This window comes from Affinirhizobium helianthi (assembly GCF_042680945.1).
Lineage (GTDB): Bacteria > Pseudomonadota > Alphaproteobacteria > Rhizobiales > Rhizobiaceae > Neorhizobium > Neorhizobium helianthi.
The window spans coordinates 57672-173014 of sequence record NZ_JBHUEQ010000032.1; the positions used below are offsets into that span (position 1 = coordinate 57672).

Here is a 115343-nt window from a genome sequence, read left to right on the forward strand (position 1 = left end):
AGGGATGAACATCCCATCTTCATTTACGGTGCCAACAGATCTTCCGTCCAAATGGCAACTGCCCTGCGCGGAAATGGCAATCGGTATATCGTCGGCCTTCTCGATGACGATCCCCTCCATCAGGGGCGGGATTTTGGCGGTTATCGCGTCTACAATCCGGTTCATCTGCCGCGGTTGATCGACCAATACGGAGTCGAGGAAATCATTCTATCGCTGTCATCGCTGTCGGCAGACCGGCGTAAGACCGTTATCAACAATATCAGCGGCCTCGGTGTGAAGATTCGGACGGTTCCGGATATGGCTGATCTGGTCGATGGCCGTTATCTGGCAAACCAGATCCGCGAGATCGAGATCGACGAACTCCTTGGGCGCTCCTTTGTCCCGCCGGACCCGCAGCTGGTTGATTCAATCCTCCAGGATCGCGTCATCATGGTCACGGGAGCTGGTGGTTCCATCGGTTCCGAACTCTGCCGGATGATTGTACAATGCAAACCGAAGGCCCTGATCCTGTTCGAGGCCAATGAGTTTGCACTTTACAGCATAGATCAGGAATTGCAGGCGCAGGCTCGCAGCCCGGTCATTCCTGTTCTCGGTTCCATTCTGAATGAAGAACGGGTTCGCGACGCAATCACCAAGCATAATGTCGAAGTGGTCTATCATGCCGCTGCACACAAACACGTTCCGCTTCTGGAAGTGAACACAATCGAAGGCATTGAAAACAATGTGTTCGGAACAGCGACCGTGGCACGTGTGGCTTTCGAGGAAAATGTTCGCGACTTCGTCCTGATCTCCTCCGACAAAGCCGTCCGTCCAACCAATGTGATGGGAGCCACGAAACGCTGGGCTGAGTTGATCGTACGCCAGATGGCTTTGAAGGCGAGGGATCAGGGCCGCGCGCAGAAGTTCTGCGCTGTCCGGTTTGGCAATGTTCTTGGCTCGAATGGCTCCGTCGTTCCACTGTTCAAGCGGCAAATCGCAAATGGCGGCCCCGTGACAGTCACCAATCCGGATATGCGCCGCTATTTCATGTCCATTCCGGAAGCTGCCGAACTTATTGTTCAGGCGAGCGCCCTTTCACACGGGGGAGACATCTTCCTTCTGGATATGGGAGAGCCGGTACGCATTGGAGATCTCGCGGAAAACATGATCCGCCTCGCAGGCTTCACTGTGCGTGACGAAAAGAATCCGACCGGCGGCATTGAGATCAAGGTGACCGGCAGCAGACCGGGCGAAAAGCTGTTCGAAGAATTGTTCTACGATATGGCCAATGCCATGCAGACCCAGCATCCGAAAATCATGCGGGCGGATGCGACGGCCATTGCACATCTCTCCATGGATGAGGTGCTGCAGGAGCTGCTCACGGCAATCCGATCAAGAGATGAGAAGAAAGCGAAAGATCTCCTGTTCTCCTTCATCGGAGTAGACGAAAAGCAGATGCAGCTTCTGGCATCCGCTTGATGCAACTCGCGGCACGTGAGAACTGATAACGCATGCCGATGGCACCAGAGGATCGTGATCCTCTGGTGCCATCTTCATTTCAGGCCGCTGCGACGCCCGGTTCAGCCGGGTTGATGGTCGTCTCCGCCTGGGTGTCTGCCCTCCAATCCCGGCGGGGCAGGGTCAGCCGCAGCCTTCGGCGCAAAGCGGGAAGATCCCCGGCATTCTCTTTGAACAGAAGGCCTGCCCGCGCCATCAGAGTGGCGATCAGGATCGATGACCAGGCACCGAGCGTTAATCCCGCAATCACATCACTGGGGAAATGGGCGCCGATCATGACCCGGGAGAAGCCAAACCAAAGCGCGAGCATGAGACATAGCAGCTTGCGAGAAGGGGCCAGCAGGGCGATCGCCATCATGATGGCGCCGATGGTTGTTGCATGCCCCGAGGGGAAGCTCATGTACTGATAGCCGCCCTTCAAGGGGGAAAGATCAAACAGCCAAACTCCATCCTGAAAAGCAGGGCGGGCGCGGCCAATGGCATATTTGATAATGTTGACCGCGATCCCGGAGAAACTGACGGTCGAGATCAGGAATACGGCCAGCTTGGCAAGAAAATAAGCGTTGAACCGTGTGGAGCGGGTCGTCGCCACTCGAAAATGGCGCAGGGCCTCCAGCAGCAGGACAAGGCTGGCCATGAGTATCCAGGCCGAGTTCCCGGCTTCTGTGATGCAAGCACCAACCCACTTCAGTAGAGAATCATTCTTCAGAAAATAGCCAGATACAGGCTGGTCGAACAAAAAGACCGACAGGAAAACCAGGTTGGCACCGATAAAAAGCCAGTTCAGGTGCAAGTTCAGTGGCCTGTTCGTATAACGCAACGATCGACGCTTCAAGACCTGCAACATGCTTGTTCTCCGTGAAAGGTTGCGCAAGCATAAAGGGCCAAGATGACAGTTTTTTCGGATATACCGAAGCAAAACGCCCCGCCGATCCTTCAGGATAGACGGGGCGCACAGATTTTTTCAATTCGATGTTAGAGTACGCCCAGCAAAACTGCGTCAGCAGTTTTGCGCCCGAACTGCGCTAAAACAACGAGAGAGCATTTCAGGTGATTCTGTTTCACCGGAATGCTTTAGGCGGAAAGTGCCTTGAACTCTTCCAGGATAGCATCACCCATGGCGGATGTGCCGACCTGCGTGCAGCCTTCTGCCATAATGTCTCCGGTACGGATGCCCTTGTCGAGAACGTTGGCAATGGCCTTCTCGAGCAGATCCGCCTCGGCAACCATGTTGAACGAATAGCGCAGGCACATGGCAAAGGACGCAATCATGGCAATCGGGTTAGCAACGCCCTGACCGGCAATATCCGGAGCAGAACCATGCACCGGCTCATAGAGAGCCTTGCGCTTACCCGTCTTCGCGTCCGGCGCGCCAAGCGAGGCAGACGGCAGCATGCCGAGCGAGCCCGTCAGCATGGCAGCAACATCCGAGAGCATGTCGCCAAAGAGGTTATCGGTCACGATGACATCGAATTGCTTCGGAGCGCGAACGAGTTGCATGCCGCCAGCATCCGCCAGCATATGCTCCAGCTTCACGTCGGAATATTTCGCCTTATGCGTTTCGGTCACGACCTGGTTCCAGAGCACGCCAGACTTCATGACGTTGCGCTTTTCCATTGAGCAGACGGCATTCTTGCGCGTGCGTGCCAGTTCGAAGGCAACGGACGAAATGCGCTCGATTTCGTAGGTATCGTAGACTTGGGTATCGATCGCGCGCTTCTGGCCATTGCCGAGATCGGTGATCGTCTTCGGCTCGCCGAAGTAGACGCCACCCGTCAACTCGCGCACGATGAGGATATCCAGACCTTCAACAAGTTCAGGCTTCAGCGAGGAAGCACTGGCAAGCGCCGGATAGCAGATAGCTGGGCGCAAGTTAGCAAAAAGCTCGAGATCCTTGCGCAGACGCAGAAGACCCGCTTCCGGACGCACTTCGTAGGGAACGCTATCCCACTTCGGGCCGCCGACGGCACCGAAAAGAACGGCATCGGCAGCCATGGCCTTGGCCATATCCTCTTCAGAGATTGCCGATCCGTGCGCATCATAGGCGCTACCGCCCACCAAGCCCTCTTCCGTCTCGAAACCGGCATTCTTGGCGGTATTCAGATAGTCGATGATCTTGCGAACTTCGGCCATTGCTTCCGGACCAATTCCGTCGCCTGGAAGAAGAAAGAGCTTGTGAGACATTGAGGTTTCCTTGGACAAGGCAGGCTCGTCAAACCACGCATCATTCCTGATGCTCTCTACCGCCCCGCCGAACCTGCCGCAAAGGCGAGGGAAAAGAAAAGACCTGACACCAAAGAGATGTCAGGTCCTGAAACCGGGGCTTTTTAGAGCCAGGGACGCTCGGTCTGCAGCTTGCTTTCGAAGCTTGCAATCGCGCTGTCGCTTTTCAGCGTCGTGGCAATATCGTCCAGACCTTCCAGCATGATGTGCTTGCGGGCAGGATCGATATCGAAACGAACCTTGCCGCCATCGGGACCGGAAATTTCCTGCGCTTCCAGATCAATGGTCAGCACAGCGTTGGAACCGCGTGAAGCATCGTCCATCAGCTTGTCGAGGTCATCCTGTGAGACAACGATCGGCAAAATGCCGTTCTTGAAACAGTTGTTATAGAAAATATCGGCAAAGGAAGTGGAGATCACACAACGGATACCGAAATCCAGGAGCGCCCAGGGCGCGTGCTCGCGCGAGGAGCCGCAGCCGAAATTGTCACCGGCAACGAGTATCTTTGCATTTTCGTATTGCGGCTTGTTCAGAACGAAATCGGGGTTCAGAGAACCGTCTTCCTTGTAGCGCGCTTCGGCAAAGAGTCCTTTGCCAAGACCTGTGCGCTTGATCGTCTTCAGGTAATCCTTCGGAATGATCATGTCGGTGTCGATGTTGACGACCGGCAGCGGCGCAGCAACACCGGTGAGCTTAACGAATTTTTCCATGATCTGCCTCCGCGAGACTTAGAATTGCGGAAGCTGCAATAGACCAAATCCGTGAGGATTTGAAGCCCGCTTTATGGGCAAACGGTACGCCAAGCCGGGTGTTTAGCCCTGGAAACAGCGTCAATTTCACGCGAGTTGGGCGCACGCAACGCCGATCATCGGTTACAGATCGATGATCGTGCCACGTCCGTCGTTCCAGACACGCATCTCCCTCTTCTGGCCATTGGCGCGCGCGCGCACTGGCTGAGGCTTGGGGCGTGGCGAAAGCGCCTTGATTACCGTAAATACGGCCAGCATTCCGGCAAAGGCCAGCGTAATGGACGCTGTGAACAGGACCAGTGTTCCGATCGCAGCGATACCAATCAGTCCGTAGAGGAATGCGCGAATGTTCTGCATGATTTCAACAGCCTTTCTTCTGTGGGAAATGTGGGGTCTTCTCTTGCGTCTTGCAAGGGCTTTTGCATTGATGCGCCCTTGCATCGCATCACAAAGCTTGTCACAAAGTCGCGATGTATGATCCCACGCTTCCATTCCAGCCACTCTATCGGTCGCTCCTGAGCGTTCCGGCGATCAACCGGCGCGCCCTGGAAAAAGCGATTGCGCTGGAATGTGATGGCGTAATCCTCGATCTAGAGGATTCGGTGGCGCCGGAAAAAAAAGAGGAAGCACGCGACAATTTGCGTCACTTCTTTTCGGAGCCTCGGTCGCAAGCACAGCGTATTTTCATCCGCATCAATGCGCTGACAAGCGAATTTGCTGAAGACGACATGGCGCTCGTACTGGCACTTCATCCGCATGGCGTGGTGATCCCGAAGGTGGAAAGCGTCGCCGATCTGGAAAAGGCCTCTTCATTTCTTGAAACGGCACGGGCGGACCTTCAGATCTGGGCGATGATGGAGACGGCGCGCGGCATACTGAATGCAGGCCTCATTGCGGCAGCCAGGGAAGGTATCGCCCCTCGCCTTTCCGGCTTCGTCGTGGGCCTCAACGATCTTCGCAAGGAAACCCGTGTTCTGCCCAGGTCAGGACGCACCTATCTCGTTCCCTGGCTCATGCAGGTGGTGCTTGCGGCACGCGCCCATGGCCTTGCGGTCATCGATAGTGTTTTCAACGATTTCCGCGATGGAGAGACATTCGAGCAGGAATGCATCCAGGGGCGGGAGATGGGCTTTGATGGCAAGATGCTGATCCATCCGGCCCAGATCGAGCCCGCAAACCGGCACTTCGGCCCATCCGAGGCAGAAATTGCCGAAGCGCGCGCAATTGCCGCTGCCTTTTCAAAACCGGAAAACACTCATCTGAATGTCATCAATCTCGATGGCAGAATGATAGAACGACTGCATCTGGAAGAAGCCGAAAAGCTTCTCGCTCAGCTGCAACAGATTGAAACCAGAAAGACGAGCCCATGAAAGTCTATCGCTTCATCACCGGCCCCGATGATTCAAGCTTTTGCCACCGCGTAACCGATGCCCTGAACAAGGGATGGGAACTGCACGGCTCCCCCACCCACACGTTTAACCAGGCAGAGAACAAGCTTTATTGCGGTCAGGCCGTGGTGAAGACCGTGCATGGCAAGGAATATGATCCAAGCATGAAGCTGGGCGAACAGTAAGACTTTCTTCACTGTGGATTCAAAATTCGAAGGGCACAGGCAAGGGAAATTTTGCCTTGCCTCAATTATCGCCTCAACCATTTCGATAAAAAGAAAAAATAAGCACATCCATATGGTGTTGCATCCGCCAACTTGCAATGCCAAAGCAAGACAATCGCGAAGATTTTTTTATCGATTAAAAAAAGCTTGCTTCGTGAACAAACTCAGAACAAGCTAAAAGAATGAATGCAAACCAAAGCGCATTCAGAATACGCAACAACTCTTGATCGCACTCAAGAGTTGTTTGCAACATCAGAAACGTAAAAACATATTGGAGTATAATATGTTTACGAAAATACCTGACTGGCTTCGTATACTAATAGTATTATCCACAATCATCATAAAAGTAGATGAATGGATAAACAAAAAGTAATCCAAAGTGGGCAGCCGGACCACGGCTGCCCATCCATTATGAGATTATGCGGATATCTCATAATAATGTCAACATTGATTATGCGGTGCGAGGGTGTCCTTTAGGCTAAATTTTTGAAAAAAATGTTTCTAGACTGACTGAAAATCAGTGCTTTACTGGAATCGCGAAATCAGCCTGTACGATCTGCCGCCTCGTCCGCGCTTTCCTCGATGCGTTCCATATCGTCATCGCTGAGGCCGAAGTGATGGCCGATCTCATGGATCAGCACATGGGTGATGATGTCACCCAGCGTTTCTTCGTTTTCGGCCCAGTAATCGAGGATCGGGCGGCGGTAGAGGCGGATGCGGTTTGGCAGCTCACCCGTTTCCATGGTGAAGCGCTCGGAAATGCCCCGCCCTTCGAAAAGGCCCAGCAGATCGAACGGCGTTTCCAGCGCCATGTCCTCAAACACCTCGTCATCGGGAAAATCCTCGATCTCGATGATGAGGTTTTTCGTCAATGCGCGAAATTCTTCCGGGAGATTGCCATAGGCCTCGATTGCCAGCGATTCGAACGCACTAATGGTGGGGGCATGGCGATCCCGCCAATCATCGGTCTGGTCAACACGGTCCATGTCTGCTCCTTTTCTGCAACCCCATATAAGGTTTCTCAGAAAAATTTTCGAGAGCGGATTCAATCCTGCATCAGATGAGTCGTTGAAACTGGTTACTGCCCCGGTTGACTCTTTCCCCTGCCTCTGGAATCCATAAGAACATAACATGAACATATGCCCGATTATGCACTGGAGTTTGTCAGCGCCAAACTGAACCTGGCAGACTTTCAGGGAATTGGGAAACGAGCGATGGAGCTGACGTCATGGCGAAACCCGCCTTGGCGCAGGAGACTGTTTTTGCCCTGCGCGAAACGATAGCCCGGCTGGAAGGCAAAACTCTTCCGGCATTGGGTGCCGCCCAGGCGAACGGGACAGAGCGAAACCAACGGGGCGAAAACTTGATCGCGCCGACGGGTATATCGCTTCTGGACGATGCCCTGGAAGGAGGCTTGCCGCGGGATGGGCTGACGGAGTTGCGCAGCCTCGGCCTTCGCCATGCGGGTGCGCTTTCGGGCTTCGCCCTGGCTTTTGCCTGCCTTTACCAGCAGAAGGACCAACGGCCTCTGTTGTGGATTTCAGACCGGATGGCGGCAGGCGATGCGGGCCTGCCCTACCCTCTTGGCCTGAAGCGCTTCGGCCTTTCCATTAACCGGCTGTTGCATGCGGCACCAGCGCGGTTGGAAGATGCCCTTTGGCTTGCGGAAGCTGCTCTCTCGAGCGGTATCTTTGCGGCGACCTTGCTGGAGGTGCGTGGTAATCCGGCAAACTTCGGATTGACGGAAAGCCGAAGGTTGAGCCTGCGCGCCAAGGCCGCTGCGCGGCCCCTTCTCATTTTACGCCACGGAGGCGAAGAGGAAGCATCCAGCGCTCTCTTCCGGTTTCACGTGGAACCTGCGCTCGCCGCAGCCCGCCGCCTGCCGGATGGATCGATGCTTGGCGGTAGCATCGGCCCATCCGCTTTCCGTCTCACCTTGGAGAAGAGCCGCAACCCGGCCCCCCTCTCCCTGACTTTGGAGTGGAACCATCATGACCGCCATTTCTCAATTGCCGAACCGACAGAACAAGCTCTTCCGCAGCAGTCGCCAGCGCATTCTGGCGCTCCACTTTCCACGGCTGTCGACGGATCGGATTCTACGCCGCCGCTGGGGGCTATCCTGGCGTTTGAACGGGCGTCCTGAAGATATTCCCTTCGTTTGCGCCGGAAAGCGCGAAAATGCCATGCGTCTTACGGCTCTGGATGCCCATGCCCAGAGCCTTGGCCTCAAACTTGGCCAGGGGCTGGCGGAGGCACGCGCCATTTGCCCCGTATTGGAGGTGATAGAAGAGGATGCGGCAGCAGATCGCCGTTTCCTGGAGGCCCTGGCGGATTGGTGCGACCGTTACACGCCTCTGGTGGCGGTCGAAGGTGCCAACGGCCTCTTTCTGGATATCACAGGCTGCGCTCATCTGTTTGGTGGCGAAGAGGCCATGCTGAACGAGATCCTGACCCGACTGGAGCAGATCGGAATGGAGGTTAAAGGCGCTATTTCCGGCGCCCCCGGCCTGTCCGCCGCCATTGCACGCTTCGATACCAGCAGGATCATTGCTGAAGACGAGCAGGAGGCAGCTCTTGCGCCGCTTCCCATTGCAGCCCTGCGTATCGATGAAAATACGGTGCAGGCTCTTGCCAAAGTGGGCCTGAAGCAGATTGGCGATCTTCTGGAAGCACCCAGGGCACCGCTTGCCCGCCGTTTTGGCCCGCAGCTTCTGTTGAGGCTGGATCAGGCATTGGGACTGGATGAGGAAGCCATTTCACCGCGCCGTACTGTTGCGCATCTTTCCGCTGAACGCCGTCTGGCCGACCCCATTCAGGCCGAAGAGGACATTCTGGAGCTGGCCGGGCAGGTGGCCCAATCCTTGAAGCCGGGGCTGGAGGCACGCGGCGCCGGTGGGCGCCTGTTCGAACTCGTCCTGTTTCGGGTGGATGGAAAAGTCTTCCGCCTGAAGGCGGGGGCTTCCCGGCCCTTGAGAGATGCCACAAGAATTGCCTGGCTGTTTGCCGAACGGTTGAAGAGCGTTCACGATGAACTGGATGCCGGTTTCGGTTTCGAGATCCTGCGTCTGAATGTGCTGCATCATGAGCCATTCGATCATGCCCAGGGCGATTTCGAGGGCGATGACCAGAAGCATATGTCGCTGGCGGATTTCGTCGATCAGGTTTCGGCCCGGTTCGGTCCCGATTGCCTGACCACCTATCAATTACGGGAAAGCCATCTGCCGGAACGGGCTTGCGCGGCTGTGCCGGCGCTTGGCCACATCTTCAAGCCCGTACCTATTCCTGAGGCGGCACCGTTGATGGAAACGGCTCTGGCTGGCAAGGAACGGCCCCTGCGCCTCTTTCGCCATCCCGAACCGCTGGAAGCCTATGCCGTGGATGTGCCGGATGGCCCGCCCATCCGCTTTCGCTGGCGGCGGCTGACGCATCGCGTATGCCGGGCAGAAGGGCCGGAACGGCTGGCTGCCGAATGGTGGCTGGATGGCGAAGACGCACCGACGCGGGATTACTTCCGGCTGGAATGCGAAACCGGCCAGCGCTTCTGGGTCTATCGGCAAGGACTTTACGATCAGGTGGCCAATCCTCGCTGGTATATGCACGGCATTTTTGCATGAAACCTGCCGCTTCTGCCTTTTGCGAAATCGGCGCGCGCACCAATTTTTCCTTTCTCGAAGGGGCCTCCCACCCGGAAGAAATGGTGCAAATGGCCGCAGACCTTGCACGGGAGGGCGAGCTTCTCGGCATTGGCATTGCTGATCGCAACACTGTTGCGGGGGTGGTGCGTGCCTATGCACAGCTGCGCGAGCTGAGGGAAGATACAGAATTGAGGGTTCAGCCGGGAGCGCATCTCGTATTTTCGGATTCAACCCCGGATGTGCTGGCCTATCCCAGAAACCGCAAAGGATGGGGCCATCTTTGCCGCCTGCTGAGCCAGGGCAATCTTCGCACCACCAAGGGCCAATGTGAAATCTATCTGGACGACCTGCTGGAATGGGGCGATGAGATGATGCTGGCCATCCTGCCAAAGCGGTCCTTGCTGGAGACACAGGAAGGGGAGAGCTTCCCGGCCCTGCTGACCCGTCTGAAAGCCCGGTTCGGCAATCGCCTGTACCTGGCTCTTGTGCCTGAATATGATGGTCGCGACAGCTTTGCCTTTGCAAGCTTTGCCCAATGGGCGAGCATGGCGCGCATACCTTTGATCGCCACCAACCATCCGCTTTATCATCATCCGAGCCGCCGCCCGCTGGCCGATGTCGTCACCGCCATTCGTGAACATGTGACGGTTCAGGAAGCAGGCTTCCGCTTTGCCGCCAATGCCGAGCGCTATCTCAAGGGCAGCAGGCAGATGAGTGCTGTCCTCAGGCGCTATCCGGACGCCATTTCCAATAGCGTGCAATTTTTCTCCGCCCTGCGCTTCTCCTTGAGAGAATTGCAGCACAATTATCCCGAGGAAAAGATCGAAGGCGAAACCTCGGCTGAGACCCTGGAGCGACTGACCTATGCCGGCGCGCGGGAGCGTTTTGGCGGCACCATACCGGCCAAGGTGGAGCGCCAGATCCAGGAAGAGCTCCAGCTTATTCGCGAAAAGAAATACGCCCCCTATTTCCTCACCGTTCGCCGCATCATGGAATTTGCCCGCTCGCAAAATATTCTCTGTCAGGGGCGAGGCTCCGCTGCCAATTCCACAGTCTGCTTTTGTTTGAGGATCACGGATGTCGATCCGGACCGGAACAAGCTTCTCTTTGCCCGCTTCCTTTCGACAGAACGCGACGAACCGCCGGATATCGATGTGGATTTCGAGCATGCACGGCGCGAGGAGGTCATCCAGTTCATCTATCGCACCTACGGCAAGGAACATGCAGGGCTGGCCGCAGCCGTGACCAGCTATCGCACCCGCTCCTCAAGCCGCGAGGTCGCCAAGGCATTCGGCCTTTCGGAAGATGTGCAATCGGCACTTTCCAGTACGGTCTGGGGTTGGTCTACGGAGGGATTATCAGAGCGAGACGCACGAAATGCCGGCCTCAACGCAGAAGACCCGCTGACAAAGCGTGTTCTGGGCTATGCTCGCCAGTTGATGGATTTTCCCCGCCACCTCACCCAGCATGTCGGCGGCTTCGTGATGACACGGGACCGGCTGGACGAAGTGGTGCCGATCATGCCGACCGCCATGCCGGATCGCTACATGATCGAATGGAACAAGGACGATCTGGACACCCTCGGCATCCTGAAGGTGGATGTTCTGGCACTTGGGATGCTGACCTGCCTTGCCAAGGCATTCCGTCTTCTGGAAACCCATTATGGAAGACAAGAGAGCCTGCCCTCCATCATCGCCGATCAACGAGATGACGTCTATGACATGATCTGCCGCGCAGACACGATCGGCGTTTTCCAGATCGAAAGCCGTGCGCAAATGAGCATGTTGCCACGCCTTCGCCCTCGTGAATTCTACGATCTGGTGATTGAGGTGGCCATTGTGCGGCCTGGCCCTATCCAGGGCAATATGGTGCATCCCTATCTCAAGCGGCGTCAGGAACGAGACCTGGGAAAAAAGATCGATTATCCCAGTGAAGAATTGCGCGATGTACTGGAGCGCACGCTGGGCGTGCCGCTGTTTCAGGAACAGGCCATGCAGATTGCCATCGTGGCGGCCCAGTTTTCCCCCAGTGAAGCGGATAAGCTGCGCCGGGCCATGGCAACCTTCCGCCGCACGGGCACGATCCACCATTTCCGCGACAAGATGGTCAAGAACATGATCGCCCGCGGCTATGATCCGGATTTTGCCGAACGCTGTTTCAGCCAGATCGAAGGCTTTGGCGAATATGGCTTCCCGGAAAGCCACGCCGCTTCCTTTGCCCTGCTGGTCTACGTCTCCTGCTGGTTCAAGGCGCTTTACCCCGATGTATTTCTGGCGGCGATCCTGAATTCCCAGCCCATGGGCTTCTATGCTCCGGCGCAATTGGTTCGCGATGCGCGCGAGCACGGCATGACCGTATTGCCGGTCGATGTGAATTTCTCCGACTGGGATAGCCTTCTGGAAGAAGGACAGGGTTTCGATGCGCGCAACCTCAGCCCGCATCATCGAGAGATGCGCAATGTCATCCGATCCCGGAAAAGCGTGAGGCTTGGTTTCCGCTTGATCAAGGGGTTATCGGAAAGGGAGATTCTTGAAAAACTGATGCCCAACCGGGGTAGCGGCTATCGTTCCATTCGCGATCTCTGGCTTCGCTCCGGCATGAACAGGGCCAGCATTGAACGACTGGCGGAAGCGGATGCCTTCCGCTCCATGGGCCTTGACCGAAGACGTGCCCTCTGGGAAGTCCGCGCACTGGATGCCCGCAATGCCAGCGAAAGCCTGCCGCTTTTCGATCATGCCATTCGCCAGAGCGATCTCAAGAACGATGACTTGCAGCGGGAACCGGAGATGGAACTTCCCGATATGCCGGAGGGAGAGCAGGTTATCGAGGATTATCGCAGCCTCACGCTTTCGCTGAAGGCACATCCCCTCTCCTTCCTGCGCACACGATTTTCAGAACGCGGCATGATAAGAATACAGGATCTTCATACAGTGCCGCGCAACCGGCGCGTCGAGATCGCGGGTCTCGTGCTGATCCGTCAGCGCCCCGGTACGGCCAAGGTGATTTTCATGACTCTGGAGGACGAGACGGGCGTGGCCAATGTGATCGTACGGCCCAAGATTTTTCAGGCTTTCCGCTCCGTCGTCATGGCTGCGCGTCTGGTCAGGATCCGCGGGCTTCTGCAAAGGGAAAGCGGCATCATCCATGTCATCGTGGATGAAATAGAAGACATGACACCCATGCTCGGACTGCTGCAGGCAGAAACAAGACGCTTTGGCGCATGCGAGCGAGCAGACGAGGTTTTGCGGCCCACGATGGATCACAGGGAGCGGCGCACGCAACGCAAAACAGGAAGCGCAGATCCCTTATCGCCGCAGTTCAACGCCTCTGATGTCCCGGCCGAGGTACTGCCAAAAGGGCGAAACTTCCATTAGATTCGACTACACAGCCATGTGAGGCCATTTTTTCTTGACATTTGGCATCCGGTTTATCAAAAAGAAGACATCGAATATCATGTTTGATGGCTGATACAGATGCTGGTCTGCAGTTGCAATTACATTACCGACAAGGAAATCAAGGACGTCATCAACGCGCTCCTCGATGAAGACTGTTGGCAACTCATCGTCCCTGCCAAAGTTTATCATGCCATGGAAAAACGGGGCCGCTGTTGCGGTTGCTTCCCCAACGTGGTGGATCTGATCATCCGCACCACGGAAGAATATCATGCGGCACGCCACTCGACGGAAGCCGATGTAATAGATTATATGTCCCGCCTGAAACAGTTCCATGAGGAAAACAGGAGAGCGGACATTGAAAGGCGACAAAAGAGTCATCGAGCGGCTTAACGAGGCACTTTTTCTCGAGCTCGGCGCAGTAAATCAGTACTGGCTTCATTATCGTCTTCTTGAAGACTGGGGCTATACTAAGCTTGCCAAGAAAGAGCGCGCCGAATCCATCGAAGAGATGCAGCACGCTGACAAGATCATCGAACGCATCATATTCCTGGAAGGCCACCCAAACCTTCAAACAGTCGCTCCGCTGCGTATCGGCCAGAACGTCAAGGAAGTTCTGGAAGCCGATCTGGCTGGCGAATATGACGCTCGCACCTCTTACAAGGCGTCACGCGATATCTGTAACGAAGCCGGAGATTATGTCTCCATGAAGCTGTTCGAGCAGCTTCTTATTGACGAAGAAGGCCACATCGACTTCCTCGAAACACAGCTCGAGCTTCTCGGCAAGATCGGCGAAGAGAAGTACGGCCTGTTGAACGCTGAATCTGCTGACGCCGCCGAATAAGCCGTTCTCCTAGAGCATTTACCTGAGGCGGTTTTCCGTCAGAAATGCGTGAATACAAACAGTTAGAGCGGTTCAGCGTTTCCATGAAACAATGAGCCACTCTAGAACAGAAAGCCGGAGATGAGGTCCCCTCACTCCGGCTTTTCATTTTGTGGCTGCACAAAAGAGACGCTCAGGCTCAACCCTTCGTTCCCGCGAGGTGCTTGAACGCGGACACGACCTGCTCGTAGGCCTCTTTCTTGAAGGACACGATCAGAGAGGGCAGCTCATCCATTGGCTTCCAATCCCAGGCGTCGAACTCCTGATGCTGGCCCTCAGGCGGATTGTCGATATTGATCTCGCTCTCATCGCCTTCAAAGCGAAAGGCAAACCAACGCTGCTTCTGGCCGCGATATTTACCCTTCAGACCAATGCCGACCAAATGCGCTGGCAGGTCATAATAGATCCAATCCGGCGCCTCCTCGATCAGAGACACGGTTTTCATGCCTGTTTCTTCGAAAAGCTCACGATAGGCAGCCTTGCGAGGGTCTTCCCCTTCATCGATGCCGCCCTGCGGCATCTGCCAGAGTTGCGGCGAGCCATCGGATTCGCTGTTACCTTCCGAAAGCCGACGGCCGACCCAGACCAGACCTTGTCTGTTGAGCACCATGACACCGACGCACGGGCGGTAAGGCAGATCGTCCGCCGAATGCTTCTTGCTCACATCCCTCTCCTATTCATTTCTATCCGTCACCAGTGAGGCGACGCCGACGACTTCCACTCCGCGCCCCTGCGCTTCCCGCACCCATTGGGCAACGGCATCCACCGTTTCATCGAAGGCAGAGCCAATGCCGATCGCCGTTCCCTTGCGTTGCGCAAGCCGTTCCAGATCATCCAGCTTTCTCAAGATCGCCTGGCGATCCAGTTGACCGTCAATCGTCATATCGCCAAAGGCATGCGGAGCATTGATGGCCTGGGCAATCGTCCCGGTCTTCGATTGAGCCGAAGTGCCATCATCCAGAAACAGCAGGCCACGCTCCTCGATATCGCGCAAAATGGGCTCCATCGCATCCGCATCCGTCAGATAGCGACCACCGAGATAGTTAACGATCCCGGTATAGTTGGTGATCTTGCCCATGGCTTCGTGCAGGCGCCTCAGATTTTCCTTCGGCGAGTCTTTGGAAACGAGTGTGAGCGGGCCGGGATCGTTATCGGGATAATCGATAGGCTCCATGGGCATCTGGATCAACAGCTCATGCCCATCCCGGCGTGCCTCCTGCATCCAGCGCTGAAGGCTGTTGCCCGTGGCAGCAAATGCAAAGGTCACCTCTCCCGGCAGGTTCTGAATAGCCTTTTGCGTGCCCGTCTGGCTCAAGCCAAGGCCGCCAATGACAATGGCGATGCGGTTGCCGCGCGCACCGGACCACGGGCGCGCATATTGCTCCAGGGCACGAAGGCCGTCTGGGCCCTTCACCGGCAGGCGACCGAAAGGACTATCTTCAAGAAGATCCTCATTGGGCGAGGTCGCCATCTTGGGATCTTGGCCAAAGCGCTGCGCGTTGATGATGACAGGACCTTCACCCTCGCGCTGGCGCGGCGAATACTTGGTCACCACCGTTCCATCGTCCATCACGGTTCGCTGAACATCGGATCCCGATTGCCCGTTTGTCTGTAGCGCCTTCTGATCTCTCTGAACGGTTGGTGTCTTGCTGTCTGCGGGCGGAACAGCAACTGTCACGTCCTGCGGCGATGCCTTTTCCAGCTTATCTGTGGAACGCATGGCATAGAAGGATAATCCCAACAGCCCTGCTCCGGCCAAAACCCCGATGGCCGCAAAAACAGAAGGCCGGCGCTGAGGCCGGTCTTGCTTCTTACGCTTTTGCCCTAAAGGAGCGCGAAGATCAGTCCCCACCGGATGGCCCCGCGTTTATACACATCATCGAAATGCCACCCGGCCCATGACGGCCGGGTGGCGAAAATCAACCCGATCAGGGCTTGGCTGCTTCAGCGGGCTTGGCTTCCGCCGGCTTTTTGGCCTCGGCGGCCTTCTGAGGCTGCGGCGGGAAAGAGGGATCCGTCTTGTTGCCACGCAGAAGATCCAGCGCATAGTTCAGCTGCATGTCATCCTTGGCTTCCGGCGGCACGTAGGCAGCAGAACCAGAACCTTCCTGTGTTTCGCTCTGTCCCTGAATGTGACCCGGCAGGCTGGATTCGCCCTCTGCACGCAGCTTGCCCTGCAATTCCGGCGGCAATGGCTGCTCAACCTTGATGTCTGGCTGAATACCCGTGCCTTGGATAGACTTGCCCGACGGCGTGTAATACAGCGCCGTCGTCAGGCGAAGCGCACCGGCATCTCCCATCGGGATGATGGTCTGAACCGAACCCTTGCCGAAGGAGCGGGTGCCAACAACCGTTGCGCGCTTCAGATCCTGCAGCGCACCTGCCACGATTTCCGAAGCAGAAGCCGAACCGCCGTTCACGAGAACGATCACCGGCTTGCCATCAGTCAGGTCACCCGGGCCGGCATTGAAACGCCGCGTTTCTTCCGGATTACGGCCACGCGTGGAAACAACTTCGCCGCGCTCGAGGAAGGCATCCGACACATTGATGGCCTGATCCAGAAGACCGCCGGGGTTCAGGCGAAGGTCAAGAACATAGCCCTTCAGCTGGTCGGCAGGCACCTGTGCCTTGATCTTCTTGATCGCCTTTTCCAGATCGTCGTAGGTCTTTTCCGTGAAGGAGATAACGCGCAGATAGCCGACATTGCCGCCTTCGACGCGAGACTTGACCGCCTGAACGGCAATGATATCACGCACCACCGTCAGTTCGATCGGCTTGTCCGCGCCCTTGCGCAGGATCGTCAGCTTGATCGGCGTATTGACCGGGCCGCGCATCTTTTCGACGGCGTCTTCCAGCTTCATGCCCCGAACAGGCTTGCCATCGATATCGGAGATATAGTCGCCAGCAAGGACGCCAGCCTTTGCCGCAGGCGTATCGTCAATCGGCGTAATAACCTTGACGAGCTCGTTTTCCATCGTGACTTCAATGCCAAGACCGCCGAACTCACCCTTGGTCTGGGTGCGCATGTCCGCCGCATCCTTGGCGTTCATGTAACTGGAATGCGGATCCAGCGAAGAGAGCATGCCGTTAATGGCGCTTTCAACCAGCTTCTGCTCATCCGGCGGCGTCACATACTGCGCGCGCACACGCTCGAACACATCACCGAAAATCGATAGCTCACGATAGGTCGATGATCCCGCAGCTTGAGCCGGCACACCGGCGGAGTAGACGACGCTCATGGCCGTCGCGCCCAGGAGCGCCCCGACGATGACAAGTGAAGCCTTACGAATCATTTCGTGCCCTTCCAGTTTCACGGCTCCACCACGGCTTCGAATCGACCGGGTTGCCATCTTTTCTGAACTCAATGTAAAGCGTCGGACGATCCGTTTCCAGCGCCAACGCAGTTGCGCTTGCCACTCTTTTCTCACCCATCGTGGCGATGGGTTCGCCTGAGAACACGAACATTCCCGGCTGAACGTTCACTTTGTCCATGCCTGTCATGACAAGATGGTAGCCGTCGCCCACGTTCAGGATAACCATCTGTCCATAGCTGCGAAAGGCCCCGGCGAAAACCACGGTCCCGTCGGCTGGCGCTGTTACCACGGCACCGGCGCTCGCAGCCAGTGTAATGCCGCGTGCAGGATGGCCGGTTCCATCGGCATCGCCGTAGGATCGCAGCAAATCGCCAGCCAGAGGATAGCCCAGCTTTGCCTTCAGGCTTTCAAACGGATATGCGGGCGCAATGCGGTTTTTGTCAGGCACGCCACTCTCGGCAAGCTCTCGCGCCTTTTCCCGCTCCTCGACCGTCAACTGCTTCTGGCGCTCTTCTTCTCGCTTTGCACGGTACATAGCCTCGCGAACAGAGCTGATCTCACTTTCCAGTGATTGAATGAGACCTTCCAGATTGGTCGCCTTGCTCGCAAGCTCCTGCGAACGTCTGCGCTCATCGGCCAGAGTGGCGGTTCTGCTTTCCTGCTGCCGCCGGTTCTCCGCCAGCAACAGGTCCATTTTCTTGTCTTCCTCAAGCGTTGCAGAAATCGCTTCGGAAGCCTTGCCCTTCTCGGCGGCGACCTGCAGCTCCAGATCCGCCAGCCCCTGGAGATCGGCCATCAGCTTTTCGGCCTGACGGCGCATTCCCGGCACCACCGCGCCCAGCAGGATGGCGCTTCGCACGGAACCAAGCGCATCCTCCGGAGTAACCAGCAGGGCAGGGGGTGGATTTCGGCCCATGCGCTCCAGCGCGCCAAGCACCTCGGCCAGAACGCCACGTCTTTCCCGCAAGGAGGCACGAATGCCATCCTGCTTGACCTTCAGATCCGCAAGCTTGCGCTCGCTGGCGTGGATTTTGGCGTCCAGTTCCTTTCGGCGTGCGGCGGAATCGATCAATGCCTGACGAATGGAAGCGCTGCTCTTGTCCAGCTCCGCAATTTCGCTTTCGATAGATCTGGTCTTGTCGGCAGACAGCGACATGGTTTTTGACAAGGCCTCCAGTTCCGCGCGCGTCTGATCGCGCTTGATCTGAAGAGCATCGACGGGCGAGGGTGCAGCATTTGCAACAGCCTCGGGTGCTGCTGGAATGGAGGAAGTAGAGGCTGGCACATCCTCCTGGGCATAGGCAATCACCAGCGGGCCGGCGGCAAAAAATGCCGCAGCCACCAGTCGCTGCATCATCTGCTTGCTGCCTCGTCCTGTCCGCATTCCTGTCCGTCGCATCCCGCAATCCGCGGAACCTAAGCTGATTTGCTGAAAACTGCCAGAAACAAGATCGTATCAGACACGATGATACGGATGGCCAGACAAAATGGTCACTGCGCGGTAAAGCTGCTCGGCAATCAAGATACGCACCAATTGGTGCGGCCAGGTCATGGAGCCGAGATTGACGATGGCATCGGCACGGTCGTAAAGGGCCGGATCGAGGCCGTCCGCCCCCCCGATCGCAATCATCATTTCGCGCTTTCCCTGATCCCGAAATCGCCCGAGCAGGGAGGCAAAGGCTGGACTGTCCATCGCCTTTCCACGCTCATCCAGCAGAACAAGCAGCGCACCTTCGGCAAGGTTCTTTTCGAGAAGCCCTGCCTCCTCACGCTTTCGCGTTTCCGCACTCGAGGCGCGACTTTCATTCACCTCGATGACACGGGAAAATTCCAGGCTCACGGCAGGCCCCGCCTTGGCGAAGCGCTCAAGATAGCGCGACGCAAGGTCCTTCTCCGGTCCGGACTTGAGCCGACCGACGGCAAAAAGGCCTATACGCATGGCTTTGCTCGTTCGCTTCAGGCCGCATCGGGGGCTTACCGGCTGAGAAAGCTCAGCCGCTCGCCTTGCCTCCATTGCAGCCACGCGGCCAGAGAGCCAGCGCAAGACCGCTTAATGCAGCGTTTCTTCCTCGTCGGGAGCCGCCCACATCTTTTCGATGTTGTAGAACTCCCGGATTTCCGGTCGAAACACATGGACGATCACGTCACCGGTGTCAATCAGCACCCAATCTCCTGCCTCCAGCCCCTCAACACGGGCGGGGCCGAAACCCTCATCCTTGAGGTCGGACAGCAGATGATCGGCAATCGCCGAGACATGCCGGTTCGATCGCCCGGAGACTACAACCATGTAATCTCCCAGCGCGGACTTCCCGGCAATGTTGATGGTGACAATGTCTTCCGCCTTGGAGTCCTCAAGACTGGTGAGGACCACGGAAAGAGCACGGGCGGCGGCATCGGCGCCACGTTCCTGGCTCTTTGGAGGAACGCGAAGCGTTCTTCCTTTAGCGTGTACTGTTGTCAGGGTTGTTCCTTTCTTCACCGAACAGAACAGGCGTGTATCGCGAATCACAAACGGCGATCCGCGCCAATATAAGGTGGCACTGAATGGTTAACGTTTCAAGGCATCAGTGTTGCAGCGTACCTTGCCGAATGGCCGTCGAGCTGAGGCTTGATCGCGGCCCGTGAATAAAGGTCCAACGGGGCGGAGATTTGAACGCCAGAACTCCGGCATCGGATTCATCGATACGCGTATGACTCAAGGCACGTGCTGCGGGGGAGGAGAGGAAGGAGAGCGTGGCACCGGGCCTATCGATCACGGCAATGGGTACGGAAGCCGCAATTTCCCGCCACTTTTGCCAGCGATGAAACGTCTTCAGGCTATCCGCGCCCATGATCCACACAAAGCGCACCCCGATATTGCGCGTCAGCACATGTTCGATGGTCTGCGCCGTGAAACCCGTCTGAAGTCTTTCCTCAAAGGCGGTCACACGAATACGCCGGTTTCTGGTCAGGGCCTCACTCATGCGGATGCGTTCGATGAGGGGCCGCAGAACAGACCGGCTTTTCAGCGGATTGCCGGGCGTCACCATCCACCAGAGCTGGTCCAGCCCAAGCTGTTTCAGGGCAATCTCTGCAACGAGACGATGTCCCTCATGGGGCGGATTGAAGGAGCCACCGAACAAACCAACCACCATCCCCTGCTCGACATGCGGCATGGACAGATAGGGTTTGATCTCTGCGGCAACTTCCACGGTTCAGGGCCGCGTCTGGCCGGTGCCGTGCACCCGGTATTTGAAGGACGTCAGTTGCTCGACACCCACAGGCCCACGGGCATGCATCTTGCCTGTCGAGATACCGATTTCGCCACCCATCCCGAATTCGCCCCCATCGGCAAATTGCGTCGATGCATTATGGAGCAGAATGGCTGAATCGATCTCATTGAAGAAGCGCTGCACCACCTGTGGATCTTCCGCGATCACCGCTTCGGTATGGCTGGATGAATAGGTGCAGATATGCCCGATGGCACCGTCAATACCATCGACCAGGGCCACCGAGATGATCGCCTCGAGATATTCCGTGCGCCAATCTTCTTCCGTGGCGGGCTTAAGACCCGGCACAACCGCTTGCACATCGTCCGATGCGCGTATCTCGCAACCAGCCTTTTCAAGCGCATCCAGAATGGGCTTGAGATGCGTCGATGCGGCCTTGCGGTCCACCAGCAAGGTTTCAGCGGCACCGCAAATACCGGTGCGACGCATCTTGGCGTTCACCACCACATTCACCGCCATATCCAGATCGGCAGAGGCGTCCACATAAATATGGCACAGGCCTTCCAGATGCGCGAAAACCGGCACCCGCGCTTCCGACTGTACCCGTGCAACAAGGCTTTTGCCGCCTCGGGGTACGATGACGTCAACAGCGCCATTCAAGCCGGAGAGCAGGGCTCCAACCGCCGCACGATCGGCAACCGGAACAATCTGTATCGACTGCTCTGGAAGGCCCGCCGCGACCAGAGCTTTCAACAGGCAGCGATGGATCGCTTGCGATGAATGGAGCGAATCCGATCCACCGCGCAGTATGACCGCGTTACCCGCCTTGAGGCACAAGGCCCCGGCATCCGCCGTGACATTGGGGCGGCTTTCATAAATCACGCCGATGACACCCAGAGGAGTACGGACACGCTCAATTTTCAAACCGTTGGGGCGCTCCCACTCGGCGATAATGCTGCCGACCGGATCCGGCAGGGTCGCAATCGCCCGCAGGCCTTCCGCCATTTCGGCAACCCGCTTTTCATTCAGCGTAAGCCGGTCGATAAAGGAAGGCTGCAGATCCTTGTCTGCAGCATTTTCGAGATCGAGACTGTTGGCAGCCAGAATCTCCGCCGTCGCCTCGACAATCGCATCGGCTGCGAACAGGAGAGCCCTGTTTTTCTGCTCAGTGGAAGCCATTGAAAGTTTGCGCGATGCAGCCTTGGCATCATCGCCCATGCGCTGCATCAGCTGGTTGATGTCGCCTGATGAAACCTTCTCAAGCATTGGCAAGGCCTTCCTGCATCTCTGCGCTTTCCACCCGGATTGAACCGGTGATCACCAGATCGTCGCGATGAACCATGGCTGCACGCCCCGGATAGCCAAGGATTGGCTCAATCTCGGAGGATTTTCGCCCAACGATCTGGCGGGCTTCATCCGCATCGTAACTGGCGAGACCACGGGCAATCTCACGCCCCTCAAGGCCAATGATAGCCACCGTATCGCCGCGGCTGAACTGGCCACGCACGCTGCGCACACCAGCGGGCAGAAGGCTCTTGCCTGAGGCCAATGCCTTTTCCGCCCCGGCATCCACGGCCAATTCCCCGGCGGGCTGCAACTGTCCGGCAATCCAGGTCTTGCGGGCAGTCACCGGGGTTCCTGAGGGTGCAAACCAGGAGGAGCGAGCGCCCTGCTCAATGCTTTTCAGTGGATGCAGCGTTTTGCCGGACGCGATGATCATGCCGCAACCGGCACCTGTCGCAATCTTGCCAGCATCGATCTTGGTGCGCATGCCACCGCGGGAAAGCTCAGACGCCGCACCGCCGGCCATAGCTTCAATTTCCGCCGTAATGGCAGGGATAATCGGCAGGAACTCGGCATTTGGATCGATATGAGGCGGGGCGGTGTAAAGGCCGTCAATATCGGACAAGAGGACCAGAAGATCGGCTCCCGTCATGGTCGCAACACGGGCGGCAAGCCGGTCATTATCGCCGTAGCGAATTTCAGACGTCGCAACCGTATCGTTCTCGTTGATGATCGGCACCGAACCCAGCTTGAGCAATTGGTTGATCGTGGCACGCGCATTGAGATAGCGACGGCGCTCCTCTGTGTCACCCAGCGTCAGAAGGATCTGACCGGCAACAATCTCGTCACGCGAAAGGCTTTCCGACCAGGCGCGGGCGAGAGCAATCTGGCCAACAGCGGCAGCGGCCTGGCTTTCCTCCAGCTTCAAGGCACCGGAAGCAAGGCCCAGCACCGTGCGCCCAAGGGCGATTGCCCCGGAAGACACCACCAGCACATCGATCTTCTGCGCCCGAAGGGCTGCAATATCGGCACAAACCGAATCGAGCCAGTCCTTTTTCAGTCCGGTCTTGCGATCCACCAGAAGCGCAGAACCGATCTTGATGACGATACGCCGATGCTGGCTCAGAGATTTGCGTTGCAGAACCATCTCAGACCTCGTTCTCCTCATCATCCTCTGAAACCTGCTTGCTGCGATCCGGCAAGGCCGTTTCGTCAGCAGATTCAACGATGACGTCGCGCAGTGCCCTCAGCGCCTCGGTCATGCCCATGTGGGCGGCGGCGGAGATCAGCAGGGGCTTCTTTCCGCAAGCCTTCTGAAGCTCCTTCGCCTTCTTCTTAACTTCGGATTCCTCCAAAACGTCAATCTGGGAGAGTGCCACGATTTCCGGCTTGTCTTCCAGGCCGCCACCATAGGCTTCCAGCTCGTGCTTCACCGTCTTGTAGGCCTGGCCCACATTCTCTTCCTGCGCCGAAACAAGGTGAAGAAGAACGCGGGTTCGCTCCACATGTCCGAGGAAACGGTCGCCCAAGCCAACCCCTTCGTGAGCGCCATCAATCAGGCCGGGAATGTCCGCCAGCACAAATTCGCGTCCATCAATCGTGGCAACGCCCAGGTTCGGGTGCAGTGTCGTGAATGGATAATTGGCGATTTTCGGACGAGCCCGCGTAACAGTCGCAAGGAAAGTAGATTTACCAGCATTCGGCAGACCGACCAGACCCGCATCGGCAATCAGCTTGAGACGCAGCCAGATGGTTTTTTCCTGCCCGGGCAGGCCGGGATTCGCCCAATCCGGAGCCTGATTGGTGGACGACTTGAAATAGGCGTTGCCGAAGCCGCCATTGCCGCCGGCAGCGAGCCGGAAGCGCTGACCTTCCTTCGTCAGGTCAACAATCAGTGTCTCATTGTCTTCTTCGAAAATCTGGGTGCCGACCGGAACCTTCAGCGTCACACTGGAACCATTGGCTCCGGTGCGGTTGCGCCCCATGCCGTGAATACCCGTGCCAGCCTTGTAGTGCTGCTGGAAGCGGTAATCGATCAGGGTGTTCAGGCCATTGACCGCCTCGACCCATACATCGCCGCCTCGTCCGCCATCACCCCCGTCAGGGCCACCGAATTCCACGAACTTCTCGCGCCGGAAGGAAACCGCGCCCGCGCCGCCATCGCCAGAGCGGATATAGACTTTTGCCTCGTCGAGAAACTTCATGATGTTCGAGCCGTCTTGTTCGGTTGTGAATTGGGATACGACGAAATTGCCGAGGTTTTCGATATAGCCGCTTGGGCTTGAGGTCAAAGCCTATCACGGCCTTCAGCCTTAATTGAAAGGGCGGCGCAGCAGATCCCTGCCCGCCGCCCTTCTCGTTTACGCCTTTACGGTCGGTGTAAATCACCGGCGATCAGGCTTGTTTCCAGATGCAGGGCCATGGCGTTGCGCGCCACGCTATAGCGGTCCGAGCAGCCCAGAATGGTGAAGCCCATCCGGTTCTGGATGCGCAGCGATCCCGCGTTATCCGCGAAGGCACCAGAAAATAGCTCAGCCTCCGGCAAGCGCCGGAAGAAAGCTTCCAGCACGGCACCAACGGCCTCCGTCATGACGCCCTGGCCCCAGTAGAACCGGTTCAACCAGTATCCAAGATGCCAGCGTCCATGTAGCAGTTCGATGCTGACGCAGCCGATGTGAACACCATCGCCCTCTGTTATGGCGAAATGCCAATCGGAGCTGGAACGGGTCATCTTCAGCCAATCCAGTGCATCGCTGCGGCTATAGGGTGCGGGAACCCGGGCCAGCATGCGCGTAACCTGCCAATCATTCAGCGATTGCGCCATGGCATCCGCATCCCCGGGCTGGTGGGGACGCAGGACCAGACGACGCGTCTCGATGATAGGGCAGGGACCAAGCTCCGGACGCTGAACCTTCGGTCTTTCGAGAACTGCAGCATTCATCGCATTTCTCCCCAGCTCTTCAGTGACATCCAGGTCTTGCGATCCAGGCGAAACCACTCAACCGGAACCATTCCGCCCATTGCGAGCGAGCCAACCATGCCGGAGCCTTGGAACTGGAACCCGCACTTCTGGATCACGCGACGCGAAGCAATATTGGTCACCCGGCAACGGGCATCGATATGGTCGATTTCACGCGTGCGGAAGGCCATGTCGATCAGCGCGTGAGCCGCTTCGGTGGCATAGCCCTGGTTCCAGTATGGCTCGCCAAGCCAATAGCCAAGCTCGATGGTTTGCGGATCGCCGGGATGCGGCTCCAGACCGCAGCATCCTAGAAACGCACCGTTTTCTGCTTTCGTGATGGCATAGACGCACTTGCCAATCTCGCCGAGTTTTGCGCGTCGCACAAAGTCAGCAGCGTCTTTTGCCGTATACGGATGAGGCATACGTGCCACCATCGTGGCAATGTTGGCGTTGTTAGCGAGATGGGAAAGGGCGTCAATGTCGTCTTCGTGGGGGGCGCGGAGAACCAGTCTCTGCGACAATAAGACGGGGCAATCGCTCCTTAACCGCTGCGGTCTCAACCGCTCTTCGGGTGACCGGCTCTGGCCACTCCGTAACATTTCCGCTTGCATGGTTCAGTCCTCCTTGTGGGAAAAGAAAAAGGGAAGGTGGGTGGCGTCCCATCTTCCCTTTTTTCTGGTCTGAACCTTTTGCGGGTATCAGCCGGGTCGATGAGACGCCGGCTGTTTTAACGCGCTACCGGCTATTATTCCGCGGCTTCCGCTTTCGGCATCACAGACACGTATACGCGGCCGTTGGACTTCGTGCGGAAGTTCACGTTGCCTGCCGTAAGTGCGAAAATCGTGTGATCCTTGCCGAGGCCAACATTGGCGCCCGGATGCCACTGCGTACCGCGCTGACGCACGATGATGTTGCCAGCGAGCACAGCTTCGCCGCCGAACTTCTTGACGCCAAGGCGCTTGGATTCTGAATCGCGACCGTTACGCGAGGAACCGCCAGCTTTTTTATGTGCCATTGGAGTTCTCCTTTAAACCTTCGAAAATCCTACCGAACGATCAGGCGCTGATCGCGGTGATGCGAACAACAGTGTGATGCTGGCGATGGCCACGAATCCGCTTGGAATTCTGACGGCGACGCTTCTTGAAGGAGAGAACCTTCGCACCACGGTTATGTTCGACCACTTCGGCCTTAACGACGGCGCCAGCCACGAAAGGCGCGCCAATCTTGGCATCAGCGCCTTCGCCGACAACCAGGACTTCGTTGAATTCGATAACTTCGCCAGCGGCGACGTCCAGCTTTTCGATGGTCAGCACGTCGTCGGCTGCCACACGGTACTGCTTACCGCCGGTCTTGATGACTGCGAACATTTTTTATCCTTTCATGTTCGATCCGGCTCTACCTGCCAAAGCAAGCGGCCGTCTTTTTATCAGTCCACGTTTGAGCAGGATTCGAAGAAAACTCTTGGAACCGGTCTGCCGGTGAATGGGACTTCCGTCCCAGTCGAGGTATGATCCATTACGGACCTTTACCCAGATGCATCGCGCATACGGGAGCACCTGTGAAGTGTCAAGAAAAATTATTGACAAGCCTGCCGTTTTGCCGTTCAGCGGCCTCTTTGCTGACCCTTTACGGCAGCGCTGCAACAGATTGCGCGGGACAGGCTCTGCCACCTCTGCCATAAGCGGTCGCAGGCTTCCCACCCCTCCAAGGCTCTCGACATCATGATTCGCATCGACAACATCTCCAAGCAGAATAGCCACCGCCTGCTTTACATCGAGGCATCGGCGGCGCTCAACCGCGGAGAAAAGATCGGGCTCGTGGGGCCGAATGGTGCGGGCAAAACCACGCTGTTTCGCATGATCACCGGCGAGGAGCAGCCGGATGAAGGGCAGGTCTCGGTCGACCGCGGCGTCACCATCGGCTATTTCAATCAGGATGTCGGCGAAATGTCCGGACGCTCCGCCGTGGCCGAGGTGATGGCGGGTGCCGGGCCGGTGAGCGAGGTGGCGGCCGAGCTTCACGAACTGGAAGCAGCCATGTCCGACCCCGACCGTATGGACGAGATGGACGCCATCATCGAGAGATATGGCGAGGTTCAGGCGCGCTACGAGGAGCTGGATGGCTACGGGCTGGATGGCCGCGCACGCGAGGTTCTGGCCGGTCTTTCCTTCACACAGGAAATGATGGATGGCGATGTGTCTAAGCTTTCCGGTGGCTGGAAGATGCGTGTGGCACTGGCCCGCATTCTTCTCATGCGTCCTGATGTGATGCTTCTGGACGAACCGAGCAACCACCTGGATCTGGAAAGCCTGATCTGGCTGGAAAACTTCCTCAAGACCTATGACGGTGCCCTGCTGATGACCTCGCACGACCGCGAGTTCATGAACCGGATCGTCAACAAGATCATCGAAATCGATGCCGGATCGCTCAACACCTATTCCGGCGATTATACGTTCTACGAGCGGCAGCGCGAGCAGAACGAAAAGCAGCAACAGGCCCAGTTCGAACGACAGCAGGCCATGCTGGCGAAGGAAATCAAGTTCATCGAGCGCTTCAAGGCGCGCGCCTCCCACGCCGCACAGGTGCAGAGCCGCGTGAAGAAGCTGGACAAGATCGATCGCGTCGAGCCGCCGCGCCGCCGCCAGACGGTGACATTCGAATTCCAGCCGGCACCGCGCTCCGGCGAAGACGTAGTAAACCTTAAGGGCATCCAGAAAGCCTATGGCAGCCGCGTGATTTATGACGGGCTGGATTTCATGATCCGCCGCCGCGAGCGCTGGTGCATCATGGGTGTGAATGGCGCTGGCAAATCGACACTGCTGAAACTCGTGACCGGCAGCACGCAACCGGATGCCGGAACTGTCACCCTCGGCGCCAGTGTCAAGCTCGGCTATTTCGCCCAGCATGCAATGGATGTGCTGGATGGCGACAATACCGTTCTCGGTTGGCTGGAAGAACGCTTTCCAAAGGCGGGGCAGGCACCGCTGCGCGCGCTTTCGGGCTGCTTCGGATTTTCCGGCGATGACGTGGAAAAGCGCTGCCGCGTTCTATCCGGTGGCGAAAAAGCGCGTCTGGTCATGGCGGCCATGCTGTTCGATCCGCCAAACCTTCTGGTGCTGGACGAACCGACCAACCACCTCGATATCGATACGAAGGAAATGCTGATCAAGGCACTGTCCTCTTTCGAAGGAACCATGCTCTTCGTCAGCCACGATCGCCATTTCCTCGGCGCTTTGTCAAACCGTGTTCTGGAAGTCTCGCCAGAGGGTATCGAGCGTTATGAAGGCGGCTATCTGGAATATGTGGAGCGCACGGGGCGGGAAGCACCCGGTCTGCACAGCTGATCAACCATAGGTGAAAATTCCTATTGACGGGACACTCGCATAAGGAATAATTTCCTTTTTATGCGCTCCAGACACCTTATTTCTTTGACACTATTCCTAAACCTTCTCCTAATCGTGCCCGTGAAAGCGGACACGCTTGTGGAAGGACCAGTCTCTGCCGACGTGATCCGCGTGATTGACGGGGATACGCTGCTGGTTTCTGCCCGCCCATGGCCGCAGCAGAGCATTGAAGTCTATGTTCGGCTGCGCGGAATTGACACGCCGGAGCTGAAGTCAAAATGTGATCGAGGGCAGGAGGCAGCCGCAGAGGCAAAACGTCTGCTTGAACAGCTGACCATGGCCTCCGGCACCGTCAAACTCACGCATATCGACGCGGACAAGTATTTCGGCCGGATCGTTGCCGATGTTTCCCTGGCTGACGGTCGCGATCCCGCAAAGCTTATGATCGGGGCGGGTTTGGCAACGGCCTATTCCGGTCATGGCCGCAAAAACGATCTGTGCCAATTGGCAAGCGGCTCATGAAGAAAGGGTCGGTAAGCCCGACCCTTTCCTATGTCGTGCAAGGTGGAGATCAGGCCGCTTCCGGCGCCTTGTTCTGCCGGTTGGCGATCAGATCATCGACAACGCCCGGATCGGCGAGCGTCGAGGTGTCGCCCAGTGCTCCAAAGTCATCCTCGGCGATCTTGCGGAGAATGCGCCGCATGATCTTGCCGGATCGGGTTTTCGGCAGGCCGGGCGCGAACTGGATCTTGTCCGGCGACGCGATAGGCCCGATCTCCTGGCGCACGTGCTTGATGAGCTCCTGACGCAAGGCATCCGTTCCCTCATTGCCCGCCATCAGTGTGACATAGCAGTAAATGCCCTGACCCTTGACGCTGTGCGGATAGCCAACCACTGCTGCTTCCGAAACAAGATTATGCGAGACGAGGGCCGATTCCACTTCCGCCGTTCCAAGCCGGTGGCCGGACACGTTCAGAACGTCATCAACGCGGCCGGTAATCCAGTAATAGCCATCGGCATCGCGGCGGCAGCCATCGCCGGTGAAATACTTGCCCTTGTAGGTGGAGAAGTAGGTCTGGATAAAGCGCTCGTGATCGCCATAGACCGTACGCATCTGACCCGGCCAGCTATCGGTGATGCAGAGGTTGCCGTCTGCCGCGCCTTCCAGCACATTGCCCTCGTTGTCCACGAGCTGCGGCTTGATGCCGAAGAAGGGTACTGTGGCCGAACCGGGTTTCAGATCCACGGCACCGGGCAGCGGGGTAATCATGTGACCGCCCGTTTCCGTCTGCCACCAGGTATCGACAACCGGGCAGCGCTTGTCACCCACCACGTTGTAATACCATTCCCAGGCTTCGGGGTTGATCGGCTCGCCCACCGTGCCAAGCAGACGCAGGCTGGAGCGTGACGAGCGGGTCACGAACTCATCACCAGCGCCCATGAGAGAGCGGATGGCGGTTGGTGCGGTGTAGAAGATATTGACCTTGTGCTTGTCGATCACCTCCCAGAAACGGCCCTGATCCGGGAAGTTTGGCACGCCTTCGAACATCAGTGTGGTGGCGCAATTGGCGAGCGGGCCATAGACGATGTAGGAATGGCCGGTGACCCAGCCCACATCGGCAGTACACCAGTAGATGTCTCCATCATGGTAGTCGAAGACATATTCATGGGTCATGGCTGCATAGACAAGATAGCCGCCTGTCGTGTGCAACACGCCCTTGGGCTTGCCGGTTGAACCGGAGGTGTAAAGAATGAACAGCGGATCTTCCGCCTTCATCTTCACCGGCTCGCAATGGCCCTTCACGGTGGCGATTTCCTGATGATACCAGAGGTCGCGGCCCGGCGCCCAGGCAGTCTTGCCACCCGTGCGGCGCACGACCAGAACCTTGTTCACCGTCACATATTGGCGCGCGGCAATGTGAATGGCCTTATCAGTGTTTTCCTTCAGCGGAACCGGCTTACCGCCGCGCACACCTTCATCGCAGGTGATGACGAAAGTGGATTCGCAATCGACGATGCGGCCCGCGAGAGCTTCCGGTGAAAAGCCGCCGAAGACGACAGAGTGTACAGCGCCAATGCGGGCGCAGGCCAGCATGGCATAGGCTGCTTCCGGAATCATCGGCATATAGATGGTGACGCGATCGCCCTTCTTCACACCGTGCTTCTTCATCACATTCGCCAGACGGCAAACCTGATCGTAGAGCTGGTTATAGGTGATCTTCTTGTCGATGTAGGGGTTGTCGCCTTCCCAGATAATGGCCGTCCGTTCGCCATGCGTCTTCAGATGCCGGTCGATACAGTTATAGGAAACGTTGGTCAGGCCGTCTTCGAACCACTTGATGGAGACCTTGCCCTTGAACGAGGTGTTCTTCACCTTGGTGTAGGGCTTGTACCAATCAATACGCTTGCCGTGCTTGCCCCAGAACTTGTCCGGGTTCTCGATGCTTTCCTCGTACCACTTAAGGTACTTGTCCTTGTCGATCAGCGCTCGCGCTTTGACGGCCTTCTGCACCGGATAGACTTTTTCTGACATTCTTTCCTCCTCATGCTCCCGCCGTCGCCAAATACCGGCGCTGGCCTTTCCCTAGATGCATTCTTACCAATTGGTGCGGTGGCGGCAATTAGACAAAGGGTCAGGGCGGAGTGACAATTGCAATTTCTTCGCGATCGGGTTATAGACGCCGATAATTCCCGGAAATTGTGGTTAACAGCCCACGGCCCGCGACACCGGCGCGGACGATAGAAGGATCATATCCATGGCTCAACAATTGCTCATGCCGAAGGCGACAGCAGTCTGGCTCGTCGACAACACGGCGCTTTCCTTCGATCAGATCGCGCAGTTCTGCAAACTGCACCCGCTTGAAGTGAAGGCAATTGCCGACGGCGAAGCTGCACAGGGCATCAAGGGCCTGGATCCCATCGCAACCGGCCAGCTATCTCGCGACGAGATCCAGCGCGCAGAGCGCGACATCAATTACAAGCTCAAGCTTTCCGAGCCTAAGGTTCGCGTGCCTGAGTCAAAGCGTCGCGGCCCCCGCTACACGCCGGTCTCAAAGCGTCAGGACCGCCCCAATGCAATCCTCTGGCTGGTGCGCAATCATCCTGAACTGAAAGACACGCAGATCTCACGTCTCGTTGGCACGACCAAGTCGACGATCGAGCAGATCCGCGAGCGCACCCACTGGAATGCCGCCAACCTGACGCCGATGGATCCAGTGACGCTGGGCCTTTGCAGCCAGATCGATCTCGACCTTGAAGTCGAACGCGCTTCCAAGAACCGCCCGCTGCCGACGGCTGCGGAACTGGGCGCAACGCTGCAGGCTGCCTCTGAGACGGAAAACATGGCCTATGGCTACGACCGCGAGGAAGAGAAGGAACTGGACGCAGACGCCGTCTTTGCCAAGCTTTCTTCGCTGAAATCCGCTCCGAAGGACGAAGAAGAAGACGATCAGTACTGATCCTCACCGCCATCCGATTTTCGAAAAAGCCGGCTCTTAGCCGGCTTTTTTGCGTTAGAGCCTTCCGGAACCGGACGCAAAACCGCTGACGCAGTTTTGCTGGACGTGCTCCAGCAAGCGACCTGTTCAGCCAGCCATCGCCTTGTGTTGTTCGCAATAGCCGTGCTTTTGCAGGATCTCAGTGATCTCATCGAGAATGACAGGATCATCGATTGTGGCCGGCATTTTCCAGGGAAGACCATCGGCAATCTTCTGCATCGTGCCCCGGAGCACCTTGCCCGACCGTGTCTTCGGCAGGCGCTTCACCACCATGACGGTGCGGAAGGCAGCAACAGGACCAATCTCGTTGCGCACCAGATCGACGATTTCACTCGCAATCAGCGCCTCATCACGCTCAACCTTGCTTTTCAGCACCATGAAGCCGCAGGGGATCTGACCTTTCAGCGGATCGGCGACACCGATGACCGCGCATTCCGCCACATCGGGATGCATGGCACAGACCTCTTCCATCGCACCGGTGGAGAGGCGATGGCCCGCGCAGTTGATGATGTCATCCGTCCTCGCCATCACGAAGACATATCCATCCTCATCCACGAGACCGGCATCGGCCGTCTTGTAGTATCCCGGAAATTCCTCCAGGCACGTGCTGCGAAAACGTTCGTCAGCATTCCAGAAACTGACGAGGCATCCCGGCGGCAAAGGCAGCTTCAGAACAATGTTTCCCAGCGTGTTGGGTGGCAGGGCATGGCCGTCATCGTCCACCACCTGAAGATCGTAACCGGGCATGGGCCGGGTAGGGGAGCCATATTTGACCGGCATCAGACCGAGGCCGACAGGATTTCCCGCCACCGGCCACCCGGTCTCCGTCTGCCACCAGTGATCGATCACCGGCACTTTCAACATCCGCTCGGCCCATTTGATGGTTTCCGTATCGGCCCGCTCGCCCGCCAGAAACAGCGCCCGAAGGCCGGAGGTGTCATAGCGTGCAATATGCTCGCCCTCTCCATCGTCGCGCCGTATGGCACGAAACGCCGTCGGAGCCGTAAACATCACCTTTACATCATGGTCCTGAACAATGCGCCAATAGGTGCCCGCATCAGGCGTTCCAACCGGCTTTCCTTCAAAAATCACGCTGGCATTGCCTGCGAGAAGGGGTCCATAGACGATGTAGGAATGGCCGACGACCCAACCGATATCGGAGGCCGCCCAGAAGGTCTCTCCCGGTTTCACACCGAAGAAATTCTCCATGCTCCACCGCAGCGCCACCATGTGCCCGCCATTATCACGCACAACACCCTTGGGCTGGCCCGTGGTGCCTGACGTGTAGAGCACATAGAGCGGATCGGTTGCGAGAACCGGAACACAGGGGACCTGCGTTCCCTTCACCTTCTCTGCCTCTACGGCCTGGGCAAAATCGATATCGCCGTGCTCATAGCGAAGCGGCGCGTGCAGCTGATCGCGCTGCAAAATGAGGCAGGCTTCCGGTTTGAACCGTGCCATGTCGATTGCCTGATCCAGAAGCGGCTTGTAGGCAACGACGCGCCCGGGCTCCAGGCCGCAGCTGGCGCTGATGACGACCTTGGCCTGCGAATCATCGAGCCGGGTCGCAAGTTCATGTGCAGCGAAACCACCGAAGACGACGGAATGGATTGCTCCAAGTCTTGCGCAGGCGAGCATGGAAAAGGTCGCTTCGGCCACCATCGGCATATAGATGACCACGCGATCACCCTTTCCGACGCCGAGATTTTGCAGCACCGCCGCAATTGCCTGAACTTCGGTCAGCACCTCGTCATAGGTGTAGACGCGCTTTTGTCCGCTCATCACACTGTCGTAGATCAGCGCCTTCTCTGTGCCGCGCCCGGCGGCAATCTGCCTGTCGAGACAGTTGAAGCACGTATTCGTTTCACCGCCGACAAACCACCGGCCATAGACGCCCAAAGCTGGATCGAAGATCCTGTCCGGCTGCTTGAACCAATGAAGCTTCTGCGCTTCCTCGGCCCAGAACGCTTCGGGATCGGCTTTCCACCCCTCATAAACCGCATGATAGCGACTGTCTGCGTGCATCTGATCCTCCCATCGTCTGCCGCATCTCCTCGAAAAGAAGATTAGGCGCAGATCAGACGGCAGGGAAGCCCGACGAAAGAGGAAGAGGATTTAGCTTTTCTCAACGATGGCCGAAGATGGCAGAACCGACGCGCACGCTGGTTGCGCCAAACGAAATGGCCGTTTCAAAATCGCCGGACATGCCCATGGACAGCCTTTCCACGCCCGCCTCTTGCCCGAGCTTTCTCAGCAGCGCGAAATAGGGGCCCGGATGGTCATCGGCCGGGGGAATGCACATCAGGCCTTCAATCGAAAGGCCAAGTTCATCACGGCAGAACTGCACGAATGTGACAGTTTCCTTAGGCTCGATTCCGGCTTTCTGCGGCTCTTTGCCAATATTCACCTGCACATAAAGGCGCGGGCTCTTGGCCTGTTTCTTCATTTCCTCGGCAATGGCACGGGCAATCTTTTCGCGGTCGATTGTTTCGATCACATCGAAAAGAGCCACCGCATTGGCCGCCTTGTTGGACTGGAGAGGCCCGATGAGGTGCAACACGATGTCCGGCGTCTCCGCCTTCAATTGCGGCCACTTGCCTTCGCTTTCCTGCACGCGGTTTTCACCGAACACACGCTGGCCGCTGGCGATGACCGGGCGGATTGCATCCGCATCGAATGTCTTGGAAACCGCGACCAGTTGAACGGACCCGTTTGCGCGGTCAGCATCTTTCTCAGCCGCTGCAATTTTCTGCCGAACGTCCTGAAGTCTTTCCTCAACCGTCATACCGAAGCCTTTCCTTGGCACTGCTGCATGCCAGTTACCTCTGCACGGGCCTTATGCCAAGTGATTGATCGTCATAATGCCCGTGCGTGGCCTCAAAAACTTGACGCTAAAGCCCATTCGTGGTGAAGGTCACCCAACTCTATTCATACCCGGAAATTCATCGAAATGGCGACCGAACGTTACAATCCACGGGATGCCGAACCCCGTTGGCAGGAAAAGTGGGCTGAAGCGAAAACCTTCGAGACCGATAACAAGGACTCGCGCGAGAAGTACTACGTGCTGGAAATGTTCCCCTATCCATCGGGGCGCATCCACATGGGCCATGTGCGCAACTATGCCATGGGCGACGTGGTGGCACGCTATAAGCGCGCCCGCGGCTACAGTGTTCTACACCCCATGGGTTGGGATGCCTTCGGGATGCCGGCCGAGAACGCCGCCATGCAGAACAAGGTTCATCCAAAGGACTGGACCTATCAGAACATCGCCTCGATGCGCGCTCAGCTGAAATCCATGGGTCTTTCGCTGGATTGGTCTCGCGAATTCGCGACCTGCGACGTGGAATATTATCACCGTCAGCAGCACCTCTTCCTCGACATGATGGAAAAGGGCCTGGTCTATCGCAAGCAGTCCAAGGTAAACTGGGATCCTGTCGACCAGACGGTCCTTGCCAATGAGCAGGTTATCGACGGTCGTGGATGGCGCTCCGGCGCGCTGGTCGAACAGCGTGAACTCACGCAGTGGTTCTTCAAGATCACCGAATTTGCCCAGGACCTGCTGGATTCGCTGGACGGTCTGGATCAGTGGCCGGAAAAGGTCCGGCTGATGCAGAAGAACTGGATCGGGCGCTCGGAAGGCCTGACCATTCGTTGGGAATTGGCAGAGGCCAGCCGCTCAATGGCGGGTTGCGGCGAAGTGGAAGTCTATACCACGCGCCCGGACACGCTTTTCGGCGCTTCCTTCCTGGCAATCTCCGCCGATCATCCGATTGCAAAGGCTGTCGCTGCGGCGAACGCGGAAGCAAACGAGTTCTGCGAAGAATGCAGACGCCAGGGAACCTCGCTCGCCGCGCTTGAAACGGCGGAGAAGAAGGGCTTCAACACCGGCCTCACCGTGAAGCATCCGCTCGATCCCTCCTGGGAGCTGCCCGTCTACATCGCCAATTTCGTCCTGATGGACTACGGCACGGGCGCAATCTTCGGCTGCCCCTCGGGCGACCAGCGCGACCTGGATTTTGCCCGCAAATACGATCTGCCGGTCGTTCCGGTTGTCATGCCCGCCGATGGAGATGCTGCGAGCTTTGCAATCGGCACGGAAGCCTATGATGGTGACGGCGTAATGATCAATTCACGCTTCCTGGATGGGCTTTCGACCGACGATGCCTTCCAGAAAGTTGCGGATATGCTGACTGCGCAGCAACTGGGCAATGCACCGCAAGCGGCGCGGAAGGTCAATTTCCGTCTGCGCGACTGGGGAGTTTCACGCCAGCGCTATTGGGGCTGCCCCATCCCGGTCATTCACTGCGAAGTCTGCGGCGTCGTACCAGTGCCAAAGAAGGATCTCCCGGTTCAGTTGCCGGATGATGTAACCTTCGATGTGCCTGGCAATCCCCTCGACCGGCATCCGACCTGGCGCAACGTTTCCTGCCCGTGCTGTGGCAAGCCCGCCCGGCGTGAAACCGATACGATGGACACTTTCGTCGATTCGAGCTGGTATTTCGCGCGCTTCACGGCACCTCGCGAAGACAATCCGACCGATCCGGCTGTCGCCAATCGCTGGCTGCCAGTGGATCAATACATCGGCGGCATCGAGCATGCGATCCTGCATCTTCTCTATTCGCGCTTCTTCACCCGCGCGATGAAGGAGACTGGCCATCTCGACCTGAAGGAACCCTTCAAGGGACTGTTCACCCAGGGCATGGTGGTCCACGAGACCTATCGCCTGGGTGAAGGCCAGAACGGCCAGTGGGTCGCGCCGGCCGATATTCGCATTGAAGAAGTCGATGGCACACGCAAAGCCTATCTGCTCTCTTCAGGCGCGGAAGTCTCCATCGGCTCCATCGAGAAGATGTCGAAGTCGAAGAAGAACGTGGTCGACCCGGATGATATCATCACCTCCTATGGTGCGGACACGGCACGGTTCTTCGTGCTTTCCGATTCACCACCAGATCGTGATGTCATCTGGTCTGAAGCCGGAGTAGAAGGTGCCCATCGCTTCGTTCAGCGTGTCTGGCGCCTGGTTTCAGAGGCAGCCGAAAAGCTGCGTGAGGTGACTGCGAATCCGGCTAAGGATGGTCCGGCTCTTGCGGTTTCGCAGGCAGCGCACAAGACATTGCAGGCTGTGCAGCAGGATTACGACAAGCTGGCATTCAACAAGGCCGTTGCCCGCATCTACGAGCTGGTCAATACGCTCGCTCAACCCTTGACACTGGTTTCTGCGGGTAAACAGGATGCAGCCTATGTCGCAGCGGTTCGTGACGCCGTGCAGATCCTGGTGCAGATCGTCGCGCCAATGACGCCGCACCTTGCAGAAGAATGCTGGTCCGTGCTTGGCAATGCTGGGATGGTAGCTGAGACGGCTTGGCCCACATTCGATCCTGCACTCGTTGCCGATAACGAAGTTCTTCTGCCCGTCCAGATCAATGGAAAGAAGCGTGCCGAATTGACAATCGCTCGCGATGCTGACCAGAATACGGTTGAACAGGCAGCGCTGGCATTGGAAGCAGTTCAGGCGGCTCTGGCAGGCGGAACGCCGAAGAAAATCATCATTGTCCCACAGAGGATCATCAACATTGTTGTTTGAGCGTTCTTCCGCCTTTCGGCGCTTCAGTGCTGCCGTTTTGACCATTGGATTGATATCTACCCTGGCAAGCTGCCAGGTGCGGCCGCTGTATTCGTCGGAGTCCGCAGTTCCAACGAAAATGGCGGCGATTAAAATCTCGCCGGCTGGCACCCGCATCGCACAGCAGGTTCGTAACCGTCTGGTCTTCCTCACATCCGGCGGTGCTGGAGAGCCTGCGAAGGCAGATTATCAGCTGCAGCTGAGTGTCAGCTCCTCCGCGGCCGATATCATTGAAGACGAATTGGCCACTGCAGGCCCGCTGCCGAGCCGCATGACGGTCAGCGCGACCTATGTGCTGACCCGCCTTAGCGATGGCAAAGTGCTGAAATCAGCTACGCGTTCGGCAACGTCTCTGCTGGACCTCAGTGCTCAGGAGTTCGCCAAGCTTCGTGCCTATCGCGACGCAGAGACCAGGGCAGCCAACGAAGTGGCTGAATTTGTGAGAGCGGATCTGGCCACAGTCCTCGCAAAGTGACGAATGGCTGAGATCAAGGCATATGAGTTTGATCGGTTGCTCCCAAGAGCAACCGATCTTTACAAGATCTTCCTGGTCTACGGACCAGATCGGGGACTGGTCTCCGAACGTGCTTCCGAGCTTGCCAGGAAAGCTGGCGCGCGCCTCGATGATCCTTTTTCATTCACCCGACTGGATCTCTCCGATATTCAAGGCGATCCGGGTCGCGTCATTGATGAAATGAATGCAATTGGCCTCTTCGGCGGCAGTAATGTCATCTGGGTTAAAGGGAGCGGTTCCGACAAGGCTCTCACGGATGCGCTGCAAAGCCTGAATTCCGGACCTGCGCCACAGAACATTCTCATCATCGAGGGGGGCGACCTCAAGAAGACAAGCGCTCTTCGCAAGATCTGCGAAACTGCCTCCGTGGCGGTGGCTATTCCCTGCTATGCAGATGACGTCAAATCATTGAACGCTCTCATCGACCACGAGCTATCAGGCGAGGGCCTCCGCATCACCGCCGACGCGCGTTCTCTCCTGCTCGAATCGCTCGGCGGTGACCGCGTTGCATCCCGCAATGAAATTCGCAAGCTTGCTCTTTACTGCCGCGGGACTGGTTCAATTGAAGAGCAGCATGTCATGGACATCATTGGTGACGCGAGTGCAATCTCTACGGACGATGCAGTCGATTGCGTGCTCAAGGGCGACCTACCTGGCCTTCACCGGGCAGTTCAGAAAATCGTCAGTTCAAAGACACCCATCTTTCTCGTGTTGCAATCCTGTCTAAAGCAGTTTCAGCTGCTGGATACAATGCGTGCCGAGATGGACGAAAAGCGGCTTCCCATAGCCCAGGTGATGCAAACCACCGGCAGGCATATTCATTTTAAGAGAAAGCCGCTGTTTGAGCGCGCACTAAAGGGTTGGTCAGCGGAAGGTTTGGCACGAGAGACCAATCGTCTTCAAAATGCCGTCCTGCAATCACGGCAACGCGCTGCACTGGAAGATACAGTTGCCTTCCAAACCCTCTTGGCAACCGCATTGCAATCAGCCCGCGCCGCAGGCTGATTGCCGCTAGATTTCCATGCCGATATGCACGGAACAAACTGGTGCCAGAGCCACAAAGGGGCTATCGCCGCTCCAGAAGACGGCAAACCTCTTCCAATTGCTCAAGCGTGCGATAGCTGATGCGGATCTGTCCGCCACCACCCTTATGGTTGATTTTCACGTCAAGCCCCAAGGCGTCTGACAGGCTGCGTTCAAGCGCAAGCGTGTCAGAATCCTTCTCAGGCGCACGCGGGGCCTGCGTCGGTTCAGATTGTGCCTTGATATCGTTCTGTGCCAACCGTTCCGCATCACGAACAGACATGCCCTTGGCCACAATCGTCTTCGCGAGGGAGGTGGGATCTGACGTGGAAACGAGCGCGCGCGCATGACCGGCAGAAAGCTGACCGTTCGCCAGCATATCGCGAACCGGTTCCGGGAGTTTCAGAAGGCGGAGGCTATTCGCAACATGGCTTCGGCTCTTGCCGATGATTTCTCCCAGATCATTTTGGGTGTAGCCATGTTCTGCGATGAGTTGATCATAGCCGAGCGCCTCTTCCAGAGGATTGAGATCGGATCGCTGGACGTTTTCAACAATAGCGATTTCCAGCGCTGTCCGATCATCAACGTCCCGAACGATCACAGGAATTTCGACAAGCCCCGCAAGCTGGGATGCGCGCCAGCGGCGTTCACCAGCAATGATTTCATATTCCTGCCCGCGGCTGCGGACAACGACCGGCTGGACTACCCCGTGCTGGCGGATGGAGCTTGCCAGATCATGAAGCTCCGCCTCGTCAAACATACGACGAGGATTGCGCGGATTCCGGCTAATCAATTCAATTGGGACGGTGCGGTCAGCGCTGACACTGGGCCTGGCCACTGCTTCTGCGGCTGTTGCCACTTGATCAATCTCACCAATGAGGGCAGCCAAGCCCCGACCGAGGCGACGTCTTGATGGATCTTCAGCCATTTATTTCACCAATCCCCATGCTCGTTCATCAAGCGGCCTTTCGGCGCCGCTCTCTCTGTATAACTTCAGACGCCAGCTGGAGGTAAGCCTGGCTACCAGCACATTTCAGGTCATACAGTATGGCTGGCTTTCCATAGGAGGGTGCTTCGGAGACGCGCACGTTTCGCGGGATCAGCGTGTGGTAGACCTTGTCTCCAAGATAGGTCCGCACGTCGCTGACAACCTGTTGGGCAAGATTGTTACGCGCATCGAACATGGTCAGCACGATGCCCTGTATATCCAGTTGCGGATTTACACTTTGACGCACCTGATCTACCGTTTCCAGCAGCTGGCTCAGTCCCTCAAGCGCAAAGAACTCGCACTGCAAAGGCACGAGGACGGAATGCGCGGCAGTCATGGCATTGACTGTCAGAAGGTTAAACGACGGCGGGCAGTCCAGCAGGACATAGCTGTAGCTGGCCGCTTCGCTCTCCTGAAGCGCGCGACGTAGCCGGAAAGCGCGATCGCTTTCGCGGCCGATTTCCATCTCCAGGCCGAGAAGGTCCATCGTCGATGGGACGATGGAAAGGTTAGGAACTGCAGTTGGGACGGCTGTTTCGCCGACGGAACTGTTGCCCATCATCACATCGAAGGAGGAGAGTCGCCGATCTTTCCGATCAATGCCGAGACCGGTGCTTGCGTTCCCCTGCGGGTCAAGATCCACAATCAAGACTTTCTCGCCAATGGCAGCCAAGGCTGTAGCGAGGTTAATAGCGGTCGTTGTTTTACCGACCCCGCCTTTTTGATTGGCAATAGCAATAATACGATTTGGCTCGTACATGATGGACACCCGTGGTGGTCAATCCTTAGGCTGCAAAGCCGAAATCTCGAGGATCACGGAATCATCTTCCACAGCGCTGTTGTGTTGTAGCAGAGCGAAATTCCATCTGCCATGAGCTTTCGCGATTTCCGCCTCGTAATCCCTGCCTTTATGCAGATAGGCTGCGACCGTTGGATCTTCGAGCATCCATTGACTGCAATAGTCGAGGAGTAGGGGAAGCTCAGCTAGCGCTCTGGCGGAGATTGCATCACAGGCGGGAATCTTGGCTTTGGCATCCTCAATGCGAACCGGATGGACAGAACCACGCGCCCCGGTTTCAGATAGAGCTGTTCTTAGGAAGGAGGCCTTCTTCTGATTGCTTTCCACCAGATGCACCCAGCCATCTTGCAATTCAGCCAGGAAGATTGCTGTGATGACGCCCGGGAACCCACCGCCTGAACCGAGATCGACCCAGTTACAGGGCTCCGGCCTCAACTGAAAGATCTGGGCGCTATCGGCTATGTGGCGGTTCCAGAGATCATTCTTTGTCGAAGGTGCAACCAGATTGATGGCACTGGCCCATTTCGAAAAGAGATTGGCGAAATGTTCCAACCTTTGTTCTGTTTCACGTGAAACAGGCCTGCCATTCAGTTTCATCCGGATGTCCTGACACTCTTGTTATCTTGATCGAGCTTTTTCACTAAGGACAGCAATAATGCAAGTGCCGCTGGTGTCATACCATCGACCTTGGACGCCTGGGCGATGTTTCGCGGCGCAGCTGCCCTGAGTTTCAGTTTCAATTCATTCGAAAGGCCTGAGATGAGATCATAGTCGAAAGACTCTGGTATCAACCTCGTCTCATCGCGACGCAGCGCCTCAACATCTGCTTTCTGTCGATCCAGATAGACCGCATATCCGGCTTCAATTTCCAAGGCTTCCTTGATTGCCCGAGGCGCCTCAGCCAGAGCGGGCCAGACAGCTTCGAGCCGCTCATAGGAGATATCCGGATAGGCGAGCAAGTCATAGCCGTTGCGACGCTGTCCGTCTTGATTCAGCTGAATCCCATGCTGCGACGCTTCCTTCGGCGTGACCTTGCTATCCTTCAGCTGCGCTCTGTAGCGATCGAGATCGGCAGTGTAGCGACCAAATTTTTGCTGCCGCTCCGTGCCAACCAGCCCCAGTTCAATACCCTGCGGGGTCAAGCGCACATCCGCATTGTCTGCACGCAGCGAAAGTCGATACTCCGCTCTAGAGGTAAACATCCGATAGGGTTCCGTAACGCCACGGCTGGTGAGGTCATCGATCAACACACCGATATAGGAATCGGTACGGCTGAAGGTGTAACTGGTGGATCCGCCCGCACGACGAGCAGCATTCAACCCGGCAACAACTCCCTGTGCGGCGGCTTCCTCATAACCCGTCGTGCCGTTGATCTGGCCGGCAAGGAAAAGCCCCGGCATTTTCTTCAGCTGGAGGTCAAGATCAAGCTCACGCGGATCGACGTGGTCATATTCGATAGCATAACCGATCTGTCGGATTTCAACATTTTCCAAACCCGGAATGGTTCGGATGAAAGCTTCCTGAACATCACCAGGAAGGGACGTCGAGATGCCATTCGGGTAGACTGTATCGTCATCCAGGCCCTCTGGCTCCAGAAAAATCTGGTGCCCATCACGCTCGCCAAACCGGACAATCTTGTCCTCGATAGAGGGGCAATATCTCGGGCCGACCCCACTGATCTGTCCGGAATACATCGCACTCTTTTTGATATTGTCTGCGATAATCCGGTGCGTCGCATCTGTCGTGCGTGTCACGCCACATTCAATCTGCGGCGTCACAATTCGATCAGTCATGAAGGAAAATGGCACAGGTTCATCATCTGCCGCCTGACGACCAACCGCATTCCAATCGATGGTGCTTCCATCGAGTCTGGCGGGAGTTCCAGTCTTAAGCCGCCCAAGCTGCAAGCCAAGACGCTGCAGCGTGGCTGACAAGCCAAGGGAGGGTGCTTCTCCGACACGGCCCGCAGGCGTCCTCTCACTGCCGACATGGATCATCCCGCGAAGGAAGGTACCTGTGGTCAGGACGACTGACTTGCAAGGCAAGCGTCTTCCGTCAGCAAGGATCACTGCGGATATTTCGTTCTCTGTCACCTCAATGTCGAAGGCATCGCCTTCGATCACCTCAAGATTGGAATGGTGAAAAATCTCCCGCTGCATTGCCTGGCGATAGAGCTTGCGATCAGCCTGCGTACGAGGCCCCCGCACTGCGGGACCCTTCTTTCGGTTCAACAACCGGAACTGAATGCCCGCCGCATCCGCGACACGTCCCATAAGACCATCCAGCGCATCTACTTCGCGGACGAGATGGCCCTTGCCCAATCCACCGATCGCGGGGTTGCAGGACATGATACCGATGGTTTCGCGTTTATGCGTTACCAGAGCAGTGCGGGCACCCAATCTTGCAGATGCTGAGGCAGCTTCGCATCCGGCATGGCCGCCGCCGATTACAATAACGTCAAAGATGGTCATAGGGTCACCGACTGCAGATGCAGTGTTTCACGTGAGTCACTTGCCAACGCAGAATTCTGAAAAGATCACGCCAAGCAGATCTTCCACATCCACCCGTCCGGTTATACGCCCAAGCGCTTCTGCGGCCAGGCGCAAATATTCTGCGCGAATTACGAGATCGCTACCCTTTAGCGCTTCTTCGACAAAATTGGAAGCCTCACGCAGATGGTTGATGTGCCGCTGTCGTCCAGCTCCCATCTGGGAAATGCTTTCCCAATCTGCCTTGACTGCGCTTAATATTGCAGCGCGGATCTCGTCCAAGCCGTCGCCGGATTTCGCGCTGAAAAGAAGATCGTATCTTTCCGGATGGGCAGGGCGCTTCAAATCAAGCTTCGTGCCGATTCTGATCACTCGGGGAGGCATGACCTCAGGTGTATGTTCCGGGTCCGAATCGATTTCGCTCATCAGTAAAACCATATCGGCCGCCTCAAGCGCTGCCCTTGCACGGCGGACACCCTCCTGCTCCACGAGATCAGTGGTTTCTCTAATACCCGCAGTGTCGATCAAACGGATGAGGAAGCCGTCAATATCCAGGTCAATTTCAATAATGTCTCTGGTCGTTCCGGCGACCTCTGTGACGATCGCCACATCGCGACCCGCCATGAGGTTCAGGAAACTGGATTTACCTGCATTGGGTGGACCGCTGATAACCACCTTGAAGCCATCACGGATGGATTGGCCCAATTTATTGGATTGGATCTGTGCCGCTATCTCAGCTCTCAAAGACACGAGGTCCGGCCAGATCTGGTCGGACACACTTCCCGGAATATCCTCTTCATCGGCAAAATCGAGTTCTGCCTCAATCATCGCCCGAGCGTGGGTCAATCGTTTCGCCCAGGCATGATACCGTCCCGATAGGTCGCCAGCCATTTGTTCAGCAGCCAGCCTTCTTTGCATCTCTGTATCGGCGGAAATGAGATCTCCGAGGCCTTCGACCTCGACAAGATCAAGCTTTCCGTTTTCAAAAGCGCGCTGAGTAAACTCACCAGCTTCTGCATAGCGACAGCCAAGCGCTTCCAGTTCCGAACTGGCCAAAGCGACAACTGCACGGCCACCGTGCAGCTGAAATTCGACGCAGTCTTCGCCGGTAAACGAGCCGGGACCGGGAAAGATCAGCACCAGACCTTTGTCGATCAATTCACCGTTTCGGCTGCGAATCGACCTGAGCAGCATCTGTCGTTTGTTCTTAAAATCGCCTGCCATCTGTTTGGCGATTGTGAGTGCCTTGACCCCACTAACACGAATGACGGCAACACCGGATGGTGTGCCGCCACTCGAAAGGGCAAAAATTGTATCCCGCGTTCTCATCGGTTCCTCTTCCGGAATCCGGGAAAGCGATTAGGTCGCGTAGCCGGAATCCGGCTAAATTACGTATTCATCGAGTCGAAGAAGTCGCCGTTGGTCTTCGTCTGCTTCAACTTGTCGATCAGGAATTCGATTGCATCGGTGGTACCCATCGGCGCGAGAATACGACGCAATACGAAGATTTTCTGCAGATCCTGACGCGGTACGAGCAGATCTTCCTTACGGGTGCCGGATTTGAGAATATCCATGGCCGGGAAGATACGCTTGTCGGCCACCTTGCGATCAAGCACGATTTCCGAGTTGCCGGTACCCTTGAATTCTTCGAAGATCACTTCATCCATGCGGCTGCCGGTATCGATGAGCGCCGTTGCGATGATGGTCAGTGAGCCGCCTTCCTCGATATTACGAGCAGCACCGAAGAAGCGCTTTGGCCGCTGGAGCGCGTTTGCATCCACACCGCCGGTCAGAACCTTGCCGGATGAAGGAACAACCGTGTTGTAGGCGCGACCGAGGCGTGTGATCGAGTCGAGCAGAATAACGACATCGCGTCCATGTTCGACCAGGCGCTTGGCCTTTTCAATGACCATTTCAGCCACCTGAACGTGGCGAACAGCAGGCTCGTCGAAGGTGGACGAAACCACTTCACCACGCACCGAGCGCTGCATATCCGTGACTTCTTCCGGACGTTCATCGATCAAAAGGACGATCAGATAGCATTCCGGATGGTTGGCAGTGATCGAATGGGCAATGTTCTGCAGCAGAACGGTCTTACCGGTTCTCGGCGGTGCAACGATCAGGCCGCGCTGTCCCTTGCCGAGCGGAGCAACCAGATCGATGACGCGTGCAGAGAGATCCTTCGACGTCGGGATCTCCAGTTCCATCTTGAAGCGCTCGTTCGGATAGAGCGGTGTCAGGTTATCGAAATGAACCTTGTGCCGGATCTTTTCCGGATCATCGAAATTGATGGTGTTGACTTTGAGGAGCGCGAAGTAGCGTTCGCCCTCTTTGGGTCCCCGAATGGGACCTTCGACAGTATCGCCTGTCTTCAATGAAAAGCGGCGGATCTGGGAAGGGGAAATGTAGATGTCGTCTGGGCCGGGAAGATAATTCGCATTCGCCGAGCGAAGAAAACCGAAGCCGTCCTGCAGAACTTCAACCACGCCCTCGCCGATGATCTCGACATCCTGGCTAGCCAGAACCTTGAGAATTGCGAACATGAGTTCCTGCTTACGCATTGTGCTCGCATTCTCGACCTCCAGTGATTCGGCGAAGGTCAGCAAATCGGTAGGGGATTTGCTCTTGAGTTCTTGTAGCTTCATTTCAGCCATGAAGTAGGACCGCTTTGAATTTGAATGGGAATTTGGCGTGTTTCTGAGGCTCGATTCCGGCGGAAACCCGCGGATGTCAGACATTACACACAAGCCAATGGAGATGAGTGAGCGCAAGATAGCGACTATGCTCCCCTGCCGCAAGAGGGGAACAGAAAACTTAATTTCAGAACGGTTTGACGATGACCAGAATGACGATCAACATCATCAGGATGGTGGGGATTTCATTCATCATCCGCCAGTAGCGCGCAGATTTGCGCGGACCGTCCTTGGCAAACTGGCGCACCGCCCGAGACTGGTGAACATGTGCGAGTGTCAGCAGAACGACGAGCGAGATCTTGGCGTGAAGCCAGCCTCCCTGAAAGGCGAAGCCCTCCCAGGCGAGATAGAGGCCCAGAGACCAGCTGATCATCATTGCCGGGTTCATGATCACCTTCAGCAGACGACGTTCCATCACCTTGAAGGTTTCCGATTGCTGCGATCCCACGTCCGCATCGGTGTGATACACGAATAGGCGCGGCATGTAGAAAAGGCCAGCCATCCAGGCAATCACCGCAATCACATGAAACGCCTTGGCCCAGAGATAGAACTCATCCGGGCGAAGCGCGTAAAGACTGCCGAGCAGCAAAAGAAAACCTGCCAATGCAGTGGCGGCGCGGGCGGCAGCCTTCTTTCCCGGGCGAGCGTCGGTCTGTCGTTCAGCCGCCATAAGCAAAACCCCGGACCCGTTGAACGAGTTGAGTGACGTGATCAGGATTGGCTTCGGGTGTGATGCCGTGACCCAGGTTGAAAACAAGCGGACCCTGTCCCAGCACGTTCAGAATGGCATCGATACCCTCTTCCAGCGCCTTGCCGCCAGCCACGACCCGCATGGGATCAAGATTGCCCTGAACCGGGCCATCCTTCTGCAGTTCTGCAGCAAAGCTCAACGGAACCGACCAATCCAGGCCAATCATGTCGGCTCCGGTTTTCTGACGGTAGGTTTTCAGGTTCATGCCCGCGCCCTTGGCAAAGGCAATAACCTTGGCCTGTGGCCGGCGCGCCTTGATTGAACGGATCATCTTGGCAACGGGCGCGATTGCAAAGGCTTCGAACTCCGCTTCTCCCAGAACACCTGCCCAGGAATCGAAAATCTGCACCGCATCTGCCCCGGCATCGATCTGTGCAACCAGATAGTCCGCAGAAATCTCAGCCAGCAGATTGAGAAGAAATTCGAAGGCAGCACGGTTATTGTAACCGAAAAGGCGGGCAGGGGCCTGATCCGGTGTGCCATGACCGGCAATCATATAGGTCGCAACCGTCCAGGGAGCGCCACAGAAGCCAAGCAACGTCGTTTCCTGGGGCAGTCCCTCCCTGATCTGACGAACAGCCTGCATGACCGGCGTAAGGTGCTCCAGTACATTGGAAACATCCAGAGCCCGAATGGCGGCTTCATCGATAGGATCCATCTTGGGACCCGATCCTTCGACAAAACGGACGTTACGATGCAGAGCATCCGGGATGACCAGAATGTCGGAGAACAGGATGGCCGCATCGAAGCCGTAGCGTCGAATGGGCTGTAACGTGACCTCCGTGGCGAGGTCGGGCGAATAACAGAGTTGGAGAAAGCTTCCGGCCTGCGCACGTGTTGCCCGATATTCCGGGAGATATCGACCTGCCTGTCTCATAAGCCAAATCGGAGGAGGTGTGACGGTCTTCCCGTCCAACACATCAAGAAGCTTACGGCGAATGATGGTCAAGCGGAGTTCTCCTAAACAAAGAAATCTAGAATCTTTTTGTTTTCTGATTCTTAGAGTCGGTGAGTAGCAGGGATCATTTCTCTTGCACAGGCAGACAGGGTAAAGCTTTCTTTAACGTCGCGGCGAGCCAAAAGTACCCACAAATCAGCCGAAATCGGGATAACTCAGATAATCAAAGAAATTCAGCAGCTTGTTTGCCTCTTAAATGGCGTTTAACTGTGGATAAGTGTGGAACTCCTGAGGCTCGCGGCATATTGTCCACATGACTCACAGCCGTGCCGAAGAACTGTCCAGCGGTGCCCTAAGTGTGGATAAACTGCCACTTTTCCCGGGCGGTGGGTTTGCCCGGCTTTCTGCCGGCACGCTGTCCCAGGTTATGAACAGGAGAGGAAGATTAGCGTGGAGAACCGAAAAACCTTCTTCCATCTTCATCTCATATCTGACTCAACGGGTGAGACGCTGATCTCTGCGGGCCGTGCCGCATCGGCCCAGTTTCGCTCCGCCATGCCCATTGAGCATGTCTATCCGCTGATCAGAAACAGACAGCAGCTTTCCCCCGTTCTTGAAGCCATCGATGAAAAGCCGGGCATCGTGCTTTATACCATTGTGGACCAGACGCTGGCCGCCTATGTCGATGAACGCTGCCGTGAGCTTGGAGTTCCATGCGTGAACCTGCTGGAGCCGGTGCTGGCTGTCTTTCAAACCTATCTCGGGTCGCGCTCGCGACGACGGGTCGGCGCTCAGCATGCATTGAATGCCGATTATTTCCGCCGCATCGAGGCACTTAACTTCGCGATGGACCACGATGATGGCCAGATGCCCGAAGATTACGATGAGGCCGATGTGGTGCTGGTCGGTATCAGCCGAACCTCCAAGACACCCACAAGCATTTACCTCGCCAACCGGGGTATCAAGGTCGCCAATGTTCCCATTGTTCCGGATACACCTTTGCCGGAGGGCCTGTTGACGGCAACCCGCCCCTTGGTGGTCGGTTTGATCGCAACGACAGACAGGATCTCGCAGGTGCGCGAGAATCGTGAACTGGGCACGGTCCCGGGCTTCGATCGCAGTCCCTATACGGATCGCGCCAACATCAATGAAGAACTCAAATATGCGCGCGCATTATGTGCCCGCCACCAATGGCCGATCATCGACGTGACACGGCGGTCAATCGAGGAGACGGCAGCGGCCATCGTTGCTCTGCGTCCCAAGCTACGTTAGACCGAATCGCAGCCTTGTTTGATTGTCTTCAGGAAGATCACGTGAAAGAACCACTTGTCCTCGCCTCTTCCAGCCCCTTTCGCCGGATGTTGATGGAGAATGCAGGCCTTGCCTTTGAGGCGATGCCAGCTGCCATAGATGAACGGGCTCTCGAGCAGGAATTCAATCAGACGCCCACATCACCCTCTCAGATCGCTTTGCTTCTGGCACGGGCAAAGGCGCTGGATGTGAGTGCGCGACAGCCGGGGGCGATTGTCATCGGCTCGGACCAGACCATGTCTCTCGGTGATCGTGTCTTCCATAAACCGAAATCACGGGAGGATGCTCGCGACACCTTGATGGCGCTGTCGGGAAAGATGCATCAGCTGAATTCAGGCCTTTGCCTTGCGCGCGATCAACATATTCTCTGGGAAGGTGTCTCGTCTGCCAGGCTCCACGTGCGTGAACTGTCTCCCCCGTTCATAGAGAGCTACCTCGATCGCGTGGGCGACAAGGTTATGTCCAGCGTTGGTGCCTATCAACTCGAAGGAGAAGGCGTGCAGCTTTTTTCCGCTATCGAGGGCGATTATTTCACGATTCTGGGCCTGCCGATGTTGCCTTTACTGGAAGCACTCCGAAATCTGGGAGCGATAGATGGCTGATTCACGTGAAACGTTAAGAGCTTTTGTCGTCGGTCATCCTATCAGTCACTCCCGCTCACCACTGATCCATGCGCACTGGCTTCGCGGCTTTGGGATTGACGGAGAGTATATTGCCATCGACCGGAGTGAGGCCGAGTTTACCCACTTCATTGAAGAGCTGAAAACTTCTGGCCGTTGGCGTGGCGGCAATGTCACCATTCCCCACAAGGAAGCCGCGTTCAAACTGGCGGATCGACCCGATGATTTGGCGGAGGAACTGGGAGCTGCCAATACATTATGGCTTGAGGACGGTCTGCTCCACGCCACCAATACCGATGGGCATGGCTTTACCGCCAATCTCGATCAACGCGCGCAGGGCTGGGACAAGACGGACCGTGCAGTCGTGCTGGGAGCCGGAGGTGCAAGCCGCTCGATTGTTCAGGCGATCCGCAATCGTGGAATCGGCGAAATCCACGTCGTCAATCGTACGGTCGAACGCGCCCGGGAACTTGCGGATCGCTTTGGCCAGCAGGTTCACGCGCACGCCATGTCTGCATTGCCGGAGGTGATGAAGGGTGCGGGGCTTTTCATCAACACCACCTCCTTGGGCATGAAAGGCGAGGGATCCATTTCCATCGATTTCTCCCCTCTCGTGGAAAACGCCGTGGTGACGGATATTGTGTATGTGCCGTTGAAGACCCCGATGCTGTTGATGGCCGAGCAGCAGGGAAAACGCATCGTGGATGGGCTGGGCATGTTGCTGCACCAGGCTGCGCCCGGCTTTGCACGCTGGTTTGGTCGCCAGCCGACTGTTGACGATACGCTTCGCCAGATGATCATTGAGGATATGGAACGATCGAAATGATCAAGATCGGGCTGACCGGTTCCATTGGAATGGGAAAATCGACGACGGCGGCGCTCTTTGCCGAGCAGGGGATTGCCATCAATGATGCCGACGCGGTTGTTCATGATCTTTATCGATCCGATGCGGTGAAGCCGATTGGCGAAGCTTTTCCCGGCGCGATCAAGGACGGTCAGGTCGACAGAGCCGAGCTTTCCCGCCAGCTGGCGAGCGATCCCTCTGGCTTCAAGATATTGGAGCGCATCGTTCACCCGCTGGTGCGTGAGCGGGAACAGCAATTTCTGGAACGCCATCGGCAGCTGCAAGCAGACATCGTATTGCTCGACATCCCGCTTCTTTTCGAAACCCAGGGAGAAACACGGGTCGATACGGTGGTTGTCGTTACGTGCGATCCAGAGATTCAAAGAGAGAGGGTGCTTGCCCGGCCCGGCATGACCTCCGAAAAATTCGAGCTTATTCTTTCGAGACAATGCCCGGATGCGGAAAAGAGGCGTCGGGCGGATTTCATCATCGATACTGGCCATGGTATCGAACAGGCGAGGGCGCGGGTGATCGAGATCCTGCGCCTGCTTCGAGCGGGCATACTCAGCGAGAAAAATCATGCGTGAGATCATCTTCGATACGGAAACAACGGGTCTTGAGAGTAAGGCTGACCGTGTCATCGAAATTGGCGGCATCGAACTTCTCAATCATTTCCCGACCGGTCGCACTTTCCACGTCTATATCAATCCGGGTGATCGCAAGGTCCATCCCGATGCGCTTGCCGTTCATGGCATCACAGACGATTTCCTGAAGGATAAGCCGAGCTTCGCTGAAATCGTCGACGAGCTTCAGGCCTTCTTCGAAGGGGCGAAATGGATCGCGCATAATGCGACCTTCGATATGGGCTTCATCAACGCGGAATTCGAAAGACTTGGTCTTCCGCCTGTGCCGCAGGATCAGGTCGTGGATACTCTGGCGCTGGCTCGCCGCAAACATCCGATGGGACCAAACTCGCTGGATGCGCTTTGCCGACGCTACGGGATCGACAATTCACACCGCACCAAGCACGGGGCTCTGCTCGACTCCGAATTGCTGGCTGAAGTCTATATTGAAATGATCGGTGGCCGTCAGGCCGCGCTTGGACTGGTGAATGTCGAGGAAGGATCGTCAGTCGTTGAAGTTGATGATGTCGAGGTCGAGATCATGACGCGTCCTCGTCCCTTGCCGCCCAGAGTGTCTGCGTCCGAGCTGGAAGCTCATCAGGCCATGGTTGCCTCTTTGGGTGCAAAAGCCCTGTGGTCCCGTTACTCCTCATGACATCAAAAAAGCCGGCGCAGGGCCGGCTTTTCAATATCGTGAATTGGAAGAACACTTAGCTGTTCAGAGGCTGGTTCTGTTCCTGCGCAATGCGCTGCGCGAACATCTGGCCAAAATCGATCGGATCGATCATCAGCGGCGGGAAACCACCATTGCGGGTCACGTCCGAAATGATCTGACGCGCGAAGGGGAAAAGAAGGCGCGGGCACTCGATAAAGAGAACCGGCAACATGTGTTCCTGCGGGAAGCCGGTGATGCGGAAAACGCCGCCGTAAACCAGTTCCGTCGCAAACACCACCTTGTCGCCATCCTTCGCTTCTGCACTCAGCGACAGAACGACATCGAAATCCGTCTCGGACAGCGGGTTGGCATTCACATTGACGTTGATGTTAATGGCCGGAGCCTTGTCACGTGCCTGCAGCGAACGCGGAGCACCCGGGTTCTCGAAAGAGAGGTCCTTGGTGTACTGGGCAAGAATCGTCAAAGACGGGTTCTGGGAGTCATTTTCGTTTGCCATTGGCTGTGTTCCTCGGCTTCTATCGTTAGCGCCGTCTATCACTTCAGCGTGACCCTTACAACTGCGTGACACCGGCAGGACATTGCTCAGTCTTCTTTTTTGGGGCCGGAAGACCACGGAGAAGAGGGGTTCGGGCGACGCTCGAATTCGTCTGAATCCAGATCGATATATTTGTCTGGCTGGCTCTGGGAATAGGACGAGTCCCGTGACTGCTCAGTGCGGGAATACGTGGTACGTACAACCACCCTCTGCCCCAGTCTTCGCCACAAAAAGCTGCGAATGGCTGGTATGAAGAGCAGAATACCAACGATATCCGTCAGAAAGCCGGGAATTATCAGCAGGATGGCCGCAAACACGATCATGGCGCCATTTCCGATGGCTTCGCTTGGAACGCGGCCATTTCTGCCCTCTTCGTTCACCTGGCGCAGTACAGCGAGGCCCTGCTGACGTAAGAGGAAAATGCCCACCAGTGACGAGAGAACGATCAGACCCAGTGTTCCGAACACGCCCAGCCACTTACCGACAATCACAAAGCCGGCAATCTCAGCCAAAGGCAGGCCAAGAAGCATGAGGGGTAAGAGAGAGGTGCGCATGATTCGTCGATACTCGTGTTGAGGACAAGGGAAGATAACAGCCGCTATTTGAATGCGGAACAGATCAGACTATATGAGATGGAACAATCATAATTCCAACGATCTGCGGGTAAAAATGGGCGCGAATGACTTCATAACTTTGTTCTTTCTGGTCGCTGCCGTTCTGATCTTTTTTCAGCTGCGCAGCGTGCTCGGTCGCCGGACGGGACATGAGAAGCCTCCGGTCGATCCGTTCGCCGCGCGGCAGGCAAATCGGGACGTATCCGGCCAGGAGGAAAAGGTTGTCCAGCTTCCCCGCCGGGAACCTGTCGATGAAGAACAGAAATGGGTTGAAATTGACGCCGTGGCACCTGCGGGTTCGGAGCTGAACCAGGGGCTGCGCGATCTCGTCCGGGCAGATCCCAGCTTCCGCCCCAAGGAATTCATGACCGGCGCACGGATGGCCTACGAGATGATCGTCATGGCTTTCGCCGATGGCGACCGCAAAAGCCTCAGGAACCTTCTTTCAAAAGAAGTTTATGAGGGATTTGAAGCTGCGATTTCCGAGCGGGAAGCACGCGGCGAAGTGGTGAAGTCAACCTTTGTGGGTATTCACAAATCCGATTTCGTTCATGCATCCGTGAAGGATCATGAAGAGCAGATCACTGTCAAAATCGTCAGCCAGCTTATTTCCGCGACCTATGACAGAAACAACACCCTGATCGATGGGGATGCGGAAGCTGTGGCAGAGGTTATCGACGTCTGGACCTTTGCCCGCGACGTTCGTTCCAAGGATCCGAACTGGAAGCTCATCGCAACTGAATCCGAGCAATGACCCCAACGGAACGTCCAACGCTAAAGCCGGTTGCCTTTTCAGATTTGAGGGGGTGGGAGGTCGATGACCCCCGCCCCCTCTTCTCTGCCATGCAGAACTGTCTTCAGCATCTGCGCTCGGCAAAGCCCTACAAGAGCGGCGCGCTTGGCCTGACGGCAGATGATCTTCTACCTCTGCTGGAAGCATCCCGAGATCGCGACTTCGAGAGTCCGGAGCAGGCGCGTCGCTTCTTCGAGGAGGAATGCCAACCATTCCGCATTGAACGGGCAGACGGTGAGCGTGGCTTTGTCACGGCCTTCTATGAGCCGGAAGTCGAAGTTTCCGACTCGCGGGAATCCGGCTACCAATATCCCTTCTATCGCCGCCCTCCCGATCTGATTGATTTGGATGAGGCAAATCGTCCAGGTTGGATGGACCCCTATTATGCGTTCGGGAGGAAGACGGAGGGCGGTATTGACCTCTATCCGGACCGGCGGGCGATAGACCAGGGTTATCTTGAAGGTCAGGATCTCGAAATCGCCTGGGCACGTTCCAAGATCGATGTGTTCTTCACGCATGTGCAGGGTGCTGCGCGCCTTCGTTACAAGGATGGCCGACGCAAGAGAATTACCTATGCGGCGAAGGCGGGGCATCCATTCTCACCGATCGGCAGGCTGCTGATCGATCGCGGAGAAATCGATCCGGCAGGAATTTCCATGCAATCGATCCGTCAATGGTTGCAGGAGAATCCGGCTAATATGGATGAGGTTCTCTGGCATAACAGATCCTACATCTTCTTCCGGGAGGCCGATGTCTCCGATGAAAATCTAGGCCCTATTGCTGCAGCGAAGGTGCCACTTGTTCCGGGCAGATCGCTGGCGGTAGACCGATTGATCCACACCTTCGGCTTTCCGTTTTTCATTGAGGCCGAGACGCTCACTCACCTGGATGAGGGGCAGAGCTTTGGCCGTTTGATGCTGGCGCTGGATACAGGATCGGCGATTGTTGGGCCCGCCCGGGGTGACATTTTCACGGGCTCAGGTTTTGAAGCCGGCGAGCAGGCCGGGACGGTGAGACATTCGGCAGATTTCACGCTTCTGATCCCCAAACAGGCGGCCAAGCGGTTCATGCCATGAAGAAGGGCCGCAAACTTCAGGATGAGGAGCGCGTTCTCTGGGGCAAGGTTGCAAAGACAACACGGCCGCTTCCAGGACGGCTGGAAACGCTGCTGGAATTTGAAGAGGCGCTGGATACCTCTCTGAAAGAGGTTCTTCCATCAGCTGGGACTCCGGCTAAGGATGTGGCGGTGGAGCAGAAGCAGGGTGCGCCAAAACCAGCATCCGGTCAGCATCATCCACTGGAGCGGCCAGTCAAGCGCAAGCTGGCGCGGGGGCGCTTGTCTCTCGAAGCGCGTATCGATCTGCATGGTATGATCCAGAGCGAGGCCCATGGTGTTCTGCTGGATTTTCTGCTTCGCGCCCATGAACGAGGCCTTCGCCATGTGCTGGTGATCACAGGGAAGGGGAGTTCGCTTGGCAGCGAAGGCGCATTGAAGAGAGCCGTTCCTCTGTGGTTTTCGAAGCCCGAGTTTCGCTTTCTGATTTCCTCCTACGAGACAGCGGCGCGCCAGCACGGGGGAGAGGGTGCACTCTATGTTCGGTTGAGCCGGAAGGGAGACGCGGGGTGACGCCGTTCGGGCAGCGGTTGCGGGAGCTGAGGCTTCGCAAGGGTGTGACGCAACACGAGATGGCAAAGGCGCTAGGCGTTTCGGCGGCCTATCTCTCTGCGCTGGAACATGGAAAACGCGGCAAACCCAGTTTCGATTTCCTGCAAAGGGTCGCGGGTTATTTCCACATCATCTGGGACGAAGCCGAGGAACTGTTCCGCGTTGCGGAGGCATCGGACCCTCGTGTTGTGGTCGACACCTCCGGCTTGACGCCGGAATATACGGCTTTCGCCAATCTTTTGGCGCGTCGGATTCGCACTCTGGAGCCAAAGGTGATAGAAGAAATGACAAGCTTGCTGGAAAAGGCCCAAAATAGGGGCTAACTCAGGCAGTCATCCCCGGTTTTCACTGTTCCGCGCTTTGGAAACTTGACGGGAACTTCTTATAGTCCGCATCAGGACAGCGGTGATTCGCCTGACACCGTGAGCACCAAGAACAAGAAAGTTGATTGATGAGCGATACACCCGTCAGCGCGAGTGCAGAATATGGCGCCGATTCCATCAAGGTTCTCAAGGGTCTTGATGCAGTACGCAAGCGGCCAGGAATGTACATTGGCGATACGGACGATGGTTCGGGCCTGCACCACATGGTTTACGAGGTCGTGGATAACGCGATCGATGAGGCGCTGGCCGGTCATGCGGATCTGGTAACGGTTACGCTCAATGCCGACGGCTCTGTTACCGTGACCGACAACGGTCGCGGTATTCCGACAGACATTCATACCGGCGAAGGTGTTTCGGCTGCAGAGGTCATCATGACCCAACTGCATGCAGGCGGAAAGTTCGACCAGAACTCCTATAAGGTTTCCGGCGGTCTGCATGGCGTCGGCGTTTCGGTCGTGAACGCTCTCTCCGTGCGCCTGAGCCTGAAAATTCGCAGAAGCGGCAAAATCCATGAGATGAGCTTTACCCACGGTGTGGCAGATGCTCCTCTGCGGGTGACGGGGGACTATGAGGGGCGTTCCGGCACGGAAGTGACCTTCCTTCCCAGCCAGGAAACCTTCACGAAAACCGAATTCGATTACGCAACGCTGGAACACCGCTTGCGCGAACTCGCGTTCCTGAATTCCGGCGTGCGCATTCTTTTGACGGACAAGCGCAAGTCGGACATTCGCCAGGAAGAGATGATCTATGACGGCGGCCTCGAAGCCTTCGTCCGGTATCTGGATCGGGCGAAGAAGCCGCTCGTCGATAAGCCGGTTTCCATCCGTGGCGAGAAAGACGGCATCACGGTGGAAGTGGCGCTGTGGTGGAACGATAGCTACCATGAGAATGTGCTGTGCTTCACCAACAACATTCCGCAGCGCGATGGCGGCACGCATATGGCGGGCTTCCGTGCAGCATTGACGCGGCAAGTCACCTCCTATGCTGACTCTTCGGGCATTCTGAAGAAGGAGAAGGTCTCGCTTCAGGGTGAAGACTGCCGTGAGGGCCTGAGTGCCGTTCTTTCCGTCAAGGTTCCCGATCCCAAATTCTCCTCCCAGACGAAGGACAAGCTCGTTTCGTCCGAGGTTCGCCCGGTGGTGGAAAACCTGGTGAATGAAGCGCTGAGCACCTGGTTCGAGGAGCATCCGACAGAAGCCAAGGTGCTTGTCGGCAAGGTGGTGGAAGCGGCTGTCGCACGCGAAGCGGCGCGCAAGGCCAGAGAGCTGACGCGACGCAAAGGCGCGCTGGATATTGCATCGCTGCCCGGCAAGCTCGCCGATTGCTCCGAACGCGATCCCGCCAAGTCCGAACTCTTCCTCGTCGAGGGTGATTCCGCTGGCGGCTCTGCCAAGCAGGGACGTTCGCGCGAAAGCCAGGCCATCCTTCCATTGCGCGGCAAGATCCTGAACGTCGAGCGTGCGCGCTTCGACAAGATGCTGTCCAGCCAGGAAATCGGCACGTTGATCACGGCTCTGGGCACATCTATCGGCAAGGACGAATTCAACCCGGACAAGCTGCGTTACCACAAGATCATCATCATGACCGATGCTGACGTCGATGGCGCACATATTCGCACGCTGCTGTTGACCTTCTTCTTCCGCCAGATGCCGCAGCTTATTGAGCGGGGACACCTCTATATCGCGCAGCCGCCGCTTTATAAGGTCACGCGCGGCAAATCGGTTCAATATCTGAAGGACGAAAAGGCTCTGGAAGAGTACCTGATCGGGCAGGGCCTCGAGGACGCCACGCTGACGCTCGGCTCGGGCGAAGTTCGTGCCGGTGCCGATCTGCGCGAAGTCATTCAGGATGCACTGCGTCTTCGGTCCTTGCTGGATGGTCTCCATTCCCGCTACAGCCGTTCCATCGTGGAGCAGGCTGCCATTGCGGGCGCTCTCAATCCTGAACTCACGGATAATCGCGAGCGTGCGCAGGCAACTGCGGATCAGGTTGCGAGCCGTCTTGATATCATTGCGGAAGAAACAGAGCGGGGCTGGTCCGGCTATGTTACCGGCGAGGGTGGATTGCGCTTCGAGCGAATGGTGCGTGGCGTCAAGGAATCTGCCGTTATCGATGTCGCCCTGATCGGCTCCGCCGATGCCCGCCATATCGATCAGATGACAGAGCGCCTCAGCGAGATCTACGCTGTGCCGCCAGTGCTGGCCTTGAAGGACAAGTCGAAAGAGATTTCCGGTCCCCGCGAACTTCTGGATGTGATCTTCGCCGCTGGCCGCAAGGGCTTGTCCATGCAGCGCTACAAGGGGCTGGGTGAGATGAACGCGGAGCAGTTGTGGGAAACAACGCTGGATCCGAATGTTCGCTCTCTGCTTCAGGTGAAAATCAACGACGCGACCGATGCCGACGGGCTGTTTGCCCGCCTGATGGGCGATGAGGTTGAGCCTCGCCGCGAGTTCATCCAGGACAACGCGCTGAGCGTTGCCAACCTGGACATCTAATCACGATTTGTTTCACGTGAATCTTTTCTGTGGGTTGATTCACGTGAAACACGTGCCAACGCCTTGTTAAATCGTTGGAACCAAACCCGGCGCCCGCGAATTGATGCAGCGCACAACACTTCCGAATTTATGGTAGGCCGTGTTGTTGCACCGCACGCGGTTCCTGTTAGTTTACTTTCGCCATGCTAGATTTCATCTCAGCAATGACGGAATGCCGCGATCGAAAGCTAAAGGAAGAAAGGTGGCGTCTGCATGTTTTACCAGCTCTACGAGTTGAACCACGCGGCCATGGCGCCCTTCCGCGCCACGACCGAAGCCATGCGCTTCTTTTATACAAACCCACTCAACCCGCTGTCTCAAACAACATTTGGCCGAACCTTTGCGGCGAGCCTGGAAGTGTTTGAAAGGGCGACGCGTCGCTATGGCAAGCCGGAATTCAATCTCCCGACGACGACGGTTGACGGTCATCCGGTGAAGGTCACGGAAAAGGTGGTATGGTCCAAGCCATTCTGCAATCTTCTCCACTTTGAACGCGCTCTGCCAGCAAGCCGCCCCCCAGACCAGAAGATCCTGGTCGTGGCACCCATGTCCGGACACTACGCGACGCTGTTGCGCGGAACCGTAGAGGCGCTGATGCAGGGTGCGGATGTCTACATCACCGACTGGAAAGACGCTCGAACCGTTCCGATCACCGAAGGCACCTTCGATCTGGATGATTACATCGATTATGTGATCGAGATGCTTCACCATCTTGGCCCGGATACGCATGTGGTGGCTGTCTGTCAGCCTTCCGTTCCGGTTCTGGCGGCCGTGGCCGTCATGGAAGCGGCAGCCGATCCTTTCGTTCCCTCGTCGATGACGCTGATGGGTGGACCGATCGACACACGCATCAATCCGACAGCCGTAAACCAGTTGGCTCAGGATCGTCCGCTCAAATGGTTCAAGGACAATGTCATCATGACAGTGCCTTGGCCGCAGGCGGGATTCATGCGTCCGGTCTATCCGGGCTTCCTGCAGCTTTCCGGCTTCATGTCGATGAACCTTGATCGGCACCTCATCGCTCACAAGGAATTCTTCCAGCATCTGGTGAAGAATGACGGTGAATCTGCCGAGAAGCATCGCGATTTCTACGATGAATATCTGGCTGTCATGGATCTGACGGCGGAATTCTATCTGCAGACAGTCGATACGGTGTTCATCCAGCATGCCTTGCCCAAGGGTACGATGATGCATCGGAGCGTACCGGTGGATACGACCGCGATCAGGAATGTTGCACTCCTCACCATCGAAGGCGAGAATGACGACATTTCGGGCGTTGGCCAGACGCATGCTGCGCAGACGATCTGCACGAATATCCCGGATGATAAGCGCCTGCATTATGTGCAGCCGGATGTTGGCCATTACGGGGTGTTCAACGGATCTCGCTTCCGCAAGGAGATTGCTCCACGCATTCTTTCCTTCACCAGGGAGCATTCCAAGGCTGTTCGGAAAAATCCAGCTCCGCGCGTCATCAAGGGCGGCAAAGCGGGCTGATCACGCCGATTTCAGAAAACGAGAACAGGCATTTCGGCGAATCCGGGCTGCCTGTTCTTGAAGCGCCATGGGCGGCTTACCACATCGAAACTTCGAGGGACGCATGATGCGTGCCTTTTCAAGAACGAGGTAATGCCCCCATGAACCAGTCAGCATTGATACGTCCGGATTGGACTCCGGCAACCATCGCCTTGATGGTGCTGGGCTTTGTGGTCTTCTGGCCGCTGGGCCTCGCTATGCTTGCCTATATCTTGTTCGGCGAGCGCCTGCGCGATTTCAAACGCAACGCGAATGATAAGGCCGATGGCATCTTCGCAGGCTTGCGTCGTTCCGGACGACGTTACAGCCCGACTTTCGCCACCGGCAATGTCGCTTTTGACGATTGGCGTAAGGCGGAACTCGATCGCATCGAGGAGCAGCGCCGCAAGCTGGACGAGATGCGCGAGGAATTCGATAGCTATCTTCGCGAGCTTCGTCGGGCGAAGGATCAGGAAGAATTTGATCGCTTCATGCGCGAGCGCGGCAACCGCGGACCGGAAGGTCAATATCCGGCGGTCTGATGCCTCAGAGATCAATTTGCACCGGCGCCCTTGCGGCGCCGGTTTTTGATGGTCATAAGCATTGCAGGTGAACCTGGAACTGCTTGATGGCACACACTGAGGCTTATCCTTTCCGAGTGACCGAATCAGTTTAGACAACTCCCATGCTTCCCATCCTCAGAAAGCCGGTCAGAGCCAAGCCGAAACCCCTCAAGAAAGAGGAGAGGGTGCTGCGCGTCGGTGAGCGTTCTCTGCCCCTGACAATTCGGGAGCATGCGACCGCAACGAGGATTACCCTGCGTATCGATGCGGGGGGACGCGGCCTTAAACTGACGGTACCGCGGGGCTTGAAAAGCCGGGAGATTGACAACTTCCTCAATCGGCATGACGAATGGTTGAGAAAGAAGCTGTCGAAGTTTGACAATGCCGATGGCCTGCGGCCTGGCGGTCACATCGCCATTCGCGGCATATCTCACCTCATCGTCCACACGGGCGCAATTCGTGGCCTCACGCAGATTGTTCAGCAAGAGGACGGGCCCGTGATACAGGTCAGCGGATTGGAGGAACATTTGCCGCGACGCCTTGCTGCTTTTCTGAAGAAGGAGGCGAAAGCCGACCTGGAAAAGTTGGCGCTCGCTCATGCCGGCTCGATTGGCAAGCCCGTGCGGTCAATCACCATAAAAGATACACGCAGCCGCTGGGGTTCCTGCACCTGGGATGGAGCCTTGAGCTTCTCCTGGCGCATCGTGATGGCTCCTGCATTCGTCATCGATTATCTGGCGGCCCATGAAGTGGCACATTTGAAGGAAATGAACCACGGTCCCTCTTTCTGGGCGCTCTGTCAGCGACTGTGTCCCCGCACGGATGAAGCGCGCCGATGGCTGAAGGCAAACGGCTCGCAATTGCACGCCCTGGATTTCTCCTGATCCAATCGGACGCGAATTCCGTTAGCGGAGTGCAAGAACCCATAGTGCATGGGGTAGTTCAACCTATTTTGCTCGACTCCGGGCGCATTTCGTGTCACTTCGCCATCATGAGACCTGACATTAAAATCTGCGGATTGAAGACCCCCGAGGCGGTGGACCTCGCAGTGCAGCGAGGGGCAAGCCATATCGGTTTCATCTTCTTCGAAAAGAGTCCGCGACACATCGATCCCCTGACGGCAGGGGCATTGGCGGATCGGGTCCGCGGGCGAGCCAAGATTGTCGCCGTGACGGTCGATGTCGATAACGAGGAACTCGAAGAGATCATCTCCTTCCTCAAGCCGGACATACTTCAGCTCCATGGTCATGAGACGGCGGAGCGGGTGCTCAACATCAAGGCCGTGTTCGGGCTTCCAGTCATGAAGGCTTTTTCAGTCAGGACTGTCGATGACCTGCGGAAGATAGAAAGCTACGACGGTCTGGCAGACAGGTTCCTTTTCGATGCCAAGCCACCCGCTGGCTCAGAACTTCCGGGCGGAAACGGAGTTTCCTTCGATTGGAGCCTTATGGCCGCGCTTGACGAAGGCGTGGATTACATGCTTTCCGGTGGGCTGAATAAGGATAATGTCGGTCAGGCGTTGAGCATGACGCGAGCTCCCGGCATTGACATTTCATCCGGAGTTGAGAGTGCGCCGGGTGTGAAGGATCTGAACAAGATGAACGCCTTTTTCGATGCGATCGAAAACTGGCAGGCGAGTGCATCAGAGGGAGTGACCAAGTGAACCAGCCGTTGAAACCGAATTCGTTCCGGGCCGGCCCCGATGAAGATGGCCGCTTCGGCATCTATGGCGGTCGCTTCGTTGCCGAAACCCTCATGCCGCTTATTCTCGACCTTCAGGACGAGTGGAACAAGGCAAAGACAGATCCCGAATTCCAGGCGGAATTGGCGCATCTGGGTACCCATTACATTGGACGTCCCAGCCCGCTATATTTTGCTGAGCGGCTGACAGCCGAGCTTGGCGGCGCAAAGATCTATTTCAAGCGTGACGAGCTGAACCATACCGGCAGCCACAAGATCAATAACTGTATCGGACAGATCCTGCTTGCCAAGCGCATGGGCAAGAAGCGCATCATCGCAGAAACCGGCGCCGGACAGCATGGTGTAGCGTCTGCAACGGTTGCAGCACGCTTCGGTCTGCCCTGTGTTGTCTATATGGGTGCAACGGATGTCGAGCGTCAGGCGCCGAACGTGTTCCGCATGAAGCTTCTCGGTGCCGAGGTGAAGCCGGTGACCGCAGGTCACGGCACGCTGAAGGATGCCATGAACGAAGCCCTTCGCGATTGGGTGACCAACGTCGAGGATACCTATTACATCATTGGCACGGCAGCAGGTCCGCATCCCTATCCTGAGATGGTGCGCGAATTCCAGTCGGTGATTGGCAAGGAAGCACGCGAGCAGATGATGGCGGTTGAAGGCCGCCTGCCGGATATGTTGATTGCGGCTGTCGGTGGCGGCTCCAATGCCATCGGTCTCTTCCATCCCTTCCTGGATGACGAGAACGTCCGCATCATCGGCGTTGAAGCCGGTGGCAAGGGTCTCGAAGGCGAGGAGCACTGTGCCTCTCTGACGGCTGGTCGCCCCGGCGTTCTTCATGGCAACCGCACTTATCTGCTTCAGGATAATGACGGCCAGATCAAGGAAGGTCATTCCATCTCTGCCGGTCTGGACTATCCCGGCATCGGTCCTGAGCATTCCTGGCTGAAGGATATCGGTCGCGTCGAATATGTGCCGATCAAGGATGATGAAGCACTGGAGGCCTTCCAGCTTCTGACCCGCACCGAAGGCATTATCCCGGCACTGGAGCCGAGCCATGCCTTGGCGGAAGTCATCAAGCGCGCTCCGAAGATGGATAAGGACCAGATCATCCTGATGAACCTCTGTGGCCGCGGCGACAAGGACATCTTCACTGTCGGCAAAATTCTCGGAATGGGCCTCTGATCATGACTGAACGTATGAAAAAGCGGTTTGCGGATCTGAAGGCCGAAGGTCGTCCCGCTCTCATCACCTATTTCATGGGTGGCGATCCCGATTACGAGACCTCGCTTGGCATCATGAAGGCGCTGCCTGCCGCTGGCGCTGATGTGATCGAACTTGGAATGCCCTTTTCCGATCCCATGGCGGATGGCCCTGCCATTCAGCTGGCTGGACACCGGGCCCTTCTCGGCGGGCAGACATTGCTGAAGACGCTGGATCTGGCGCGTGAATTCCGCAAGGACGATCAGGATACGCCCATCGTTTTGATGGGGTATTACAATCCGATCTACAATATGGGGGTCGAGACCTTTCTCGATGCCGCCATTGAAGCCGGTATCGATGGCCTGATCGTTGTCGATCTGCCGCCTGAAATGGATGACGAGCTTTGTCTGCCGGCTATCGCCAAGGGCATCAATTTCATCCGTCTGGCGACTCCAACGACCGATGACCGCCGATTGCCAACCGTTTTGCGGAACACATCCGGCTTCGTCTACTATGTTTCGATGAATGGCATCACCGGCTCTGCCCTGCCGGATCTGAGCAAGATCGAAAGCTCGGTGCGTCGGATCAAGGCTCACACGGATCTTCCCGTCTGCGTGGGCTTCGGGGTCAAGACTGCCGACCATGCAAAGGCAATCGGTGCCGCTGCCGATGGCGTTGTCGTCGGTTCCGCCATCGTGGCGCAAGTTGCCGGAAGCCTCTCCGTGGATGGCAAAGCCACGGAACACACAATCTCCGCCGTTTCCACGCTCGTTCGCGGGCTGGCCAGCGGTGTCCGCGCGGCGCGTCTTGTCGCTGCCGAGTAACATCACCACATTGACGAGCGTCAATCAGGAGTTCTGCCAGTGAACTGGATCACCAACTATGTGCGTCCTCGCATCAATTCCATGCTGGGCCGCCGGGAAGTGCCGGAAAACCTCTGGATCAAGTGCCCGGAAACGGGCGAGATGGTTTTTCATAAGGATCTTGAAGAGAACAAATGGGTCATTCCGGCCTCCGGCTTTCATATGAAGATGCCGGCCAAGGCGCGCCTGGAAGACCTGTTTGACGGCGGTGTCTATGAGAACCTGCCGCAGCCGAAGGTGGCGCAGGATCCGCTGAAGTTCCGCGATTCCAAGAAGTATAGCGACCGTCTCAAGGACAGCCGCCTGAAGACGGAGCAGGAAGACACCATTCTGGCCGGACTTGGCAAGGTGCGTGGCGTAAAGCTTGTTGCCGTCGTTCACGAATTCAACTTCATCGGCGGCTCGCTCGGCATGGCGGCTGGCGAAGCAATCGTGAAGGCCTGTGAGCGTGCGCGCGCAGAGCGTTGCCCGCTGGTAATCTTCCCTGCATCGGGTGGCGCACGCATGCAGGAAGGCATTCTTTCGCTGATGCAGCTGCCCCGTACGACAGTGGCGGTCAACATGCTCAAAGAGGCAGGACTGCCCTATATCGTGGTGCTGACCAACCCCACGACCGGTGGCGTAACCGCCTCCTACGCCATGCTTGGTGACGTTCACATCGCTGAGCCGGGCGCTGAAATCGGCTTTGCAGGCAAGCGCGTGATCGAGCAGACGCTGCGTGAAAAGCTTCCGGAAGGCTTCCAGACCTCGGAATATCTGCTGGAGCACGGCATGGTGGATATGGTGGTCAAGCGCCATGATCTTGCAGCGACGCTTGCTTCGCTTCTGAAGATCATGTTGAAGCAGCCTGAGAATTCTGATCAGGTCCTCGCCAGGACGGCCTGACCATTCCGGGCCGGAATGGCGTGAGCCAACGGCAGAATGGATGTGACACCAGTTGCCGGACTCCTCGGGAGGTTCGGCAATTTCGCTATTTCAGCCGCAGGGATTGCCATGAACGACGTTGCCCTTAGCGAGGCGGAACAGGTCATCAACGAACTGATGGCTCTACATCCCAAAGGTTTTGATATGACCTTGGGGCGCATGCGGCGTCTGCTCGATGTGCTGGGGAATCCGCAAAACCGTTTGCCTCCCATGATCCATGTGGCTGGCACCAACGGCAAAGGCTCTGTCAGTGCATTCTGTCGCGCTCTGCTGGAAGCTGCCGGACATGCCGTTCATGTTCACACATCACCCCACCTCGTAAACTGGCATGAGAGATACCGCATCGGGCAGCGCGGTAAGCCGGGAGTGCTGGTTGAAGATGCATTGCTGGCGGATGCCTTGCGTCGCGTGGCGGAGGCCAATCGGGGCGAGCCTATCACCGTCTTCGAAATCCTCACGGCGGCTGGCTTCCTGCTCTTTTCAGAACTTCCAGCCGATGTGGTCGTCATGGAAGTCGGTATGGGCGGACGTCTCGATTGCACCAATGTGGTCGATCATCCGGCAGTGTCTGTCATCATGCCGATCTCCTTCGATCATCAAGCCTATCTTGGCGATCGTGTGGAACTGATTGCAGCAGAGAAGGCGGGCATCATCAAGAAGGGCTGTCCTGTCGTTATCGGTCATCAGGAATATGATTCAGCCCGTGAGGTGCTTGTATCGGTCGCCGAGCGGCTGGGTTGTCCAATGTCCGTTTACGGGCAGGATTTTCGTGCTCATGAGGAATTTGGCAGACTGGTCTATCAGGATGAATTCGGCCTTGCCGATTTGCCTTTGCCGCGCCTGCCGGGCCGCCACCAATTGGGCAATGCCGCTGCAGCCATCCGTGCCGTCAAGGCAGCCGGGTTCGACGTGACCGAGGCCATGATGGAAAAGGCGATGAACTCTGTCGAGTGGCCGGGGCGTCTCCAGCGACTGACGGAGGGCGAACTTGTTCGCTTGGCCCCTGAAGGCGCGGAAATCTGGGTCGATGGCGGCCATAATCCCGGTGCCGGGGAAGTGATTGCCGAAGCGATGGCTTCTTTCGAGGAGCGTCAGGCGCGTCCCCTCTATCTGATCATTGGCATGTTGAATACCAAGGAGCCTCTGGGCTTCTTCCGTGCCTTCACGGATATTGCCGAAAGCGTCTTTACCGTGCCGATTGCAAGCAGCGAGTCCGGATTGGATCCGGTGGCACTGGCGCAATCCGCCTATGATGCTGGTCTTGTGGCAGAGCCCATGTCCAATGTCGCGGATGCACTAAGAGTGATTGCGGACCGCCAGCTGAGTGACAGCCCGCCGCCGCGCATCCTGATCGGCGGGTCGCTCTATCTCGCCGGCACTGTTCTGGCGGAGAATGGAACGCCGCCGAAGTGACCTGAGCGACAGATCGAAAGCAAAAAGAAACCCGGCTGCGAGGCCGGGTTCTTTGTTTTTGTAATGCCGAAAAGATCAGGCGTTGCCGGAAATCCAGCTGGAAAGCGCGGTCTTCGGTGCAGCACCAACCTTGATATCCGCCACTTCGCCGCCCTTGAACATGGCAAGGGTAGGGATGGAGCGCACGCCAAACTTGGCAGCCAGTTCCGGGTTTTCGTCAATGTTCAGCTTGGCAATCTTCACCTTGCCAGCCATCTCTGCCGAAATTTCTTCCAGGCTCGGAGCAATCATCTTGCACGGGCCGCACCATTCTGCCCAGAAATCAACGACAACGGGCTCGGCGGAGTCCAGAACTTCGGACTGGAAGTTGGACATGTCGACTTTCACGGTAGCCATGAGGCTCTCCTTCAGCAATTGGCAGTGTTGGAAACAATGTGAGGTGCACAAACGGGAAATTCAATCCCGCTATCTCACTTTGTCGCCAGTTCGGCAAGCGACCTATCGAGGTCAGCAGCCGGGATTTCCAGCACTTTCGCCGTCTCCGTATAGACCAGAATGCAGCGAATTGTCTTGCCCGGATAAAGCGGCGCAAGCACTTCGCGATAGATAGCAAGCTGGGCTTTATGCGGGAAGGCAATCTCATCCGCGGAGCGCGGCACGAAACGGTTGGTTTTGTAGTCGAGAATGATCACTGAACCATCTGGCGCGATAGCCAGGCGGTCGATGCGGCCCGATACCGCATAATGCCGCTCATTCAGCGTCAGACGGCCCATGATGGAGACTTCGGCCTGGGCGTGCCCCTCGAAGAGGGGCTGGAGATCCGGTTTTTCCAGCACGCCCAGCACGTTTTCGAGCAAGGCCTGTCGCTCTTCCTCCGGCCAGGTGCCTGCGGTTCGCTCCAGATAGCGTTGCGCTGCATCCCGCCACTGCTCGCGCGGCAGGTTTGGCAGAGTTTGCAGCATTCGGTGACTAAGCTGGCCCTTCTGCAAGGCAAGGTCAGCCGCCTGTTTCTCCCCAAAGAGAGGGGAGACGAACGGGGCCTCGCCATCCTCATCCTCGATCATCACACCCACGCCGGAGGGGGCGAGCGGACGCGGCAAAGGTTTCGGTTCAGGCAGGGGTTTGAACACCTCTGGCGGAAGGCCCGTCGTCTTATCCTTCTGCTGTTGCCGATCCAGCCGGCTTGGGAGCGAGACAATGACGCCACCTTCCCGCCAACGATAGCCAGACCATTCTCCATCCGGACCGGTGAAGGTCGCCGCGGTGCAGCGTTCAGAATCCGCGTGAAGCGCGCGGGTAATCATGGCCTGCCAGCTTTCATCGTTTTCGCGCTTGCCGCGATAGCCGCAAACAATCAGGCGATCGGCAGCCCGCGTCATGCCGACATAGAGAAGACGTCTGTATTCTTCCTCGGCCGCTTGCTTCAGGCGTTCGTCATCGGCAGCCGTCAGGGCATTGGTCAGGATCTTGCCGGGCACCCAGGCGGGAATGTCACGGTCTGCGAGCTTGAGAAAGCGGAATTTCGGAACATGGGTCGAGATAAAGGCCTTCGATCCGCTATCGACCAGAAAGACGACCGGAGCTTCGAGGCCCTTCGACGCATGCACCGTCATGATGCGAACTTCATTGCGTCCGCTATCCTGCTCGCGTTTGATTTCCGGTGCTTCCAGTTCCAGCGCTGAGATAAAGGATTGCAATCCGGGCAGTGCCTGATCTTCGTGATCCAGCGCCAGGCTCAGAAACTCATCCAGAATATCGCCTGCTTCACTGCCCAGGCGAGAGAGGAACAGCCTTCGCCCACCATGGGCGCCGAGAATGCGTGCGAAGAAATCGTGAACCGGTAGCTGCATGCCAAGAGCGCGCAAATGAGAAAGACGCTCTCGCACTTCGACGAACGGAGCTTCTTCCGCATCCGCCAGACTATTCAAGCGACGCCAGACACTCTGTCCCTCTTTCCGCAAGGCCGATAGATGGAAGATCTGCTCCTCGGAGAGGTTGAAGAGCGGACTTTTCAAGGCTGCGGCCAGTGACAGGTCATCATGCGGTTGCAGAACGAAGCGAGCCAAGGCCATCAGATCCTGAACTGCAATATGGCTGGTCAGCCGCAGACGGTCGGCACCGGCCACCGGTATTTCGCCCTTCCGCTTGAGAGCACGTGTCAGCGCATTCACGAAGGCATCACGCTTTCGAACAAGCACGAGGATGTCTCCCGGCTCGATGAAGCGCTGCTCGCCTTTCTCGATGACGGTTTGCTGCCCGACCATCTCCCCGATCACATGCGCAATGCGACTGGCAAGGATGGCGGATGGCGCACGATCCGGCGTCGAATCGAAGGGGGCAGTCCAGTCGTCTTCCAGATCGGCCTGGTCAGGAACGACCGTGTCCCAAAGATCCACCGCACCGGCATGGCCGACTCGGTTGGAACGATGGATTACGGGTTCGCCCTCGGCACTCAATCCTCTGGCGTGGTCTGGCAGGGCAAAGACCTGATCGACAGCGCTCAAGACATCCGCAGTCGAGCGGAAGGAGAGGGGAAGTCGCACCGGGTTGAAGATCTGGCCGCTGCGGGAGACGCGGCGCTGCGTGCCCGAACGTTCTTCGGCAAAACGCTCCGGTCTTGCACCCTGAAAGGAGTAGATGGACTGCTTCTCGTCGCCCACCGCGAAAATGGTTCGCGTGCCGGGGCGGGCTGTTTCGCCGGCGAAGAAGTCTTCCGCCAGGGACTGGATGATGCTCCATTGAATGGGACTCGTATCCTGCGCCTCATCGACAAGGATATGGTCTATGCCCTGATCCAGCTTGTAATGAACCCAGGCACCGACACCGCCACGACCGAGAAGCTCAGCTGTGCGCGTGATGAGATCCTCGAAATCCAGAAGACTGCGGCGCCTTTTCAGTTCCTCGTAATCCGCATCCAGCCGCGCAGCGAGGGTCAGTGCCGAAAGCGTTGCCCGCAGCATTCGTGCGCGTGTCAGCTTTTCCCGGCAGGCTACCACATGCTCGCGGGCCTGGGAGACAGCTTCTTCCAGGCCCGGTGCCGCACTCGCCATCTTCTTGGTGAACAGCGATGTGTCCGCCTTCGGCTTTCCGGCCTGTGTCAGAAAGACCTGATCCAGAATGCGCGCGCGTTCAGCGGCATCCGGTTGCGCGATGGCCTGCTGCAAAACAAAGGCGGCTTCTGCCGATTTTGAACCTCCCTTGTCGGATTGCGCAAGGTCGAGATAGCTGCTGAGTGTGGGGCCAGAAAGCCCGGCGAGTGGCCAGTACTCGCGCAGAATACTCTGTTCGTCATCCTGTCGATCCAGGCCAAAAGCGCGACGCAGCTCACCTTCGACGCCTTCACCCTCGCGCGCCCACAGGAAGAAGCGGCGCAGCGCCGTGCGGTTTGCGATGATATCCGACAGAAGCGTTTCAAGGCCACCTTCGTCACCCAGATCGAGAACATGCGCGAAGGCATCCGCCAGGTGTGTATCGCCCTCTACGGATGTGGCCGTCAGCAGCGAGCGCCGCGCCTCGGCCAGCAGGGCTGAGGCGGATGCATCGTCGAGAACGGAAAAGTGACCTGCGACATTGGCTTCCAGCGGAAATTGATGAAGCAGCGCCTCGCAAAAGGCATGGATGGTCTGGATCTTGAGCCCGCCCGGCGTTTCCAGCGCCTTGGCGAAGAGACGCCGCGCTTCCGCCAGCTTGATCTTGTCGGGCATGGCGCCTTCAATGGATGCGATGCGCTTCGACAGATCCTCATCGGAGAGAACAGCCCATTCCCCCAGTCTCTGAAACACGCGGTTCGACATTTCCGATGCCGCAGCCTTGGTATAGGTCAGGCAGAGGATTGCCGAGGCGCGGCAGCCGGAGAGAAGCAGGCGAATGACGCGTTGCGTCAGAACATGTGTCTTGCCGGAACCGGCATTGGCCGAAACCCAGGCGGAACTGGCGGGATCGGAAGCCAGCGCCTGCTGACGCGCGGTCCAATCGAGCCACTGTGCCGGATCGTTGCCCAACTGGTGAAGATCATCGCTACTCATCGGCTTCACTCTCCTCGGCATCGGCTGTTGCCCATTCCGCAACCCGCGCGAGATGATCGTATTCGCCGCCATAATCGCCCTGCTGGAAGGGGATGAGCCGGGATGCAAAGCCCACGTCGCCATCGCGCAGGCGGTTCACAAATGCGGTCAATTGCGTGATGGAATCCGCCGCAAGCTCCATGGCTGATTTGGGTTTGACCTTGGCCGTCTCCTTCGCGCCCTCGTTGTTCACCTTGTCGCACGTGAAACGCTCGCCCGGGCGAAGCCGCACATAGAGAAGGTCATCCACGCGTGTCGCTTCCAACCCCTTGAAGCCACCGGCTTGCAGAGCTGCTGCCTCCAATGCCAGTTGCGGGTCGAGAAGAGCGCGTGCCTGCGGTGCCGTAGGGCTCAGGCCGGTCTTGTAGTCGATAATATCGGCGCAGCCATTGCCTTTGATATCGATCCGGTCGGCAATGCCTGTCAGCCTGATGGCGGCCTCCGGCAGTTCGAAGCCGGATGAAAGCTCCGTATAGGTTTTGCGCACGTCGCCAGCACGGCGGTTTTGCCAGCGAAGGAAAGCACGCGCCACCTCGACAAAGCGGGGACGCCATACCTGTTCGATGTGGATCGGAAGGCGTGCGCCCTGAAACTCCTCCGCAATAATCCGCTGCATTTGCGCCCAGCCATCATCGGCACCGGCTGTGGTAGCCACCTCGCTGGTATAGCGTTCGATAATGCGGTGGTAGAGCGTGCCTCGCTCAGAAGCGCCCGGATCTTCATTAAAGGGATCGATGGGATCGAGTTTCAGGATGCGCCGCGCATAAATCGCGTAGGGGTCACGACGCAGGCGCGCGACTTCGCTGAAGGAGTATTTCTTTGGCTGGAGATCGGCGGGTGGGGTCGGGGCAGGGCGTTTGCCCAGCGGCTGGCGTTCCTCCGGGGGCGTATCGTCCATCATTTGCGCCCAGCGGCGATAGTCTTCTCCGCGCGCCAGAAGATCCTTCCTCAAGCCTTCTCCGCCCAAGGCCAGCAGCCTTTGAAGCCAGCGGGACGCAACAGTGGGGGCGCCGCCTTGACGCAGGGAGCGGGTGTAGATGAGGTCTCTGGTTCCGTTGGCCATGATGAAATCATGCGCCAGCTGCCCGGTTCGCCGCTCAGGCGGCTCAAGCCCCATATCTCCCTTCATGCTGCGGGAGAGGAAGGGGTTGTTGACCGATTGCGCGGGCCAGGACCCTTCATTCATGCCGCCGATAATCAGCGTATCCACACGCTGCAAGCGGGATTCAAGCGTGCCGAAGATGAAGACCCGCGGATGGCTCAAGGCTCTCGGCTTGACGGCTTCGCTTGCCATCAATGCTGCCATGATATCGATCCACTGTGGCCCGTCCGCCTCGATCTGACCATCCGTCGCAATGATGTCGCCAAGCAGGCCCGCAAGCCTTTCCCCCGCTTCACCCGTCCAGAGGGTGCTGAGATCTCCGGTTTCGGTGATCGCCACTGCTTCAAGCACGCGCCCTGTCCGCGTTGCCCAATCCGCAAGTGTCAGCCGCTCCGTCAATCTGCGCCCGTCGGCCAGTGGCGGGCGCACCGCGGCGCTCAACGGGGAGGCGGCATTCGCCATGCGTTCAGCAAGATCGGCGGCCTGTCCGGGCGCTTCCGGTTTCAGTGAAAGTCGCCATTGGCGGGGGTGGCGATCTCCGGCCTGTTGCGCGAGGCTGGCATGGAGCAGGGCCGGCAAGTGCGCAATGTCCGGCTCCGTGGTGCCGCCACGCAGCGCCAGAAGCTCTAGTGCATTGCCACCGGAAAACACCTGCCTCGTCGTTAGGCCAAAGCGTGCCAGGGGATGCTTCAACAGAGCTGTGATCGCAACCGGATCGCCCGGACGAAGCGTGGCCTCCAGCACAAGAGAAAGAAGCGTTCCCTGAGGTGTCGAAGAAAGCGGTGTGCCTGCGGTATCGTCCGCAGTGATCCCGAATCTGGCAAGCTCTGCCGCCACGCGGCGCGCCAGTGCACGATCTGGCGTAATCAATGCCGCTTGTGATTCACCATCCATGCCCGGACGCTCGAGGGCCAGCCGCAGAGCGATGGCAATGGCGGCAGCCTCTTCCCGTTCATTGGCGGCTTCGATGAGGGCAACATCGGCAAAGGCCTTGCGAACCGTCTCCGCCGGGGCCTCTTCTCGCCAGCGGTTCCAGCTATCGGTGGCTTCGGCAGGTGCCAGCGCACGCGATAGAAGGAGATCGCGGCAGGCCAGATCATCGGGCACATCCCCTAATGCGGGCACGTCTTCCCGGCTCACACCCAGCTTGCGAAGCAACCTGTGAAGGCCGTATTGCGGATGGCTTCGGCTGGCGGGGTCAGGACGGCCAGCACTGTCGCCAAGACCGAGAAGAGCCCATTGCTCCTCGGGCATGGCCTTGTCCAGCCCCGGAAGAACGACAACTCCATTGGGCAGATCCGCGATGGCCGCAATCAGGTTCGCGGCAGCGGGAACGGAGCCGCTGGAGCCTGCGACGATAACCGGCCCGGCATGCTCTCGCACAGCAATCCGGCTGGCCTCGGCATTGATGATCGCTGCCTGATGCCGGGCAGGCGAGGAGCGCTTCAGCTCATCCAGCCGTGCTGGCCAGAACTGACTGGCGATCTTCAGGAACTCGGCGGAAAGCTGCCACCACAGGGAATGTTCTGCGGTGTTCAGGTTCTCAAGCCGTGCCCAATCCAGATCCTCTGTCTCCATTGCATCGATGAGTTCAACGAGCGAACGGGCAAGCCAGATGGCATCGGCGGGGCTGGCCGGGGCAACGAGCGGCGAGGCGAAATGGACATCCGTGATGGCTTTTGGCAAAGCATTGCGCCAGGCAAGGATCAGGCGGCCAAGCTCCAGCAGCCGTTGCGTACCGCCGATCGGAACTGCCAGATCCATTTCCTCGGGCGCGACGACATCGAAAAGCCCGCTATCGTCATCCGTCTCACCCAGCGGACGGATGACCGGCAGGATCGCCGAACGGCCACCGAGAAGATCCACGAATTCTGATCGCAGAACACGCGCGGCACGGCGCGTCGGGACATAGATGGTGACTTTGGCAAGCGAAAGCGGATCCTGATCGTCATAGCGATAGGTGGACAGAAGCCGTCCATCGCAAAGCGCCGCGGCAACCGTTCTGAGGAATGGTATGGCGGGCGGAATGGTCAGAATGCGTTTTTCGCGGTGCCGTTCCATGTTCAGGCCAGGGCCGGAAGGGTGGATAGAAATTCTTCCGCTTCTCTCAAACCTTCCGGCGTCCCAACCGTGATCCAGTGTCCCTGCAACAAGGTGCCGAACAGCGCTTCGCGCGCAATGGCGCGATCGAAATAGCGGTTCAGGTTGAAAGGCTCATCGGGTGCGTCGCTCAGGAAACTGGAATGCATGGCAAAGGCGCCCGCATAAACGACAGGATTGGGATCGCCTTCGCTGTAGCGGGCAAGGCGATGGTCACTCCCGAGATTGAAATCCTTCTTTCCATCGTGACCGATTGCCTGATCTACGGGAACACAGAGCATGGCCAGATCCATGCGTTCAGGCTCGAAAAATTCGACAAGACGGCGAAGATTGGAGGGCTGGTGTTTCGGCTCTCCAACCCAGAAAAGATCCGCATTCATCACGAGGACGGGACCGGGGGGCAGAAGCTTCAACCCCTTGGCCAGCCCGCCGCCGCTGTTCATGAGCTGCTCTCTCTCATCGGATATGAGGATGTTCAGATCCTTCCTCTGTGAGAGATGGGTTTCCATCTGATCCGCATGATGATGGACATTCACCGCAACATTACGAACACCGGCTTCCGCAAGGGCGTCCAGCACGTAATCTATCATCGGGCGTCCACCGACAGGAACAAGAGGCTTGGGAAGCCTGTCCGTCAGGGGACGCAAACGCGTGCCCAGGCCCGCAGCCAGCACCATGGCATTCTCGATGATCATGCGATCGGATCCGTTATTCGACTATGCCCGTTTTTGCCATCCAATCGGCCAAAGGCGCAAGCGCAGGATGGGCAAGAACAGTGGAGAGATAGCGAAGCGTACGCGGCATGTGCTTCATGTAGCCCGGCTTGCCATCGCGCTCCTTCAGCCGCACCCAGAGACCGGCAAGCTTGCAGTTGCGCTGCGCGGACATGATGGCAAACGCCTTGCGGAATCCATGCTCATCGAATGCGCCCTGCGCATGGCGTAGCGCCACGTAATGCTCGAGAAGGTCATGGGCCAGGGCTTCCGGAATTGTCACCCGCGCATCCTGAACGAGCGAGGCAACATCGTAAGCCGTCGGCCCGATCATGGCATCCTGAAAATCGATAAGGCCAATCCGGGCCAAATCCTGTTCCTGGTCCCGCCAGATGAGGTTTGGCGAATGGAAATCGCGTAGCAGCAGATGCCGTTCAGCGTTTGAAAGCTCACCGATAAGGCTGTCCCAGATCTGACCGTATTCTTCCCGGACATTCTCTGCCACAGGTTCTCCACCTCGCAACGAGGGAAGGTACCAATCGAGAATGAGGCGGGTTTCGATCTTCATCGCCACCGGATCGAAATCCGGGATAAGATGAACGTGCCCTGCATCAACCGCGATCTCCTTTTGCACCGGCAGGCAGGCATGAAGATGCGCAAGGCATTCGATGGCGGCGCGGTATCGCTCCGGCAAAGGCTCGCCTTCCGGCGACAGGACGCCCTCGGAGCCGAGATGTTCGAGAAGCAGAAGTCCGTGCTCGTAATCGGCAGCCAGAACATCCGGTGCGCAGAGCCCGCACTGCTTCAGGTAAAGATCGATGCCGACGAATGGCAGAATATCTTCAGCGATATGCGCAACCTTCGGGTAGGGCTTTCCGTCCAGCACCGCTGGGCCTGAGGCGCGACGCGGCCAGTCCATCAGCACGAGCGGCACGCCATCGTGCGGGCGAACAGTCTCATAAGCCCGTTGCGATGCGTCGCCAGTCAGGTAGCGGCGTCGATCCGGTGTATGGCCGTTCTCTTTCAGGAAATTGCGGATCAGCAGCACCCTGCGAATACGCTCCAAGGCTGCGTCCGGCCCTTCGATGTCTGCCTGACGACCTGCATCCTGATGAGTCAGCCTGAGAGTGATGCGGTCGGCCGGTAGCTCCGCCTCCGCCATTTCCGGCCATTCGACCAGACAAATGCCGTCATTCAGGCTTTCATCCAGGCCAAGCTCATCCAGCTCTGAACCATCGGCAATGCGGTAGAGATCGAAATGAGCGACCGGAATGCGCAGATCATAGGTCTGAACCAGCGTGAAAGTCGGGCTTGGAACCTCCAGCGCTTCATCATCTGCCATGGCTCGCAAAAAGGCACGGGCAAGGGTGGACTTTCCGGCTCCCAGGTCTCCGGAAAGCGCAAGACAATCTCCCACGTGAAGGGCAAGCGCCAGATCCTCTCCGAGGCGGATTGTTTCCGCTTCGTCGGCAAGCGTCAGGGTGATTGGGGCGCAGCTGTTCATTCTGCCGCGACGGAACGGGCTGTGATGGCGCTCGGAATGCGGCAGGTCACTGTGGTGCCCTGACCGGGTTTGCTTTCGATCTTCACCTCACCCTTGTGCAGGTTGACGAAGCTTTCGACAATCGAAAGACCAAGGCCCGCTCCGGTGCGCTTGCCGCCCTTGCCGCTCGAAAAGCGATCAAAAACGGTCGGCAGCATGTCTTCCGGAATACCGGGTCCCTTGTCAGCCACGGAGAAGAAGAAATCGAGGCCATTGCGCCAGCTGCTGAGCGTGATTGTCGAACCTTCCGGCGCGAAGTTGGCGGCATTCGTGATGAGCTTGATCAGGATCTGCTTCAATCTCTGCTGGTCTGCCACGATGGCGCCCATGCCACGCGGCGCGACGATTTCCAGCATGACACTGTTTTCATTGAGCCTGTCGGCAATCTGCATCGCCACGTCATCGAGAAGATCGTCCAGATCAACGTCGGCGTAGTTCAATTCCATGATCCCGGCATCGACAGTTGCAAGGTCCAGAATGTCGTTGACGATGGTGAGCAGTACTGCGGACGAGGTAGAGATATGGTCGACATATTCCGCCTGACGCTCGTTCAGAGGTCCGATCCCCGTCGTCTTCAACAGATCCGTGAAGCCGATGATATTGGTGAGCGGTGAACGCAATTCGTAGGAAACGTGCTGCACGAAATCGTTCTTCAGCTCGTCGGCCTTGCGCAGCGCCTCGTTCTTTTCCTTCAAAGCCCGCTCGGCGCGCGCGCTATCGGTCATGTTGACAAAGGTTAGCATGGTCTGCGCGTTTGGCAGCGGGATCACCGCGTAATCCAGCACAATGCCGGAATGCAGCTCGAACGTTCCCTGAAGCGATGGGCGCTCGTCGTCGAAATTCGTCAGCATCTGACCGAACAGACGCCAGCCATCCGGCTTCTCATATTCCAGCGCGCAGGCGGCTTCGATAGCCTTGATGTGGGTTCCGGGCTTTGTCTGCTCTTCCGTAATGCCCCAGAGGGCACGGAAAGCCGGGTTTGAAAGCCGGATGCGGCCATCCGGGCCAAACACGGCCACGCCTTCCGCAAGGTGGTCGATCGTTTCGCCCTGAACCTTCACCAGCGTATTGTAGCGGGTTTCCAGATCAACCTGTTCGGTGAGATTTTCGAAGACCCAGGTTGCGCCGCCTTGAGGATGCGCCGTGGCAATGACCTGAAGCGTCTGGCCGTTTGGCAGATGCCAGCGATTGGTCTGGGTATCGAGCGCGCGGTAAACGGAGAGAACGGACTCTTTCCAGTTTCGCCAGTTCAATTGCTCCGGCAGCTTGTTCTGGCTGCGAAGCTTGTCCAGCAGCTCATTATGGTCTGGCCGGCTTTCGAGGAAGCCGAGATCCAGATCCCAAAGCCTGACGAAGGCTTGATTGTAGAATTGCAGGCGCTGGTTCTTGTCGAAAATGGCGACAGGCGTTGCCAGATGATCCAGAGTCTCGGCATGGCTCTTCAGCGTGCGATCGAGCTCTGCCCGAATGGATTCCGCTTCCGAGACGTCGATGGCCATGCCCGCAGAACCGGCAATGCCGACCACGTCGACCACATCGAAAACCGTTCGGTTGCCACGCACAACTGTGGAGAGGCGATCGTGGAAGGGCGAGGTTGGCGTTGCGACGGCACGAATCTGTTCGCGCGCGATAGTACCCAGGAACTCTCGGGCTTCCTGAATGGCTTGCGACGGTGTGGCCGCTTCCACGGCCTCGCCATAGGCATGATTCACCCAGGCAAGCGTGCCATCTGCATCGCGGCGCCAGACCGGCTGTTCCAAAGCATCAAGAAGGCTCTCGAACAGATTGATCGAAGAAACCAGACGCTCCCGCTCGATCTTCAATTCCGCCAGCTCGGCGCGCAGATTGTTCAATGCGATGAAACGGACAAACGCCTTGCCGCCGGAAACCCGGCCCTGCACTTCCAGAATTTCATCACGCTGGGTTTCCACCACAAGATCGAATGTGTGTCCGGAACTGCGCAGCGATTCCACAGCGCGTTCAAGCTCAACTGCCGAATGAGGCCTCATCCACTTGCCAAAGGCAAGAAAATCACGGTCCTCCAGCGGAGCACCGGTTTCGGGCGGCAACTGGCCAAGGAATTCCGGACGGGAGGGGCCGGCTTCCCAGACGACGATCCGACGGTTCTTGTCCGCAATCAGCGCTTCGTATTTGGAAATCTTCCGGTGCGCATCGGAAAGCGCCCCGCGCATTTCCTGGCTTTCCGCTTCCAGAGTTCCCTTTTGCCGAACCAGCCAGATGGTGGAAAGCAGCGCTGCCGCAATGGCTCCGACAGCCAGCGAGGAGAAGATCACTTCCGATGAAGTGAACAGCTTTGCTGCCGGCACCACGCGCTCCTGCGCCCAGGCTGCCCCGGCCAATCCTGACAATGCTGTTCCCGCAAGGCAAACGCGCGCAGTCTGAAACAGCCGCCGCATGCCGCAAATATCCGTCTTCCGCACCTGACCTGTCATTCCCCGTATTGTTGATGCAAGCGCGCTGGCGCCCACACCGTCTTTCGCCCGCTCTCGCGAAGCTGAAAAAATCACCGCCATTCCGGTCTGTCTCCCGTCCATGTGCCGCATCTCCGACAAGACATCCCAGTTCGCAGAGGTCGCCAAACCCCCACGAATCAAGTGGGTTAACAATATCTGCTTCGTAATTTTCGGCAAAGAGGCGACGGCAAAAAAGAAGCCGCGGAATTGTCAATCCCGCGGCCACTATATCTTGTGGAAAATCTAGGTGAGATTAGTACCTGTAGTGTTCCGACTTGAACGGACCCTGTGGCGTTACGCCAATATAGGCAGCCTGCTCATCGGAAAGCGTCGTCAGCTTCACGCCGAGCTTGGCCAGATGCAGGCGAGCAACCTTCTCGTCCAGATGCTTCGGCAGGATGTAGACGCCCGGCTTGTATTCCGCCGTCTTGGTGAAGAGCTCGATCTGGCCAAGCACCTGGTTGGTGAAGGATGCAGACATCACGAAGGACGGATGACCAGTGGCATTGCCGAGGTTCAGAAGGCGACCTTCCGAGAGAAGGATCATGCGGTTGCCCTTCGGGAACTCGATCATGTCCACCTGTGGCTTGATATTCGTCCACTTCAGGTTCCGCAGCGAGGCAACCTGGATTTCATTGTCGAAGTGACCGATATTGCCAACGATGGCCATATCCTTCATCTCGCGCATGTGCTCGATGCGGATAACATCCTTGTTGCCAGTCGTGGTGATGAAGATATCTGCCGAGGAAACGACATCCTCCAGCTGAACCACTTCATAGCCGTCCATGGCCGCCTGCAGGGCGCAGATCGGATCGACTTCCGTGACCTTGACGCGTGCGCCAGCGCCAGACAGGGAGGCTGCGGAGCCTTTGCCCACGTCACCATATCCGCACACAACGGCAACCTTGCCAGCCATCATCACGTCGGTCGCGCGGCGAATGCCGTCAACCAGAGATTCCTTGCAGCCATACTTGTTGTCGAACTTCGACTTCGTGACCGAGTCGTTCACGTTGATCGCAGGGAAGGGCAGCAGGCCCTTTTTCGCCAGATCGTAGAGACGGTGAACACCAGTGGTGGTTTCTTCCGTCACGCCCTTGATGGCGTCGCGCTGCTTTGTGAACCAGCCCGGAGACGCCTGAAGGCGCTTCTTGATCTGTGCGAACAGGATTTCCTCTTCTTCCGAACCTGGGTTCGAAAGAACATTTTCACCCGCTTCTGCGCGTGCGCCGAGCAGGATGTACATGGTGGCATCGCCGCCATCGTCGAGGATCATGTTGGAGACACCGCCATCGGTCCACTGGAAGATCCGGTCGGTATAGTCCCAGTATTCCGTCAGGCTTTCACCCTTCACGGCGAAGACCGGAATGCCCGCGGCGGCGATGGCGGCTGCGGCATGATCCTGCGTCGAGAAGATGTTGCACGATGCCCAACGGACATCGGCGCCCAGAACCTTGAGCGTCTCGATGAGGACGGCCGTCTGGATTGTCATGTGCAGCGAACCGGAAATCCGCGCACCCTTCAGCGGCTTGGAACCTCCGAATTCTTCGCGGCAGGCCATAAGTCCCGGCATTTCGGTTTCTGCGATGTTCAGCTCCTTGCGGCCGAAATCGGCAAGCCCGATATCCGCGACGATATAGTCCTTCTCGATGCTCATAGTTTTCTCCAAGCTCGGGCCGAGATGCGCCTGTGGCTTCATTGGCCCCGGTTTCGGTTTCTGCGCCTGACGGAGAGATGCCGGCGGATGCCTCACAGGCAAAATCCGCCGTTGACCTTCCACCACGCTGACAGGCGGCTTCTGCTACAGGATGTAGCAGCCTTACCCGAAACTAGCAATAAGGATATAAAGAAGTCTTTATATGATAGTTACATCTCTTCGCCGAATCGATCTTCGACGAGATTTGCAAGGGCCTCGATTGCCTTTTCGGCATCCGGCCCGCTGGCGCTGACTTCAATCGTGCAGCCTGGGCTCGCGGCCAGCATCATCAATCCCATGATGGATGTTCCGCCCACGGTCATTCCATCTTTTGAAACATGCACATCCGCCTGAAAGGTTTCCACCATCTGGACGAACTTGGCAGACGCTCTGGCGTGGAGGCCGCGCTTGTTAATGATCAGCAATTCCCGGGAGATGGATGACATGGAGGCTTTCACTTGCCGCTCAGAACACGGCTGGCAACGTTGATATATTTTCGACCGGCATCGGATGCTTCCACCAACGCCTTTTGCATGTCGTTTTCGCCACGCACACCTGCCAGCTTGATCAGCATGGGCAGGTTGACGCCGGCAATCACTTCCACTTTGCCGCTGCTCATAACGGAAATCGAAAGATTGGATGGCGTGCCCCCGAACATGTCTGTCAGGATAATCACACCATGGCCCTCTTCGGCCTTTTCGACGGCATCCATAATGTCCTGCCGCCGTCTGTCCATATCGTCTTCGGGTCCGATGCAGACAGTTTCAATTCGTTTCTGAGGACCGACCACATGCTCAAGCGCCAGTCGAAACTCCTCAGCCAGCTTGCCATGAGTGACAAGCACAAGTCCGATCATTTAAAATCATCCCCCACTATCAATAGCGACCGATGCCTCTTTTGCACTGCAACAGATGCACGGCGGTGGGAAGCCATCTTCTCCATGTCTCGGGGAAGTGCAAGTCAAAAATCAAGCGAAAGGAGACCTCGAAACGGCTGTTCGTGACAAAATTCCGGCCGAAGTGCTGATAAAAGCGCCAAGGGCGTGCGACAACCGTCAGCAATTCTGACGAGTGGCAGTGCACCAAAGGGCGGCAAATCCAGATATTCTTGATCGGGAGGAAGGCGTTCTGAACCCGCAAGGGAAATGACACGAACGGCGAGATGCAGTTGGGCTTCTTCCACACTCGGCACTTTAACAATCCCGCTCCCGCGGATTTCGATGAGACCGGCGATGGAGGGCGGACGCCTGGCCACAATGCCCTGTTGATTTCCCGAGACCAAAATCTGGTCATCGGCGACGAGCGCGGCGAACGACCCTTGCCTGACTGTTTCCGCGATAAGGGTGAATGCGAGGCTGGATTTGCCGCTGCCGGAGGGGCCGGTGATCAATATGCCCTTCTTGCCGAGCACGACGGCTGTGCCATGAAGATTTATTGGCCCGCTCGTCACGCAGCCTCGCCGGAGGGAAGGGAGAGGATGAACCTCGCACCTGTAACGGTCTTGCCGTCGGAAAGGTTTTCGGCGCGCAGGCTGCCGCCGTGTGCCTCGGCAATCTGGCGGCTGATGGACAGCCCGAGACCCGAGTTCTGGCCAAAGCTCTCGCCTTCCGGGCGATCCGTGTAAAAGCGCTCGAAGATGCGATCAATGTCTTCGGCTCGAATGCCGGGACCGTTGTCATCCACCTGGATGATGCAACGACTGCGGCTCTTGAACAGCTTGATCGAAATACGTCCACCTTTATCCGGCACGAAAGAGCGCGCATTTTCGATGAGGTTGGTGATGATTTGCCCCAAACGCAGATCATGCCCCTGAACCAGATAATTGGATTTGGTCCCCGGTTTGTGATCGACGGTGAGGTCTATGTCCACCGGTTTGCGCCCCGTACGGATCTGCCGGGAAATCTCGACGAGATTGCCGACGAGAACTTCCATGTCGACCGGAGCGGAATCCGACCGCGCAAGCTCCGCATCCAGCCTCGACGCATCGGAAATATCGCTGATAAGGCGATCGAGACGGCGCACATCGTGCAAAATGATGTTGGTCAGACGCTGCTTCGAATCCTCTGTCTTCGCCAAAGGCAGTGTTTCCACCGCGCTGCGCAGGGATGTGAGGGGATTCTTGAGCTCATGGCTCACATCGGCCGCAAAGCTTTCGATGGCATCGATGCGGTCATAAAGTGCATTCGTCATGTCGCGCAGAGCTATGGAAAGATTGCCGATCTCATCCTGACGCGCGGAAAAATCCGGGATTTCCTCACGCTGCTTAACCCCGCGTCTCACCCGGATGGCCGCAGCCGACAAGCGGCGCAGCGGGTTGGCAATGGTGGAAGAAAGAAGCAGTGAAAGCAGAATATTGACCAGCGTTGCGACGCCAAACACGCGCATGATGGCCAGTCGCTCTGCGTGAACAATGTTGTCGATGTCGCCAGCCTGCGTGGACAGCAGAAGGACGCCCAGAACGGCACGGAAACGCTGCACCGGCACGGCGACAGACACGATCAGTTCGCCCTTGTCGGTCACGCGCACAACGGCGCCCCGAACGCCAGTCAGCGCGTTCATCACCTCCGGATAAATGGACCCGTCACCACCCGGCGCTTCCTTGTAGGCTGGCAGATTGCCAGGCTGCAGCATTCGGTTGATCTGGCTTGTCAGCCATTCAGACCAGGTCTGGGACTCCCCTTCGACCGGCGGCAATTCGTAGCGCAGCACCTGGCCGCGGGAATAGAGGTGACGCGAATCGAGAAGCAGGTTTGCATCCGCATCGAAAAGCCGCGCGCGCGTGCGCGTCGGGGAGATCAGCCGACGCAGAACCGGCGCTACCCGTTCAGGATCAATGGGAAAATCGAGATCCTCATCATTGGGAACCGGGGTGATACTTTGACCAGCCTGAAGCTCCAGAAGCTTTTCCGGGTCGATGGTGATCGAATTCGTATCGACGGAAGCGGATGCGGAAATCGCGCCTGCAATAATCTCGCCTTGCGTCAGAAGGCTTTCGACGCGCGCGTCAATCAGTCCCTCGCGGAACTGATTGAGGTAAAGGATGCCCGCGACAAGAACCACGGTTGCCGCGATATTGAAAAACAGAATGCGGCGCGTCAGGCTGGAAAAGACGGCATTACCGAATATGCGCCGTATCAGTGTGAAAGGATGCCTCCATAGCCGACGTGCCGGGCGGGGAGCATCCCTTTCACCCGCGCCAGAATCGTCAGAATGAAGTACTTGATCGGCCAAGGCCAATTCCTTTCCCGTGGCTGCCTTCCAAGGGACAACCGAAAGCGCGCTGCTGCGATTCGCGCCTTATATCCGCCATTTGCGCCTGACGGCAGAGGGCAGGTTAAAAAGCCTGCCGCTTTCGAAACCTGAAACGTGACGTGATCTTCTCACGTCCCGGCACGCTTCAGCCTTCGTTGCGTGCATCCCGTTTATGCGAGAGGCGCCTTAAGCTGCTTCGCGGAAGCGGTAGCCTACGCCGTAGAGCGTTTCGATCATATCGAAATCATTGTCGACCATCTTGAACTTCTTGCGAAGCCGCTTGATGTGGCTGTCGATGGTACGGTCGTCCACGTAGACCTGCTCGTCATAGGCCGCATCCATCAATGCGTCGCGGCTTTTTACAACGCCCGGACGTTGCGCCAGCGAATGAAGGATGAGGAATTCGGTCACGGTCAGTGTAACCGGCTCACCTTTCCAGGTGCAGGTGTGGCGCTCCTGGTCCATCAGCAGCTGGCCGCGCTCCAGGGTGCGGGCAGCCTGATCAGCTGCCGATTTTGGGGCGCCGCCTGCGGAAACCGCACCCTCCTTGCTGCTGGCACGACGCAAGATCGCCTTCACGCGCTCAACCAGCAGCCGCTGAGAGAAGGGCTTGGTGATGAAGTCGTCTGCACCCATTTTCAAACCGAACAATTCGTCGATTTCCTCATCCTTCGAGGTGAGGAAAATGACGGGCAGGTCCGACTTCTGCCGAAGGCGGCGAAGCAGTTCCATGCCGTCCATGCGCGGCATCTTTATATCGAAGATGGCCAGTTGCGGCGGACGCGCCAGAAGCCCGTCCAGAGCAGAGGCTCCATCCGTGTAGGTTTCGACGCGGTATCCCTCGGCTTCCAGTGCAATGGAAACCGAGGTGAGGATGTTACGGTCGTCATCCACCAGGGCGATCGTCTGCATTCTGTCTGTCTCCGCCATACTGTCACGCTTCTCCTGGATTGTGGCCCAGCCGGGCCGCGCCCGGGTTCCGCGTGTGTTTGAGGATAAAGGTGGAACAAATTGTGGCAAAGATAAAGAGGCAGATCGAAGATGGCATTTAATAGCGACGATAAGGAGCAGTGACGGGACGCGAAATGCATTGCTGTTCTAACCGATTTAAAAAAGCAAAAAATTCTTTAAATCGATTAATTATATGATTTTATTGATATTTTCTGCGCCTACCTCTTGCTCTTTGGCCAAAACCGTGGCTAGCGTTCGGCCAATCGACAACATGAGCCAAAGGATAGCGCGTCATGGAGCAGCACGGAGTTCATAATCCGTCAAACGGCATCGAAGCCCTCGGTCTGGTTGGTGCTCAGCGCGTCAACTATAACCTGAACGAGAGCGAGCTTTACGAAGCAGCGCTGCGCAACGGTGAAGCCGAGTTGACTGTGGATGGAGCTCTGCGCGCCGTCACCGGCCAGCACACCGGCCGTTCGCCAAAGGACAAGTTCGTTGTGCGCGACGCAACGACCGAAGGCAAGATCTGGTGGGATAACAACAAGCCGATGTCGCCGGAGCACTTTGCCGCGCTGAAGCAGGATATGCTGGCGCATGCGGCTGGAAAAACGCTTTATGTGCAGGACCTGGTTGGCGGTGCCGATAAGGACAATGCCCTGCCGACACGCGTGGTCACCGAGCTTGCCTGGCACGCTCTCTTCATCCGCAATTTGTTGATTCGACCGGATCGCTCTACGCTTTCGAGCTTCCAGCAGAAGCTGACCATCATCAACCTGCCGAGCTTCCGCGCCGATCCTGCCCGTCACGGCTGTAGGACGGAGACGGTTATTGCCTGTGATCTGGCCAGCGGGCTGATCCTGATCGGCGGTACGTCTTACGCGGGCGAGAACAAGAAGTCCGTCTTCACGGTGCTCAATTACCTGTTGCCGGAAAAGGGCGTCATGCCGATGCACTGCTCCGCCAATGTGGGTCCGCAGGGCGATTCCGCTGTCTTCTTCGGCCTTTCAGGCACGGGCAAGACCACGCTTTCGGCTGATCCGAACCGCACATTGATCGGTGATGACGAGCATGGCTGGGGTGAAGCCGGCATCTTCAACTTCGAAGGTGGCTGCTATGCCAAGGCTATCCGTCTCTCCGCAGAAGCAGAGCCGGAAATCTACGCCGCCACGCGCCGCTTCGGCACAGTTCTGGAAAACGTGGTTCTGGACGAAAACCGCGTTCCGAACTTCGATGATGCTTCGCTGACGGAAAACACGCGCAGCGCCTATCCGCTCCACTTCATTCCGAATGCATCGGCCACGGGCACTGCGCCGCATCCCAAGACGATCATCATGCTCACGGCAGATGCTTTCGGTGTCATGCCTCCGATTGCAAAGCTCACGCCCGAGCAGGCGATGTATCACTTCCTGTCGGGCTACACCGCAAAGGTGGCAGGTACGGAAAAGGGTGTGACGGAGCCGGAAGCGACGTTCTCCACCTGCTTCGGAGCGCCTTTCATGCCACGCCATCCGACCGAATACGGCAATCTGCTGCGCGATCTGATCGCACGCCATGAAGTGGATTGCTGGCTGGTCAACACCGGCTGGACCGGTGGCGCCTACGGTACGGGCCGCCGTATGCCGATCAAGGCAACCCGTGCGCTGCTGACTGCAGCCTTGAACGGCGAGCTGAAAAAAGCCGAGTTCCGTACGGATGCCAATTTCGGCTTTGCGGTTCCGGTGGAAGTACCGGGTGTCGAAACCTCGATCCTCGATCCTCGCTCCACCTGGGCAGATGGTGCAGCCTACGACACGCAGGCCAAGAAGCTGGTTTCGATGTTCATCAGCAACTTCGCAAAGTTCGAAGATCACGTGGACAGCAAGGTTCGCGACGCGGCACCGGGCCTTCTGGCCGCCGCCGAGTAAGATCTCGTTCGGAATAGACACAGCCGCCGGTGCGTTGCGCCGGCGGTTTTCTTTTTGCAGTCTCTGTGAAATAGAAGGCCACGGAGAAGACCATGGCCAGTGACCCGCTCATCATCAACAGCCGAATTACCCTTGCCGGATGGGAACTGACGGAGCAATTCGTGCTGGCCGGCGGGCCGGGCGGGCAGAACGTCAACAAGGTCTCGACCGCTGTTCAGCTGTTCTTCAATCTGTTGGGCTCGCCCTCCTTGCCAGACAGGATCAAGGAAAACGCCGCCAAGCTTGCCGGGCGTCGCCTTTCCAAGGAGGGGGTTCTGATTATCGAAGCCAATCGGTTTCGTAGCCAGGAACGCAATCGCGAGGATGCGCGGGAGCGGTTGAAGGAGCTTCTTCTTGAGGCCGCAAAACCGCCACCGCCGCCGCGACGTAAGACAAAACCAAGCAAGGGAGCCATCGAACGTCGCCTGAAGGAAAAGTCGGGGCGCTCAGAGGTCAAGAAAATGCGGGGCCGACCGGACCGGGAGTAAGTCATGCCAGTCATCCGTCTGCCTCTCGGCATCGAACATCACCCTGAAGCGCTTGACCGTGCGGCACAGCAAGGCCTGGTCGAGATCGTTCGGGAGATAGTTGGTGAGGCACCGCTTTATACGCCTGTCATGCCAAAGACGGGCAAGCCAATGTCGGTTCGGATGACCAATTGCGGTCTGCTTGGCTGGGTGACGGACAAGGAAAGAGGCTATCGCTATCAGGAAACACATCCGGTAACGGGCAATCCCTGGCCTGCAATGCCAGCGCAATTGCTGGAGCTGTGGTCAACCTACGCCCAATGCGCCAAACCGCCGGAAGCCTGCCTCATCAATTTCTATGCGGACGATGCGAAAATGGGCCTTCATCAGGATCGGGATGAAGAGGATCTTGAAGCGCCTGTGCTTTCCATCTCTCTCGGCAATAGCTGCCTTTTCAGGATCGGCGGCCTGCAGCGATCCGACAAGACCAGTTCTGTGAGGCTGCAGAGCGGCGATATCATTGTGCTCGGAGGTGAGGGCAGGCTGGCATTCCACGGAGTGGACCGGATCTATCCCGGTACATCGACGCTTCTTCGCAATGGCGGACGCATAAACCTCACGCTGCGGCGTGTGAATCGCTGACGATCCTTTTATATCGCTAACGATCTATCGCCTACAGTTTTCGCAGAGCGACGGTCTCGACCAGATGATTGCTGCCTTTGCGCAGGATGAGATCGGCCCGGGGGCGTGTCGGCAAGATATTCTGCCGAAGGTTCTTCAGGTTGATGTTCTGCCAAAGGCCCTCGGCAATATCCAGGGCTGCCTGTTGGTCAATGGTCGCATACCGGTTGAAGTATGAACTTGGGTCGCGGAAGGCGGTTTCCCGCAAGCGCATGAAGCGCTCCACATACCAGTTGTGAATCAGGCTCTCATCCGCATCGATGTAAATCGAAAAATCGAAGAAATCGGACACCATCGGAACGGCCGCACCGTCTTCCGGCAGGGTCCGGGACTGAAGCACGTTGATGCCTTCGAAGATCAGGATGTCCGGTCGGTCAATGATGCTGAACTCGTCCGGCAGAACGTCATAGGTCAGGTGCGAGTAACGCGGCGCCTTGACGTTTGGCTTGCCCGCCTTGATGGCCGAAAGGAAACGGAGCAGGGCGCCTATGTCGTAGCTCTCGGGAAAGCCCTTCCGCTCCATCAGATTGTCGCGCTTGAGGATCGCGTTGGGGAAGAGAAATCCGTCTGTGGTGATCAGATCGACCTTTGGACTGGACGGCCAGCGCTTGAGAAGTTCTTGCAGAATACGTGCGGTTGTCGATTTGCCGACAGCCACCGAGCCGGCAATGCCGATCACAAAGGGTGTCTTCACCTGGTCGGAGAGACTGAGGAAGCGATTGCGCTGCTGAAAGAGAAGCTGCGAAGCTTCCACATGCGCGGAAAGAAGACGTGACAGCGAGAGATAAATGCGCCGAACTTCATCCAGATCGATCGGATCGTGCAACGAACGCAGCCTCTTCACCTCATCGCCCGTGAGGGTGAGGGGTGTATCGGCGCGAAACCGAGCCCATTCTTCCGAACGAAAAAGGAAGAACGGCGAATAGTTGTTATCCGGCGTCGGGATATCGGATTCGATGGGCTGGCTGGCGATCGTCATGCTGGCTTTCGGTTCGCCTTTTCCTGCAGTCCTGACTGGACTGTTCGGCGTTGAAGTTCATCCAGCACATCCTGTAGCGGAATGTCGGCAATCTTCAATACGACCATGAGATGATAGAGAAGATCTGCTGCCTCTGAAGTAAGGCCCTTTGCATCTCCTTGAATGGCAGCGATCACAGTCTCTACCGCCTCTTCGCCCAGCTTCTTGGCCGCTCGTTCCTGGCCTGCGGCACAGAGCTTGGCAGTCCAGGACTGGGAGGGGTCCGCCTTGGCGCGTTCGGCAACAATGGCCTCCAGCTGGTCGAGAGTAAAATCGCTCATTCACACGCCCTCATCCAGCCGCATCGCAATGCCGTGCTCTGCCATGTAGCGCTTGGCTTCACCAATCGAATAGGTGCCGAAATGGAAAATCGAGGCGGCCAGAACCGCAGTCGCGTGACCGTCCTTCACACCCGCCACCAGATCATCGAGATTGCCCACGCCGCCGGACGCAATGACGGGTACGCGCACTGCATCTGCAATGGACCGCGTGAGCCCGATGTCATAGCCGCTCTTCGTCCCGTCGCGATCCATGGAGGTCACCAGAAGCTCACCCGCCCCCCGCTCGACCATACGGATGGCGAAATCGACCGCATCGATGCCGGTTGCCTGGCGTCCGCCATGGGTGAAGATTTCCCAACGAGGCGGTTCGTTGTCTGCGGAAACACGTTTTGCATCTATGGACACGACGATGCACTGGTTGCCGAACTTGTCCGCCGCCTCAGCAACGAAATCCGGGTTCTTTACGGCAGCAGAATTGATTGACACCTTGTCGGCACCGGCAAGCAGCAGCTTGCGAATGTCGCCGACCGCACGCACGCCGCCACCGACAGTGACCGGCATGAAGCAGTGCTCGGCAGTCTGGGCCACGACGTCGAAGATCGTATCGCGATTGTCCGATGAGGCCGTGATATCCAGAAAGCAAAGCTCGTCAGCGCCAGCGGCATCGTAGGCTTTGGCGGCCTCGACGGGATCGCCAGCATCGATCAGGTCAACGAAGTTGACGCCTTTGACGACGCGGCCATCTTTGACATCGAGACAGGGAATAACACGGGCTTTCAGAGTCATGCCGCGTCCCCCTTGGCAGCGCGGATCAAGGCGAGCGCCTCGGCAGGGTCGATGCGGCCATCATAAAGGGCGCGTCCTGAAATCGCGCCTTCAAGGTGGGCTGCATCGGGCTCAAGCATGCGCTTGATATCCTCCAGCGATGCCAAGCCGCCGGATGCGATGACGGGGATGGAAACGGCCCGTGCCAATTCCAGCGTCGATGCCCAGTTGATGCCGGTGAGAATGCCGTCACGGTCGATATCGGTGTAGACGATGGCTGCGACGCCAGCACCCTCAAACTTCTTCGCCAGTTCGATAACGCCAAGCTCTGATGCTTCCGCCCAGCCTTCAACCGCCACCTTGCCGCCTTTCGCATCTATGCCGACCGCGATCTGGCCCGGAAACTTTTGGCAGGCTTCAATCACAAGAGCGGGGTTGCGAACAGCAACAGTGCCAAGAATGACGCGGGCAAGTCCACGGCTCAACCAGGCCTCGATATGCTCAAGCGTACGAATGCCGCCGCCCAACTGCACCGGGTTTTTGGTGGCTTTCAGAATAGCATCAATGGCAAATCCGTTACGGCTTTCGCCAGCAAAGGCACCATCGAGATCGACAACATGCAGCCACTCGAAGCCCTGATCTTCGAAGGCTTTCGCCTGTGCTGCGGGATCGGGATTGTAAATCGTCGCCTGATCCATGTCGCCCAGCTTCAGCCGAACGCATTGTCCATCCTTCAGGTCGATTGCGGGAAATAGGATCATGTTCAGGGCTTCCAGCGGAGGAAATTGGCGATCATGGCAAGGCCGAGCTTCTGGCTCTTTTCCGGGTGAAACTGCGCGCCCGCGGTATTTTCACGGGCAACGAATGCGGTCATCGGGCCGCCGTAATCGGTCGTGGCAATCACATCGTCAGGATTGGTGGCTGCCAGATGATAGGAATGGACGAAATAGGCATGCAGACCGTCCGGTCCTGTCGGGATGCCCTCGAACAATGGGTGGGGGCGATTGAGGGTCAGCGTGTTCCAGCCGATCTGCGGAATCTTGAGGTCCGGATCTGCGGGGGTCATCTCGCGCACATCGCCGGAAATCCAGTCCAAGCCCTCGGTGGTTTCTTTTTCCAGTCCGCGGGTGGACATCAGCTGCATGCCGACGCAGATGCCGAGGAAGGGCCGACCCTTTTTCCTTACGGTGTCGACCAAAGCATCTTCCATGCCCGCCACGGAGGCAAGACCCCGGCGACAATCGGCATAGGCGCCGACACCCGGCAAAACGATCCGGTCTGCGGAGGCGACAATCTCCGGCCTGTCGGTCAGGTTGATTTCAGCGTCGAGGCCGGCCTCGCGGGCGGCACGCTCGAAGGCCTTCGTCGCGGAACGAAGATTGCCGGAGCCATAGTCGATGATAGCAACGCGCATCAGCGTCTTCCCATGTCAAAAAGTCCAAGCGCCGGTTCGTTGGTCGTGGTAACCGTGCCTGAAGGCGAGCGTTGCGACCAGTCGGGGCTGGGAACGGAAGGTTTCCAAAGCTCGCCGGCTGGTCCGGAGAAATAGATCTGTTCTGCGGTGGTCAGGTCGGGAGCCGTTACGATATCGACGAGCGTCCAGCCCTTGCCCATCAAGCGGCGGATCACCATCTTGCGGCCTTCAAGGCCGATCAAGAGGCCAAGCGCCAGTTGGGCGCAAAAGCCGGCCCAGAAGAAGCCGGGCCAATCCATCAGGCGACCCGCAAAAATCTGGGCAGCGAACACCAAGCCACCCCAAAGCCAGCATCGCTGAAACAGCAACCAGAGGCCCGGAAAGACGAAGGCCGTCCAGACCATCTTATCCGCAATGAAGCGGGTGGTGCGATGATCGGCTGTTGGCCCGCCGGGGGGAAGTAGTACGAGAAAACTCTTCAAGAGCCCTCCTGCGAGACTTAGACGAGCGTGCCCTTCGTGGAAGGGACGCGTCCGGCCTGCCTCGGATCGATTTCGGTTGCCGTTCTCAGAACGCGGGCGACTGCTTTGAAGCAGGTTTCCGCGATGTGGTGGCTGTTGGCGCCGTAATGATTGAGAACATGCAGGGTGATGCCAGCATTCTGCGCAAGCGCCTGGAAGAATTCCCGCACCAGCTCCGTATCGAAGGTGCCGATTTTCGGCGAGGTGAAGGTGACATTCCAGACGAGGAAGGGGCGACCGGATAGATCGACTGCCGCCTTGGTCATGGTTTCATCCATGGCCAGATCCAGCGATGCGTAGCGTGTGATACCGCGACGATCCCCAAGCGCCTTGGAGATGGCTTGCCCGATTGCGATGCCGGTGTCCTCCACGGAATGGTGATCGTCAATATGCAGGTCGCCCTTGCAGTCGATCTCCATGTCAATGAGCGAATGTCGGGAAAGCTGTTCCAGCATATGGTCGAAAAAGCCGATGCCGGTTTCGATCTTTGAGGTGCCGGTTCCATCCAGGTTGACACTGACGGAAATCGAAGTCTCGTTGGTCTTGCGCGATATGGAGGCGCGGCGTTCGCTCATTTTTCTCACCGGTTATGAACACGGAAAACTGAAGGCTGCTTATCAGCGACACCGCTGTCGTGCAAACGATTCCGAATGCAAACCTGCCAAGTCGTCTGCCATTTGCAATCGCAAGCGACGCACTTACATGAGAGCCAACGGTCGGAATGAGCCGGCCATTTGGCAAGTCCGTCAGAGCGGACGACAGGTGTAGAAATGACGACAATCATTACCGTGCGCAAAGGCGGCAAGGTGATCATGGCAGGAGACGGTCAGGTTAGTCTTGGCCAGACCGTCATGAAGGGAAATGCGCGCAAGGTGCGGCGTATTGGAAAAGGCGAAGTGATTGCAGGCTTTGCAGGCGCAACAGCCGATGCCTTCACCCTGCTGGACAGGCTTGAAAGAAAGCTGGAGCAATATCCCGGCCAGTTGATGCGGGCTGCCGTGGAGCTGGCCAAGGACTGGCGCACCGACAAATATCTGCGCAACCTCGAAGCCATGATGCTGGTGGCAGACAAGCAGATCACGCTTGCGATTACCGGCAATGGCGACGTGCTGGAGCCTGAACATGGCACCATCGCTATCGGTTCCGGTGGCAATTATGCCTATGCCGCCGCCCGCGCCATGATGGATAGCGATAAGAGCGCCGAAGAAATTGCCCGCCGGGCACTCGATATCGCTGCGGATATTTGCGTCTATACGAACCACAATCTGGTGGTCGAGACGCTGGACGCCGAGTAATTTCCTTCAATCAACTGGGTCCCTGCGGCCGGGCTTGATGAGCCGGTGCAGATGAGACGCCGAGAGGACACAATGACAACTTTTTCTCCAAGAGAGATCGTTTCCGAACTCGACCGCTACATCATCGGTCAGCATGAGGCGAAGCGCGCCGTGGCCATTGCCCTGCGCAATCGCTGGCGTCGACAGCAGCTGGATGAAAGCCTGCGCGACGAGGTGATGCCGAAGAACATTCTGATGATCGGGCCAACGGGCGTCGGCAAGACGGAAATCTCGCGTCGCCTTGCAAAACTCGCCGGTGCACCCTTCATCAAGGTCGAAGCCACCAAGTTTACGGAAGTCGGCTACGTAGGCCGCGACGTGGAGCAGATCATCCGCGATCTGGTCGAGATCGGGATTGGCCTTGTCCGCGAAAAGAAACGGGCGGAAGTTCAGGCCAAGGCCCATGCCTCGGCGGAAGAACGTGTTCTGGATGCTCTCGTAGGCTCCACGGCTTCGCCTGCCACACGTGAAACATTCCGCAAGAAACTCCGTGCCGGTGAGCTGGATGACAAGGAAATCGACATTGAGGTTGCTGATACCGGTGCCGGAATGCCGGGTTTCGAGATCCCGGGCATGCCGGGTGCCAATATTGGCGTCCTGAACCTTTCGGAAATGTTCGGCAAGGCCATGGGCGGACGCACGAAAAAGGTGCGCACCACCGTTTCCAAGTCCTATGGCGAACTCATCCGCGACGAATCCGACAAGCTGATCGATAACGAGGTTATTCAGCGGGAAGCCGTTCGCGCCGTGGAAAATGACGGCATCGTCTTTCTGGATGAGATCGACAAGATTGCCGCTCGCGATGGTGGACTGGGGGCTGGCGTATCCCGCGAGGGCGTACAGCGGGACCTGCTGCCACTGGTGGAAGGAACAACCGTTTCCACGAAATACGGCCCTGTAAAGACGGATCATATTCTGTTCATTGCATCCGGTGCCTTCCATGTGGCGAAGCCTTCGGATCTTCTGCCTGAGCTTCAGGGGCGCCTGCCTATCCGCGTTGAGTTGAAGCCGCTTTCGAAGGAAGATTTCCGCCGCATTCTGACGGAAACGGAAGCGAGCCTGATCCGACAGTACAAGGCGTTGATGGAGACCGAGCAACTTTCGCTCGACTTTACGGAAGACGCTATCGATGCGCTGGCGGATGTCGCCGTCCACCTCAATTCATCCGTCGAGAACATCGGTGCTCGTCGTCTTCAAACCGTGATGGAACGGGTGCTGGACGAGATCTCGTTCAATGCTCCGGATCGCTCCGGAACCGCGGCAATGATCGATGCTGCCTATGTGCGCGAGCATGTTGGAGACATTGCAGCGGATACCGACCTGTCCCGTTACATTCTTTGATGATCAGAAGAGGGCCGTGGCAAGGGTGCAACGGCCCTCTTCGCCGTAGGATGAGTGACGGTTAATTGAGGGCTGCGGTCTCGACTCAGCGGCCCTCTATTCAGTATGGGTCACGTCACTCATGTCGCGGGCGACAATTCCACGTGATTCGCTGCCTCGGCGTTGATAGAGCAAAGCTCACCTGAACTCTGGGATAGTCGATCTTGAAGCACGCCGTTCTTGCATTGCTGATGGTTTTTGCCTGGAGCCTTCCCGATGTGGAGGCCGCCAGCCTGACAGTGGTGCCACCCGGCAACCGCAATGCGGAGCAGCCGCGTATTCCCGGCGCTTCCGTGCGGCGCACCCGCGAAGGACGTACGAGTTTTGACGACAAGTACGACAAAATCCGGGATCTGCTTGCTGGAGACCGCAGCCTGATTTCCAAAATCAAACAGACGGCGCAGCGATACGACATCGATCCCATTCACATGATCGGCGCCATCGTGGGTGAGCACACCTATAATGTCGATGCCTATGATCGCCTTCAATCCTATTATGTGAAGGCTGCGGCCTATGCGGGAGACAATTTCCGCTTCGCCTACAAAGGCGAAACCATCGATCAGTTCACCGCGCGCAGCCAGTTCGGCAAGTGCGGCAGCTTCAGCGATTCCTACCGGCTCTGGTCCTGCCGGGAAGGTGTCTGGGAACAGGCATTTCGTGGCAAGACGGTAGATGGCAAGTCCTATCCCGACGATCGTTTCAGCGCGGTCTTCTTCCAGCCTTTCTATGCGGGCCAGACCTTCGGTCTTGGTCAGATCAACCCGCTGACGGCCCTGATGCAATCCGATATGGTGGCAAGCAAATCCGGCTATCCCAAGCTCGATCCTGCCGATGCGCAAGGGGTGTACAAGGCCATCATGGATCCGGACAAATCGCTGGCCTATATGGCGGCAACCATCCGGCGCTCCATTGATGATTATGCTGACATTGCCGGCATGGATATCTCGAAGAACCCTGGCATTACTGCCACGCTCTATAATGTCGGCAACTCCGCAAGCCGTGCCGCGGCGCTTGCTGCGCGCAACCGCGCGGGCGCAGGTGCATTGCCGGAAGAGAATTACTACGGCTGGTTGGTCAATACGAAGCTCGCCGAATTGAAATCGCTTCTCTGAGTGCTGATATAAGGGTCTGTCAATCTCTCGGGAGAACAGGCCAATGGATATGCGACCGGAACCCTTCGAGCCGCCGGCACCGCAGCCGCGCACGACGATTCCATCACGCCTTGAGATCATCCGGACGGTGTTTCGCAATCCGCTGGAACTGTGGGGTGAGCCCTCTTACACGCTGCCCTGGATCGATTCGAAGTTCTTTTCGGAGCGAACGCTGATCGTGAACGATCCGCGATTGATCCGTCATGTTCTCGTGGATAATGCCCAGAATTATGAGATGTCGGAAATTCGGCAGCTGATCCTGCGGCCGATTTTGCGCGATGGGTTGCTGACGGCAGAAGGTTCGGTCTGGAAGCGGTCACGCAAGGCCATGGCCCCTGTGTTCACGCCTCGTCACGCCAAGGGTTTTGCGGGCAAGATGCTGGCGAAATCCGAGGAGTTTCTCGGGAAGTATGAAGATGTGGGGCCGGAAGGCCGCTCCTTTGATATTTCCGTCGATATGACGGAACTGGCCTTCGCCATCCTCTCCGAAACCCTCTTTTCCGGTGATATCGTCACCACCAGCGATAACTTCGCCGATGATGTCGATAACCTTCTGCACCGCATGGGACGGGTTGATCCCATGGATCTGCTGCGTGCTCCGCCCTGGGTTCCACGTGTGACGCGGATCGGTGGCGCCAAGGTGCTGGGGAAATTCCGTGAAATCGTGCGTCTGACCATGGAGAAGCGCAAGGCCCGGATGCGACAGGACCGTGCCGACACGCCGGATGATTTTCTGACGCTTCTGCTAGAGCTGGATGGCCCGGATGGTCTGACGCTCGATGAAATTGAAGACAATATCTTGACCTTCATCGGTGCCGGGCACGAAACCACTGCGCGTGCCTTGGCCTGGACACTCTACTGCCTGGCTCATGCACCGCAGTTTCGCGCGCTGATGGAAGCAGAGATCGACAGCGTCATCGAGAGTGGAGCCGAGCCGGTGGAGTGGCTGGATCGGATGCCGCATGTGCGGGCTGCCTTCGAGGAAGGGATGCGGCTTTATCCGCCAGCTCCTTCCATCAATCGGGCGGCAATCAAGGACGACAGCTGGACGAGCCCCGCCGGTGAAACGGTGCGGATTGCGGCAGGCACGACCATTCTCGTGATGCCCTGGACTTTGCATCGCCATCATCTTTACTGGGAAAAGCCGCGCGCCTTCATGCCTGAACGGTTTCTGCCTGAACACCGCGGCAAAATTGACCGCTTCCAATATCTGCCCTTCGGTGCCGGCCCAAGAACATGCATCGGCGCGACCTTCGCTCTTCAAGAGGCCGTGATTGCCTTGGCGGTTCTGATGCGGCGGTTCCGCTTCGATGCTGTCTCCAATTTTGAACCCTGGCCGGTGCAACGCCTGACCACGCAGCCGAAAGATGGACTGCCTATGCGGGTATCAACGCGCACTTGTTAAGCGATGCGACCAATGCTGCATTGACTAAGCCGGTTCGTCGCGCAAGAACCGCAACATCAGCGAATGATGGAGGACGCCGGATGAGCCGAATCGATGTGAACGGATTAGCAATTGACGAGACACTTCACCGTTTTCTGGTGGAGGAAGCCTTGCCCGGCAGTGGAGTCGATCCGGATCGGTTCTTTGCGGAATTCTCCAACATCGTGCACGAGCTTTCGCCGAAAAACAGGCAGCTTCTGGCAAGGCGCGATGAACTTCAGGAAAAACTGGACGAGTGGTATCGCAAGAATGGCTCTACCTATGATCCGGTTGCCTATGAGAACTTCTTGAAGGAGATTGGATATCTGCTGCCGGAAGGGCCTGATTTCACGGTTTCCACCGCTAATGTCGATCCCGAGATCGCAACAATAGCGGGACCGCAGCTTGTCGTTCCGGTAATGAACGCGCGCTATGCGCTGAACGCTGCCAATGCGCGTTGGGGCTCGCTGTACGATGCTCTTTACGGAACCGATGCGATTCCTGAAGCAGACGGGGCCGAAAAGGGCAGGGGTTACAATCCGGTACGCGGTGCCAAGGTCATTGCTTGGGTCCGCGCATTTCTGAACGAATCCGTGCCGCTGCAGCACGGAGACTGGAGCGAAGTGACGGGTTTCTCGGTGAGCGAGGGCTCGATTCACGTGAAACGTGGGGAACAGACAACCGCGCTTGCCGATGCAAGTCAGTTTGCCGGCTATCGAGGTGAAGCAGGCTCCCCAAGCCAGGTGCTGTTGTGTCGCAACGGCTTGCATATCGAGCTCAAAATTGACGCCTCGACCGCGATCGGCAAGGACGATCCGACCCATATTTCCGATGTCTGGCTGGAATCCGCCATCACCACGATCATGGACTGCGAAGACTCTGTTGCGGCCGTTGATGCGCAGGATAAGGTTGTTGTTTACCGCAACTGGCTGGGCTTGATGAAGGGCGACCTGCAGGAGGAGGTCACGAAGGCGGGCCAGACATTCATCCGCGCACTCAATCCGGATCTTTCGTTCACTGCGCCAGACGGATCGGCAGTCGCGCTTCCTGGCCGTTCGCTTATGCTGGTCCGCAATGTCGGGCATCTCATGACCAATCCTGCGGTGCTGGACCGTGACGGGCGCGAAGTGCCGGAGGGCATCATGGACGCCATGGTGACCGCCTTGATCGCTCTCTACGATATCGGCCCGAACGGCCGCCGCATGAATTCGCGGGCCGGCTCCATGTATGTTGTGAAGCCGAAAATGCACGGCCCGGAAGAAGTGGCCTTTGCCTGCGAGATTTTCTCCCGTGTGGAAAAGGCGCTTGGCATGGCGCCAAACACCATGAAAATGGGGATCATGGATGAGGAGCGCCGAACGACCGTCAATCTGAAGGAGTGCATCCGTCAGGCCAAGGACCGGGTCGTTTTCATCAATACCGGCTTCCTGGATCGCACGGGCGATGAAATTCATACCTCGATGGAAGCCGGCCCCATGATCCGCAAGGGAGACATGAAGCAGGCGGCGTGGATTTCGGCCTACGAGAACTGGAATGTCGATACTGGCCTCTCCTGTGGCCTTTCCGGTCACGCGCAGATTGGCAAGGGCATGTGGGCCATGCCTGATCTGATGGCCGCCATGCTTGAGCAAAAAATTGCGCATCCGAAGGCAGGGGCAAATACCGCCTGGGTGCCATCACCCACTGCTGCTACCTTGCACGCCACGCACTATCACAAGGTGAATGTGGCGGAGGTTCAGGAAGAGCTGAAATCCCGCCCCCGAGCCAAGCTTTCCGATATTCTCTCTGTTCCGGTTTCCTCGCGTCCGAACTGGACGGCGGATGAGGTTCAGCGCGAACTGGACAACAATGCGCAGGGCATTCTGGGCTATGTGGTGCGGTGGGTTGATCAGGGCGTCGGTTGCTCCAAAGTGCCGGATATCAACAATGTCGGCCTGATGGAGGATCGCGCGACGCTGCGCATTTCCGCCCAGCACATGGCCAATTGGCTGCATCATGGTCTGGTCACGGAACAGCAAATCATCGAGACGATGAAGCGCATGGCTGCGGTGGTCGATGGACAGAATGCCGGAGATCCAGCCTATCTGCCCATGGCTGGCCGCTTTGACGATTCAGTTGCCTTCCAGGCAGCTCTTGAACTGGTCTTGAAGGGCAGGGAGCAACCGAACGGTTATACGGAGCCGGTTCTTCACCGCCGCCGTCTTCAAGCCAAGGCAAAGATGCAGGCGGTGTGATCAGGGAGCAGCCCGAAACGATCTAGGGAGCAGATGGAAACAGTTCTGCCATTGATGGAGAAATATGCGTGGGAAGCCTGCTTCTTCACGCATATCATCGGTGTTCAATGTCTTGTCTCAATAATCTGCCTCGGAGTATCATCCTAAGGTTATTCTGCTCTATCATTTGAGCTGCTATCTGCAGAATCGCTCGTGCCTTCCACTACGCCGTTTTGTAAGCCTGTGTATGGCATTGTTGGCGTGCTTTGGCACCCTTGGCAGTCCATTTCTCTCTGCCTTGGCTTCAATTGTGCTGCTTATCAAATTCGATTGGGCGTTGCTGCCGACTCAAGCCACTCGACAAAGCGGTTTCCGAGCGTGTTACGGGCATAGGAGGCCTTGGCCAACTCACGACTGTTGTGCCCCATCTGGACAAGTGAAGAACGATCTCCAGCCGCCTGTTCGAGAGCGTCGGCAAACGCTAGCGGATTTTCTGGCGGCACCGCGAATCCACACCGGTTCGTTGTGATCTGCTCAGCCAGCCAACCCGGATAGTTGTTTAACACAGGGAGACCTGCGGCAATGTAGTCGAAAAACTTGTTCGGGGAAGTGCCGAAGTAGAATGCTGGAACATTGGCAAGAATTTGCATGCCAATGTCTGCTGATTCCATGAGACCAGCAAGACGCACTTTATCCACGGGATCGACAAAAATTACATTGGTCAGGCCTTCTTGGGATGCGCGCTTCTGAAGAGCAGGTTTCAGCTTTCCGTCGCCAACAAGTGCCAGTTTGATATCGTTGCGGCCACGCCGCTTTAGTTCGCGTGCAGCGTCAAGAACAGCATCGAGGCCGTTGGCTACTCCGTGTGTCCCGGTAAAAATTGCAAGGAGATCATTTTCAGTAACACCGTCAGGCCGCCAAGGTTGTACCTCTGCAGAAAATATATCGAGATCGCAGCCATTTGGGATAACGGCAATCTTATCAGATGAAATCCCGCGGGCTTCAATGCCGTGAGCAATACCGGGGGCTAAGGCGACCAGGCGGTGCGCCGCATGGTAGCTGGCCCATTCGAGTGCGCCCATGGCTCTCAGTATAACTGGATTGCGGATCACGCCCATAGCCTTAGGCAATTCAGGCCAAAGGTCCCGCACTTCAAACACGAACGGTTTCCGTGTGAACAACCGTGCTGCAATGCCAGGAATTCCAGCGGTAAGGGGGGTTGTGGTCGCGAAGATGAGGTCGGCAGGTTCAGAAAAGACAAGTCCAACGCAGCGCAATGCATAGAGCAGGAAGGTCGTGCTGCGCTTGAAGAAACCATCTCTGTTAGAATAGGCAAGATCGTACTCGATCACATTGATACCGTCCACCACACCGCGACGGCAGCCATTGCTGAAAGGTTCTGTCAGCCCCGTCTTTCCCGCACTGTAGCTGCCACACACTATGGTTACCTGATGACCGCGCGCCACGAGGCGACGCGCCATTTCGTACGAGCGAGTCCCTGCAGACCCTTTGGGTGTAGAGAAGTGCTGATGGAAGTAAAGGATTCTCATGACCAGACAAACTCGCTTGTAATGGTGCCAGCTGATGCAATATCACATTCGACTACTGGAACGGGTTGGCGCTCCAGATACAAAAGCGATTCCTCGCCCTTCATAATCCGGATTCTCCCTAAGGACATTGAAGAACGGATAGTCAATCGGTGTTGGCCATCCGTAATCTGGTTGCCTTCAACGCGCCAGTCCCCAGGGGCCAGCCGCCACCGCAGGACCGCGCTCTGGAAGGGTCCGGAGACCTTGTCAGTGATCGTCAGTTTGGAGTGCCCAAGGCAAAGGCTGCGGTGGTGCCTATTGCCCCGCCAGTCTGTATAGCCGGCTGCAACTTCATTTTTGTCCGCATTGAAGCTGACATCCTCCGGCTGCAACCATTCACCAAACAGGAATCTTCCAAGCCTGGGCATCTGGTCTTTACCGTCGAATGAGATTGTGTTGTGGCCAGCAACACCTGCAAACTTATCAAGCGTTTGGGCATCCGTGTTGTAGCTGAAGGTGCCAGCATCGCGCAGAAGATTTAGCTGTTCTATCCACAGATCTACGTGCAAGGCGTCAGATTGAGCAGGACGGAATCGAAAGCGCGGATATCGAAAAAACGCGCGCGCCTTCTCTGTTTTGAGAATCGCGTAACCGCCGTTATCGAATTGCACTGAGCCGGGCGATAGAGCCTGCCCGGTAGGAAGAGGAAGATCTAGCCAGGCAAACGGATCGTTCCAGTTGCCCGCTTCAGAATATGCTCGCTCTCCACAGAAGAGGGCCATTGAAAGCTGTACACTCGGCCGGAAGTCCCTGTAACCGGTGTCCGTTAATGGCAACAGGCGTGCACCGTCATTAGCACCCAGATTGGGACCGTCGCCACTCAGCGGATCGATCATTGAAAAAAGCCATCGCGCCGCTTCAGCCAGTCTCTGTTGGGTGCGGTCGGAGAACCTTGGCAAGCCTGCCTGTCGTCGCCAGACCTCAGCCATGACCAAACTATCAACGAATAGCCGATGATACGTGAGTGAATACTGCGAGAAACTACCATCTGGAGAAACTAGATGGTTAACACGGTTCTCGATGAGTTTGCGCCCGAGCGTCGCATGGTGTTCGCCGCTGCGAAATCCTGCCTTAGCCAGCAAGGAGCCGCCGATGAAAAGGGCGGCAGCCTCAGAGGTTCCGTGGTTGTTGTCTTGCCCGATAGCATATTGGATCGTGGGCTCGATCCGCTTGAGATGTGTCTCGATAAGGTGAGCAAAACCTGCAGTAGGCTTCTTGGCATTGCCCGTTATAATGGCCGCCATAACTAGGTGCATCACCCGTATCGAGGCTTCTTGGCCGCATTTCCAGTTTGGTCCGAGATACGGCGGATTCTTTTCACACCAGTCGGATAGCCAACCTTCAAGCTGCTGCCAGCCGCCTTCATCGCCTGTGGCTGCTCGTTCCGCGGCCGAAACAACCCAACCGAAGCGGGATAGCTCCCAGATAATCTTTATATCACCCACGGACGGGTCGAAATCCGGGATTTTCCACCACGGTCTGTCCGCATTCCCTACGCACTTTCCCGTGTAGGGATTATGCATCCAATCGGGAGTGGCTGTTGACAGCGGAAACGAGCGAGAATCGAAATAGATTGTTTCGCTCTGCCAAGCTCTGCTGGGGGCCGGAAGTCCAGCACGTGGTTGCGTGCGAATGAAAAACGGCCCTACGGGACGTGGTGCTGACAACCGCTGGACCCGACTTAAGCCAGACCGGAGACCCAACCTGTATAGGCCAACACGCACGACGTTGAGCAGACCAAGCGCGGCCAGAGTGCGCGCCTTGACGGCAAAACTCATTTTTGCTCCCGCAGCTGCATGGCAGCGGCAATTGTTGCCCTTGCAACCTCAAAGATTTCCGTAGCCGCAATTGGCGATGGCTCACCCTTCGTTATTGCCGCGAGGAAAGCTGCGGCACAGGCGTCTTGCCCCTTGTCCTGGGACCAACTACTCATTTTGCGAAAACCTGACCAGCCATAGCCCTGAAGGCTTCGGAAGTTATCAAGATGCAGGACCCGACCAGCGCAGAATGCCTCGATGCGCTCTTTTGGAAAGTCCTTCGCTCCATTGGCGAAATAGTTAATGGTACCAAAAGAGCCGTCGGCGAAGCCAAGCGTTAGAACGGCCTTGTCTTCCGTGATCTCAACACCGGGGCTATTTCCCATGCGCCTTGCGGATACCGAGACGATCGGTGAACCAGCCAGAAAGCGCATCAGGTCCACATAGTGGCAGGCTTCACCAATGATCCGCCCGCCCCCGATTGCGATATCCTGCGTCCAATGATTTGGCGGAATGGCACCTGCATTCATCGTCATGATGAAGGACTTTGGCTCATTAACGGTAGAAAGCAGTGCTTTCATCTTCTGTACATGCGGCGCAAAGCGACGGTTAAAGCCCACCATGAGGCGCACCGGCGTGGAATCCACTTGATTGGCTTCTGTGTAGGCTGCCTCCACAGCGTCCACCTCAGCCGCAGTCAATGCTAGTGGCTTCTCGACGAATACGTTCTTGCCTGCCTCAAGTGTTTCGATCACCAAGCGGGCATGCGTGTCATGGCGGGTGGCAATGGCCACAGTGTTGATCTCTGCCGAGCCGAAAATCACCGAACTATCTGTTGAGGCGTTGGCAAAGCCTGCCTTCCGTGCCTGGATAGCACCGCTCGTGCCGCCTGCGGTGACAATAGAGTGCAACTGTGCTCCTGCTTTACGAAAAGCCGGGATCAATACGCGCGAAGCATAATTGCCCGCACCGAGGAAGCCCACAGTAGGCGTTCCGGGTTCGAATATCTGCTTTGCGGTGTCGAGCGGGATAGTTCGTCGCTGTAGCTCAGGCAACTGCGGATGTGCGTACAGGAGCAGCACACCTAGCGCTGATTTGTCACTCGTGAGTAGGTCATAGGCTTGTGGGGCATCGTCAAACGGTATCCGGCTTGAAATCAGCGGCTCAACTCTCAGTCGGCCCGATGCCATCATGTCCAGTACGGCTTCGAAATTGCGCTGCTCGGTCCAGCGAACGAAGCCAAGCGGATAGTCCTGCCCCTTCTGCTCATACTGCGGGTCGTAACGCCCCGGTCCATAGGAACATGAAACCTGGAAGCTTAGTTCTTTCTCATAAAAGTCAGCCCGGTTAAGCTCAAGACCGGTGACGCCAACGAGTATGATACGGCCTCTCTTGCGAGACATCCGTGCGGCCTGCGTGACTGGGTCGGAAGAGGCCGTTGACGCAGTGATGATCACCCCATCGACACCTGCGCCGCGGCTAAAGGCCATGCCTGCGGCAACCGGATCTTCTCCCTTGCCCGGGTTACAGGTTTGAGCTCCAAATTCCGCAGCAAGTCGCAGCTTAGCGTCATCGAAATCAATTGCCAGAACCCGGCAACCTTGAGCCAACAGCAACTGAACAGTGAGAAGCCCTATAAGGCCGGCGCCGGTGACGACGAAAGCTTCTCCAAGAGTGGGGGCGGCCAAGCGCATCCCCTGAAGTCCAATCGAAGCTACAACGGTAAAGGCCGCGGCCTCATCGCTCACTTCATCAGGAATGCGGGCGCAAAGGTTCTTAGGGACGCTGACAATATCTGCGTGGGGACCGTTTGATGCGACGCGATCACCTATTGCAAAATTTTCGCATCCCGACCCGGCATCAACGACCTTGCCCACGTGGCAATAGCCGAGCGGAAGGGGCTCGCCAAGCTTTGATCGCACAGCATCGATCGTGGTCATGACACCATCGGTGCGTGCTTTGTCTACAACCATCTTGACCCGTTCAGGCTGCTTCAATGCCTTCTGCAAAAGAGAAGCGCGGCCGAAATCCACCAGCATGCGTTCCGTACCAGCGGAAATAAGGCTGACGTGCGAGGCAATAAGCAGATGCCCCGGTCTAGAGCCCGGTGCGGGTGCTTCCGCCAGAAAGGTTTTTCCGCCGCTCATGTCCTGAAGGATCTGTTTCATCCTGAGTTCCATTTCTCGGTGTGTTGAACGGAGTTCTTATGCGTAGCGGTTCGAAATGCAAGCCGTGCCGGATGCGCTTTATGCGCTTGGACTTGCCAGCTACGAACTTCGCATTAGCTGTGGTAGTTGAGAGACGCAAGTTGCCAGGAGCCGAAGCCATCAGCCGGTTCAATGAACTTGGCGCCAGCCGGTGAGTCAATGAAGTAGCGACGGGCATCACCATCCAGTTTGATGCGGATAAGGCCCATCGGCGTAGGAACCGCAGCATCAATAGACAAAGTCTCAGGAAGTGACGGCTGAAGCGTCCATTCATGCCAGCCTGGCTGAAGAGCACGAACGCCAAGTACCCTTCTCTGCAGGACGTTCAGGAACGCGGCACCCCAGGCGTGAGTCCAGTCAATGTTTTCCTTGAAGGCCAAGTCCCAGGCTTCGTGGGTGACTGTTGCATTATGGGCATCCAGCATGTTCAGCCAGCCGCGTCGTCCGGGGTTCAGCATGAGCTGAAGGGCAAGCTCGCCCTCGCCAGCTTCGAAAAGCCCGTCCAGCAGATATTGTGCCGCGTAGACGGAACACGGGAAACCATTCTCGTTGGCCTTGATCCGTGACGCGATGTGACTGATGGCCTGCGGTATCCGGTCGGGGGGAGTTAGGCCAAATGAGAGCGGTATGAAGCTTGCGTGTGCTGATTTGTGTGACGAACCCAAGCCATCCACGAAGACGCCATCCTGCGGATCAATGAGCTTGTCGATTATCGCACGCCGTAGGCCATCTGCTGTTTTACGGCATTCTTCTGCCTGGCGGTCGCGACCAAGGGCTGCATAGAGCTCCGCGAGTCTCCTTTGCCCCTCGAATACAAACGCATTCACAACGGTATTGTAAGGAACCATCTCGTATCCGTCGCGCTCGGCGCGAGGCCAATCGACGATGTCTTCGAGATAATCAGCGCCAACCGACTTTACAAAATCTTTATTAAGCGCTTCCGTCGAAGTTGTCACAAGCCCGCTGTCATCAATAAACTGAGCCAGCGAGAAGATTTCCAACCGATTGATGATGCTTGCAAGATAATCCTTGTCACCGGTCATCCTGTAGTCGGCCCACGCAATGAAAATCATATGGACCATCCACTCGGACGGCCAGGTTGGCTTAGCAAGCAAGGCCTTGAGTGTGCGACGGGGTACGGTTGGATCAGCAGTTGCCACGTACCAACCTAACTGATTGATGAAACAATCGGCCTCATAAGCCAGGCGTTCACGGTCTCCATCCACAAAGATGCCCATGAAGCTGGTGGCTTCCATTGTGTGGAGCCCAAGTTCCATCAGCCGGTTTAGTTGAACAGATATGTCGCCCGCACCAGAAAAGTTGATCTTTCCGGTCCGTGTATAGCTCTTATCCACCGAAGCCTCCAGCGAGAGCGGAAAGGGCTCCAGTTTCTGTCCGGTGTTTTCAATCTCGACATAGCGGAATGGCATCACTGCCCGGCCATAGTCCTCCATGCCGCGCAGGTCCGCTGCAGTAAGAGGCGGTCTAATGGGGTGTCCCGAGACAGTGACTTCGGTTTCATGATAACGTACCGTTCCGGGCGGCGTGCGGTCTATCCGGCCATCCTCGCTAAGCTTTTCGCCCAGTCGCAATATCAGCCGCGTTCCTACGGGCAGGCGAGGATTTAGCGTCACGTTGCCAAACCAGACCTTGCCGAAGTCATACCGAAGAATGCCCCCGGTGGAAGCTTGTGATACCGGATCGATAACACGCGTTTTTAAGGCTCCGGATCGCCTTCCTAAAAGGTAAAGTGAACCGGTTCCAATTCCGATCGCTGCCGCTGCAAGGCCTGCAAGAATAACGCGACGACCTACACCCGGCCTAGCAGGATCAGGCGACAAGTTGCTTGGGCCTTTCATAGTTAATCAGCACTGCCTTGAACGCCCCCTTGAAAACGAAAAGACTGCCTGCGGCCGCCCCACAAACACCAACAGTATTTATAAGCGCTTCCATATCCGCCACCGATCCTGCGCCGCCCATAAAGGTCATGGGGAGGTCCGTCGCAGATCTTGCCCGTTTAGCCAGATCCAGATCATAACCGGACATGGTGCCGTCCCGATCTATGGAATTGACCACGATTTCGCCTGCGCCCAATAGGCTTGCTTGCTTGATCCAGTCAGTTACGCTGATCTTGTGCTTTCGGGTTCCGTTGTGGGTGAGGATGTTTTCACCTGAAAACAGGCCGCCCTTTTTGACGTCAATCGTGACAACCACACTCTGACTGCCGATGGCCGTTGCCATTTCCCGAATGAGATTTGGTCGTTCTAGCGCGGCGGCGCTCACTGAAACCTTCTCAAAACCTAATGAGATAATACGTGCGGCCTGTTCAGCTGTCGTCACGCCACCACCGTAACAAAGCGGCATGCGTGATTCTATGGCGATGGACCGAAGCCTAGCAAAATCTGGCTCGCGACGCTTTGAGGTTGCATCAATGTCGATGAGAACAAGCTCATCAACCTGCTTTTCGTTAAAGATTTTTACGGCGTTCAGAGGGTCGCCGACATACTTTCCGGGCTTGAACCTTTCGGTTTTGTTCAATCCACCGTCATGAATGAGCAAGCAGGGAATAATCCGGGAACGAAGCATGGTCAAATCTCCGCGAAATTCTTGAAGATTGCGAGCCCGTTTCCGTGGCTTTTTTCAGGGTGGAACTGGAAACCAAAAACATTCTTTCGCCGTACGCCGCACGCCAGTTCACGACCATAGCTGACTGTGGCAATGACATCATCAGTGCTTTCAGCATCGAAGTAATAGCTGTGAAGGAAGTAGAAGCCGCGATCAGCGTCCACGTCTGCGAAGATAGGTTGCCCATCAGCGGGCCTTATCGAATTCCAGCCCATGTGGGGAAGCTTTGGCGCCCGGTTAAGTCGCGATGCATCTATCCGCCTTACTCGCCCAGGTATCCATCCAAGGCCGCTGCCAGCTCCCTCCTCGCTGGAACCCGCTAGGATCTGCATGCCCACGCAGATGCCCATGGCCATCTTGCCTTTGCGGATAACCTCATCGTTCAGCATATCGATGATGCCAAGCTTGCTTAGATCATTCATGACCGTGTCGAAGGCACCAACGCCAGGCAGGATGTAACGATCAGCTTTCGCAAGCAATTCTGGGTCGCCAGAGGCCAGGCAGGGTACTCTCAAATGCTTGTAAATGTTGGCGATGGCAGCGATATTGCCTGAGCCGTAATCCACAATGCCAATCATCGCTTAACTGCTCTTTCCACGCCGAGAGCCTTGAGTGCACGAGCTCCAAGGTCAAACATCCACTGTCGATTGGCGTAATCCTTGTACGTCTTCAACGGCATTTCGTGGTAGCCACGCAGTTCTTCAGGCGTAATGCCAAGCTTCGTCGCGATGTATTCGAATTCTTCGTCAATCGTTTCCGGATCGTAGGCAGGTTTCTCAAGCCGCGATAGGGCTTCTTCGCGCGTCATTTGCCCAGTAAGGATAAGGCTTGAATACTGAACGCGCCGCGTGTCGTAGCCAAAGCGCGTCGGCAGCCAATACCCCTCGTAGAACCGAGTAAAGCGCGACTCGAAGTGCTTCTGAGGATAGGCTTTCCAGCCATATACTTTTTCCAGCGTCTCGGTTGCGATCTGCTTCGTATATGGCAGGTAGTTCAACGGCTTAACAACTTGAAGACCGCGAATGTAACGCAAATACACTTTGTGGAACAGGATGCTGGAGAATGGATAGGTCTTTAGCTCGCGGGTGCCGAAACGCTTATGAATGTCCCTTAGTTGGGCCATGTCCGTGCCATAGTAGAGCCATTCAAGCGGATTGCGAACACATTCGGTGGCAAAGTTACCACCGTTGAGAATGTATTTGATATTGTGTTTGTTCGCAAAATGGTAAAGCGTCGCGATGAATGCGTGGTCCTGAGGAATGTCCAGGTGAGGCACGCCCGACTTGAAGAAGGCGAGCTGGAAATCACGCATTTCCTCCCAGTTGATCACTTCTGTGTAGAGATCAAGACCAAGCTTCTCCACCAGCATCTGGATGTTGTTAACGGCGATGTCCGTATTCCAGCCTCCGTCAACATGGAAAACGAGTGGGCGCATGCCAAATTCGGTCACAGCCAAATGCAACAGGTAGGAGCTGTCGAGACCGCCGCTGAGACCGATGATGGAGTCGAAAGGCTTCCCCTTGCCGGACTCGTGGATCTTCTCCACCAGACTACGGAAGATCGCCTTTCCTTTGTCGTCCGGATGCCAATGCGGAGCTACGTCGCCTTTAAAAGACCTGCAATGATCGCAAACGCCATCTGCATCGAATTCGATCGCGCTGTCGCTGGTGTCCATCACGCAGTTTGTGCAAATCATATAGGGTCGCATGGGAGAATTCACTTGCTCGGAGGACGGGAATTGATGGATGCGTTGAACATATTTTGGAGCATCGGGTCAAGATACTAGTGGTAATTACCGGATTCTGACAGGTCCCAATCCGGTTGCGGAAACGGGGTTTCACCTGAGCAACTCTTAGCCATTGCAAACGAGCTTATGGTCGACTGTGCGTTCGATACCGTCGTTTCCATTAGGGACGAGAGATTACAGGTTGACGGAAAACCAAGCCGATGCGCATAGATCAGAAATGAACATTGTCCTTCCCGTTGCAGCGGAAGGATGGCCACTACACGGACGCAGCCCTGCAGTGGCGCGCAGTAGAGCGAGACAAGGGATTTACTTGTATGAACTTGGGGTACGTGTGCACGAACTTTAACGGTAGCGCGGTCACTCAGAACGCGGTTCGCACTCTACGTGAGATTGAAGGTCACGATATTTATATAGTTATCGTTGACAATGCTTCTTCAGCTGATGAAGTGCGCGCGATCAAGGTGTGTGAGGACGAGAAAACGACTGTTCTTTGCCTTGAGGAAAACCTGGGATATTTTGCTGGTCTCAATGCGGGCATTAGGTTCTTGAGGCAGAAGAGACCGGATTTGAAATGGATGGTCGTCGGGAATAACGACCTCGAGTTCCCAAGTGATTTCTGTGACAAGCTTGAAGCAATCACCCCAGAGCTTCAGAAGTATCCGGTGATATCGCCTGATATCGTGACTATGGACGGCCATCATCAAAATCCGCATGTCATCTCACATATTTCTAAGATTCGTGAGATATTTTACGATCTTTACTACAGCAACTATCATATTGGTTTACTTGTTCATGCGTTGGCAAAACAATTTCGCAGTATATCCGACCGGTCGGATGAGCTGCAATGGGAGACCGCGCGGGAGATTTATCAGGGCCACGGATCTGTATACATATTAAGTCCACTGTTTTTCGAGTTATTCGATGAGTTGTGGGCACCCACATTCCTGATGTCGGAAGAGTTCTTCCTCAGCAAGCAGTTGAGTGACAAGGGATTTTCTGTTTACTACGATCCCCGTGTTTCCCTCCGTCATCTTTGGCATGGTACGCTTGGCAGCATGCCAAGTCGCCGGCGCTGGGAGTTTGCCAGGAGTGCGCATCGTGTGTATCGCCGCTATGTGAAGGTCTTTTGAGCGGCAGCGTTACACTCGTATAGTCAATAAACGCGCCGCTTCTGATTGGAGCGTGGTAGTGGAGCGATCCAGGAGGTGACAGTGCCAGAACCCGCATCGAAGAGAGACTGAGAAAATGCTGAAGAGTCTGTCTTCCTTGACGTTCTTGGCAGATCGCTCATTCTCGGCCGGGTGTGGCTTCCAGGCTGCTTGGAGGGTGCCCAATGATTTTTGACTGGCATGCGTTTGCAAATTTTGCCAGCCCCTGGAGTTGAAATCTGATGGAAAATCCACAATGCCCGATCTGCGGGGGGCGTGATCTTGCGATCAGACTACTGGGGAAGCGGCCAACTTATTATGCATGCGAAACATGCGGGCATAACTTCATTAGATCTGACAAGCAGAGAGATGGGGAGAGCTTTCTGGAGGCTCAGAATCACTACTACGGAGGCGAGTCGATTCTTTTGGATGACCGCCCTTCTATTTTTGAATGGGAAATTATGAAGGAGCGGCACCGTGTTTTCGATAAGTTCCTGGAGAGAGGGGCTGATGTTGTTGAGGTCGGACCCGGTGCCGGCCATGTCTTGAAATGGCTATCAGAACGTGGACATCCAGTCACAGGAGTGGAGCATTCCGCGACTTTGGCGGAGCAGCTTTCTCACCGTCTCGGTGTGGCAATCGTCAATGCTGAGTTCGAAATCCATGATTTCGGCGCAGTGTTATTCGATTCCTTTTGCTCATTTCATGTCATTGAACATGTTCAGAATCCGCTCGCGCATCTTATAAAAGCCTATGAAATCGTCCGTCCTGGCGGCTTGGCTTTCATTGCCACACCGAATTCGCTTTCTTGGGAGCAGAGGGCCGTTCCAAAACTGGGACCGAATTTTGACGCTGCGCACCTCCATATCTTCTCGCCCCGATCACTCCAATTGGCCTGTGAAAGTGTCGGATGGAGGATGGTCTACGAAACAACTCCGGAAAGCGCGGGGGGCTGGGCTCGCGTATTCAGCGGAATGTTGCGCGCCATTCGTGACGAGGATGCGATGGCAACCGCTGGGAAATATGCCCGTTCATCGTCAAAATTGGTTAGGCTGATCGCAAACCTCTTCCAGTTCGTTACCATTCCGCCGCGGCATCTACAGCGGAAATTGAGAGCTGGCAACGAAATCTTTGTCGTTTTGCGAAAACCAGCCTGGCTTGACTGAACCAGAGATAAACCGAGACCCTGCGTCTTCATGATGAGATACCCAGGTTACGCCACTTCAAGGTTGGCAAAATAAGCCTTGATGAGGAGAAACCCGGCGCACGCGAGTTCAACAGGTGTCTTCTGTTGTACGTCGATGGTGCTTCAAATTTGCACGGGATCCGCCCAATGCGCGCAAATCGGCATAAAGAGGCCAGGCAACAAGGACAGCGAGATCAGATGAGGTTAACACCTAAACGCCCCTCCGTTCGCCCGGCGCGGAGATATTTACCGTCTTTGGGAGCCCTGACAAACTTTGCCTCGCTGGTCTCTATCCAGGCGTTCAATGCCTTCGCTCCATTGATCGCTTATCCCTTCGTGTTGGCAGTTGTGGGGCAGAACAGTTTTGCTGAAATCGTCGTTGCTGAGGCGATCACGTTGTTCTTGCTGTCCTTCGTGCTCTACAGTTTCGAAGTAGATGGCGTTGCTGCGGTTGTCGGGTTGAAACCCGAAAAGGACAGTGAGGCGATTGCGGAGATTTTTGTAGCTATAATTATTCTGCGTCTCTGCTTTTACTGCTCAGGTCTTCTTATGCTGCAGATTGTTCTTACATTACTGTACCCGGATTTGCGGTTGTTAGTTCTGGGGTGGTCACTCGTTAGTCTGTCTTATGCGTTGCAACCCAACTGGCTTTTCCAGGGACTTGAGCACAATTTGCCGCTTGCCGTTTTTGTAACTCTTAGCCGTATCGCGGCTCTTGCAACGGTTTTTCTGTTTATCCGTTCAGAGGAGCACGCCATTTTGCTGCCTTTCATTTTGGGTGGGTGGTACGTTGCTGGAGCGATTGGCGCCCTTTCCTATTCCATTTTCCGGTTTGGTATCCAATTCAGACCGCCGCCACGCAAACAACTGATCGCAATGATCTGGCACGGCAAAGAGGTTTTCTTGAGCGGCATTTCGACAGGGCTGTACCGAGATACGAACGTGTTGATCTTGAGCATCTTGGGCGTGCCAGCGGCTGGAATTGCGTCATACTCCCTAGCAGAGAAGCTGACGAAAGCCCTACAGGCCGCAATGCGGCCTTTGAATCAATTCTTTTTCCCCCGTGCGCTGGCTGTAGCGAAGGACGAGGGAAGGCCATCTTTTGTCGCTTTGAAACGGATAGCGGTGCTTACTTTACCACAGATGGCTTTTGCGGGCTTGATAATTGGCATCGGTGCGGCCGGATATCTGCTTTTGCATCCCTACCTGCCTGCCCTGCAAAAAGTTCACGACATTGATGTGGTCTTTCACCTGACGCTTGTCATGTCGCTCTCTGTTATCCCGGGAGTAGGTGTCTTCATGTTGGGCATTGCTGGCCTCAACGCCCTTGGCGCACGGACTTATCTGCTTCTTTCCCTGCTGATGACCGCAGGGGCTAGTATTGGCCTAAACCTGATATTGATTCCTCATATGGGATCGCTCGCCTCCGCTGTCTGCTTTGTTTTTTCGGAATCTCTTTTGCTTGCGCTCATTGTCAGACGCTATTGGTCCGTAGGAAATCTGCCGACCGCACGATGATAATAGAGCTTCTTTTAGCGCTACATAGGCTTCGGCTAGTCCAGCCAACACGTTCGGTTTTTAACTTGCATGTGATTGCAGTGGCGCCAAAATTCAACCGGCTGATGGCAAAGTTATTGGTGGGCAAGATGAGAATGCCGCGGCCAATTTTCGCTCTATCAGATTGGATCGGTGTCGCACTAGCTTGCGGCGCTGGCCAAAGTGACATGTCAGAGGCGAATATGGACTGGCTTAATGATCTAGTTGCTCAGACGAACTAACTCCGAGTGTTACTGAACCGTTCCTTGCACAAGCTGCCCCCGCCAGATGTTGCAAAAAGGCCATGCCTTATTTCATTTGTGCAACCGCGAAGATTTCACCCTCTGCTTGGCCTTGCCAAGCTTGGCATAACGCCAATAAACCTCAATCAGAGGCGGCTTTCAACGCCCCGATACACCACTCCTAGTCCAAGAGAAATCCATGCGCATCCGCACCAGCATGATCGCATCCGGCCTGGTTTCCATTCTTGCCTTGGCCGGCTGCTCCACGACATCCTCCAGCACGAATCCAGAAACCAAGGTTGCTGCCGTTCGCACCGAAACAAACCAGATTTTCACGGATGCTTATGGTGCCGTGACGGATGCGGGCTATGCGCTTCCAGCCATACCGATCAATCGGGTGGACAAGAAGTTCCAGCGCCAGATCGTGGATTTCGACACAAAGGAGCGTCCTGGCACGATCATCGTCAATACGCGGGAGCGCTTCCTCTATTACATCCTGCCGAACGGAAAGGCTGTCCGCTACGGCATAGGCGTTGGCAAGCAGGGCTTTGCCTGGTCTGGCGAAGCCTATGTTGCTTGGAAACAGGAATGGCCGATGTGGCACCCGCCCAAGGAAATGGCTGTACGTCGTCCGGACGTTGCGCAATATGTCGAGAAAGGCATGCAGCCAGGTCCACATAACCCGCTGGGTGCGCGCGCAATGTACCTTTTCAACGAAAAGGGTCAGGACACGCTTTTCCGTCTCCATGGCACACCAGAATGGGCTTCCATCGGCACCGCTGCCTCATCTGGTTGCATCCGCTTGATGAACCAAGATGTCATCGATCTCTACAATCGCGTTCGCCCGGGTCGTGCAACCAAGGTCGTTGTTATTCAATAGATTGCAGCAGTGATTTATGGCAGCACGGTGGATGCCGTGCTGCCCAACTGACCCAAACCTTGGTCGTTCAACACACTTGCATAATCTCGCCGCAATCACGCGGCTTCATTGGCGAGACGCAACAGCCCGCCTTCTCGACATTCCTACAACGGGATGTCGGACCATTATTGCGCATCCATTGCTGTTTGGACGGCTATAAATAGAAAGACCTCAGCCTCCCACTATGACTGCCATCTTCTCGTCAGCATCTGTTGAAGGCGATCACTAAGCCCCTCGGAACCCGAGATGGAGAGGCAAGTAGTTCCAAGGGTGCGGCTAATCATGGACCTGAATTGGAACTCGCCCCTCTGGCGTGACCGAGGTCCAGCGTAATTCAGCAAGTCAAGCCTCTGACTGAATATGAGGAGGGGCTGCGAAGTGTGCGATGACCATGTTTATACATTCATAGATTGAAATTTAATAACCTACTTTTCTATCGCAGGGCGTTGGTGATATAGGAGCCTTTTCGTTATTTTTATAATCAATTCACGTTAAAGAATTTGCCATGTTGCGTCGGCGTGTATCTGGACGTGCTTAGTTATAGCGAATTTATTGTGGTATCTGCAGTCCACCTTCTTGATATAAATAGTGAGAAGGAAGGATTATTTTTCCAAATATTTAAATATATTAGATTTTTATAATATAAAACTGCATTGGCGACGAATTTATAGACACATTAAGTGTGAGTTGAAGTCTGGCGGCGGAGAGATTGTAGAAAATGGTGGTGTCTCCTGATGCTGTGATTATAGCCTATCTTATTTGTGCAGGCGTGATTTTATTTGCATTTATTTTGCGAATGAAGTGTGGGGCTTGGTCTAACCCCTCTGTTGTTTTTGCCCTATTCTGGGGCATTATGACGCTGATGCCTGTGCTGTTTGTGCCAGAGATCAAGCCATCGGTGCCTGCGATCAGCTATATTGCCGCAGCGGTTGTGGCATTTGGCTTTTCAACGTTCTTTCTTGAATGGAAGCGCCCCCTTGCTGCGGTGGCTTCCCGTGCTGGCGGCGCGGCTGTTAGTCCATTCTTATCTGGATACACTGCGCCTGTGTTGTTCCTTCTCATGCAGGGGGGCGTTCTGGTCTGTATGATGGCGAACGTTGCGTACCAGGGTTTCTCGTTGCGTGATTTCCTCTTTGATCCCTACGCGATAGGCTGTCAGTATCTCGGTTACCGTTACAGTGGGGCGGTTAAGCCCTTTATTCTATCCCAAGTGGCGGTCATTCTAAACTATGTCGCGAGTGCGCTTGCAGGGCTCCTCGTAGCTAATCGAAGAAGCTATTTATTTAGCGCCTTTATGGTCTTTCTCTGTATGCTCCCCTCCCTGTATTCGATTGCGGTTTATGCGGACAAGGGGACGGTATTTCTCACGCTTGCCTTTTTCTACGGAGCAGTGGTCGTTGGCCGCATCCGCAATGGCAGCACAGCGCTCCTGACTTGGAGGTCCGTGCTTTCGGCGCCTATCATTCTGTTGGTGGTCGGCGGCGCAATTGGTCTTGCGATGGCAAATCGGCTAGCGGATGTTTGCGGAGAAAGGCAAACAAGTGCTGTGGCAAATGTTGTAGCGTCAACTATGGCGCCAACCGGCGAGCCTGCCCCTGCCGCTGAGGAAGTCGAGCAAGCGACCCAGGCCAACGGTAAACTCGCATTCTATGTCCGTTCATATGCCTTTGGTCATCTCTTCGCGTTCTCCTCTTGGTATGATCATTCCGATAAGGACAGCGCGCTATCCGGTCGCGATAAGGAGACGCGATTTC

The 115343-nt window shown here is 56.8% G+C and carries 103 protein-coding genes (2 of these 103 cut by a window edge); 45 read left to right on the forward strand and 58 right to left on the reverse strand.

What is annotated here, in order from left to right; translation table 11 throughout:
• Window positions 1-1458 carry the 3' portion of a polysaccharide biosynthesis protein gene (locus ACFSE1_RS16990; RefSeq protein ID WP_377403948.1) on the forward strand. It extends 444 nt beyond the left edge of the window, so the window shows 1458 of its 1902 coding nt (coding positions 445-1902); its start codon lies off the left edge, out of view; it ends in the stop codon at window positions 1456-1458.
• A 79-nt stretch (window positions 1459-1537) separates the two neighbouring features.
• Here ACFSE1_RS16990 and ACFSE1_RS16995 read toward each other — a convergent pair whose 3' ends face one another.
• From ACFSE1_RS16995 to ACFSE1_RS17010, 4 genes are all read right to left on the reverse strand, one after another.
• Complete coding sequence (locus ACFSE1_RS16995; protein ID WP_377403951.1) at window positions 1538-2344, reverse strand: phosphatase PAP2 family protein; 807 nt, start codon at window positions 2342-2344, stop codon at window positions 1538-1540.
• 227 nt (window positions 2345-2571) lie between these two features.
• Entirely contained in the window at window positions 2572-3681 is a 1110-nt protein-coding gene (gene leuB, locus ACFSE1_RS17000) for a 3-isopropylmalate dehydrogenase (protein ID WP_377403954.1), read from the reverse strand.
• A 143-nt stretch (window positions 3682-3824) separates the two neighbouring features.
• Window positions 3825-4430 (reverse strand): 3-isopropylmalate dehydratase small subunit, encoded by a 606-nt coding sequence (gene leuD, locus ACFSE1_RS17005; RefSeq protein WP_377403957.1) that lies wholly within the window; start codon window positions 4428-4430, stop codon window positions 3825-3827.
• 162 nt (window positions 4431-4592) lie between these two features.
• Complete coding sequence (locus tag ACFSE1_RS17010) at window positions 4593-4826, reverse strand: hypothetical protein (protein ID WP_377403959.1); 234 nt, start codon at window positions 4824-4826, stop codon at window positions 4593-4595.
• A gap of 113 nt (window positions 4827-4939) precedes the next feature.
• On the opposite strand from ACFSE1_RS17010, the gene ACFSE1_RS17015 reads away from it, so the two are divergent.
• A complete protein-coding gene (locus ACFSE1_RS17015) occupies window positions 4940-5839 on the forward strand; it encodes an HpcH/HpaI aldolase/citrate lyase family protein (RefSeq protein WP_377403962.1) in 900 nt (299 codons plus the stop codon).
• Window positions 5836-6042 carry a DUF1737 domain-containing protein gene (locus tag ACFSE1_RS17020; RefSeq protein ID WP_377403965.1) on the forward strand — a complete coding sequence of 69 codons (207 nt, stop codon included), beginning with the start codon at window positions 5836-5838 and terminating at the stop codon, window positions 6040-6042. Before ACFSE1_RS17015 ends, ACFSE1_RS17020 begins: the two co-directional genes overlap by 4 nt.
• Before the next feature lie 581 nt (window positions 6043-6623).
• Here ACFSE1_RS17020 and ACFSE1_RS17025 read toward each other — a convergent pair.
• On the reverse strand, window positions 6624-7067 hold the full coding sequence (locus tag ACFSE1_RS17025; protein WP_377403968.1) for a metallopeptidase family protein: 444 nt from the start codon (window positions 7065-7067) through the stop codon (window positions 6624-6626).
• A 242-nt stretch (window positions 7068-7309) separates the two neighbouring features.
• Between ACFSE1_RS17025 and ACFSE1_RS17030 the strand changes: the two genes are divergently transcribed.
• The 5 genes from ACFSE1_RS17030 (at window position 7310) to bfr (ending at window position 13952) form a co-directional block, all read left to right on the forward strand.
• Window positions 7310-8224, forward strand: a complete 915-nt coding sequence (locus ACFSE1_RS17030; protein WP_377403971.1) for an ImuA family protein — start codon at window positions 7310-7312, stop codon at window positions 8222-8224.
• 40 nt (window positions 8225-8264) lie between these two features.
• The gene (locus tag ACFSE1_RS17035; protein WP_377404278.1) at window positions 8265-9695 is read left to right on the forward strand and encodes a Y-family DNA polymerase; all 1431 of its coding nucleotides are present in this window, start codon (window positions 8265-8267) and stop codon (window positions 9693-9695) included.
• Window positions 9692-13090 carry an error-prone DNA polymerase gene (locus ACFSE1_RS17040; protein ID WP_377403974.1) on the forward strand — a complete coding sequence of 1133 codons (3399 nt, stop codon included), beginning with the start codon at window positions 9692-9694 and terminating at the stop codon, window positions 13088-13090. The genes ACFSE1_RS17035 and ACFSE1_RS17040 overlap by 4 nt, the downstream gene beginning before the upstream one ends.
• A 99-nt stretch (window positions 13091-13189) precedes the next feature.
• Window positions 13190-13501, forward strand: coding sequence for a (2Fe-2S)-binding protein (locus ACFSE1_RS17045; protein WP_377403977.1), 312 nt, complete (start codon window positions 13190-13192; stop codon window positions 13499-13501).
• Window positions 13467-13952: a bacterioferritin gene (bfr, locus tag ACFSE1_RS17050; protein WP_377403980.1), complete on the forward strand. Its 486-nt coding sequence runs from the start codon at window positions 13467-13469 to the stop codon at window positions 13950-13952. The genes ACFSE1_RS17045 and bfr overlap by 35 nt, the downstream gene beginning before the upstream one ends.
• Before the next feature lie 178 nt (window positions 13953-14130).
• Here the strand turns inward: bfr and ACFSE1_RS17055 are convergent, their stop codons facing one another.
• From ACFSE1_RS17055 to rplU, 14 genes are all read right to left on the reverse strand, one after another.
• A complete protein-coding gene (locus ACFSE1_RS17055) occupies window positions 14131-14655 on the reverse strand; it encodes an RNA pyrophosphohydrolase (RefSeq protein ID WP_377403983.1) in 525 nt (174 codons plus the stop codon).
• A gap of 9 nt (window positions 14656-14664) precedes the next feature.
• On the reverse strand, window positions 14665-15843 hold the full coding sequence (locus ACFSE1_RS17060) for a divergent polysaccharide deacetylase family protein (protein WP_377403986.1): 1179 nt from the start codon (window positions 15841-15843) through the stop codon (window positions 14665-14667).
• 76 nt (window positions 15844-15919) lie between these two features.
• Entirely contained in the window at window positions 15920-17284 is a 1365-nt protein-coding gene (locus ACFSE1_RS17065; protein WP_377403989.1) for a S41 family peptidase, read from the reverse strand.
• Entirely contained in the window at window positions 17274-18662 is a 1389-nt protein-coding gene (locus ACFSE1_RS17070; protein WP_377403992.1) for a murein hydrolase activator EnvC family protein, read from the reverse strand. Before ACFSE1_RS17070 ends, ACFSE1_RS17065 begins: the two co-directional genes overlap by 11 nt.
• Window positions 18663-18761: 99 nt before the next feature.
• The gene (gene rlmH, locus ACFSE1_RS17075; protein ID WP_377403995.1) at window positions 18762-19244 is read right to left on the reverse strand and encodes a 23S rRNA (pseudouridine(1915)-N(3))-methyltransferase RlmH; all 483 of its coding nucleotides are present in this window, start codon (window positions 19242-19244) and stop codon (window positions 18762-18764) included.
• A 111-nt stretch (window positions 19245-19355) separates the two neighbouring features.
• Window positions 19356-19796: a ribosome silencing factor gene (gene rsfS / locus ACFSE1_RS17080; RefSeq protein WP_377404281.1), complete on the reverse strand. Its 441-nt coding sequence runs from the start codon at window positions 19794-19796 to the stop codon at window positions 19356-19358.
• Window positions 19797-19869: 73 nt separating this feature from the next.
• Window positions 19870-20460, reverse strand: a complete 591-nt coding sequence (locus ACFSE1_RS17085; protein ID WP_377404284.1) for a nicotinate-nucleotide adenylyltransferase — start codon at window positions 20458-20460, stop codon at window positions 19870-19872.
• 39 nt (window positions 20461-20499) lie between these two features.
• A complete protein-coding gene (locus ACFSE1_RS17090) occupies window positions 20500-21780 on the reverse strand; it encodes a glutamate-5-semialdehyde dehydrogenase (RefSeq protein WP_377403998.1) in 1281 nt (426 codons plus the stop codon).
• Window positions 21773-22945, reverse strand: coding sequence for a glutamate 5-kinase (proB, locus tag ACFSE1_RS17095; RefSeq protein WP_377404001.1), 1173 nt, complete (start codon window positions 22943-22945; stop codon window positions 21773-21775). The genes ACFSE1_RS17090 and proB overlap by 8 nt, the downstream gene beginning before the upstream one ends.
• 1 nt (window position 22946) lies before the next feature.
• The gene (gene obgE / locus ACFSE1_RS17100; protein WP_377404287.1) at window positions 22947-24002 is read right to left on the reverse strand and encodes a GTPase ObgE; all 1056 of its coding nucleotides are present in this window, start codon (window positions 24000-24002) and stop codon (window positions 22947-22949) included.
• A 164-nt stretch (window positions 24003-24166) separates the two neighbouring features.
• Window positions 24167-24739, reverse strand: coding sequence for a GNAT family N-acetyltransferase (locus ACFSE1_RS17105; protein ID WP_377404004.1), 573 nt, complete (start codon window positions 24737-24739; stop codon window positions 24167-24169).
• A complete protein-coding gene (locus ACFSE1_RS17110; RefSeq protein WP_377404007.1) occupies window positions 24736-25371 on the reverse strand; it encodes a GNAT family N-acetyltransferase in 636 nt (211 codons plus the stop codon). The genes ACFSE1_RS17105 and ACFSE1_RS17110 overlap by 4 nt, the downstream gene beginning before the upstream one ends.
• A gap of 134 nt (window positions 25372-25505) precedes the next feature.
• The gene (gene rpmA, locus ACFSE1_RS17115) at window positions 25506-25775 is read right to left on the reverse strand and encodes a 50S ribosomal protein L27 (RefSeq protein ID WP_377404010.1); all 270 of its coding nucleotides are present in this window, start codon (window positions 25773-25775) and stop codon (window positions 25506-25508) included.
• Between the two features lie 40 nt (window positions 25776-25815).
• On the reverse strand, window positions 25816-26127 hold the full coding sequence (rplU, locus tag ACFSE1_RS17120) for a 50S ribosomal protein L21 (RefSeq protein ID WP_377404013.1): 312 nt from the start codon (window positions 26125-26127) through the stop codon (window positions 25816-25818).
• 354 nt (window positions 26128-26481) lie between these two features.
• On the opposite strand from rplU, the gene ACFSE1_RS17125 reads away from it, so the two are divergent.
• Together ACFSE1_RS17125 and ACFSE1_RS17130 are read left to right on the forward strand one after the other, a co-directional pair.
• Window positions 26482-28104: an ABC-F family ATP-binding cassette domain-containing protein gene (locus ACFSE1_RS17125; protein WP_377404016.1), complete on the forward strand. Its 1623-nt coding sequence runs from the start codon at window positions 26482-26484 to the stop codon at window positions 28102-28104.
• Between the two features lie 138 nt (window positions 28105-28242).
• The gene (locus ACFSE1_RS17130; protein WP_377404019.1) at window positions 28243-28626 is read left to right on the forward strand and encodes a thermonuclease family protein; all 384 of its coding nucleotides are present in this window, start codon (window positions 28243-28245) and stop codon (window positions 28624-28626) included.
• A 49-nt stretch (window positions 28627-28675) separates the two neighbouring features.
• Here the strand turns inward: ACFSE1_RS17130 and acs are convergent, their stop codons facing one another.
• Window positions 28676-30637, reverse strand: a complete 1962-nt coding sequence (gene acs, locus ACFSE1_RS17135) for an acetate--CoA ligase (RefSeq protein ID WP_377404021.1) — start codon at window positions 30635-30637, stop codon at window positions 28676-28678.
• A 223-nt stretch (window positions 30638-30860) separates the two neighbouring features.
• Between acs and ACFSE1_RS17140 the strand changes: the two genes are divergently transcribed.
• Window positions 30861-31562, forward strand: a complete 702-nt coding sequence (locus ACFSE1_RS17140) for a DUF1013 domain-containing protein (RefSeq protein ID WP_377404024.1) — start codon at window positions 30861-30863, stop codon at window positions 31560-31562.
• Between the two features lie 126 nt (window positions 31563-31688).
• On the opposite strand, the gene ACFSE1_RS17145 is transcribed toward ACFSE1_RS17140, so the two are convergent.
• Both ACFSE1_RS17145 and ACFSE1_RS17150 read right to left on the reverse strand, forming a co-directional pair.
• A complete protein-coding gene (locus ACFSE1_RS17145; protein ID WP_377404027.1) occupies window positions 31689-33626 on the reverse strand; it encodes an AMP-binding protein in 1938 nt (645 codons plus the stop codon).
• A 100-nt stretch (window positions 33627-33726) separates the two neighbouring features.
• Entirely contained in the window at window positions 33727-34386 is a 660-nt protein-coding gene (locus ACFSE1_RS17150; RefSeq protein WP_377404030.1) for a YggS family pyridoxal phosphate-dependent enzyme, read from the reverse strand.
• A 165-nt stretch (window positions 34387-34551) separates the two neighbouring features.
• Here ACFSE1_RS17150 and leuS point away from each other — a divergent pair, with 165 nt between their 5' ends.
• From leuS to holA, 3 genes are all read left to right on the forward strand, one after another.
• Window positions 34552-37185, forward strand: coding sequence for a leucine--tRNA ligase (leuS, locus tag ACFSE1_RS17155; RefSeq protein ID WP_377404033.1), 2634 nt, complete (start codon window positions 34552-34554; stop codon window positions 37183-37185).
• Between the two features lie 118 nt (window positions 37186-37303).
• Window positions 37304-37699, forward strand: a complete 396-nt coding sequence (locus tag ACFSE1_RS17160; protein WP_377404036.1) for an LPS assembly lipoprotein LptE — start codon at window positions 37304-37306, stop codon at window positions 37697-37699.
• A gap of 3 nt (window positions 37700-37702) precedes the next feature.
• Window positions 37703-38743, forward strand: coding sequence for a DNA polymerase III subunit delta (holA, locus tag ACFSE1_RS17165; protein ID WP_377404039.1), 1041 nt, complete (start codon window positions 37703-37705; stop codon window positions 38741-38743).
• Between the two features lie 61 nt (window positions 38744-38804).
• Here holA and ACFSE1_RS17170 read toward each other — a convergent pair whose 3' ends face one another.
• From ACFSE1_RS17170 to hemE, 8 genes are all read right to left on the reverse strand, one after another.
• Entirely contained in the window at window positions 38805-39689 is an 885-nt protein-coding gene (locus ACFSE1_RS17170; protein ID WP_377404042.1) for a ParB/RepB/Spo0J family partition protein, read from the reverse strand.
• 28 nt (window positions 39690-39717) lie between these two features.
• Window positions 39718-40509 (reverse strand): ParA family protein, encoded by a 792-nt coding sequence (locus ACFSE1_RS17175; protein ID WP_377404045.1) that lies wholly within the window; start codon window positions 40507-40509, stop codon window positions 39718-39720.
• Between the two features lie 18 nt (window positions 40510-40527).
• Window positions 40528-41145, reverse strand: a complete 618-nt coding sequence (rsmG, locus tag ACFSE1_RS17180) for a 16S rRNA (guanine(527)-N(7))-methyltransferase RsmG (RefSeq protein ID WP_377404048.1) — start codon at window positions 41143-41145, stop codon at window positions 40528-40530.
• Window positions 41142-43019: a tRNA uridine-5-carboxymethylaminomethyl(34) synthesis enzyme MnmG gene (gene mnmG / locus ACFSE1_RS17185; RefSeq protein ID WP_377404051.1), complete on the reverse strand. Its 1878-nt coding sequence runs from the start codon at window positions 43017-43019 to the stop codon at window positions 41142-41144. The genes rsmG and mnmG overlap by 4 nt, the downstream gene beginning before the upstream one ends.
• Before the next feature lie 36 nt (window positions 43020-43055).
• Window positions 43056-44366 (reverse strand): tRNA uridine-5-carboxymethylaminomethyl(34) synthesis GTPase MnmE, encoded by a 1311-nt coding sequence (gene mnmE / locus ACFSE1_RS17190; protein ID WP_377404054.1) that lies wholly within the window; start codon window positions 44364-44366, stop codon window positions 43056-43058.
• A gap of 59 nt (window positions 44367-44425) precedes the next feature.
• Window positions 44426-45691: a transcription termination factor Rho gene (gene rho, locus ACFSE1_RS17195; protein ID WP_377404057.1), complete on the reverse strand. Its 1266-nt coding sequence runs from the start codon at window positions 45689-45691 to the stop codon at window positions 44426-44428.
• 166 nt (window positions 45692-45857) lie between these two features.
• On the reverse strand, window positions 45858-46400 hold the full coding sequence (gene hemJ, locus ACFSE1_RS17200) for a protoporphyrinogen oxidase HemJ (RefSeq protein WP_377404060.1): 543 nt from the start codon (window positions 46398-46400) through the stop codon (window positions 45858-45860).
• Window positions 46390-47430 carry a uroporphyrinogen decarboxylase gene (hemE, locus tag ACFSE1_RS17205; RefSeq protein WP_377404063.1) on the reverse strand — a complete coding sequence of 347 codons (1041 nt, stop codon included), beginning with the start codon at window positions 47428-47430 and terminating at the stop codon, window positions 46390-46392. The genes hemJ and hemE overlap by 11 nt, the downstream gene beginning before the upstream one ends.
• 399 nt (window positions 47431-47829) lie before the next feature.
• Between hemE and ACFSE1_RS17210 the strand changes: the two genes are divergently transcribed.
• Genes ACFSE1_RS17210 through dnaQ form a run of 5 tightly spaced genes read left to right on the forward strand, consistent with a single transcriptional unit; the run spans window position 47830 to window position 51432 of the window.
• The gene (locus ACFSE1_RS17210; protein WP_377404066.1) at window positions 47830-48651 is read left to right on the forward strand and encodes a pyruvate, water dikinase regulatory protein; all 822 of its coding nucleotides are present in this window, start codon (window positions 47830-47832) and stop codon (window positions 48649-48651) included.
• Window positions 48652-48692: 41 nt separating this feature from the next.
• The gene (locus ACFSE1_RS17215; protein WP_377404069.1) at window positions 48693-49292 is read left to right on the forward strand and encodes a Maf-like protein; all 600 of its coding nucleotides are present in this window, start codon (window positions 48693-48695) and stop codon (window positions 49290-49292) included.
• Window positions 49285-50136 (forward strand): shikimate dehydrogenase, encoded by an 852-nt coding sequence (locus ACFSE1_RS17220; RefSeq protein ID WP_377404072.1) that lies wholly within the window; start codon window positions 49285-49287, stop codon window positions 50134-50136. Before ACFSE1_RS17215 ends, ACFSE1_RS17220 begins: the two co-directional genes overlap by 8 nt.
• The gene (gene coaE, locus ACFSE1_RS17225) at window positions 50133-50741 is read left to right on the forward strand and encodes a dephospho-CoA kinase (protein ID WP_377404075.1); all 609 of its coding nucleotides are present in this window, start codon (window positions 50133-50135) and stop codon (window positions 50739-50741) included. The genes ACFSE1_RS17220 and coaE overlap by 4 nt, the downstream gene beginning before the upstream one ends.
• Window positions 50734-51432: a DNA polymerase III subunit epsilon gene (gene dnaQ / locus ACFSE1_RS17230; protein ID WP_377404078.1), complete on the forward strand. Its 699-nt coding sequence runs from the start codon at window positions 50734-50736 to the stop codon at window positions 51430-51432. Before coaE ends, dnaQ begins: the two co-directional genes overlap by 8 nt.
• A 55-nt stretch (window positions 51433-51487) precedes the next feature.
• Here dnaQ and secB read toward each other — a convergent pair whose 3' ends face one another.
• A complete protein-coding gene (gene secB / locus ACFSE1_RS17235) occupies window positions 51488-51949 on the reverse strand; it encodes a protein-export chaperone SecB (protein WP_377404081.1) in 462 nt (153 codons plus the stop codon).
• A gap of 86 nt (window positions 51950-52035) precedes the next feature.
• On the reverse strand, window positions 52036-52542 hold the full coding sequence (locus ACFSE1_RS17240; RefSeq protein WP_377404084.1) for an FxsA family protein: 507 nt from the start codon (window positions 52540-52542) through the stop codon (window positions 52036-52038).
• Between the two features lie 115 nt (window positions 52543-52657).
• Here ACFSE1_RS17240 and ACFSE1_RS17245 point away from each other — a divergent pair, with 115 nt between their 5' ends.
• The 13 genes from ACFSE1_RS17245 (at window position 52658) to ACFSE1_RS17305 (ending at window position 66151) form a co-directional block, all read left to right on the forward strand.
• A complete protein-coding gene (locus ACFSE1_RS17245) occupies window positions 52658-53356 on the forward strand; it encodes a Tim44/TimA family putative adaptor protein (protein WP_377404290.1) in 699 nt (232 codons plus the stop codon).
• Window positions 53353-54471, forward strand: a complete 1119-nt coding sequence (mltA, locus tag ACFSE1_RS17250; RefSeq protein ID WP_377404087.1) for a murein transglycosylase A — start codon at window positions 53353-53355, stop codon at window positions 54469-54471. The genes ACFSE1_RS17245 and mltA overlap by 4 nt, the downstream gene beginning before the upstream one ends.
• Window positions 54468-55022: a Smr/MutS family protein gene (locus tag ACFSE1_RS17255; RefSeq protein ID WP_377404090.1), complete on the forward strand. Its 555-nt coding sequence runs from the start codon at window positions 54468-54470 to the stop codon at window positions 55020-55022. The genes mltA and ACFSE1_RS17255 overlap by 4 nt, the downstream gene beginning before the upstream one ends.
• Window positions 55019-55384 carry a helix-turn-helix domain-containing protein gene (locus ACFSE1_RS17260; RefSeq protein WP_377404093.1) on the forward strand — a complete coding sequence of 122 codons (366 nt, stop codon included), beginning with the start codon at window positions 55019-55021 and terminating at the stop codon, window positions 55382-55384. The genes ACFSE1_RS17255 and ACFSE1_RS17260 overlap by 4 nt, the downstream gene beginning before the upstream one ends.
• A 128-nt stretch (window positions 55385-55512) precedes the next feature.
• Complete coding sequence (gene gyrB / locus ACFSE1_RS17265) at window positions 55513-57939, forward strand: DNA topoisomerase (ATP-hydrolyzing) subunit B (protein WP_377404096.1); 2427 nt, start codon at window positions 55513-55515, stop codon at window positions 57937-57939.
• 252 nt (window positions 57940-58191) lie between these two features.
• The gene (locus ACFSE1_RS17270; protein WP_377404099.1) at window positions 58192-59472 is read left to right on the forward strand and encodes a polyhydroxyalkanoate depolymerase; all 1281 of its coding nucleotides are present in this window, start codon (window positions 58192-58194) and stop codon (window positions 59470-59472) included.
• Between the two features lie 140 nt (window positions 59473-59612).
• Window positions 59613-60032, forward strand: a complete 420-nt coding sequence (locus ACFSE1_RS17275; protein WP_377404101.1) for a DUF2852 domain-containing protein — start codon at window positions 59613-59615, stop codon at window positions 60030-60032.
• A 143-nt stretch (window positions 60033-60175) separates the two neighbouring features.
• On the forward strand, window positions 60176-60937 hold the full coding sequence (locus ACFSE1_RS17280) for a M48 family metallopeptidase (protein ID WP_377404104.1): 762 nt from the start codon (window positions 60176-60178) through the stop codon (window positions 60935-60937).
• Window positions 60938-61044: 107 nt separating this feature from the next.
• Window positions 61045-61716 carry a phosphoribosylanthranilate isomerase gene (locus tag ACFSE1_RS17285; RefSeq protein WP_377404107.1) on the forward strand — a complete coding sequence of 224 codons (672 nt, stop codon included), beginning with the start codon at window positions 61045-61047 and terminating at the stop codon, window positions 61714-61716.
• Window positions 61713-62933 carry a tryptophan synthase subunit beta gene (gene trpB, locus ACFSE1_RS17290; protein WP_377404110.1) on the forward strand — a complete coding sequence of 407 codons (1221 nt, stop codon included), beginning with the start codon at window positions 61713-61715 and terminating at the stop codon, window positions 62931-62933. The genes ACFSE1_RS17285 and trpB overlap by 4 nt, the downstream gene beginning before the upstream one ends.
• Window positions 62934-62935: 2 nt before the next feature.
• Window positions 62936-63775 (forward strand): tryptophan synthase subunit alpha, encoded by an 840-nt coding sequence (gene trpA / locus ACFSE1_RS17295; RefSeq protein ID WP_377404113.1) that lies wholly within the window; start codon window positions 62936-62938, stop codon window positions 63773-63775.
• 39 nt (window positions 63776-63814) lie between these two features.
• On the forward strand, window positions 63815-64699 hold the full coding sequence (gene accD, locus ACFSE1_RS17300) for an acetyl-CoA carboxylase, carboxyltransferase subunit beta (RefSeq protein ID WP_377404116.1): 885 nt from the start codon (window positions 63815-63817) through the stop codon (window positions 64697-64699).
• 108 nt (window positions 64700-64807) lie between these two features.
• Window positions 64808-66151: a bifunctional folylpolyglutamate synthase/dihydrofolate synthase gene (locus ACFSE1_RS17305; protein WP_377404119.1), complete on the forward strand. Its 1344-nt coding sequence runs from the start codon at window positions 64808-64810 to the stop codon at window positions 66149-66151.
• A gap of 75 nt (window positions 66152-66226) precedes the next feature.
• On the opposite strand, the gene trxA is transcribed toward ACFSE1_RS17305, so the two are convergent.
• The 12 genes from trxA to ACFSE1_RS17365 form a co-directional block, all read right to left on the reverse strand.
• Window positions 66227-66547: a thioredoxin gene (gene trxA / locus ACFSE1_RS17310; RefSeq protein ID WP_377404122.1), complete on the reverse strand. Its 321-nt coding sequence runs from the start codon at window positions 66545-66547 to the stop codon at window positions 66227-66229.
• Between the two features lie 74 nt (window positions 66548-66621).
• On the reverse strand, window positions 66622-70176 hold the full coding sequence (addA, locus tag ACFSE1_RS17315) for a double-strand break repair helicase AddA (protein ID WP_377404125.1): 3555 nt from the start codon (window positions 70174-70176) through the stop codon (window positions 66622-66624).
• A complete protein-coding gene (gene addB, locus ACFSE1_RS17320) occupies window positions 70169-73378 on the reverse strand; it encodes a double-strand break repair protein AddB (protein WP_377404128.1) in 3210 nt (1069 codons plus the stop codon). Before addB ends, addA begins: the two co-directional genes overlap by 8 nt.
• A gap of 2 nt (window positions 73379-73380) precedes the next feature.
• A complete protein-coding gene (locus ACFSE1_RS17325; protein ID WP_377404131.1) occupies window positions 73381-74112 on the reverse strand; it encodes a nucleotidyltransferase family protein in 732 nt (243 codons plus the stop codon).
• Window positions 74113-74125: 13 nt separating this feature from the next.
• Window positions 74126-75634: a tRNA (adenosine(37)-N6)-threonylcarbamoyltransferase complex ATPase subunit type 1 TsaE gene (gene tsaE, locus ACFSE1_RS17330; protein WP_377404134.1), complete on the reverse strand. Its 1509-nt coding sequence runs from the start codon at window positions 75632-75634 to the stop codon at window positions 74126-74128.
• Window positions 75631-78228, reverse strand: a complete 2598-nt coding sequence (locus ACFSE1_RS17335) for a PAS domain-containing sensor histidine kinase (protein WP_377404137.1) — start codon at window positions 78226-78228, stop codon at window positions 75631-75633. The genes tsaE and ACFSE1_RS17335 overlap by 4 nt, the downstream gene beginning before the upstream one ends.
• Window positions 78229-78400: 172 nt before the next feature.
• Complete coding sequence (gene ahcY, locus ACFSE1_RS17340) at window positions 78401-79801, reverse strand: adenosylhomocysteinase (RefSeq protein WP_377404140.1); 1401 nt, start codon at window positions 79799-79801, stop codon at window positions 78401-78403.
• 209 nt (window positions 79802-80010) lie between these two features.
• Window positions 80011-80286, reverse strand: a complete 276-nt coding sequence (locus tag ACFSE1_RS17345) for an HPr family phosphocarrier protein (RefSeq protein ID WP_377404143.1) — start codon at window positions 80284-80286, stop codon at window positions 80011-80013.
• A gap of 8 nt (window positions 80287-80294) precedes the next feature.
• A complete protein-coding gene (locus ACFSE1_RS17350; protein ID WP_377404146.1) occupies window positions 80295-80696 on the reverse strand; it encodes a PTS sugar transporter subunit IIA in 402 nt (133 codons plus the stop codon).
• Window positions 80697-80800: 104 nt separating this feature from the next.
• A complete protein-coding gene (locus ACFSE1_RS17355) occupies window positions 80801-81289 on the reverse strand; it encodes an HPr kinase/phosphorylase (protein ID WP_377404149.1) in 489 nt (162 codons plus the stop codon).
• A complete protein-coding gene (locus tag ACFSE1_RS17360; protein ID WP_377404152.1) occupies window positions 81286-83070 on the reverse strand; it encodes a stimulus-sensing domain-containing protein in 1785 nt (594 codons plus the stop codon). The genes ACFSE1_RS17355 and ACFSE1_RS17360 overlap by 4 nt, the downstream gene beginning before the upstream one ends.
• A gap of 207 nt (window positions 83071-83277) precedes the next feature.
• Window positions 83278-84003 carry a response regulator transcription factor gene (locus ACFSE1_RS17365; RefSeq protein WP_377404155.1) on the reverse strand — a complete coding sequence of 242 codons (726 nt, stop codon included), beginning with the start codon at window positions 84001-84003 and terminating at the stop codon, window positions 83278-83280.
• Window positions 84004-84335: 332 nt separating this feature from the next.
• Between ACFSE1_RS17365 and ACFSE1_RS17370 the strand changes: the two genes are divergently transcribed.
• From ACFSE1_RS17370 to ACFSE1_RS17380, 3 genes are all read left to right on the forward strand, one after another.
• Entirely contained in the window at window positions 84336-85946 is a 1611-nt protein-coding gene (locus ACFSE1_RS17370) for a phosphoenolpyruvate carboxykinase (protein WP_377404158.1), read from the forward strand.
• 92 nt (window positions 85947-86038) lie between these two features.
• Window positions 86039-86473 (forward strand): alternative ribosome rescue aminoacyl-tRNA hydrolase ArfB, encoded by a 435-nt coding sequence (gene arfB, locus ACFSE1_RS17375; RefSeq protein ID WP_377404161.1) that lies wholly within the window; start codon window positions 86039-86041, stop codon window positions 86471-86473.
• A 3-nt stretch (window positions 86474-86476) separates the two neighbouring features.
• Window positions 86477-87094 carry an alpha-ketoglutarate-dependent dioxygenase AlkB family protein gene (locus tag ACFSE1_RS17380; RefSeq protein ID WP_377404164.1) on the forward strand — a complete coding sequence of 206 codons (618 nt, stop codon included), beginning with the start codon at window positions 86477-86479 and terminating at the stop codon, window positions 87092-87094.
• A gap of 31 nt (window positions 87095-87125) precedes the next feature.
• On the opposite strand, the gene coaA is transcribed toward ACFSE1_RS17380, so the two are convergent.
• The 7 genes from coaA to hisB are packed head-to-tail and all read right to left on the reverse strand — an operon-like array spanning window position 87126 to window position 91707.
• Window positions 87126-88112, reverse strand: a complete 987-nt coding sequence (coaA, locus tag ACFSE1_RS17385; protein ID WP_377404167.1) for a type I pantothenate kinase — start codon at window positions 88110-88112, stop codon at window positions 87126-87128.
• Window positions 88109-88432, reverse strand: a complete 324-nt coding sequence (locus ACFSE1_RS17390) for a phosphoribosyl-ATP diphosphatase (protein ID WP_377404169.1) — start codon at window positions 88430-88432, stop codon at window positions 88109-88111. Before ACFSE1_RS17390 ends, coaA begins: the two co-directional genes overlap by 4 nt.
• On the reverse strand, window positions 88433-89218 hold the full coding sequence (hisF, locus tag ACFSE1_RS17395; protein ID WP_377404172.1) for an imidazole glycerol phosphate synthase subunit HisF: 786 nt from the start codon (window positions 89216-89218) through the stop codon (window positions 88433-88435).
• Window positions 89215-89958, reverse strand: coding sequence for a 1-(5-phosphoribosyl)-5-[(5-phosphoribosylamino)methylideneamino]imidazole-4-carboxamide isomerase (gene hisA, locus ACFSE1_RS17400; RefSeq protein WP_377404175.1), 744 nt, complete (start codon window positions 89956-89958; stop codon window positions 89215-89217). Before hisA ends, hisF begins: the two co-directional genes overlap by 4 nt.
• Window positions 89959-89960: 2 nt before the next feature.
• Window positions 89961-90611 carry an imidazole glycerol phosphate synthase subunit HisH gene (gene hisH / locus ACFSE1_RS17405; protein ID WP_377404178.1) on the reverse strand — a complete coding sequence of 217 codons (651 nt, stop codon included), beginning with the start codon at window positions 90609-90611 and terminating at the stop codon, window positions 89961-89963.
• Window positions 90611-91093 (reverse strand): DUF2628 domain-containing protein, encoded by a 483-nt coding sequence (locus ACFSE1_RS17410; RefSeq protein ID WP_377404181.1) that lies wholly within the window; start codon window positions 91091-91093, stop codon window positions 90611-90613. The genes hisH (ACFSE1_RS17405) and ACFSE1_RS17410 overlap by 1 nt, the downstream gene beginning before the upstream one ends.
• 17 nt (window positions 91094-91110) lie before the next feature.
• Complete coding sequence (gene hisB / locus ACFSE1_RS17415) at window positions 91111-91707, reverse strand: imidazoleglycerol-phosphate dehydratase HisB (protein WP_377404183.1); 597 nt, start codon at window positions 91705-91707, stop codon at window positions 91111-91113.
• A 195-nt stretch (window positions 91708-91902) separates the two neighbouring features.
• On the opposite strand from hisB, the gene hslV reads away from it, so the two are divergent.
• The 5 genes from hslV (at window position 91903) to ACFSE1_RS17440 (ending at window position 98654) form a co-directional block, all read left to right on the forward strand.
• Complete coding sequence (hslV, locus tag ACFSE1_RS17420) at window positions 91903-92427, forward strand: ATP-dependent protease subunit HslV (protein WP_377404186.1); 525 nt, start codon at window positions 91903-91905, stop codon at window positions 92425-92427.
• A gap of 72 nt (window positions 92428-92499) precedes the next feature.
• Window positions 92500-93807 (forward strand): ATP-dependent protease ATPase subunit HslU, encoded by a 1308-nt coding sequence (gene hslU, locus ACFSE1_RS17425; protein WP_377404189.1) that lies wholly within the window; start codon window positions 92500-92502, stop codon window positions 93805-93807.
• 230 nt (window positions 93808-94037) lie between these two features.
• Window positions 94038-94958 (forward strand): DUF1402 family protein, encoded by a 921-nt coding sequence (locus ACFSE1_RS17430; protein ID WP_377404293.1) that lies wholly within the window; start codon window positions 94038-94040, stop codon window positions 94956-94958.
• A 43-nt stretch (window positions 94959-95001) separates the two neighbouring features.
• Window positions 95002-96402 (forward strand): cytochrome P450, encoded by a 1401-nt coding sequence (locus ACFSE1_RS17435; protein ID WP_377404192.1) that lies wholly within the window; start codon window positions 95002-95004, stop codon window positions 96400-96402.
• Window positions 96403-96482: 80 nt separating this feature from the next.
• Complete coding sequence (locus ACFSE1_RS17440; RefSeq protein WP_377404195.1) at window positions 96483-98654, forward strand: malate synthase G; 2172 nt, start codon at window positions 96483-96485, stop codon at window positions 98652-98654.
• Window positions 98655-98953: 299 nt separating this feature from the next.
• Here ACFSE1_RS17440 and ACFSE1_RS17445 read toward each other — a convergent pair whose 3' ends face one another.
• From ACFSE1_RS17445 to ACFSE1_RS17475, 7 genes are all read right to left on the reverse strand, one after another.
• The gene (locus tag ACFSE1_RS17445; RefSeq protein WP_377404198.1) at window positions 98954-100183 is read right to left on the reverse strand and encodes a glycosyltransferase family 4 protein; all 1230 of its coding nucleotides are present in this window, start codon (window positions 100181-100183) and stop codon (window positions 98954-98956) included.
• On the reverse strand, window positions 100180-102000 hold the full coding sequence (locus ACFSE1_RS17450) for a heparinase II/III domain-containing protein (RefSeq protein WP_377404201.1): 1821 nt from the start codon (window positions 101998-102000) through the stop codon (window positions 100180-100182). Before ACFSE1_RS17450 ends, ACFSE1_RS17445 begins: the two co-directional genes overlap by 4 nt.
• Window positions 101997-104018, reverse strand: a complete 2022-nt coding sequence (locus tag ACFSE1_RS17455) for a bi-domain-containing oxidoreductase (RefSeq protein ID WP_377404204.1) — start codon at window positions 104016-104018, stop codon at window positions 101997-101999. Before ACFSE1_RS17455 ends, ACFSE1_RS17450 begins: the two co-directional genes overlap by 4 nt.
• Window positions 104019-104260: 242 nt before the next feature.
• Window positions 104261-106027, reverse strand: coding sequence for a family 78 glycoside hydrolase catalytic domain (locus ACFSE1_RS17460; protein WP_377404207.1), 1767 nt, complete (start codon window positions 106025-106027; stop codon window positions 104261-104263).
• Window positions 106017-106772, reverse strand: a complete 756-nt coding sequence (locus tag ACFSE1_RS17465; RefSeq protein ID WP_377404210.1) for an AglZ/HisF2 family acetamidino modification protein — start codon at window positions 106770-106772, stop codon at window positions 106017-106019. The genes ACFSE1_RS17460 and ACFSE1_RS17465 overlap by 11 nt, the downstream gene beginning before the upstream one ends.
• A 2-nt stretch (window positions 106773-106774) precedes the next feature.
• Window positions 106775-107389: an imidazole glycerol phosphate synthase subunit HisH gene (hisH, locus tag ACFSE1_RS17470; protein ID WP_377404213.1), complete on the reverse strand. Its 615-nt coding sequence runs from the start codon at window positions 107387-107389 to the stop codon at window positions 106775-106777.
• Entirely contained in the window at window positions 107386-108519 is a 1134-nt protein-coding gene (locus ACFSE1_RS17475; protein ID WP_377404216.1) for an N-acetyl sugar amidotransferase, read from the reverse strand. Before ACFSE1_RS17475 ends, hisH (ACFSE1_RS17470) begins: the two co-directional genes overlap by 4 nt.
• 353 nt (window positions 108520-108872) lie before the next feature.
• Here ACFSE1_RS17475 and ACFSE1_RS17480 point away from each other — a divergent pair, with 353 nt between their 5' ends.
• The 5 genes from ACFSE1_RS17480 to ACFSE1_RS17500 form a co-directional block, all read left to right on the forward strand.
• Complete coding sequence (locus ACFSE1_RS17480; RefSeq protein WP_377404219.1) at window positions 108873-109688, forward strand: glycosyltransferase family 2 protein; 816 nt, start codon at window positions 108873-108875, stop codon at window positions 109686-109688.
• Window positions 109689-109948: 260 nt separating this feature from the next.
• Complete coding sequence (locus tag ACFSE1_RS17485; RefSeq protein WP_377404222.1) at window positions 109949-110872, forward strand: methyltransferase domain-containing protein; 924 nt, start codon at window positions 109949-109951, stop codon at window positions 110870-110872.
• Window positions 110873-110997: 125 nt separating this feature from the next.
• A complete protein-coding gene (locus ACFSE1_RS17490; protein WP_377404225.1) occupies window positions 110998-112410 on the forward strand; it encodes an oligosaccharide flippase family protein in 1413 nt (470 codons plus the stop codon).
• A gap of 459 nt (window positions 112411-112869) precedes the next feature.
• A complete protein-coding gene (locus ACFSE1_RS17495) occupies window positions 112870-113550 on the forward strand; it encodes a L,D-transpeptidase (RefSeq protein ID WP_377404228.1) in 681 nt (226 codons plus the stop codon).
• Between the two features lie 757 nt (window positions 113551-114307).
• Window positions 114308-115343, forward strand: the 5' portion of a protein-coding gene (locus ACFSE1_RS17500) for a hypothetical protein (RefSeq protein WP_377404231.1). Its footprint extends 503 nt past the window's final position; only the first 1036 of its 1539 coding nucleotides appear in the window; the start codon lies at window positions 114308-114310; the stop codon falls past the right edge of the window.

Excerpts from the sequence above, each read along its gene's own strand:
- ACFSE1_RS17335 (WP_377404137.1), bottom strand. The coding sequence starts at position 78,228 with ATGGACGGGAGACAGACCGGAATGGCGGTGATTTTTTCAGCTTCGCGA.
- hisH (WP_377404178.1), bottom strand. The coding sequence starts at position 90,611 with ATGCGCGTTGCTATCATCGACTATGGCTCCGGCAATCTTCGTTCCGCG.
- dnaQ (WP_377404078.1), top strand. The coding sequence starts at position 50,734 with ATGCGTGAGATCATCTTCGATACGGAAACAACGGGTCTTGAGAGTAAG.
- ACFSE1_RS17030 (WP_377403971.1), top strand. The coding sequence starts at position 7,310 with ATGGCGAAACCCGCCTTGGCGCAGGAGACTGTTTTTGCCCTGCGCGAA.
- tsaE (WP_377404134.1), bottom strand. The coding sequence starts at position 75,634 with ATGAACAGCTGCGCCCCAATCACCCTGACGCTTGCCGACGAAGCGGAA.
- ACFSE1_RS17305 (WP_377404119.1), top strand. The coding sequence starts at position 64,808 with ATGAACGACGTTGCCCTTAGCGAGGCGGAACAGGTCATCAACGAACTG.
- ACFSE1_RS17045 (WP_377403977.1), top strand. The coding sequence starts at position 13,190 with ATGCTGGTCTGCAGTTGCAATTACATTACCGACAAGGAAATCAAGGAC.
- ACFSE1_RS17485 (WP_377404222.1), top strand. The coding sequence starts at position 109,949 with ATGGAAAATCCACAATGCCCGATCTGCGGGGGGCGTGATCTTGCGATC.
- ACFSE1_RS17350 (WP_377404146.1), bottom strand. The coding sequence starts at position 80,696 with ATGATCGGACTTGTGCTTGTCACTCATGGCAAGCTGGCTGAGGAGTTT.
- proB (WP_377404001.1), bottom strand. The coding sequence starts at position 22,945 with ATGGTTCTGCAACGCAAATCTCTGAGCCAGCATCGGCGTATCGTCATC.
- ACFSE1_RS17430 (WP_377404293.1), top strand. The coding sequence starts at position 94,038 with ATGGTTTTTGCCTGGAGCCTTCCCGATGTGGAGGCCGCCAGCCTGACA.
- secB (WP_377404081.1), bottom strand. The coding sequence starts at position 51,949 with ATGGCAAACGAAAATGACTCCCAGAACCCGTCTTTGACGATTCTTGCC.
- leuB (WP_377403954.1), bottom strand. The coding sequence starts at position 3,681 with ATGTCTCACAAGCTCTTTCTTCTTCCAGGCGACGGAATTGGTCCGGAA.
- gyrB (WP_377404096.1), top strand. The coding sequence starts at position 55,513 with ATGAGCGATACACCCGTCAGCGCGAGTGCAGAATATGGCGCCGATTCC.
- mnmG (WP_377404051.1), bottom strand. The coding sequence starts at position 43,019 with ATGACCATCTTTGACGTTATTGTAATCGGCGGCGGCCATGCCGGATGC.
- obgE (WP_377404287.1), bottom strand. The coding sequence starts at position 24,002 with ATGAAGTTTCTCGACGAGGCAAAAGTCTATATCCGCTCTGGCGATGGC.
- hisB (WP_377404183.1), bottom strand. The coding sequence starts at position 91,707 with ATGAGCGAACGCCGCGCCTCCATATCGCGCAAGACCAACGAGACTTCG.
- ACFSE1_RS17450 (WP_377404201.1), bottom strand. The coding sequence starts at position 102,000 with ATGAGTTTTGCCGTCAAGGCGCGCACTCTGGCCGCGCTTGGTCTGCTC.
- ACFSE1_RS17380 (WP_377404164.1), top strand. The coding sequence starts at position 86,477 with ATGCCAGTCATCCGTCTGCCTCTCGGCATCGAACATCACCCTGAAGCG.
- coaE (WP_377404075.1), top strand. The coding sequence starts at position 50,133 with ATGATCAAGATCGGGCTGACCGGTTCCATTGGAATGGGAAAATCGACG.
- ACFSE1_RS17240 (WP_377404084.1), bottom strand. The coding sequence starts at position 52,542 with ATGCGCACCTCTCTCTTACCCCTCATGCTTCTTGGCCTGCCTTTGGCT.
- ACFSE1_RS17110 (WP_377404007.1), bottom strand. The coding sequence starts at position 25,371 with ATGCAAGCGGAAATGTTACGGAGTGGCCAGAGCCGGTCACCCGAAGAG.
- hisH (WP_377404213.1), bottom strand. The coding sequence starts at position 107,389 with ATGATTGGCATTGTGGATTACGGCTCAGGCAATATCGCTGCCATCGCC.
- ACFSE1_RS17370 (WP_377404158.1), top strand. The coding sequence starts at position 84,336 with ATGGAGCAGCACGGAGTTCATAATCCGTCAAACGGCATCGAAGCCCTC.
- trpA (WP_377404113.1), top strand. The coding sequence starts at position 62,936 with ATGACTGAACGTATGAAAAAGCGGTTTGCGGATCTGAAGGCCGAAGGT.
- ACFSE1_RS17220 (WP_377404072.1), top strand. The coding sequence starts at position 49,285 with ATGGCTGATTCACGTGAAACGTTAAGAGCTTTTGTCGTCGGTCATCCT.
- ACFSE1_RS17465 (WP_377404210.1), bottom strand. The coding sequence starts at position 106,772 with ATGCTTCGTTCCCGGATTATTCCCTGCTTGCTCATTCATGACGGTGGA.
- ACFSE1_RS17255 (WP_377404090.1), top strand. The coding sequence starts at position 54,468 with ATGAAGAAGGGCCGCAAACTTCAGGATGAGGAGCGCGTTCTCTGGGGC.
- ACFSE1_RS17150 (WP_377404030.1), bottom strand. The coding sequence starts at position 34,386 with ATGACGGTTGAGGAAAGACTTCAGGACGTTCGGCAGAAAATTGCAGCG.
- rplU (WP_377404013.1), bottom strand. The coding sequence starts at position 26,127 with ATGTTCGCAGTCATCAAGACCGGCGGTAAGCAGTACCGTGTGGCAGCC.
- ACFSE1_RS17445 (WP_377404198.1), bottom strand. The coding sequence starts at position 100,183 with ATGAGAATCCTTTACTTCCATCAGCACTTCTCTACACCCAAAGGGTCT.
- ACFSE1_RS17270 (WP_377404099.1), top strand. The coding sequence starts at position 58,192 with ATGTTTTACCAGCTCTACGAGTTGAACCACGCGGCCATGGCGCCCTTC.
- ACFSE1_RS17440 (WP_377404195.1), top strand. The coding sequence starts at position 96,483 with ATGAGCCGAATCGATGTGAACGGATTAGCAATTGACGAGACACTTCAC.
- ACFSE1_RS16995 (WP_377403951.1), bottom strand. The coding sequence starts at position 2,344 with ATGTTGCAGGTCTTGAAGCGTCGATCGTTGCGTTATACGAACAGGCCA.
- ACFSE1_RS17285 (WP_377404107.1), top strand. The coding sequence starts at position 61,045 with ATGAGACCTGACATTAAAATCTGCGGATTGAAGACCCCCGAGGCGGTG.
- ACFSE1_RS17065 (WP_377403989.1), bottom strand. The coding sequence starts at position 17,284 with ATGATTCGTAAGGCTTCACTTGTCATCGTCGGGGCGCTCCTGGGCGCG.
- hslV (WP_377404186.1), top strand. The coding sequence starts at position 91,903 with ATGACGACAATCATTACCGTGCGCAAAGGCGGCAAGGTGATCATGGCA.
- addB (WP_377404128.1), bottom strand. The coding sequence starts at position 73,378 with ATGGAACGGCACCGCGAAAAACGCATTCTGACCATTCCGCCCGCCATA.
- hemJ (WP_377404060.1), bottom strand. The coding sequence starts at position 46,400 with ATGGCGGCTGAACGACAGACCGACGCTCGCCCGGGAAAGAAGGCTGCC.
- ACFSE1_RS17365 (WP_377404155.1), bottom strand. The coding sequence starts at position 84,003 with ATGCAGACGATCGCCCTGGTGGATGACGACCGTAACATCCTCACCTCG.
- rsmG (WP_377404048.1), bottom strand. The coding sequence starts at position 41,145 with ATGAAACTGAATGGCAGGCCTGTTTCACGTGAAACAGAACAAAGGTTG.
- ACFSE1_RS17480 (WP_377404219.1), top strand. The coding sequence starts at position 108,873 with ATGAACTTGGGGTACGTGTGCACGAACTTTAACGGTAGCGCGGTCACT.
- hisF (WP_377404172.1), bottom strand. The coding sequence starts at position 89,218 with ATGACTCTGAAAGCCCGTGTTATTCCCTGTCTCGATGTCAAAGATGGC.
- ACFSE1_RS17090 (WP_377403998.1), bottom strand. The coding sequence starts at position 21,780 with ATGCTTGAGAAGGTTTCATCAGGCGACATCAACCAGCTGATGCAGCGC.
- ACFSE1_RS17325 (WP_377404131.1), bottom strand. The coding sequence starts at position 74,112 with ATGATCATCGAGAATGCCATGGTGCTGGCTGCGGGCCTGGGCACGCGT.
- ACFSE1_RS17160 (WP_377404036.1), top strand. The coding sequence starts at position 37,304 with ATGGCGGCGATTAAAATCTCGCCGGCTGGCACCCGCATCGCACAGCAG.
- ahcY (WP_377404140.1), bottom strand. The coding sequence starts at position 79,801 with ATGAGCATCGAGAAGGACTATATCGTCGCGGATATCGGGCTTGCCGAT.
- ACFSE1_RS17455 (WP_377404204.1), bottom strand. The coding sequence starts at position 104,018 with ATGCTGGTGGATTTCGGCCGCGCTTCTCTTTTGCAGAAGGCATTGAAG.
- ACFSE1_RS17475 (WP_377404216.1), bottom strand. The coding sequence starts at position 108,519 with ATGCGACCCTATATGATTTGCACAAACTGCGTGATGGACACCAGCGAC.
- ACFSE1_RS17125 (WP_377404016.1), top strand. The coding sequence starts at position 26,482 with ATGATTCGCATCGACAACATCTCCAAGCAGAATAGCCACCGCCTGCTT.
- leuS (WP_377404033.1), top strand. The coding sequence starts at position 34,552 with ATGGCGACCGAACGTTACAATCCACGGGATGCCGAACCCCGTTGGCAG.
- holA (WP_377404039.1), top strand. The coding sequence starts at position 37,703 with ATGGCTGAGATCAAGGCATATGAGTTTGATCGGTTGCTCCCAAGAGCA.
- ACFSE1_RS17035 (WP_377404278.1), top strand. The coding sequence starts at position 8,265 with ATGCGTCTTACGGCTCTGGATGCCCATGCCCAGAGCCTTGGCCTCAAA.
- ACFSE1_RS17390 (WP_377404169.1), bottom strand. The coding sequence starts at position 88,432 with ATGAGCGATTTTACTCTCGACCAGCTGGAGGCCATTGTTGCCGAACGC.
- addA (WP_377404125.1), bottom strand. The coding sequence starts at position 70,176 with ATGAGTAGCGATGATCTTCACCAGTTGGGCAACGATCCGGCACAGTGG.
- rpmA (WP_377404010.1), bottom strand. The coding sequence starts at position 25,775 with ATGGCACATAAAAAAGCTGGCGGTTCCTCGCGTAACGGTCGCGATTCA.
- ACFSE1_RS17020 (WP_377403965.1), top strand. The coding sequence starts at position 5,836 with ATGAAAGTCTATCGCTTCATCACCGGCCCCGATGATTCAAGCTTTTGC.
- ACFSE1_RS17170 (WP_377404042.1), bottom strand. The coding sequence starts at position 39,689 with ATGGCTGAAGATCCATCAAGACGTCGCCTCGGTCGGGGCTTGGCTGCC.
- hslU (WP_377404189.1), top strand. The coding sequence starts at position 92,500 with ATGACAACTTTTTCTCCAAGAGAGATCGTTTCCGAACTCGACCGCTAC.
- ACFSE1_RS17025 (WP_377403968.1), bottom strand. The coding sequence starts at position 7,067 with ATGGACCGTGTTGACCAGACCGATGATTGGCGGGATCGCCATGCCCCC.
- ACFSE1_RS17070 (WP_377403992.1), bottom strand. The coding sequence starts at position 18,662 with ATGATGCAGCGACTGGTGGCTGCGGCATTTTTTGCCGCCGGCCCGCTG.
- coaA (WP_377404167.1), bottom strand. The coding sequence starts at position 88,112 with ATGACGATCGCCAGCCAGCCCATCGAATCCGATATCCCGACGCCGGAT.
- ACFSE1_RS17140 (WP_377404024.1), top strand. The coding sequence starts at position 30,861 with ATGGCTCAACAATTGCTCATGCCGAAGGCGACAGCAGTCTGGCTCGTC.
- ACFSE1_RS17345 (WP_377404143.1), bottom strand. The coding sequence starts at position 80,286 with ATGTCATCCATCTCCCGGGAATTGCTGATCATTAACAAGCGCGGCCTC.
- ACFSE1_RS17010 (WP_377403959.1), bottom strand. The coding sequence starts at position 4,826 with ATGCAGAACATTCGCGCATTCCTCTACGGACTGATTGGTATCGCTGCG.
- leuD (WP_377403957.1), bottom strand. The coding sequence starts at position 4,430 with ATGGAAAAATTCGTTAAGCTCACCGGTGTTGCTGCGCCGCTGCCGGTC.
- ACFSE1_RS17245 (WP_377404290.1), top strand. The coding sequence starts at position 52,658 with ATGGGCGCGAATGACTTCATAACTTTGTTCTTTCTGGTCGCTGCCGTT.
- mnmE (WP_377404054.1), bottom strand. The coding sequence starts at position 44,366 with ATGAGAACGCGGGATACAATTTTTGCCCTTTCGAGTGGCGGCACACCA.
- mltA (WP_377404087.1), top strand. The coding sequence starts at position 53,353 with ATGACCCCAACGGAACGTCCAACGCTAAAGCCGGTTGCCTTTTCAGAT.
- ACFSE1_RS17015 (WP_377403962.1), top strand. The coding sequence starts at position 4,940 with ATGTATGATCCCACGCTTCCATTCCAGCCACTCTATCGGTCGCTCCTG.
- rho (WP_377404057.1), bottom strand. The coding sequence starts at position 45,691 with ATGGCTGAAATGAAGCTACAAGAACTCAAGAGCAAATCCCCTACCGAT.
- ACFSE1_RS17085 (WP_377404284.1), bottom strand. The coding sequence starts at position 20,460 with ATGCCGCATGTCGAGCAGGGGATGGTGGTTGGTTTGTTCGGTGGCTCC.
- ACFSE1_RS17495 (WP_377404228.1), top strand. The coding sequence starts at position 112,870 with ATGCGCATCCGCACCAGCATGATCGCATCCGGCCTGGTTTCCATTCTT.
- ACFSE1_RS17040 (WP_377403974.1), top strand. The coding sequence starts at position 9,692 with ATGAAACCTGCCGCTTCTGCCTTTTGCGAAATCGGCGCGCGCACCAAT.
- hisA (WP_377404175.1), bottom strand. The coding sequence starts at position 89,958 with ATGATCCTATTTCCCGCAATCGACCTGAAGGATGGACAATGCGTTCGG.
- ACFSE1_RS17435 (WP_377404192.1), top strand. The coding sequence starts at position 95,002 with ATGGATATGCGACCGGAACCCTTCGAGCCGCCGGCACCGCAGCCGCGC.
- ACFSE1_RS17175 (WP_377404045.1), bottom strand. The coding sequence starts at position 40,509 with ATGTACGAGCCAAATCGTATTATTGCTATTGCCAATCAAAAAGGCGGG.
- arfB (WP_377404161.1), top strand. The coding sequence starts at position 86,039 with ATGGCCAGTGACCCGCTCATCATCAACAGCCGAATTACCCTTGCCGGA.
- ACFSE1_RS17105 (WP_377404004.1), bottom strand. The coding sequence starts at position 24,739 with ATGAATGCTGCAGTTCTCGAAAGACCGAAGGTTCAGCGTCCGGAGCTT.
- trxA (WP_377404122.1), bottom strand. The coding sequence starts at position 66,547 with ATGGCTACCGTGAAAGTCGACATGTCCAACTTCCAGTCCGAAGTTCTG.
- rlmH (WP_377403995.1), bottom strand. The coding sequence starts at position 19,244 with ATGCGTATAGGCCTTTTTGCCGTCGGTCGGCTCAAGTCCGGACCGGAG.
- acs (WP_377404021.1), bottom strand. The coding sequence starts at position 30,637 with ATGTCAGAAAAAGTCTATCCGGTGCAGAAGGCCGTCAAAGCGCGAGCG.
- ACFSE1_RS17280 (WP_377404104.1), top strand. The coding sequence starts at position 60,176 with ATGCTTCCCATCCTCAGAAAGCCGGTCAGAGCCAAGCCGAAACCCCTC.
- ACFSE1_RS17145 (WP_377404027.1), bottom strand. The coding sequence starts at position 33,626 with ATGCACGCAGACAGTCGCTATCATGCGGTTTATGAGGGGTGGAAAGCC.
- ACFSE1_RS17275 (WP_377404101.1), top strand. The coding sequence starts at position 59,613 with ATGAACCAGTCAGCATTGATACGTCCGGATTGGACTCCGGCAACCATC.